Annotated in this window: 114 protein-coding genes and 1 pseudogene (3 of these 115 running past the window's edge); 68 read left to right on the top strand and 47 right to left on the bottom strand. The window is 71.3% G+C overall.

The window, feature by feature from the left end; all coding sequences use genetic code 11:
• On the top strand, positions 1–482 hold the 3' portion of the coding sequence (locus tag ACIQWX_RS41590) for a cytochrome P450 (RefSeq protein WP_400883588.1). Its footprint begins 895 nt before the window's first position; only the last 482 of its 1,377 coding nucleotides appear in the window; the start codon falls outside the window, past its left edge; the stop codon is at positions 480–482.
• 532 nt (positions 483–1,014) lie between these two features.
• Here the strand turns inward: ACIQWX_RS41590 and ACIQWX_RS41585 are convergent.
• The 8 genes from ACIQWX_RS41585 to ACIQWX_RS41550 all read right to left on the bottom strand — a co-directional run bounded on the left by ACIQWX_RS41585 (position 1,015) and on the right by ACIQWX_RS41550 (position 9,858).
• A complete protein-coding gene (locus ACIQWX_RS41585) occupies positions 1,015–2,085 on the bottom strand; it encodes an IS110 family transposase (protein ID WP_400883585.1) in 1,071 nt (356 codons plus the stop codon).
• Between the two features lie 383 nt (positions 2,086–2,468).
• The gene (iolD, locus tag ACIQWX_RS41580; protein ID WP_400883582.1) at positions 2,469–4,304 is read right to left on the bottom strand and encodes a 3D-(3,5/4)-trihydroxycyclohexane-1,2-dione acylhydrolase (decyclizing); all 1,836 of its coding nucleotides are present in this window, start codon (positions 4,302–4,304) and stop codon (positions 2,469–2,471) included.
• The gene (gene iolB, locus ACIQWX_RS41575) at positions 4,301–5,191 is read right to left on the bottom strand and encodes a 5-deoxy-glucuronate isomerase (RefSeq protein ID WP_400884329.1); all 891 of its coding nucleotides are present in this window, start codon (positions 5,189–5,191) and stop codon (positions 4,301–4,303) included. Before iolB ends, iolD begins: the two co-directional genes overlap by 4 nt.
• A 35-nt stretch (positions 5,192–5,226) precedes the next feature.
• Positions 5,227–6,156, bottom strand: a complete 930-nt coding sequence (gene iolC, locus ACIQWX_RS41570; protein WP_400883579.1) for a 5-dehydro-2-deoxygluconokinase — start codon at positions 6,154–6,156, stop codon at positions 5,227–5,229.
• Complete coding sequence (locus tag ACIQWX_RS41565; RefSeq protein WP_400883577.1) at positions 6,153–6,923, bottom strand: ATP-binding cassette domain-containing protein; 771 nt, start codon at positions 6,921–6,923, stop codon at positions 6,153–6,155. Before ACIQWX_RS41565 ends, iolC begins: the two co-directional genes overlap by 4 nt.
• The gene (locus ACIQWX_RS41560) at positions 6,920–7,963 is read right to left on the bottom strand and encodes an ABC transporter permease (protein ID WP_400883575.1); all 1,044 of its coding nucleotides are present in this window, start codon (positions 7,961–7,963) and stop codon (positions 6,920–6,922) included. The genes ACIQWX_RS41565 and ACIQWX_RS41560 overlap by 4 nt, the downstream gene beginning before the upstream one ends.
• Positions 7,960–8,955, bottom strand: coding sequence for a sugar ABC transporter substrate-binding protein (locus ACIQWX_RS41555; RefSeq protein WP_400883573.1), 996 nt, complete (start codon positions 8,953–8,955; stop codon positions 7,960–7,962). The genes ACIQWX_RS41560 and ACIQWX_RS41555 overlap by 4 nt, the downstream gene beginning before the upstream one ends.
• Positions 8,956–8,979: 24 nt before the next feature.
• Entirely contained in the window at positions 8,980–9,858 is an 879-nt protein-coding gene (locus tag ACIQWX_RS41550; protein WP_400883571.1) for a TIM barrel protein, read from the bottom strand.
• Positions 9,859–9,970: 112 nt separating this feature from the next.
• Between ACIQWX_RS41550 and ACIQWX_RS41545 the strand changes: the two genes are divergently transcribed.
• The 3 genes from ACIQWX_RS41545 to ACIQWX_RS41535 are packed head-to-tail and all read left to right on the top strand — an operon-like array spanning position 9,971 to position 12,455.
• Complete coding sequence (locus ACIQWX_RS41545) at positions 9,971–10,990, top strand: LacI family DNA-binding transcriptional regulator (RefSeq protein ID WP_400883569.1); 1,020 nt, start codon at positions 9,971–9,973, stop codon at positions 10,988–10,990.
• Positions 10,987–11,985, top strand: a complete 999-nt coding sequence (locus ACIQWX_RS41540) for a Gfo/Idh/MocA family oxidoreductase (protein WP_400883566.1) — start codon at positions 10,987–10,989, stop codon at positions 11,983–11,985. Before ACIQWX_RS41545 ends, ACIQWX_RS41540 begins: the two co-directional genes overlap by 4 nt.
• Positions 11,928–12,455: a GNAT family N-acetyltransferase gene (locus ACIQWX_RS41535; protein ID WP_400883563.1), complete on the top strand. Its 528-nt coding sequence runs from the start codon at positions 11,928–11,930 to the stop codon at positions 12,453–12,455. Before ACIQWX_RS41540 ends, ACIQWX_RS41535 begins: the two co-directional genes overlap by 58 nt.
• On the opposite strand, the gene ACIQWX_RS41530 is transcribed toward ACIQWX_RS41535, so the two are convergent.
• Positions 12,441–12,743 (bottom strand): hypothetical protein, encoded by a 303-nt coding sequence (locus tag ACIQWX_RS41530; protein WP_400883561.1) that lies wholly within the window; start codon positions 12,741–12,743, stop codon positions 12,441–12,443. The two genes, ACIQWX_RS41535 and ACIQWX_RS41530, sit on opposite strands and share 15 nt — an antisense overlap.
• A gap of 46 nt (positions 12,744–12,789) precedes the next feature.
• Positions 12,790–14,631, bottom strand: a complete 1,842-nt coding sequence (gene asnB, locus ACIQWX_RS41525) for an asparagine synthase (glutamine-hydrolyzing) (RefSeq protein WP_400883558.1) — start codon at positions 14,629–14,631, stop codon at positions 12,790–12,792.
• A gap of 403 nt (positions 14,632–15,034) precedes the next feature.
• Between asnB and kdpF the strand changes: the two genes are divergently transcribed.
• From kdpF to ACIQWX_RS41485, 8 genes are read left to right on the top strand one after another with little or no spacing between them, the layout of a single operon-like run.
• Positions 15,035–15,127, top strand: a complete 93-nt coding sequence (gene kdpF / locus ACIQWX_RS41520) for a K(+)-transporting ATPase subunit F (RefSeq protein WP_257921303.1) — start codon at positions 15,035–15,037, stop codon at positions 15,125–15,127.
• On the top strand, positions 15,127–16,788 hold the full coding sequence (gene kdpA, locus ACIQWX_RS41515) for a potassium-transporting ATPase subunit KdpA (RefSeq protein ID WP_400883553.1): 1,662 nt from the start codon (positions 15,127–15,129) through the stop codon (positions 16,786–16,788). Before kdpF ends, kdpA begins: the two co-directional genes overlap by 1 nt.
• Complete coding sequence (kdpB, locus tag ACIQWX_RS41510) at positions 16,785–18,833, top strand: potassium-transporting ATPase subunit KdpB (RefSeq protein ID WP_400883551.1); 2,049 nt, start codon at positions 16,785–16,787, stop codon at positions 18,831–18,833. The genes kdpA and kdpB overlap by 4 nt, the downstream gene beginning before the upstream one ends.
• Before the next feature lie 5 nt (positions 18,834–18,838).
• Entirely contained in the window at positions 18,839–19,450 is a 612-nt protein-coding gene (locus tag ACIQWX_RS41505; protein ID WP_400883548.1) for a potassium-transporting ATPase subunit C, read from the top strand.
• 4 nt (positions 19,451–19,454) lie between these two features.
• Positions 19,455–21,983, top strand: a complete 2,529-nt coding sequence (locus ACIQWX_RS41500) for a DUF4118 domain-containing protein (RefSeq protein WP_400883546.1) — start codon at positions 19,455–19,457, stop codon at positions 21,981–21,983.
• Positions 21,980–22,678, top strand: coding sequence for a response regulator (locus ACIQWX_RS41495; protein ID WP_400883544.1), 699 nt, complete (start codon positions 21,980–21,982; stop codon positions 22,676–22,678). The genes ACIQWX_RS41500 and ACIQWX_RS41495 overlap by 4 nt, the downstream gene beginning before the upstream one ends.
• Positions 22,679–22,699: 21 nt before the next feature.
• Positions 22,700–22,927: a hypothetical protein gene (locus tag ACIQWX_RS41490; RefSeq protein WP_400883541.1), complete on the top strand. Its 228-nt coding sequence runs from the start codon at positions 22,700–22,702 to the stop codon at positions 22,925–22,927.
• Positions 22,928–22,960: 33 nt separating this feature from the next.
• A complete protein-coding gene (locus tag ACIQWX_RS41485) occupies positions 22,961–23,149 on the top strand; it encodes a hypothetical protein (RefSeq protein WP_400883539.1) in 189 nt (62 codons plus the stop codon).
• An 87-nt stretch (positions 23,150–23,236) separates the two neighbouring features.
• On the opposite strand, the gene ACIQWX_RS41480 is transcribed toward ACIQWX_RS41485, so the two are convergent.
• Complete coding sequence (locus tag ACIQWX_RS41480; protein ID WP_400883536.1) at positions 23,237–23,845, bottom strand: hypothetical protein; 609 nt, start codon at positions 23,843–23,845, stop codon at positions 23,237–23,239.
• Positions 23,846–24,032: 187 nt separating this feature from the next.
• Between ACIQWX_RS41480 and ACIQWX_RS41475 the strand changes: the two genes are divergently transcribed.
• The gene (locus tag ACIQWX_RS41475) at positions 24,033–24,320 is read left to right on the top strand and encodes an acylphosphatase (RefSeq protein WP_400883533.1); all 288 of its coding nucleotides are present in this window, start codon (positions 24,033–24,035) and stop codon (positions 24,318–24,320) included.
• A 102-nt stretch (positions 24,321–24,422) separates the two neighbouring features.
• A complete protein-coding gene (gene smc, locus ACIQWX_RS41470) occupies positions 24,423–28,025 on the top strand; it encodes a chromosome segregation protein SMC (protein ID WP_400883531.1) in 3,603 nt (1,200 codons plus the stop codon).
• Positions 28,026–28,031: 6 nt separating this feature from the next.
• Here smc and ACIQWX_RS41465 read toward each other — a convergent pair whose 3' ends face one another.
• Entirely contained in the window at positions 28,032–28,256 is a 225-nt protein-coding gene (locus ACIQWX_RS41465; RefSeq protein ID WP_400883528.1) for a hypothetical protein, read from the bottom strand.
• Positions 28,257–28,394: 138 nt separating this feature from the next.
• Here ACIQWX_RS41465 and ACIQWX_RS41460 point away from each other — a divergent pair, with 138 nt between their 5' ends.
• On the top strand, positions 28,395–29,195 hold the full coding sequence (locus tag ACIQWX_RS41460; protein WP_400883525.1) for a TolB family protein: 801 nt from the start codon (positions 28,395–28,397) through the stop codon (positions 29,193–29,195).
• A gap of 206 nt (positions 29,196–29,401) precedes the next feature.
• Here the strand turns inward: ACIQWX_RS41460 and ACIQWX_RS41455 are convergent, their stop codons facing one another.
• The 3 genes from ACIQWX_RS41455 to ACIQWX_RS41445 form a co-directional block, all read right to left on the bottom strand.
• The gene (locus tag ACIQWX_RS41455) at positions 29,402–29,902 is read right to left on the bottom strand and encodes a DUF3455 domain-containing protein (RefSeq protein WP_400883523.1); all 501 of its coding nucleotides are present in this window, start codon (positions 29,900–29,902) and stop codon (positions 29,402–29,404) included.
• A gap of 86 nt (positions 29,903–29,988) precedes the next feature.
• Positions 29,989–31,557, bottom strand: coding sequence for a sodium:solute symporter (locus tag ACIQWX_RS41450; RefSeq protein WP_400883521.1), 1,569 nt, complete (start codon positions 31,555–31,557; stop codon positions 29,989–29,991).
• A gap of 9 nt (positions 31,558–31,566) precedes the next feature.
• Positions 31,567–32,781: an anhydro-N-acetylmuramic acid kinase gene (locus tag ACIQWX_RS41445; protein ID WP_400883519.1), complete on the bottom strand. Its 1,215-nt coding sequence runs from the start codon at positions 32,779–32,781 to the stop codon at positions 31,567–31,569.
• Positions 32,782–32,921: 140 nt separating this feature from the next.
• Between ACIQWX_RS41445 and ftsY the strand changes: the two genes are divergently transcribed.
• The gene (gene ftsY, locus ACIQWX_RS41440; protein WP_400883517.1) at positions 32,922–34,211 is read left to right on the top strand and encodes a signal recognition particle-docking protein FtsY; all 1,290 of its coding nucleotides are present in this window, start codon (positions 32,922–32,924) and stop codon (positions 34,209–34,211) included.
• 46 nt (positions 34,212–34,257) lie between these two features.
• Complete coding sequence (locus tag ACIQWX_RS41435; RefSeq protein WP_400883514.1) at positions 34,258–34,758, top strand: GNAT family N-acetyltransferase; 501 nt, start codon at positions 34,258–34,260, stop codon at positions 34,756–34,758.
• Between the two features lie 4 nt (positions 34,759–34,762).
• On the opposite strand, the gene ACIQWX_RS41430 is transcribed toward ACIQWX_RS41435, so the two are convergent.
• Positions 34,763–35,017, bottom strand: a complete 255-nt coding sequence (locus ACIQWX_RS41430) for a hypothetical protein (protein WP_400883511.1) — start codon at positions 35,015–35,017, stop codon at positions 34,763–34,765.
• A gap of 43 nt (positions 35,018–35,060) precedes the next feature.
• Positions 35,061–35,837: an IclR family transcriptional regulator gene (locus ACIQWX_RS41425; protein WP_400883508.1), complete on the bottom strand. Its 777-nt coding sequence runs from the start codon at positions 35,835–35,837 to the stop codon at positions 35,061–35,063.
• A gap of 113 nt (positions 35,838–35,950) precedes the next feature.
• On the opposite strand from ACIQWX_RS41425, the gene aceB reads away from it, so the two are divergent.
• Both aceB and ACIQWX_RS41415 read left to right on the top strand, forming a co-directional pair.
• A complete protein-coding gene (gene aceB / locus ACIQWX_RS41420) occupies positions 35,951–37,528 on the top strand; it encodes a malate synthase A (RefSeq protein ID WP_400883505.1) in 1,578 nt (525 codons plus the stop codon).
• Entirely contained in the window at positions 37,528–38,715 is a 1,188-nt protein-coding gene (locus ACIQWX_RS41415; RefSeq protein WP_400883502.1) for a DUF6986 family protein, read from the top strand. Before aceB ends, ACIQWX_RS41415 begins: the two co-directional genes overlap by 1 nt.
• A 3-nt stretch (positions 38,716–38,718) precedes the next feature.
• Here ACIQWX_RS41415 and ACIQWX_RS41410 read toward each other — a convergent pair whose 3' ends face one another.
• From ACIQWX_RS41410 to ACIQWX_RS41400, 3 genes are all read right to left on the bottom strand, one after another.
• Entirely contained in the window at positions 38,719–39,795 is a 1,077-nt protein-coding gene (locus ACIQWX_RS41410; RefSeq protein ID WP_400883499.1) for a DUF2786 domain-containing protein, read from the bottom strand.
• A 70-nt stretch (positions 39,796–39,865) separates the two neighbouring features.
• Entirely contained in the window at positions 39,866–40,354 is a 489-nt protein-coding gene (locus ACIQWX_RS41405) for a MarR family winged helix-turn-helix transcriptional regulator (RefSeq protein ID WP_400883496.1), read from the bottom strand.
• Position 40,355: 1 nt separating this feature from the next.
• Positions 40,356–41,678 (bottom strand): PucR family transcriptional regulator, encoded by a 1,323-nt coding sequence (locus ACIQWX_RS41400; protein WP_400883493.1) that lies wholly within the window; start codon positions 41,676–41,678, stop codon positions 40,356–40,358.
• 122 nt (positions 41,679–41,800) lie between these two features.
• Here ACIQWX_RS41400 and ACIQWX_RS41395 point away from each other — a divergent pair, with 122 nt between their 5' ends.
• The 4 genes from ACIQWX_RS41395 to pucD are packed head-to-tail and all read left to right on the top strand — an operon-like array spanning position 41,801 to position 46,729.
• The gene (locus ACIQWX_RS41395) at positions 41,801–42,673 is read left to right on the top strand and encodes an FAD binding domain-containing protein (RefSeq protein ID WP_400883490.1); all 873 of its coding nucleotides are present in this window, start codon (positions 41,801–41,803) and stop codon (positions 42,671–42,673) included.
• Positions 42,664–43,137, top strand: coding sequence for a (2Fe-2S)-binding protein (locus ACIQWX_RS41390; protein WP_400883487.1), 474 nt, complete (start codon positions 42,664–42,666; stop codon positions 43,135–43,137). The genes ACIQWX_RS41395 and ACIQWX_RS41390 overlap by 10 nt, the downstream gene beginning before the upstream one ends.
• Positions 43,134–44,474, top strand: a complete 1,341-nt coding sequence (locus ACIQWX_RS41385) for an 8-oxoguanine deaminase (RefSeq protein ID WP_400883484.1) — start codon at positions 43,134–43,136, stop codon at positions 44,472–44,474. Before ACIQWX_RS41390 ends, ACIQWX_RS41385 begins: the two co-directional genes overlap by 4 nt.
• Positions 44,471–46,729 carry a xanthine dehydrogenase subunit D gene (gene pucD, locus ACIQWX_RS41380; protein WP_400883481.1) on the top strand — a complete coding sequence of 753 codons (2,259 nt, stop codon included), beginning with the start codon at positions 44,471–44,473 and terminating at the stop codon, positions 46,727–46,729. Before ACIQWX_RS41385 ends, pucD begins: the two co-directional genes overlap by 4 nt.
• Here the strand turns inward: pucD and ACIQWX_RS41375 are convergent.
• The 7 genes and pseudogenes from ACIQWX_RS41375 to ACIQWX_RS41345 form a co-directional block, all read right to left on the bottom strand.
• Complete coding sequence (locus ACIQWX_RS41375; protein ID WP_400883478.1) at positions 46,722–47,777, bottom strand: ricin-type beta-trefoil lectin domain protein; 1,056 nt, start codon at positions 47,775–47,777, stop codon at positions 46,722–46,724. The two genes, pucD and ACIQWX_RS41375, sit on opposite strands and share 8 nt — an antisense overlap.
• A 1-nt stretch (position 47,778) precedes the next feature.
• Positions 47,779–48,195: pseudogene (locus tag ACIQWX_RS41370) on the bottom strand (glycoside hydrolase family 27 protein); the annotation flags it as partial.
• Positions 48,196–48,400: 205 nt separating this feature from the next.
• The gene (locus ACIQWX_RS41365) at positions 48,401–48,961 is read right to left on the bottom strand and encodes a TetR/AcrR family transcriptional regulator (protein ID WP_400884327.1); all 561 of its coding nucleotides are present in this window, start codon (positions 48,959–48,961) and stop codon (positions 48,401–48,403) included.
• Between the two features lie 191 nt (positions 48,962–49,152).
• On the bottom strand, positions 49,153–50,034 hold the full coding sequence (gene pucL / locus ACIQWX_RS41360; RefSeq protein ID WP_400883475.1) for a factor-independent urate hydroxylase: 882 nt from the start codon (positions 50,032–50,034) through the stop codon (positions 49,153–49,155).
• 3 nt (positions 50,035–50,037) lie between these two features.
• Positions 50,038–50,355: a hydroxyisourate hydrolase gene (gene uraH, locus ACIQWX_RS41355; protein WP_400883472.1), complete on the bottom strand. Its 318-nt coding sequence runs from the start codon at positions 50,353–50,355 to the stop codon at positions 50,038–50,040.
• Positions 50,352–50,816, bottom strand: coding sequence for a 2-oxo-4-hydroxy-4-carboxy-5-ureidoimidazoline decarboxylase (gene uraD, locus ACIQWX_RS41350; RefSeq protein WP_400883470.1), 465 nt, complete (start codon positions 50,814–50,816; stop codon positions 50,352–50,354). Before uraD ends, uraH begins: the two co-directional genes overlap by 4 nt.
• Before the next feature lie 79 nt (positions 50,817–50,895).
• On the bottom strand, positions 50,896–51,375 hold the full coding sequence (locus tag ACIQWX_RS41345; RefSeq protein WP_400883467.1) for a helix-turn-helix domain-containing protein: 480 nt from the start codon (positions 51,373–51,375) through the stop codon (positions 50,896–50,898).
• A gap of 130 nt (positions 51,376–51,505) precedes the next feature.
• Between ACIQWX_RS41345 and allB the strand changes: the two genes are divergently transcribed.
• Together allB and alc are read left to right on the top strand one after the other, a co-directional pair.
• Positions 51,506–52,834, top strand: coding sequence for an allantoinase AllB (gene allB / locus ACIQWX_RS41340; protein WP_400883464.1), 1,329 nt, complete (start codon positions 51,506–51,508; stop codon positions 52,832–52,834).
• Position 52,835: 1 nt separating this feature from the next.
• Entirely contained in the window at positions 52,836–53,858 is a 1,023-nt protein-coding gene (gene alc, locus ACIQWX_RS41335; protein WP_400883461.1) for an allantoicase, read from the top strand.
• On the opposite strand, the gene ACIQWX_RS41330 is transcribed toward alc, so the two are convergent.
• The 4 genes from ACIQWX_RS41330 to ACIQWX_RS41315 all read right to left on the bottom strand — a co-directional run bounded on the left by ACIQWX_RS41330 (position 53,855) and on the right by ACIQWX_RS41315 (position 56,882).
• On the bottom strand, positions 53,855–54,031 hold the full coding sequence (locus tag ACIQWX_RS41330) for a hypothetical protein (protein ID WP_400883458.1): 177 nt from the start codon (positions 54,029–54,031) through the stop codon (positions 53,855–53,857). The two genes, alc and ACIQWX_RS41330, sit on opposite strands and share 4 nt — an antisense overlap.
• 299 nt (positions 54,032–54,330) lie before the next feature.
• Positions 54,331–55,086 (bottom strand): MBL fold metallo-hydrolase, encoded by a 756-nt coding sequence (locus ACIQWX_RS41325; protein ID WP_400883456.1) that lies wholly within the window; start codon positions 55,084–55,086, stop codon positions 54,331–54,333.
• A 36-nt stretch (positions 55,087–55,122) separates the two neighbouring features.
• Complete coding sequence (locus tag ACIQWX_RS41320) at positions 55,123–55,599, bottom strand: CoA-binding protein (protein ID WP_400883453.1); 477 nt, start codon at positions 55,597–55,599, stop codon at positions 55,123–55,125.
• Positions 55,596–56,882, bottom strand: a complete 1,287-nt coding sequence (locus ACIQWX_RS41315) for an O-acetylhomoserine aminocarboxypropyltransferase/cysteine synthase family protein (RefSeq protein ID WP_400883451.1) — start codon at positions 56,880–56,882, stop codon at positions 55,596–55,598. The genes ACIQWX_RS41320 and ACIQWX_RS41315 overlap by 4 nt, the downstream gene beginning before the upstream one ends.
• Positions 56,883–57,160: 278 nt before the next feature.
• Between ACIQWX_RS41315 and ACIQWX_RS41310 the strand changes: the two genes are divergently transcribed.
• The 5 genes from ACIQWX_RS41310 (at position 57,161) to ACIQWX_RS41290 (ending at position 60,907) form a co-directional block, all read left to right on the top strand.
• A complete protein-coding gene (locus ACIQWX_RS41310; RefSeq protein WP_400883448.1) occupies positions 57,161–57,691 on the top strand; it encodes a DUF3887 domain-containing protein in 531 nt (176 codons plus the stop codon).
• A 39-nt stretch (positions 57,692–57,730) separates the two neighbouring features.
• Positions 57,731–59,029 (top strand): serine hydrolase, encoded by a 1,299-nt coding sequence (locus ACIQWX_RS41305; protein ID WP_400883445.1) that lies wholly within the window; start codon positions 57,731–57,733, stop codon positions 59,027–59,029.
• Positions 59,026–59,463, top strand: coding sequence for a VOC family protein (locus ACIQWX_RS41300; protein ID WP_400883442.1), 438 nt, complete (start codon positions 59,026–59,028; stop codon positions 59,461–59,463). The genes ACIQWX_RS41305 and ACIQWX_RS41300 overlap by 4 nt, the downstream gene beginning before the upstream one ends.
• A gap of 61 nt (positions 59,464–59,524) precedes the next feature.
• Positions 59,525–59,938 carry a PPOX class F420-dependent oxidoreductase gene (locus tag ACIQWX_RS41295; RefSeq protein WP_400883439.1) on the top strand — a complete coding sequence of 138 codons (414 nt, stop codon included), beginning with the start codon at positions 59,525–59,527 and terminating at the stop codon, positions 59,936–59,938.
• Between the two features lie 111 nt (positions 59,939–60,049).
• The gene (locus ACIQWX_RS41290; protein WP_400883436.1) at positions 60,050–60,907 is read left to right on the top strand and encodes a sigma-70 family RNA polymerase sigma factor; all 858 of its coding nucleotides are present in this window, start codon (positions 60,050–60,052) and stop codon (positions 60,905–60,907) included.
• Positions 60,908–60,913: 6 nt separating this feature from the next.
• On the opposite strand, the gene ACIQWX_RS41285 is transcribed toward ACIQWX_RS41290, so the two are convergent.
• Positions 60,914–61,657, bottom strand: coding sequence for a (2Fe-2S)-binding protein (locus tag ACIQWX_RS41285; protein ID WP_400883433.1), 744 nt, complete (start codon positions 61,655–61,657; stop codon positions 60,914–60,916).
• Between the two features lie 67 nt (positions 61,658–61,724).
• Positions 61,725–62,576, bottom strand: a complete 852-nt coding sequence (locus tag ACIQWX_RS41280) for a putative RNA methyltransferase (RefSeq protein WP_400883430.1) — start codon at positions 62,574–62,576, stop codon at positions 61,725–61,727.
• A gap of 173 nt (positions 62,577–62,749) precedes the next feature.
• On the opposite strand from ACIQWX_RS41280, the gene ACIQWX_RS41275 reads away from it, so the two are divergent.
• From ACIQWX_RS41275 to ACIQWX_RS41265, 3 genes are read left to right on the top strand one after another with little or no spacing between them, the layout of a single operon-like run.
• Positions 62,750–64,138 carry an ammonium transporter gene (locus ACIQWX_RS41275; RefSeq protein ID WP_400883427.1) on the top strand — a complete coding sequence of 463 codons (1,389 nt, stop codon included), beginning with the start codon at positions 62,750–62,752 and terminating at the stop codon, positions 64,136–64,138.
• The gene (locus ACIQWX_RS41270; RefSeq protein ID WP_086677886.1) at positions 64,135–64,473 is read left to right on the top strand and encodes a P-II family nitrogen regulator; all 339 of its coding nucleotides are present in this window, start codon (positions 64,135–64,137) and stop codon (positions 64,471–64,473) included. The genes ACIQWX_RS41275 and ACIQWX_RS41270 overlap by 4 nt, the downstream gene beginning before the upstream one ends.
• Positions 64,474–64,483: 10 nt before the next feature.
• A complete protein-coding gene (locus ACIQWX_RS41265) occupies positions 64,484–66,793 on the top strand; it encodes a [protein-PII] uridylyltransferase (RefSeq protein WP_400883424.1) in 2,310 nt (769 codons plus the stop codon).
• 212 nt (positions 66,794–67,005) lie between these two features.
• Here ACIQWX_RS41265 and ACIQWX_RS41260 read toward each other — a convergent pair whose 3' ends face one another.
• The 6 genes from ACIQWX_RS41260 to ACIQWX_RS41235 all read right to left on the bottom strand — a co-directional run bounded on the left by ACIQWX_RS41260 (position 67,006) and on the right by ACIQWX_RS41235 (position 72,849).
• Entirely contained in the window at positions 67,006–68,334 is a 1,329-nt protein-coding gene (locus ACIQWX_RS41260) for an FAD-dependent oxidoreductase (protein ID WP_400883421.1), read from the bottom strand.
• Positions 68,327–68,989 carry a VC0807 family protein gene (locus tag ACIQWX_RS41255; protein WP_400883418.1) on the bottom strand — a complete coding sequence of 221 codons (663 nt, stop codon included), beginning with the start codon at positions 68,987–68,989 and terminating at the stop codon, positions 68,327–68,329. Before ACIQWX_RS41255 ends, ACIQWX_RS41260 begins: the two co-directional genes overlap by 8 nt.
• Positions 68,986–69,588 carry a TetR/AcrR family transcriptional regulator gene (locus tag ACIQWX_RS41250; RefSeq protein WP_400883415.1) on the bottom strand — a complete coding sequence of 201 codons (603 nt, stop codon included), beginning with the start codon at positions 69,586–69,588 and terminating at the stop codon, positions 68,986–68,988. Before ACIQWX_RS41250 ends, ACIQWX_RS41255 begins: the two co-directional genes overlap by 4 nt.
• Before the next feature lie 67 nt (positions 69,589–69,655).
• Positions 69,656–70,960 carry a diguanylate cyclase gene (locus ACIQWX_RS41245; protein ID WP_400883412.1) on the bottom strand — a complete coding sequence of 435 codons (1,305 nt, stop codon included), beginning with the start codon at positions 70,958–70,960 and terminating at the stop codon, positions 69,656–69,658.
• A gap of 534 nt (positions 70,961–71,494) precedes the next feature.
• Complete coding sequence (locus tag ACIQWX_RS41240; RefSeq protein ID WP_400883410.1) at positions 71,495–72,241, bottom strand: glucose 1-dehydrogenase; 747 nt, start codon at positions 72,239–72,241, stop codon at positions 71,495–71,497.
• A gap of 23 nt (positions 72,242–72,264) precedes the next feature.
• The gene (locus ACIQWX_RS41235) at positions 72,265–72,849 is read right to left on the bottom strand and encodes a TetR/AcrR family transcriptional regulator (RefSeq protein ID WP_400883407.1); all 585 of its coding nucleotides are present in this window, start codon (positions 72,847–72,849) and stop codon (positions 72,265–72,267) included.
• A 121-nt stretch (positions 72,850–72,970) separates the two neighbouring features.
• Between ACIQWX_RS41235 and ACIQWX_RS41230 the strand changes: the two genes are divergently transcribed.
• Entirely contained in the window at positions 72,971–73,330 is a 360-nt protein-coding gene (locus ACIQWX_RS41230; protein WP_400883404.1) for a hypothetical protein, read from the top strand.
• 53 nt (positions 73,331–73,383) lie between these two features.
• A complete protein-coding gene (locus tag ACIQWX_RS41225; RefSeq protein WP_400883402.1) occupies positions 73,384–74,256 on the top strand; it encodes a Ku protein in 873 nt (290 codons plus the stop codon).
• A 264-nt stretch (positions 74,257–74,520) separates the two neighbouring features.
• Here the strand turns inward: ACIQWX_RS41225 and ACIQWX_RS41220 are convergent, their stop codons facing one another.
• Both ACIQWX_RS41220 and ACIQWX_RS41215 read right to left on the bottom strand, forming a co-directional pair.
• Positions 74,521–74,988, bottom strand: coding sequence for a MarR family winged helix-turn-helix transcriptional regulator (locus ACIQWX_RS41220; RefSeq protein ID WP_400883400.1), 468 nt, complete (start codon positions 74,986–74,988; stop codon positions 74,521–74,523).
• A 9-nt stretch (positions 74,989–74,997) separates the two neighbouring features.
• Positions 74,998–76,788 carry an ABC transporter ATP-binding protein gene (locus ACIQWX_RS41215; protein ID WP_400883398.1) on the bottom strand — a complete coding sequence of 597 codons (1,791 nt, stop codon included), beginning with the start codon at positions 76,786–76,788 and terminating at the stop codon, positions 74,998–75,000.
• A gap of 217 nt (positions 76,789–77,005) precedes the next feature.
• On the opposite strand from ACIQWX_RS41215, the gene ffh reads away from it, so the two are divergent.
• The 18 genes from ffh (at position 77,006) to ACIQWX_RS41125 (ending at position 92,391) form a co-directional block, all read left to right on the top strand.
• Positions 77,006–78,544 (top strand): signal recognition particle protein, encoded by a 1,539-nt coding sequence (gene ffh, locus ACIQWX_RS41210; RefSeq protein ID WP_400883397.1) that lies wholly within the window; start codon positions 77,006–77,008, stop codon positions 78,542–78,544.
• On the top strand, positions 78,541–79,617 hold the full coding sequence (locus tag ACIQWX_RS41205; RefSeq protein ID WP_400883395.1) for an amidohydrolase family protein: 1,077 nt from the start codon (positions 78,541–78,543) through the stop codon (positions 79,615–79,617). The genes ffh and ACIQWX_RS41205 overlap by 4 nt, the downstream gene beginning before the upstream one ends.
• A 45-nt stretch (positions 79,618–79,662) precedes the next feature.
• The gene (locus tag ACIQWX_RS41200) at positions 79,663–80,385 is read left to right on the top strand and encodes a lysostaphin resistance A-like protein (protein ID WP_400883393.1); all 723 of its coding nucleotides are present in this window, start codon (positions 79,663–79,665) and stop codon (positions 80,383–80,385) included.
• A gap of 103 nt (positions 80,386–80,488) precedes the next feature.
• On the top strand, positions 80,489–81,280 hold the full coding sequence (locus ACIQWX_RS41195; RefSeq protein ID WP_400883391.1) for a lysostaphin resistance A-like protein: 792 nt from the start codon (positions 80,489–80,491) through the stop codon (positions 81,278–81,280).
• 159 nt (positions 81,281–81,439) lie between these two features.
• On the top strand, positions 81,440–81,883 hold the full coding sequence (gene rpsP / locus ACIQWX_RS41190; protein ID WP_086680523.1) for a 30S ribosomal protein S16: 444 nt from the start codon (positions 81,440–81,442) through the stop codon (positions 81,881–81,883).
• Positions 81,880–82,119 carry an RNA-binding protein gene (locus ACIQWX_RS41185; RefSeq protein WP_003103110.1) on the top strand — a complete coding sequence of 80 codons (240 nt, stop codon included), beginning with the start codon at positions 81,880–81,882 and terminating at the stop codon, positions 82,117–82,119. The genes rpsP and ACIQWX_RS41185 overlap by 4 nt, the downstream gene beginning before the upstream one ends.
• Before the next feature lie 23 nt (positions 82,120–82,142).
• Positions 82,143–82,655, top strand: coding sequence for a ribosome maturation factor RimM (rimM, locus tag ACIQWX_RS41180; protein WP_400883388.1), 513 nt, complete (start codon positions 82,143–82,145; stop codon positions 82,653–82,655).
• Positions 82,652–83,356 (top strand): hypothetical protein, encoded by a 705-nt coding sequence (locus tag ACIQWX_RS41175; RefSeq protein ID WP_400883385.1) that lies wholly within the window; start codon positions 82,652–82,654, stop codon positions 83,354–83,356. The genes rimM and ACIQWX_RS41175 overlap by 4 nt, the downstream gene beginning before the upstream one ends.
• A 4-nt stretch (positions 83,357–83,360) precedes the next feature.
• Positions 83,361–84,107, top strand: coding sequence for a tRNA (guanosine(37)-N1)-methyltransferase TrmD (trmD, locus tag ACIQWX_RS41170; protein ID WP_400883383.1), 747 nt, complete (start codon positions 83,361–83,363; stop codon positions 84,105–84,107).
• Positions 84,108–84,282: 175 nt separating this feature from the next.
• Entirely contained in the window at positions 84,283–84,651 is a 369-nt protein-coding gene (gene rplS, locus ACIQWX_RS41165) for a 50S ribosomal protein L19 (RefSeq protein WP_086680529.1), read from the top strand.
• Between the two features lie 31 nt (positions 84,652–84,682).
• Entirely contained in the window at positions 84,683–85,609 is a 927-nt protein-coding gene (gene lepB / locus ACIQWX_RS41160; RefSeq protein ID WP_400883380.1) for a signal peptidase I, read from the top strand.
• Positions 85,610–85,700: 91 nt separating this feature from the next.
• The gene (locus ACIQWX_RS41155; RefSeq protein ID WP_400884325.1) at positions 85,701–86,534 is read left to right on the top strand and encodes a ribonuclease HII; all 834 of its coding nucleotides are present in this window, start codon (positions 85,701–85,703) and stop codon (positions 86,532–86,534) included.
• Positions 86,531–86,854, top strand: a complete 324-nt coding sequence (locus tag ACIQWX_RS41150) for a DUF2469 domain-containing protein (RefSeq protein WP_003096226.1) — start codon at positions 86,531–86,533, stop codon at positions 86,852–86,854. The genes ACIQWX_RS41155 and ACIQWX_RS41150 overlap by 4 nt, the downstream gene beginning before the upstream one ends.
• A gap of 360 nt (positions 86,855–87,214) precedes the next feature.
• Complete coding sequence (locus tag ACIQWX_RS41145; RefSeq protein WP_400883377.1) at positions 87,215–87,592, top strand: YraN family protein; 378 nt, start codon at positions 87,215–87,217, stop codon at positions 87,590–87,592.
• Positions 87,592–89,103, top strand: a complete 1,512-nt coding sequence (locus ACIQWX_RS41140) for a YifB family Mg chelatase-like AAA ATPase (protein WP_400883374.1) — start codon at positions 87,592–87,594, stop codon at positions 89,101–89,103. The genes ACIQWX_RS41145 and ACIQWX_RS41140 overlap by 1 nt, the downstream gene beginning before the upstream one ends.
• 103 nt (positions 89,104–89,206) lie before the next feature.
• Positions 89,207–90,346: a DNA-processing protein DprA gene (dprA, locus tag ACIQWX_RS41135; RefSeq protein ID WP_400883371.1), complete on the top strand. Its 1,140-nt coding sequence runs from the start codon at positions 89,207–89,209 to the stop codon at positions 90,344–90,346.
• A 103-nt stretch (positions 90,347–90,449) separates the two neighbouring features.
• Positions 90,450–91,433 (top strand): tyrosine recombinase XerC, encoded by a 984-nt coding sequence (locus ACIQWX_RS41130; protein WP_400883368.1) that lies wholly within the window; start codon positions 90,450–90,452, stop codon positions 91,431–91,433.
• Between the two features lie 109 nt (positions 91,434–91,542).
• Positions 91,543–92,391 carry a FliA/WhiG family RNA polymerase sigma factor gene (locus tag ACIQWX_RS41125; RefSeq protein WP_400883365.1) on the top strand — a complete coding sequence of 283 codons (849 nt, stop codon included), beginning with the start codon at positions 91,543–91,545 and terminating at the stop codon, positions 92,389–92,391.
• On the opposite strand, the gene ACIQWX_RS41120 is transcribed toward ACIQWX_RS41125, so the two are convergent.
• Complete coding sequence (locus ACIQWX_RS41120; RefSeq protein ID WP_400883362.1) at positions 92,392–92,997, bottom strand: M23 family metallopeptidase; 606 nt, start codon at positions 92,995–92,997, stop codon at positions 92,392–92,394. It abuts the gene before it with no gap.
• Between the two features lie 751 nt (positions 92,998–93,748).
• Between ACIQWX_RS41120 and rpsB the strand changes: the two genes are divergently transcribed.
• The 6 genes from rpsB (at position 93,749) to ACIQWX_RS41090 (ending at position 99,551) form a co-directional block, all read left to right on the top strand.
• Positions 93,749–94,609, top strand: coding sequence for a 30S ribosomal protein S2 (rpsB, locus tag ACIQWX_RS41115; protein ID WP_372670636.1), 861 nt, complete (start codon positions 93,749–93,751; stop codon positions 94,607–94,609).
• 88 nt (positions 94,610–94,697) lie between these two features.
• Positions 94,698–95,513, top strand: a complete 816-nt coding sequence (gene tsf, locus ACIQWX_RS41110; protein ID WP_400883358.1) for a translation elongation factor Ts — start codon at positions 94,698–94,700, stop codon at positions 95,511–95,513.
• Positions 95,514–95,669: 156 nt separating this feature from the next.
• A complete protein-coding gene (gene pyrH / locus ACIQWX_RS41105) occupies positions 95,670–96,413 on the top strand; it encodes a UMP kinase (RefSeq protein WP_003065595.1) in 744 nt (247 codons plus the stop codon).
• Positions 96,414–96,461: 48 nt separating this feature from the next.
• Positions 96,462–97,019: a ribosome recycling factor gene (gene frr, locus ACIQWX_RS41100; RefSeq protein WP_400883355.1), complete on the top strand. Its 558-nt coding sequence runs from the start codon at positions 96,462–96,464 to the stop codon at positions 97,017–97,019.
• On the top strand, positions 97,019–98,146 hold the full coding sequence (locus tag ACIQWX_RS41095) for a phosphatidate cytidylyltransferase (RefSeq protein ID WP_400883352.1): 1,128 nt from the start codon (positions 97,019–97,021) through the stop codon (positions 98,144–98,146). The genes frr and ACIQWX_RS41095 overlap by 1 nt, the downstream gene beginning before the upstream one ends.
• Before the next feature lie 82 nt (positions 98,147–98,228).
• Complete coding sequence (locus tag ACIQWX_RS41090; protein WP_400883349.1) at positions 98,229–99,551, top strand: MFS transporter; 1,323 nt, start codon at positions 98,229–98,231, stop codon at positions 99,549–99,551.
• Here the strand turns inward: ACIQWX_RS41090 and ACIQWX_RS41085 are convergent.
• Positions 99,539–100,384: a VOC family protein gene (locus tag ACIQWX_RS41085; RefSeq protein WP_400883346.1), complete on the bottom strand. Its 846-nt coding sequence runs from the start codon at positions 100,382–100,384 to the stop codon at positions 99,539–99,541. The two genes, ACIQWX_RS41090 and ACIQWX_RS41085, sit on opposite strands and share 13 nt — an antisense overlap.
• Positions 100,385–100,497: 113 nt before the next feature.
• Here ACIQWX_RS41085 and ACIQWX_RS41080 point away from each other — a divergent pair, with 113 nt between their 5' ends.
• Positions 100,498–101,307, top strand: coding sequence for a class I SAM-dependent methyltransferase (locus ACIQWX_RS41080; RefSeq protein WP_400883343.1), 810 nt, complete (start codon positions 100,498–100,500; stop codon positions 101,305–101,307).
• On the opposite strand, the gene ACIQWX_RS41075 is transcribed toward ACIQWX_RS41080, so the two are convergent.
• The gene (locus ACIQWX_RS41075) at positions 101,247–101,882 is read right to left on the bottom strand and encodes a PadR family transcriptional regulator (protein ID WP_400883340.1); all 636 of its coding nucleotides are present in this window, start codon (positions 101,880–101,882) and stop codon (positions 101,247–101,249) included. The two genes, ACIQWX_RS41080 and ACIQWX_RS41075, sit on opposite strands and share 61 nt — an antisense overlap.
• A gap of 162 nt (positions 101,883–102,044) precedes the next feature.
• On the opposite strand from ACIQWX_RS41075, the gene ACIQWX_RS41070 reads away from it, so the two are divergent.
• The 6 genes from ACIQWX_RS41070 (at position 102,045) to ACIQWX_RS41045 (ending at position 108,795) form a co-directional block, all read left to right on the top strand.
• Positions 102,045–103,052 (top strand): FecCD family ABC transporter permease, encoded by a 1,008-nt coding sequence (locus ACIQWX_RS41070; RefSeq protein WP_400883337.1) that lies wholly within the window; start codon positions 102,045–102,047, stop codon positions 103,050–103,052.
• A complete protein-coding gene (locus ACIQWX_RS41065; protein ID WP_400883335.1) occupies positions 103,049–104,068 on the top strand; it encodes a FecCD family ABC transporter permease in 1,020 nt (339 codons plus the stop codon). Before ACIQWX_RS41070 ends, ACIQWX_RS41065 begins: the two co-directional genes overlap by 4 nt.
• Before the next feature lie 10 nt (positions 104,069–104,078).
• Positions 104,079–104,897 (top strand): ABC transporter ATP-binding protein, encoded by an 819-nt coding sequence (locus ACIQWX_RS41060; protein ID WP_400883332.1) that lies wholly within the window; start codon positions 104,079–104,081, stop codon positions 104,895–104,897.
• Positions 104,887–105,894: an ABC transporter substrate-binding protein gene (locus ACIQWX_RS41055; protein ID WP_400883329.1), complete on the top strand. Its 1,008-nt coding sequence runs from the start codon at positions 104,887–104,889 to the stop codon at positions 105,892–105,894. The genes ACIQWX_RS41060 and ACIQWX_RS41055 overlap by 11 nt, the downstream gene beginning before the upstream one ends.
• A 13-nt stretch (positions 105,895–105,907) precedes the next feature.
• Positions 105,908–106,393 carry an Lrp/AsnC family transcriptional regulator gene (locus ACIQWX_RS41050; RefSeq protein WP_400883327.1) on the top strand — a complete coding sequence of 162 codons (486 nt, stop codon included), beginning with the start codon at positions 105,908–105,910 and terminating at the stop codon, positions 106,391–106,393.
• Positions 106,394–106,500: 107 nt separating this feature from the next.
• On the top strand, positions 106,501–108,795 hold the full coding sequence (locus ACIQWX_RS41045) for a transketolase-like TK C-terminal-containing protein (protein WP_400883324.1): 2,295 nt from the start codon (positions 106,501–106,503) through the stop codon (positions 108,793–108,795).
• Here ACIQWX_RS41045 and ACIQWX_RS41040 read toward each other — a convergent pair.
• A complete protein-coding gene (locus ACIQWX_RS41040) occupies positions 108,788–109,384 on the bottom strand; it encodes a hypothetical protein (protein ID WP_400883321.1) in 597 nt (198 codons plus the stop codon). The genes ACIQWX_RS41045 and ACIQWX_RS41040 overlap by 8 nt on opposite strands.
• A 126-nt stretch (positions 109,385–109,510) precedes the next feature.
• Between ACIQWX_RS41040 and rlmN the strand changes: the two genes are divergently transcribed.
• Together rlmN and ACIQWX_RS41030 are read left to right on the top strand one after the other, a co-directional pair.
• Positions 109,511–110,617 (top strand): 23S rRNA (adenine(2503)-C(2))-methyltransferase RlmN, encoded by a 1,107-nt coding sequence (gene rlmN / locus ACIQWX_RS41035; protein ID WP_400883318.1) that lies wholly within the window; start codon positions 109,511–109,513, stop codon positions 110,615–110,617.
• A 31-nt stretch (positions 110,618–110,648) separates the two neighbouring features.
• Positions 110,649–110,915 (top strand): hypothetical protein, encoded by a 267-nt coding sequence (locus ACIQWX_RS41030; RefSeq protein WP_400883316.1) that lies wholly within the window; start codon positions 110,649–110,651, stop codon positions 110,913–110,915.
• Between the two features lie 40 nt (positions 110,916–110,955).
• Here the strand turns inward: ACIQWX_RS41030 and ACIQWX_RS41025 are convergent, their stop codons facing one another.
• Positions 110,956–112,608, bottom strand: partial view of a glucosaminidase domain-containing protein gene (locus ACIQWX_RS41025; RefSeq protein ID WP_400883313.1) — the 3' portion only. 3 nt of this gene lie beyond the right edge of the window; 1,653 of the gene's 1,656 nt are visible here — the last part of the coding sequence; its start codon lies beyond the right edge, outside the window; its stop codon occupies positions 110,956–110,958.
• Position 112,608: a 1-nt sliver of a CHAP domain-containing protein gene (locus ACIQWX_RS41020; protein WP_400883310.1), read on the bottom strand. 1,592 nt of this gene lie beyond the right edge of the window; just 1 of its 1,593 coding nucleotides falls inside the window; its start codon lies beyond the right edge, outside the window — the gene reads right to left on this strand; the stop codon is cut by the window's right edge — 1 of its three bases falls inside, at position 112,608. The genes ACIQWX_RS41025 and ACIQWX_RS41020 overlap by 4 nt, the downstream gene beginning before the upstream one ends.

Below are 112,608 nucleotides of genomic sequence, written 5' to 3'. Positions count from 1 at the left end.
CGGCGTTCTCGGACGTCGCGAAGCTGCGTTACGTGCGCCGCTGCCTCGACGAGGCGATGCGGCTGTGGCCGACCGCGCCCGGTTACTCGCGCGAAGCACGCGAAGACGTCGTGCTCGGCGGGAAGTACCGGATGCGCAAGGGGGACTGGGTGATCGTGCCGCTGCCGCTGGTGCACCGCGATCCGTCGGTGTGGGCGGACCCGGAGCGGTTCGACCCGGACCGCTTCGAGCCCGCGGCGGTGAAGAAGCGGCCGGCGCAGGCGTACAAGCCGTTCGGGACGGGGGAGCGGGCTTGCATCGGGCGCCAGTTCGCGCTGCACGAAGCCGTGCTGGCGTTGGGGATGGTGTTGCAGCGTTACGACTTCGAGGTTGATCCGGGGTATGAGCTGAAGATCGTCGAGTCGTTGACGCTCAAGCCGAGCGGGTTCACCCTGCGGCCGCGGGTGCGCGCGACGACCGAAAATGTCGGTGCCCTCCGGTAGAGTGGAAAACGGGGGCCCGTCGTTCGTCAACTTTCTGGTCGAGTTTTCTGCTTGAACTCGGGGTTTGTGAAGCAGCACGAGCCGGAGCCTGCGCTTAGTGATGTTGTGTTTCGCCGGGGTCGCGGAGTGCGAGTGCTTCGGCGTCGCTCAGTTCGTCGCGAGCCGCGACTCGGCGGCGTGCTCGGACCTGGGCGGTGGTGTTGGGCCGGTACTGAGGGGCTCGGGAGCAGCCGCAGGTCAAAAACCCTTCGTATCGCAGTCCGGCCTGCAGGACGGCGGCGACGGCGGCCCATCGGCGATCATCGATCTTGCGTGGTGCTGCGAAGTCGTGACCGGCGTAGATCATCGGCGCTCGGCACCTGGTGCACAGATGCTCGGCCCCGTCCCAGGGGAGCTTGCTGCTCTGACGGCAAGCAAGGCACACATAGTGCACCTTGTAGGTGGTCTCGGCGTATCTGCACACAGACCACAGGCTACCTTTGGTCGTCTGCTCGTCGTGAGCTGATAACGAGCCGGGTGATGTACGTCCTGTCTACAGGTCATGCTGCCTGAGCTGCGGGTTTGCGGTCAGGTTGGTCTGGCTGCTTGTCGCGGAGCATGGCGTAGAGACGTCGCAGCGGCGACGGGCCAGGCAGATGAGGGCGGCGTTGTGGTTCTTGCCCTCGGCCCTCTTCCTGTCGTAGTAGGTCCGGCTGGTCGGGTCGGACAACGAGGCGAACGCGGCGAGGAAGAACGCGCGTTTGAGCTGCCGGTTGCCGGTCCGGGCGGGGTGCTCGCCCTTGATGCTGGTGCCGGAGCTGCGGGTCACGGGGGCGATGCCGGCGCAGGCGGCCAGATGCCCCGAGCTGGTGAAGTTGGACGCGTCGCCGACCTCGAGCAGGATGCGGACTGCGGTCCTGACGCCGATGCCGGGCATCGAGGTCAGGACCCCGGCAAGAGGGTGCGCATCAAGTGTCCCTTCAACCTGCTCGGTGACCTGCTTGTGTTGCAGCAGCACGGTTTCAGGTTGTCGGCCAGCCGCGGGAGCACGGTGTCGGCGGCTGCGGTGCCCGGGACGGTGATGGTCTGTTCGTCCAGCGCGGTCATGATCGCCTCGACCAGCCGCTCGCCCCTGCGGGGGCGCGTGGACCTTGGCGATCGCGGTCAGTTTGCGACGGCCGGCTTTGGCGATCCCGGTCGGGCCGCCGCAACGGGACAGGATCTCTAGGACGGCGGGGTGGCTGATCCGCGGGCCGATGGCGTGTTCGAGGGTGGGGTGGATGCCGGTGAGCAGGCCGCGGATGCGGTTGGCGATGCGGGTGGCTTCGCCGGCCAGGTCGTCGTCGAACCCGACCAGCGCCTCCAGCTCGGCGTCGTCACCGACGTCGACCGGTCGGAGTGTGTGGGGCAGGGAGCGGGCGGCATCGGCGATGACGAACGCGTCCCGGGCGTCGGTTTTGGCGCGGCCGGGGTAGAGGTCGGCGATACGGCGCATCGCCAGGCCGGGCAGGTAGGCGACTTGGTGTCCTGCGGCGCGGGCGACCGCGACCGGCAGCGCCCCGATGGTGGTCGGTTGGTCGACTACGACCAGCAGCGGCCCATGCTGGGCGAGTTTGTCGAACAACGCCCCGCAGCCTCGGTCCGGTGTTGAGCAGAGGCCCGTCATGCAGCCGCTTGCCGTCGGGGTCCAGTCCGACGGCGTGGTGGTTGTCTTCGCCGACGTCCAGGCCGAGGAACGCGCTCAAAAGTGCTGCTCATCCACCATGCCGTTCGTTCGCCGGGACGTCGTCACCGATCAGGCATCGAGCGCCGGCACCCACGCCTGCGACGAGACCTACCCAGTGGCTGCCGTGTCCCTATCAGCGGTCGGTCGATGCCACCAGACCCGATGACACGCCCCCGGATCATGGGTTCGACCGGGGCGCAAGTCATGCCGGGCCTGGTGACCACAGCTCCTTGAACAGGAACTACGAAAAAAGTAACGGGGGGCGCCCCCGCGGGCCGCGGTCAGGACTCCAGGTAACGCACCTGCTCGCCCTTCCCGCGCTCGTAGCCGTCCCGCCCGGCGAGGTGCTCCGGCACCCCGACCTCCCACCACGCCCCGGCCTCGGTCCACGTCGAGGGCTGTGTCTTCACCACGACCACCGCCGGCCGTTGCTCGGCCACCGCCGCCGAGCGCGCCGAAGCGTAAGCCGTGCGCAATGAGTCCACTGTGGACGCTGTGAACACCACGCAGCCCAGGGACTCCGCGTGACGGGCGAAGTCCACCCGCGGCGGCGAAGCGTGCGAAGTCGTGCAGTCGGCGTAGAAGTTGTTGAACGGCTTCCCGCCCTGGCCCTCTTGGAGCCGCGCGATCACCGCGTACCCGTCGTTGTCGCACACCACCGCCACGAACGGGTGGCCGGCGAACGCCGCCGAGAACAGCTCCGAGTTCAGCATCAAGTACGAGCCGTCGCCGAGGAGCGTCGTGACCAGGCCCGGCCATGCGATCGCCGCGCCCCACGCGCCCGACAGCTCGTAACCCATGCACGAAAACCCGTACTCGACGTCCATCGACAGCGCACCCGACCCGCGCCACCCGCCGATCAGCTCGCCCGGCAGGCCGCCCGATGCCGTCATCACGTAATCGTCCGGCGCCGACAGGTCGTTCACCGCCCCGACCACCTGGGCGTAGGAGGGAAGCGAGCCGGAAGGAGTACGCAGTGAGTCGATGTGCGCGTCCCACGCAGCACGCTCGTCCGCGGCGCGCGCGGTCCACGACGGGTCGACGCGCCAGCTCTCCAGCTGGGCGGCCAGGTCCGTCAGGCCGGCGTCCGCGTCCCCGATCACCGAAAGCGCCCCGTGCTTCACCGCGTCGAACCGGGCCGCGTTGAGCGAAACCAGGTGCACGTCCGGGGAGAACACCGTCCAGGACGCCGTCGTGAAGTCCTGCAGCCGCGTCCCGACCGCCAGCACCACGTCGGCCTCGGCCGCGACGGCGTTCGCCGACGACGAGCCTGTGATGCCCAGCGGCCCGGCGTGCAGCGGGTGGTCGTGCGGCACCAGCGTGCGGCCCGCGGTCGTCTCGACGAGGGGAATCCCGTGCCGCTCGGCGAAGTCGAGGGCCCGCCGCCCGGCGCCGGAGTAGCGGGCGCCGCCGCCGAGCACCAGCAACGGACGCCGGGACGCGCGCAGGACGCCCGCCGCCTCGGTGACCGAACGGCGGTCGGGACGCGGGCGCAGCGGGCGGTGCGTCACCGGCGCGAACAGCGCGTCCGGGAAGTCGTACGTCTCCACCTGGACGTCCTGCGGCAGCGCCAGCACCACCGGCCCGCTGTCCGCCGGGTCCGTGAGCACCCGCGCGACCTGCGGCAACGTCGAAAGCAGCTGCTCGGGCCGGGTGATCCGGTCGAAGTAGCGCGAGACCGCGCGGAAGGCGTCGTTCACCGTCGCGGTCGCGTCGCCGAACGGCTCGATCTGCTGCAGCACCGGGTCCGGCGCCCGGCCGGTGAACGTGTCGCCCGGCAGCAGGAGCACCGGCAGCCGGTTCGCGTGCGCGACGCCGGCCGCGGTGACCATGTTCAGCGCGCCCGGCCCGATCGACGACGTCACGACGCCGACCTGCCGCCGGTGCGTGGCCTTCGCGTAGCCGACCGCCGCCAGCGCCATGCCCTGCTCGGTGTGCCCGCGCCACACGGGAAGCTCGCCGCGGTGCTCCTCCAAGGCGGTCCCGAGCCCCAGGACGTTGCCGTGCCCGAAGATCGCGAAGACGCCGGGGAAGAGCGGGACCTCACGCCCGTCGAGGGTTTCGGAGCGCTGGGCGAGGAGCCAGCGGACCAGGGCTTGAGCCGTCGTCAGCTTCACTGGACACGCCCTTCGTGACTCGTGACGGGGCAGCGGGGGTCGAGGTCCTGCGACGCCCACGTGTCGCGCACCCAGCCGTGCGCGGGGTCGTCGCAGAAGGCCATGGACCGCTCCTCGGCCGGCCCGGCCAGGACGTTCAGGTAGTACATCGGGTAGCCCGGCGCGGCCACGCACGGCCCGTGGTAGCCGCGCGGGATGAGGAAGACGTCGTGGTCGCGGACGGCGACGTCTTCGTCCAGGTCGCCGTCGGTCGTGTACGTCCGGTGCAGGCCGAAGCCTTCGCGCGACGGCGTCACGCCGTCGCGGCCGGCGATGCGGAAGTAGTAGATCTCCTCGTTGACGACTTCGCATTCGGTGGCTTCATCGTGCTTGTGCGGCGGGTACGACGACCAGTTGCCGCCCGGCGTGATCAGCTCGCACGCGTTGAGCTTGTCGGCGTGGTCCCACACCCCGGGCACGCCGAAGTTGGTCACCTGCCGCGTCGCCTGCCCGGCTCCGCGCACCTCGACCGGGACGTTCTCGGCGGGGCCGTACGCCGGTGCGAGACGGCGAGTGCAGCGCGCCATCGGCAACGCGACCTCCAGACCGTCCTTTGTCGACAACTCGACTTCGGCGTCACGCGGCACGTAGGTGAAGTCCGTCACGCGCGTGAAGACCGACTCCCGGCCGCGCAGCTCGAAGACCTGGCCGTCGACCCGGACGGTCGCGGACCCGGAGAGGGGCAGCACGAACGCCTCGAACTCGCCGGTGTGCAGGACGCGGACTTGGCCGGGGGCCAGGGAAAGCACCCGCAGGCCGGTGTACGTCCAGCCCGCGCTGTCCGGGGTGAGCCGGACCGGGTCGGCGTCGTCGGACAGTGTCCCGAGTGGACGGTGCAGCTTGCTCACTTCGCGGCCTCCAGTTCCTTCGCGGCGGCGGTCGGTCACAGCAGCTCCTCGATTTCGGCCGCGGTCGGCATCGCGTCGGCGCAGGCCAGGCGGGACGCCACCAGCGCGCCCGCCGCGTTCGCGTACTCCGCGATGCGCACCGGGTCCCAGCCGGACAGCAGCCCGTGGATCAGCGCGCCGCCGAAGCCGTCGCCGGCGCCCAGGCCGCAGACGACCTCGACGCGCTGCGGAGGGACGGTCGACCGTCCCTCCGGCGTCGCGACCAGGACGCCCTCGGCGCCCTTCTTGATCACGGCCAGCCGGAGTCCGCGTTCCAGCAACCGGTCGGCGGCCGCATCGGGCTCCGCCGTGCCGACGGCGACCTCGACCTCGGTGCGGTTGCCGACCGCGACCGTCACGTGGTCGAGCATCCCGCCGATCTCGGTGCGCGCGCTTTCGACGTCAGGCCAGAACATCGGCCGGTAGTCCAGGTCCAGGACCGTGTGCTCCCGGCGTCCCCGCGCCTCGAGGATCTTCCGCTGGGTGGCCCGCGCGGGCTCGGCGGAGACGCCGGTTCCGGTGACCCACAGCAGCGGCACCGACTCGACGACGTCCCACGGCACGTCGTCGTCGGTGAGCGTGAGGTCAGGGGCGAGGGGGGAGCGGTAGAACAGCAGCGGCGGGTCCGCGGGCGGGTTCAGCTCGCAGAACACGACCGGCGTCTGGAGATCCGGCGACGTGCCCACAAAAGCCGGTGAGACGCCGAAGCCGTCGAGGGCCTGCCGGACGTAGTCGCCGAAGCCGTCCGGGCCGACCTTGGTCAGCACCGCCGTCGACTGGCCGAGCCGCGCGGCGGCGACCGCGACGTTGGTCGCGGTCCCGCCGAGCGACTTCGCGAACGTGCTGACGCCGGCCAGCGGCACGCCGCTCTGCTCGGGGTAGAGGTCGACACCGACCCGGCCGATCGTCAGCGCTTCGAGGGTCACGCCTTCTCCACCTGCCGCAGTTCGTGTTCGAGAGCTTCCAGTTCGGCACCGCCCGCCATCTGCCGGGTCAGCTCGTTGATGTCGATGTCCTTCTTCTCGTACGACCCGAGCGGCGCACCCCGCTTGAGCAGCAGGAACCGGTCGGCGACGGGGTAGGCGTGGTGCGGGTTGTGCGTGATCAGCACGACGCCGAGCCCGCGGTCCCGGGCCTGCGCGACGTACTTCAGCACCACCCCGGCCTGCTTGACGCCGAGAGCCGCCGTCGGCTCGTCCAGGATCAGCACCTTCGCCCCGAAGTACACCGCACGCGCGATCGCGACGCACTGGCGTTCACCACCCGAGAGCGTGCCGACCGGCTGCTCGACGTCCCGCAGGTCGATGCCCATGTCGGACAACGCCTTCTTGGTCGTCTCACGGCCCTTCTTCCGGTCCAGCATGCCGAACTTGGTGGTCGGCTCGGAACCGAGGAAGAAGTTGCGCCAGACGCTCATCAGCGGCACCACCGCGAGGTCCTGGTACACGGTCGCGATCCCGCGGTCGAGGGCTTCGCGCGGGGACGCGAACCGGACCGGCTCGCCCTCGACGAGGAACTCGCCGCGGTCGTGCTGGTGCACCCCGGCCAGGATCTTGATCAGCGTGGACTTCCCGGCGCCGTTGTCGCCGAGCACGCAGGTCACCTCGCCCGCGTTGACCACAGTGGACACCTCGCGCAGCGCGATGACGCTGCCGTACGTCTTCCCGATGTCACGGACTTCCAGCAGGCTCATCGGCGTACCCTCTCCGCGCGGCGTCGGAAGGCGTTGTTCACCAGGACCGCGGCCAGCAGCATGATGCCGAGGAACAACATGAACCAGTCGCTGTTCCACTGCGCGAACACGATGCCCTGGCGCGCCATGCCGAAGATCAGCGCGCCGATCGCCGCGCCCACCGCCGAGCCGAACCCGCCGGTGAGCAGGCAGCCACCGATGACCGCCGCGATGATGTACTGGAACTCCAGCCCGATGCCCTGGTTCGCCTGCACGCTCGCGAAGCGCAGGATGTTGATCGAGCCGACCAGCCACGCGCCGAGCGCGGTGCCCATGAACAGCAGGATCTTCGTGCGCACCACCGGGACGCCGACCGAGCGGGCCGACACCTGCGAGCCGCCGACCGCGAAGATCCAGTTGCCGAACCGGGTCCGCACCAGCAGCCACGCGGCGATCGCCGTGACGACGATCCACCAGACGATCGACGACTGGAACTCCGTGCCGCCGATGCTGAACGTCGACGCGAACAGCCCGCCGGCCGACTCGTAACCGCTGGTCGAGCGCATGCCCGACACCTGGACGGTGTTGGTCACCCAGCGCGTCACGCCGAGGTTGAGCCCCTGCAGGGCGAGGAACGACCCGAGCGTGACGATGAAGCTGGGCAGCCCGGTCTTCATGACCAGCCAGCCGTTGAACGCGCCGACGCCGAGCGCGAAGGCCAGGGACACGAGCAGCGCGAGCCAGACGTTCCAGCCCGCCTGCGTCGCCAGCATCGCCGTGACCAGCGACGTCGACGCCGTCATGACGCCGGCCGAGAGGTCGAACTCGCCGCCGACCATGAGCAGCGCGACCACGACGGCCATGATGCCCAGCGTCGACGAGTCGTCGAGCCAGGTCGCCACGCCCAGTGGGCTGAGGAACTGGCCGGTGACCACGGAGAAGAAGACGAACACGAGCACCGCGCCGAGGAGCGCGCCGATCTCGGGCCGGACCACCAACCGGTCGGTCAGGCTCTTCTTGGCGACGCGCTCGTCGGGCTGTGCCTGGATGGCTGCGGTCATCGCGTGCCGCGCTGCGCGTACGGGGCCACGGTGTCGATGTTGGTCTTGTCGACGAAGCCGGGGCCGGTCTGCACGGGCTTGCCGCCGCCGATGGTGTTGCCGTTCTCCTTGTACAGCTTGAGGAAGACGATCGGCAGGTAGCCCTGCTCGTACTGCTGCTGGTCGACGGCGAAGAGGATCGTGCCCGCCTTGATGGCCGCGACGACGTCGGCGTTCAGGTCGAACGTCGCCACCTGCGCCTTCGAGCTCGCCTCCTTGGCCGCGTCCACCGCGCGGGCCGCGACCTGCGAGTTCAGCGCCAGCACCGCGTCGATCGCCGGGTCGGACTGCAGCGCGCCGCGGATCCGGGCCTGCGCGTCGGTCGGGTTGGAGATGTCGACCTGCAGCGTGGTGACGTTGCCGAAGGTCTGCTTCGCGCCGTCACAGCGCTGGTTCTGGCCGATGTTGCCGGCCTCGTGGATGACGCACAGCAGCTTCGTCTTGCCCGCCGCCTTGAGCCGCTGGCCCGCGCCCTGGCCCGCCAGGCCCTCGCTCTGCCCGACGTGCGCGATCGCGCCGTACTGCGCGCTGAAGTCCTCGCCGGAGTTGATGGTGACGACCGGGATGCCGGCCTTGACCGCGTTCTGGATCGACGTCTGCAGGGCCTGCGGGTTCGCCATCGAGACGACCAGGCCGCCGACCTTCTGCGCGACCGCGTTGTCGATCAGCCGGGCCTGGTTGCCGGGGTCGCCGTCGGCGAAGTAGTCGACGCCGACGTTCAGGTCCTTGCCCGCCTGCTCGGCGCCGTTCTTCACGACGTTCCAGAAGGCGTCGCCGGCGCTGCCGTGCGTGACGACGGCGACCTTCAGCGGCCCGCCGGTGCTCGGCGCCGCGGCCGGCGAGCTCGGGCTGCCGCTCGACGAGTTGTCGGCGCTCGGGCCGCTGCAGGCGGACAAGACGAGCCCGGCGGCGGCGATCGCCGCCACCCCCGCCAGCTTCTTGATTGAGAACACAGTCACTCCTTTGGGACCAGGGAATCAGTGGGAGTCGATGATCTTCGCGAGGTGGGCCAGGCTGCGCTCGGTGTCCCGCCGGGGTAGGTCGTCGGGGCTCTCCGCGCCGAGGGCGGTGTCCTGTTCGAGGACGTACCAGCCGTCGTAACCCGCCGCTTGGACGGAGCGCACCATCGCCGCCACGTCCACGTCGCCCTCGCCGAGCGGGGTGTAGATGCCCCGCCCGACCGCGTCGGTGTAGCCGAGCCGCCCCGCGCGGACTTCGGCCGCCAGGTCTTCTCGGACGTCCTTCAGATGCACGTGCCCCACCCGTTCGGGATACCGCTGCGCCAGCTCGACCGGATCCGTCCCGCCGATCATCAGGTGCCCGGTGTCGAGGCACAAGCCGAGGTCGGAGTCGGCGAGGAACCGCTCGACCTCGGCCCGCTGCTCCACGTGCGTCCCGACGTGCGGGTGCAGCACGGTGCGCAGGCCGTGGGCGGCGGCGATGTCGCGGATCTTGCCGGCGGTCTCGACGAGCGTCGCCCATTCGGCGTCGGTCAGCTTCGGGCGGTCGTCGTAGCCCTCGAGGCCGGTCGCGGCGGCGAGCACGAGGACGTCACCACCGCACGCGGCGAACAGCGCGGCCGACTCTTCCGCTTCCTTGAGCGCGCCCTCCTGATCGGCGTGGAGGACGACGGCGAGGAAGCCGCCGACGAGCGTCAGGCCGTGGCTCCCCAGTAGCTCGCGCAGCTCGGCCGGGTCGCGCGGGAGGTACCCGGGCGGACCCAGCTCCGTCGCCTGGACGCCAAGGGCCGCCATCTCGCCGAGCACGGTCGCCGCGTCCAGCACCCGGCCCCAGCCCGGTACTTCGCAGACGCCCCAGGAGATCGGGGCGGCGGCCACGCGGATCGTCGCTGTCACAAGGGGCCTCCGTTGGTCCGTTGGAGCGCTCTATTGATTAGAGCGCTCTAATCTTGTAGCGTTCGTCACACCAAGTCAAGGCCGAGTTTCCGGTGATCAGGGGAGGTGCCGCATGCGTCCGACGATGGAGGACGTCGCCGCGCGGGCGGGAGTTTCCCGCGCGCTGGTCTCCCTGGTGATGAGGAATTCACCGAAGGTCTCCGACGCCCGGCGCGCGGCCGTCCTGCGCGCGGCCGAAGAACTGGGCTACCAGCCGCACGTGATGGCGCGGTCGCTGGCCAGCCGGACGTCCACGGTGCTCGGCGTGATGGTCAACGACCTGCGCAACGCCTTCTTCGCCGACGTCGTCGAGGGGCTGGACGCGGCCGCGCAGGCGGCGGGCTTCGACCTGATCCTCAACACCGGCGGCCGCAGTCCCACGCGCGAGTGGAACGCCCTGCACAACCTGCTTTCCTTCCGCCCGGCCGGGATCATCCTGCTCTCGCCGGTCGTCCCGGCGGCGTCGATCCAGGTCGCGGCCAAGCAGTGCCCGGTCGTGCTGGTCTCGCGGACGATCCGCGCGTCCACAGTGGACACGGTGAACGACGACGGCGAAGCGGGTTCCGCGCTGGCCGTCGATCACCTGGTCGGGCTCGGGCACCGGCGCATCGCGCACCTGGACGGCGGGGGAGCGGCGGGCGCGGCCCAGCGGCGCCGCGGGTTCGAGGCGGCGATGCGGCGGCACGGCCTCGAGCCGGTCGTCGTGCGCAGCGAGCACACCGACACGGCGGGCGAGAAGTCCGTGCGGGAGCTGCTGGCGACGTACTCGCGGGCCGAGCTGCCGACGGGGTTGGTGGCGGGCAACGACTTCAACGCCGTGGGGGCGATCTCGGCGCTCGAAGAGGCGGGCCTGCGCGTGCCCGAGGACGTCTCGGTCGTCGGCTACGACAACACGTCGCTGGCCGCGCTGCGGCACCTCTCACTGACCACAGTGGACCAGCCGCGCACCGAAATGGGCCGCCTGGCCTTCGAAGCGCTGGCCGAACGCGTCCGCGGGGAACGCACGGAGCCGGTCCGGCACCTGCTGCACCCGTCACTGGTGGTCCGGGCGACCACCGCCGAGATTTCCGAAACAGGAGGAGCTGCACGATGAGGTTGGGACTGGCGGGCACCGGCCGGATCGGCACCGCCCACGCGGAGACGCTGAAGGGCTTCGACGAGGTCGAGTCGGTCGTGGTGGCGGACGTCGACCCGGCGCGAGCCACCTCCGCCGCGGCGAAGATCGGGGTCGAATCGGCTTCCCTCGACGAGCTGTTCTCCGCCGGGCTGGACGGCCTGGTCGTCACGGCGGCCACCGACGCGCACCCCGGCCTGATCATCGCGGCGGTCGACGCGGGCATCCCGGTGTTCTGCGAAAAGCCGGTGGCCGCGGACATCCCGGGCACCCTCGCCGTCATCGACCGCATCCGCGCGTCGGATGTGCCGGTCCAGATCGGCTTCCAGCGCCGGTTCGACGCGGGGTACGCGGCGGCTCGCGCGGCCGTGGCGTCCGGTGAGCTGGGCTGGCTGCACACGCTGCGCGCGACGACGTTCGACCCGGCACCGCCGCCGGCGGAGTACGTCGCCCACTCGGGTGGGTTGTTCCGCGACTGCGGCGTCCACGACTTCGACATCATCCGCTGGGTGAGTGGCCGCAAGGTCGAGGAGGTGTACGCGATCGGCGCCAACCGCGGCGAGCGGTTCTTCGTGGACGCGGGCGACGTCGACACGGCGGCCGCGACGCTCACCCTGGACGACGGCACCCTGGCGACGGTGTCGCTGACCCGCTACAACGGCGCGGGCTACGACGTGCGGCTCGACGTGCTTGGGTCGGTCTCGGGGGTGGTCGTGGGCCTGGACGACCGGGCGCCGCTGCGCTCGGTGGAGCCGGGAGCCGCACCGCTGCCGGGCCCGGCGTACCCGGGGTTCATGGAGCGGTTCCGCCCGGCGTACACGACGGAGCTGAAGGCGTTCCTGGACGTGGTCGCCGGCCGGGCGCCGTCGCCGTGCGTCGCGGCGGACGCGTTGGAGGCGTTCTACATCGCGGAGGCGTGCGAGGTGTCGCGGCGCGAACGGCGTCCGGTGAAGCTGAGGGAGGTCCGGCGCTGATCACGCTGACCCCGCTCGACGAGCCCGCCCTCGCGCGGCTGCTCGAAGCCGCCGTCGCCGGGGCGGACCCGCTCGACGTCATGCCCCCGGTCGACGGCCCGCCCGGCTGGATCGCGGCGCGCCGGGCGGCGTTCCTGGATTTCCACCGCGGCCGCTCGCTGAACCCGGCGACCGCGGTGGAACGCACCTGGGTGGTCGACGCGGACGGCATCGCGGTCGGAGCCGCCCGGCTGGAACGCCACGGCGATGCGGTGGAGGCGGGCATCTGGCTGAGCCGCGACGCCCGCGGTCGCGGAATCGGCCGCGAGGTGACGCAACTGCTCTTGGCCGAAGCCCGCAGTTCCGGTGCGACGAGGTTCATCGCTTCGACGACCCCGGAAAACAGAGGTGCCCGGTCGCTGCTGGCCGGGCTCGGCGCAGCCCTCACCATCGACGGCGGCGAAGTCCGCGCGGAACTACCGCTGAGCTGACTTCAGCCGCGGCAGGATCTCCGTCCGGACGTACTCCAGCGCGTCCCGCGAAGGCTCGATGTGCGGCCCCTGCACCCACACGACCCCGTGGCGCACCGCCGCCGCCGTGACCCGTTCCCGCAGTGGCCCGACGACTCCCGCGCCCAGCACGAGAGCGTCCACCACACCGAGCCGGGACAGCACCGCCTCCTCCGAAGCGACGCCGTCCGCGGCGAAACCCGCCGCGGACAGCGCCGCCGTCACCCTCGAGACCGTGGCCGGGTTGCGGCCGAACAGCAGCACCTTCATGCCGCCCAGGCTCACACCTCAAGGGCACTCGAAGTCAAGCTCGACGTCAGGACAGCTCGAGCGTGGGGGAGTACATCTCGATCCAGTGGTACAGGTCGAGCACCCGGTCCAGGCCGATGCGCATGGCCGGGTCCATCGTCGCCGAGTCCACTTCGGACGCCCGGTGCGCCCACGCGCGGTCGACCAGGCCGAACACGTCGTGCTTCGGCTCGGCCAGCACCTCCTTGACCTGCTGCTGCAGCGCCGCCGCGTAACCCGGGTCCTGCGTCGACGGGTAGGGGCTCTTCACCCGCTGGGCCACCGACTCCGGCAGCACGTGCTTGGTGGCGTGCCGCAGCAGGCTCTTCTCGCGGCCGTCGAACGTCTTCAGCGACCACGGCGTGTTGTAGACGTACTCGACCAGCCGGTGGTCGCAGAACGGCACGCGGACCTCCAGGCCCACCGCCATCGACGCGCGGTCCTTGCGGTCGAGCAGCATCCGCACGAACCGGGTCAGGTGGAGGTTGCAGATCGTCCGCATCCGGGCCTCGAGAGCGGACTCGCCGTCGAGGTGCTCCACACCCGCGACCGCGGTCTTGTACTGGTCGGCGACGTACGACTCGACGTCGAGGTTCTTGACCAGCTCCGGCGTGTACAGCGACGACCGCTCGTCCATCATCGACGTGCGGAACGCCAGCCACGGGAACGTGTCCGCGTTGACGGCCTTCTCGTCGTGGAACCAGCGGTAGCCGCCGAACACCTCGTCGGCCGACTCGCCCGACAGCGCCACCGTCGACTGGCCGCGGATCGCCTTGAACAGCAGGTACAGCGACGTGTCCATGTCGCCGAGGCCGGCCGGGATGTCCCGGGCCCGCAGCACCGCGCGCCGGACCTCGGGGTCGGTCAGGTCGCCCGGGTTGAGCATGACGTCCTCGTGCGCGGAGTTCACCAGCTGGGCGACGTCCCGCACGAACGGCGAGTCCGCGGTGTCGCGCATCTCGTCCGGCTTGAAGTTCTCCTCCTGGCCGAAGAAGTCGACGGAGAACGTCCGCAGCTGCTCGCCCTGCTCGGCCAGCCGCGCGGCGGCCAGACCGGTGACGGCACTGGAGTCGAGGCCGCCCGAGAGCAGCACGCACCGCGGGACGTCCGCGACGAGCTGGCGGTTGACGATGTCGGTCATCAGCTCGCGCACGCGCGCGACCGTCGTCTCCTGGTCGTCGGTGTGCTTCTTCGCGTCCAGCTTCCAGTACGTGCGGGTCTTGATGCCCTCGCGGGACACGGTGACGATCGTGCCCGGCTGGACCTCTTCCATGTCCTTCCACAGCGACCAGCCCGGCCGCTTGGTGAAGCCGGCCAGCTCGCGGAAGCCGTCGAGGTCGACGACCTTCTTCGCGAGCGGGTTGGCCAGGATCGCCTTCGGCTCGGAGCCGAACAGGACGCCGTCGCGGGTCGGGTAGTAGTAGAACGGCTTGATGCCCATCCGGTCGCGGATCATGACGAGCCGGTCGTCGCGCTCGTCCCAGATCGCGAAGGCGTACATGCCGTTGAGGTGGTCGACGACCTCGTCGCCCCACTGCAGGTAGCCGTGCAGCACGACCTCGGTGTCGCTGTCGGTCTCCCACTTGTGGCCGAGCTTCGTCAGCTCTTCCTTCAGCTCGGTGAAGTTGTAGGCCTCACCGCTGTAGACCATCGCGACCTCGCCGTTCGGCGTGCGCACCGACATCGGCTGCCGGCCGCCGGGCAGGTCGATGATGGCCAGCCGCCGGTGGCCGAGCGCGACGTTGCGGCGCACCCAGGTGCCCTCGTCGTCCGGGCCGCGGCAGGACATGGTCGCCGTCATCGCGTCGACCACTTCCTGGCGGCGGGTGAGGTCGGCGTCGTAGGAAACCCAGCCGGCGATACCGCACATAGGTGATCCCCTCTCCCAAGATTTGCTTAGCCGATACAACTATCGGTAACACAGGTGTAACACGGGCTGTAGATCTTGTCTGCCCGAATTGCACGTTCCGCACTTGTTCCGTCACTCGTTGTGTCGCGAGTCACTAACCAACTGCATGCAGTGACAACGAGGCAAACGTTTGCGTGACGGCCGCCACCGGCCATAAAGACGGCGTAAACGGGTGTCAGGAACGCATCAAGGCGCCGTCAGCCGCGGGTCGCGACGGGGTCCCGGAGCCGCACAGTGAACGCGTCCGGTCACCGAACCCGGTGACCCGTCTTGAGAGGTGCCCTGTGGCCGACTTGCTCTACGCCGTCCTGCTGATCGGCGTGTTCGTGGTGCTCGCGCTGGCGCTGCGCGGGATGGAGAAGCTGTGAGCGCCGCGGCCAACATCGTCGGCGGCCTGCTGGCGCTGGGCCTGCTCGGTTACCTCTTCGTCGCGCTGATCAAGCCGGAGAAATTCTGATGTCCGACACGACGGCCGGGCTCATCCAGCTCGGCCTCCTCCTCGCCGCCCTCGCCGCGGTCTACAAACCGCTCGGCGACTACCTGGCGCGCGTCTTCTCCACCGAGAAGCACCTGAGGCTCGAGAAGGGTCTCTACAAGCTCTTCCGCGTCAACCCGGACTCGGAGCAGCGGTGGCCGACCTACGCCGCCGGCGTGCTCGGCTTCTCGTTCGTCTCGATCGTCCTGCTCTACCTGCTGCAACGGCTCCAGCCGCTGCTGCCGTGGAACCTGGGGCGCGGCTCGGTGAGCCCGGCCGTCGCGTTCAACACGGCGGTTTCGTTCGTCACCAACACGAACTGGCAGTCCTACGTCCCCGAGACGACGATGGGCCACTTCGTGCAGATGGCCGGGCTGACCGTGCAGAACTTCCTGTCGGCGGGCGTCGGCCTGGCCGTGGCGATCGCCGTGACGCGCGGGTTCGTCCGCGCGAAGACCGACCGGCTCGGCAACTTCTGGGTGGACCTGACGCGCGGCACGGTCCGCGTCCTGCTGCCGATGGCCTTCGTGTTCGCGCTCGTGCTCGTGGCCTTGGGTGTCGTGCAGAGCCTCAAAGCCGGCGTCGCCGTCACCAACCCGGACGGCAGCCACAGCACCATCGCGCTGGCCCCGGCCGCGAGCCAGGAGGTGATCAAGGAGCTGGGCACCAACGGCGGTGGCATCCTCAACGCCAACTCCGCGCACCCGTTCGAGAACCCGAACGCCTGGACCAACCTGATCGAGCTGTTCCTGATCCTGGTCATCCCGGTCAGCCTGACCCGCGCGTTCGGCAAGCTCGTCGGCAAGCCCAAGCAGGGGTACGTCCTGCTCGGCGTGATGGGCCTGCTCTGGGCGGCGTCGCTGGCCCTCATCTGGTTCTCCGAAGCCAACGCGAGCAACCCGGCGGCGCTGGCCGCGGGCGCGAGCATGGAGGGCAAGGAACAGCGGTTCGGCATCGGGTTGACGTCGATCTTCGCCGACACCACCACGGGCACCTCGACCGGCGCGGTCAACGGCGCCCACGACAGCCTGTCCGGCCTCGGCGGCGGGGGACCGCTGCTCAACATGCTGTACGGCGAGATCTCGCCCGGCGGCGTCGGCACCGGTCTCTACGGCATCCTCGTCATGGCGATCATCGCGATGTTCCTGGCCGGCCTGATGGTCGGGCGCACGCCGGAGTACCTGGGCAAGAAGCTCGGCAAGCGCGAGGTCACCTGCGCGGCCATCGCCATGCTCGCCATGCCGACCGTCGTGCTCCTCGGTTCCGGGATCGCGTTGCTGCTGCCGAATACAGCGGGCGCGCTCGGCAACGGCGGCGCGCACGGCCTGTCGGAAATCCTCTACGGCTACGCGTCCACCGGCAACAACAACGGCAGCGCCTTCGGCGGCCTGACCGCGACGAACGACTGGTTCCAGTCCTCGTTCGGCGTCGCCATGGCCTTCGGCCGGTTCATCCCGATCGTCGCCGTGCTCTGCCTGGCCGGTTCCCTGGCCGCGCAACGCAAGGTGCCCGAAACCGCAGGCACCCTGCCCACCACCGGGCCGCTGTTCGCCACCATGCTCACCGGCACGGTGGTGCTCGTCGCGGCCCTCACGTTCATCCCGGCGCTCGCGCTCGGGCCCATCGCGGAGGCACTCGCATGACCGTCACCGAAGAACGACCCCAGGTGACTCCCGCCGAAACCACCAGCCGGGTCGGCGCCGGGGTGTTCAGCCCCCGCCAGCTCTGGACGTCGCTGCCGGACGCCTTCCGGAAGCTCAACCCCAAGCACCAGCTCGGCAACCCGGTGATGTTCGTGGTGTGGGTGGGATCCGCGCTGACCACGGTCTTCGCGGTCACCGACCCGAGCGTGTTCACCATCCTGATCGCCGTCTGGCTGTGGTTCACGGTCCTCTTCGCGAACCTCGCCGAAGCCGTCGCCGAAGGACGCGGCAAGGCCCAAGCCGAAAGCCTGCGACGGTCGAAGAAGGAGACGGTCGCCCGCCGGCTCACCGCGACCGGCTCCGAAGAACAGGTACCCGGCGTAGAGCTGAAGGTCGGCGACCTGGTCGTCGTCGAAGCGGGCCAGGTGATCCCGGGTGACGGCGACGTCGTCGAGGGCATCGCGACCGTCGACGAGTCGGCCATCACCGGCGAGTCCGCCCCGGTCATCCGCGAGTCCGGCGGCGACCGCAGCGCCGTCACCGGCGGCACGACCGTGCTGAGCGACCGGATCGTCGTGCGCATCACCACCAAACCCGGCGAGTCCTTCGTGGACCGCATGATCGCGTTGGTGGAAGGCGCTTCGCGGCAGAAGACGCCGAACGAGATCGCGCTGACGATCCTGCTCTCGACGTTGACCATCATCTTCCTGCTCGCGGTCGTCGCACTGCAGCCGATGGCCCGGTACTCGGGGTCCGAGCAGTCGGTGATCGTCCTGACCGCGTTGCTCGTTTGCCTGATCCCGACGACGATCGGCGCGTTGCTGAGCGCCATCGGCATCGCGGGCATGGACCGCCTGGTGCAGCGCAACGTCCTCGCGACCAGCGGCCGCGCGGTCGAAGCCGCCGGCGACGTCTCGACGTTGCTGCTCGACAAGACCGGCACGATCACCTTCGGCAACCGCCGCGCGACCGAGCTGATCCCGGTCGGAACGTCCACACCGGAGGAACTGGCGCGCGCCGCCCGGCTGGCCAGCCTGGCCGACGAAACGCCCGAAGGACGCAGTGTCGTCGAGCTGACCGAGGACCACGCGGGCCAAGACGAACAAGGCGAATTCGTCCCCTTCACCGCGCAGACCCGGATGAGCGGCATCGACATCGGGGACCGGCGGATCCGCAAGGGTGCGGCTTCAGCTGTCCGCGCGTGGGTGCGCGACAACGGCGGCGGCTTCCCCGACGAGACCGAGCGCGTGGTCGACGAGATCAGCGCGCAGGGCGGCACTCCGCTCGTCGTCGCGGAGGACACCGTGGTGCGCGGCGTGATCCGGCTGTCCGACGTCGTCAAGCCGGGTATGAAGGAGCGCTTCGAAGAGCTGCGCGCGATGGGCATCAAGACGGTGATGATCACCGGCGACAACCCGCTCACCGCGAAGGCCATCGCCGCGGACGCCGGCGTCGACGACTTCCTCGCCGAGGCCAAGCCCGAAGACAAGATGGCCCTGATCAAGAAGGAGCAGGAAGGCGGCCGGCTCGTCGCGATGACCGGCGACGGCACCAACGACGCCCCCGCGCTCGCGCAGGCCGACGTCGGCGTCGCGATGAACACCGGCACCTCGGCCGCCAAGGAGGCCGGGAACATGGTCGACCTCGACAGCGACCCGACGAAGCTGATCGAGATCGTCGAGATCGGCAAGCAGTTGCTGATCACGCGCGGCGCGCTGACCACGTTCAGCGTCGCCAACGACCTGGCCAAGTACTTCGCCATCCTGCCCGCGATGTTCACCGGTATCTACGCCCAGCTGGGCGGGCTGAACATCATGCACCTGGCCACGCCGAAGTCGGCGATCCTCTCCGCGGTCATCTTCAACGCGCTGATCATCGTCGTGCTGATCCCCCTGGCCCTGCGCGGTGTGCGGTACAAGCCGTCGTCGGCCTCGGCCCTGCTGCGCCGCAACCTGCTCGTCTACGGCCTCGGCGGGATCGTCAGCCCCTTCCTCGGGATCTGGCTGATCGACCTGCTCGTGCGCCTCATCCCCGGAATTGGGTGAAGTCCGTGAACACGCTCGTCAAGCAGACCTGGGCGGGGCTGCGCGTCCTGCTCGTCATGACCGTTCTGCTCGGGATCCTCTACCCCCTCGCCGTGTGGGCGGTCGCCCGGATCCCCGGCCTCGAGTCGAACGCCGAGGGGTCGGTCGTCACGCAGAACGGCCAGGCCGTCGGGTCGTCGCTCATCGGCGTCGACCCGGTGCCCGCCGACCCGGCGCACGACCCGTGGTTCCACAACCGGCCGTCGGCGCTGTCGAAGGACGCGCTCGGCCCCGGCGACCCGTCGACCTCCGGCGCGTCCAACAAGGGCCCGTACAACGAGGACCTCGTGAAGACGATCGAAGAGCGGCGGGCGGCCATCGCCCAGCGCGAAGGCGTGACACCCGACCAGGTGCCGCCGGACGCCGTCACCGCGTCGGGCTCCGGCCTCGACCCGGCGATCAGCGTCGCCTACGCGGACCTGCAGGCCGCGCGGGTCGCGCGGAACACCGGTCTTCCGCTCGATCGGGTGAAGCAGCTGATCGAAGCAAACACTTCGGGTGCCGGGATCGGGGTGCCGGGGGTGGATGTGCTCCCGCTCAACTTGGCCGTGCGAGCCGCGGCCGGAGGGGCACACTGACAGCGTGACCACCGCGAACAAGCCGCGCCGAGGGGAGCTGAGGATCTACCTCGGCGCGGCTCCGGGCGTCGGCAAGACGTTCGCCATGCTCGGCGAAGCACGTCGGCGCTCCGACCGCGGCACCGACGTCGTCGTCGGGCTGGTCGAGACGCACGGCCGCGAGAAGACCGCGGCGCTCCTCGACGGCCTCGAGACCGTCCCGCGGCGGCACGCCGACCACCGCGGCCGCGCGTTCGACGAGATGGACGTCGACGCCGTCCTCGCCCGCGCGCCCGAGGTCGCGGTCGTCGACGAACTCGCGCACACGAACGTGCCGGGCTCACGCAACGCCAAGCGCTGGCAGGACGTCGAGGACCTCCTCGAAGCGGGTATCGACGTCCTGTCCACGGTCAACGTGCAGCACCTGCAGAGCCTCAACGACGTCGTCGAGCGGATCACCGGCGTCACCCAGCAGGAGACCGTGCCGGACGAGGTCGTCCGCCGCGCGGAACAGCTCGAGCTGGTCGACATCACGCCCGAGGCGCTGCGACGGCGGCTCGCGCACGGCAACGTCTACCCGGCCGAGCGGATCGACGCCGCCCTCGGCAACTACTTCCGCCCCGGCAACCTGACGGCGTTGCGCGAGCTGGCCCTGCTCTGGGTGGCCGACCAGGTGGACGTCGCCCTCCAGCGCTACCGGGCCGAGCAGCGGATCACCGACACGTGGGAGGCGCGCGAACGCGTCGTCGTCTCGATCACCGGCGGCCCGGAGAGCGAGACGCTGATCCGCCGCGCCAGCCGGATCGCCACCCGCGCCGGCGCCGAGCTGCAGGTCGTGCACATCCTGCGCGGCGACGGCTTGTCCGGGCTCGGGCCGGCCGCGATCGCCCGCTGCCGGACCCTGGCCGAAGAGGTCGGCGCCACCTTCCACACCGTCGTCGGCGACGACGTCCCGACCGCGCTGCTCGACTTCGCCCGCGGGGTCAACGCGACCCAGCTGGTGATCGGCACCTCGCGGCGCTCCCGTGTGGCGCGGCTGTTCGACGAGGGCATCGGCGCCGGGGTCGTGCGGCAGTCCGGGGCGATCGACGTCCACATGGTCACCCACGCCGAAGCGGGCGGGCGGCTGCGGGCCCGGCTCGGCACGAGCCCGCTGGGGTTTTCGCGGCTGGTCTCGGGCTGGGTGCTCAGCATCGTGCTGCCGGTGCTGGTGACCGTCGTCGGCTTCTTCATCCCGGCCGGCCTCGACTTCGCCACCGACGTCATCTCCTACGTGCTGGCCACGGTCGTCGTCGCGCTGGTCGGCGGGCTCGGCCCGGCGCTGCTCGCGGCCGTGCTCGGCGCCGGGCTGCTCAACTTCTTCTTCACGCCGCCGCTGTACACGCTGACCGTGCACACGCCGCAGAACCTGGTGACGCTGATCGCGATGGTCGTGGTCGCGGTGCTCGTCGCCCTGGTCGTCGACCAGGCGGCGCGCCGGGCCACGCAGGCGGCGCGGGCGCGGACCGAGGCGGCGCTGCTCGCCTCCTACGCGAAGACCGTGCTGACCCACGCGAACCCGATCGAGCGGCTGCTGGAGAAGGTGCGGGAGAACTTCGCGCTGACTTCGGTGACACTGCTGGAAAAACAGGAAGGCGAGTGGCAGGCGGTGGCGTGTGCGGGGGAGCGCCCGTGCGCCGACCCCGACGAGGCCGACGTCGACATCGCCGTCACCGCGGACGTCCACCTGACCCTGCGCGGCCGGACGCTGCCCGCGGCCGACCGGCGGGTGCTGGAAGCCGTGGCGGGACAGGCGTTGCTCGCCCTGCGCCAGCAGCGGTCGGCGGCCGCCGCGGCCCGCGCCGAGCGCAAGGCCGAGGCGACCGAGCTGCGCACGACGCTGCTTTCGGCCGTCGGCCACGACCTCCGGACGCCGCTGACGTCGATCAAGGCGTCGATCGGCAGCCTGCGCGCGCCCGACCTCGAACTGTCCGAAGAGGACACCGCGGAGCTGATGGAGGCCATCGAGCTGTCGGCCGACCGGCTCGCGGGGCTGATCGACAACCTCCTGGACTCGTCGCGGCTGGCCACCGGTGCGGTGCGGCCGCACCTGCGTCCCGTGGGCTACGACGAGGTCGTCGCGCACGCCTTGTCTAATGTGGACGCGTCGGACGACGTGCGGGTGGCCGTGGACGACCAGCTCCCGGCGGTGCTCGCCGACCCGGGGCTGCTGGAGCGGGTGGTGGCGAACGTCCTGGACAACGCCCTGCGCCACGGCGGTTCGCCGGTGTCCGCGCGGGCTTCGGCGCACTCGGGGTTCGTCGAGCTGCGGATCGTCGACCACGGCAAGGGGCTGCGCAAGGGCGCGGCGGACTCGGCGTTCGCGCCGTTCCAGCGCCTGGGCGGCGACCGCGACACGACGCCGGGCGTCGGGCTCGGGTTGTCGGTGGCGAAGGGGTTCACCGAGGCGATGGGCGGCACGATCCGCGCCGAGGACACCCCGGGCGGCGGGCTCACGATCGTGGTCTCGCTGCCCGCGTTCAGCGTCGAGTACGAGGAAGAGGGGGTGCGATGAGCGACCCGGGGGCCACCGTGCTGGTGGTGGACGACGAGCCGCAGATCGTGCGGGCACTGCGGATCAACCTCAACGCCCGCGGCTACAAGGTGATCACCGCGCACGACGGCACGGCCGCGCTGAAGGCGGTGGCCGAGACCAAGCCGGACGTGGTGGTCCTGGACCTCGGCCTGCCGGACCTGGACGGCACGGAGGTGATCGCCGGGCTGCGCGGGTGGACGACCGTCCCGATCATCGTGCTGTCGGCCCGCGGCGACTCGGCGGACAAGGTCCAGGCCCTCGACGCGGGCGCGGACGACTACGTCACGAAGCCGTTCGGCATGGACGAGCTGCTGGCCCGGCTGCGCGCGGCGGTCCGCCGCTCGGCGGTGACCGGCGCGGACGACGTCGACGCGGTGGTGGACACGTCGTCGTTCAGCGTGGACCTCGCGGCCAAGCGCGTCCGCCTCGCCGACGGTTCGGAAGTCCACCTGACGAAGACCGAGTGGGGCGTGCTGGAGCTGCTGGTCCGCAACCGCGGCCGGCTGGTGGCGCAGAAGCAGCTGCTGCACGAGGTGTGGGGACCGTCGTACGAGACGGAGTCGCACTACCTGCGGGTGTACCTGGCCCAGCTGCGGCGCAAGCTGGAGCCGGAGCCGTCGCGGCCCCGCCACCTGCTGACCGAGCCGGGGATGGGCTACCGCTTCGAGGTCTAGGCGGCTGGGTACCCCACCGGCATGGACGGGACGAAGACGTGGCTGCGCGGCGGTGAGCGCATCCCGCCGGTGGTCGTGCTGACGCTGGCGGTGGGAGCGACGTTCGGCGCCTTCGGCTGGCTGCTCACGGCGTTCGAGGGCGGCGTGAGCGGGGTGACGTGGCTGCGGGTGGCCGCGGCCGGCGCGGGTGCCCTGTTGACGGTGTACCTGTGGGCGTTGTTCGCCCACCGCCTGCGACGCCGTCGCTGATCCGGGAGTGAACTGGGAATGACGGTTACTGGGGTGAAGAAGCGCACGGTCGGCTCGACGATCGCGATCGTGCTGGCGTTGACGGCGATCGGGTACCTCGTCGGCGTGGCGGTCGCGGCCTTGATCGGCAGCGAGGAACCGTGGGCTCACGGTCTCTTCGGGATCGGCCCGGCCCTCGCGGGTTACTACGCGGACACCCTGCGACGCCGGATCCGCGGCTGACAGCCGGACGTTCGGCTCGTACCCCGCTCGAGTCTCGGCCTGGACATGCCGAAGGCCACCGCCGGAACGGTGGCCTTCGAGTCTTTCCTACTGCGCGCGGGTAGTGCTTCCGCCCGCGGTCGAGGAGTTGGTCGAGGTCGGCGACGGTGCCCCACCGGTGCTCGTGCCGCCACTCGACGGCGGCGTTGTCGTGGGGTCGGGCGATGTCGTGGGGTCCGGCGTCGTGGTCGGCGGCTTGGGCGTCGTCGTGCTGGCCGGCGGCTTTGGCGTCGTCGAAGTCACCGGGGGCGGGTTGCCGCCCGTGTCGCTGCGGGGCGGCGGGGGCGGGTCGGCGTGGGTGACCACCGTGGTCGTCGTCTTGCCGTCCGGGCTGACCGACACCACCGTCGTCGGCGCGCTCGACGACGTCGTCGCCGACTCGCTCGACGGCGCGCCCACGGTCGACGGGCCGCTGGACGACGGCGTGTTCGGGACCGTCTGGAGGCCGGCCTGCGAGGTGCCCTGGCCGCCGGTGCCGCCGGTGCCGCCCGCGGTGCTGGCGAGGTCCGGGCCGGCGAGCTCGGCGACCGCGGCGAACGCGGTCGCGACCACCAGGCCGGCCACCCCGAGCACGACGTACCCGGTGCGGTTCGGTTTGCTGCTCTTCGGCGGGGCGGTGTCGACCCTGGTCACGTGCGGCCCGTCGGGGCGGGACATTGCAGGCTCCTCGGGGGTTCGGGAGAGGCGCGGTGGGAGGCCGTGAATCGATCACTGCGTTCCCGGGCGGGGGAACCCGGGAGGACGACCTCGGCGGCGAGGCTATCACCGTCGGTGCCGCATTCGCCCAGGTAGTGGGCCTGCGCGATCACTGTGCGCAGTCGGAGTGTCCGGAAAGGATGAAAGCGTGAGTGAGGAACAAACGAACACGCGGTTGACGGCGTGGGTGCGCGGTCGCGTCCAAGGTGTCGGTTTCCGCTGGTGGACCCGGAGCCGGGCGCTCGAACTGGGGCTGGTGGGCAGTGCGCGCAACATGCCCGACGGGCGTGTCGAGGTCATAGCGGAGGGTGATCGAAACCACTGTGAGCGGTTGCTCGCCGCCCTGCGGTCCGGAGAATCACCCGGAAGTGTGGAGACCGTCGTCGAGCGCTGGTCTGACCCGAAAGGGGGACTCAGCGGCTTCTTCGAGCGGTAGCGGCCGCGCCGATGAGGGGCGCGTCCGGCGGCCCGCCGGGGCCCCCGGGTAGCCTGGGACGATTGAACCGCCCGTACCGGCAGCCAGAGGGGCCACCACCCAGTGCACCTGAAAAGCCTGACGCTCAAGGGCTTCAAGTCCTTCGCCTCGGCCACGACGCTGCGCTTCGAGCCGGGCATCACCTGCGTGGTCGGGCCGAACGGCTCCGGCAAGTCCAACGTGCTGGACGCCCTGCGCTGGGTCATGGGCACCCAGGGTGCCAAGGACCTGCGCGGCGGCAAGATGGAGGACGTCATCTTCGCCGGCACCGCGGGCCGTGCCCCGCTCGGCCGCGCCGAGGTCACCCTCACCATCGACAACGCCGACGGCGCGCTCCCCATCGAGTACGCCGAGGTGTCGATCACCCGCCGGATGTTCCGCGACGGCGCCAGCGAGTACGAGATCAACGGCGACCGCTGCCGCCTGATGGACGTCCAGGAGCTGCTCTCGGACTCCGGCATCGGCCGCGAGATGCACGTCATCGTCGGGCAGGGCCAGCTCTCGGCGATCCTCGAGTCCAAGCCCGAAGAGCGCCGCGCCTTCATCGAAGAGGCCGCCGGCGTCCTCAAGCACCGCAAGCGCAAGGAACAGACCCTGCGCAAGCTGGCCAACATGCAGGGCAACCTCGACCGCCTCGGCGACCTGACCACCGAGCTGCGCCGCCAGCTCAAGCCGCTGGGCAAGCAGGCCGAGATCGCCCGCAAGGCCCAGTCCGTCCAGTCCGAGCTGCGCGACTCCCGCCTGCGCCTGCTCGCCGACGACCTGGTCACCCAGCGGACCACCATCGAGCGCGACGAAGCCGACGAGAAGACGGCCCGCCTGCGCCGCGCCGAGGTCGAGCAGCACCTCGAGCTCGTCTCCGCCGAGGAAGCCGAGCTGGAGGCTTCGCTGGCCGAGGACGCTCCGCTCCTGCAGACCGCGCAGGAGACCTGGTACAAGCTGTCCGCGCTGGCCGAGCGCCTCCGCGGCACCGTCCGCCTCGCCATCGAGCGGCAGCGCCACCTCTCCGCCGACGTCTCGACGTCGACCGGCGGCCGCGACCCCGAAGAACTGCTCGAAGAGGCCGAGCGCGTCGCCGAGCAGGAAGAAGAGCTCAACGAGGCCGTCATGGAGGCCCGCGAGCTGCTCGCCCAGACCGTGCTGCGCCGCGAAGACCTCGAACAGCGCGTCCAGGCCGCCGAGCGCGCGCACTGGGCCGCCGTCCGCGCCATCGCCGACCGCCGCGAGGGCATGGCCAAGCTGACCGGCCAGGTCGAGGCGCTGCGCAGCAAGAACGGCGCCACCTCCGACGAGATCGACCGCCTCAGCGTCTCCCTCGAAGAGGCCGCCGAGCGCGCCGAAATCGCCGTCGAAGAGCTGGAAATGGCCAAGGCCGAGGGCGGTGTCGAGGAGTCCGACGACGCCGGCCTGATGGACCGCCACGACCGCGCGGTGGAGGCCAACAACGCGGCCAAGGCGCGCGTCGAAGAGCTGGTCAAGGCCGAACGCGCGGCCGAGCGCGAGATCGCGTCGGAGAAGGCGCGCGTCGAGGCGCTGTCGATGGGCCTGCGGCGCAAGGACGGCGCGGGCGCGCTGCTCGGCGCGTCCCACGAGCTGCCGGGCCTGCTCGGCTCGGTCGCCGCGCTGCTCACCGTCGAGCCCGGCTACGAGGTCGCGCTGGCCGCGGCGCTCGGCCCGGTGGCCGACGCGGTCGCCGTCACCGGCGGCGAAGACGCCCTGCGCGCCCTGAAGTACTTGAAGGAAACGGACTCCGGCCGCGCGGGCATCCTGCTCGGCGGTTTGGAGTCCACTGTGGACACCTACTCGTGGCCGTCGCTGCCGGAAGGCGCGCGGTGGGCGCGCGAGGTCGTCACGGCGCCCGCGCAGCTGCGGCCCGCCGTCGAGCAGGCCCTCGAGAAGCTCGCCCTGGTGCGGGACCTGGACGCCGCACGCCACCTCGTCGCGGTACACCCGGAGGTTCGGGCGGTCACCGCCGAAGGCGACGTCTTCGGCGCCCGCTGGGCGATCGGCGGCTCGGGCAAGCGCGAGAGCGTCATCGAGGTCCAGGCCGCCGTCGACGAGGCGGGGGACCGGCTCCGCACGGCCGAACGCTCGCTGGAGCGCTACGCGGCCGAGCTGGAAGGCGCCCGCGCCGAGCAGCAAGCGCGTCGCGAAGAGGTGTCACAGGCCAAGGACGCCCTCGGCGAGGCCAAAGTCCGCAAGGCGCGGTCGTCGGAGCGGCTCAACCGGCTGCAGCAGGCGGCCCGCCAGGCCCAGGCCGAGGTCGAACGCTTCGCCGGGCAGCGCGCGAAGGTCGAGCAGAGCCGCGAGCAAGCCCTCGCCCAGCTCGCCGAGCTGGAGGAACGCCTCGCCGCCGTCGCCGAGCAGCCCGTCGAGGACGACCCGGACACCGCCGAGCGCGACGCCGCCGTCGAAGAGCTGGCCGTCGTCCGGCAGGAGGAGATGGAAGCGCGGCTCGCGCAACGCACCGCCGAAGAGCGGGCGCGCAGCATCGCCGGCAAGGCCGAGGGCCTCCGCCGCGCCGCGCACGCCGAGCAGCAGGCCCGGGAACGCGCCGAGCGCGCCGCCACGGCCCGCAAACGCGGCGCCGAGATCGCCAACGCCGTCGTCAACGGCGGCGAGATCGCCCTCGACCGCATCGAGCACTCCGTCCAGCGCGCAGCCACCGAACGCGACCAGGTCCAGGCCCGCCGCCAGAGCCGCGAACAGGCACTGACCGGCGTCCGCGCCAAGGTCCGCGAGCTGACCGGCGAGCTGGAGAAGCTGACCGACGCCGTCCACCGCGACGAGGTCCTGCGCGCCGAGCAGCGCCTGCGCCTGGAGACGCTCGAAGCGAAGATCGCGGAGGACTTCGGCATCGGCCTCGCGGATCTGGTGCAGGAGTACGGCCCGGACGTGCCGGTCCCGCCGAGCGCGGGCGAGATGGCCGAGTACGAGGCGGCCAAGGAACGCGGCGAAGACGTCACCCCGCCGCCGCCCATGCCCTACGACCGCGACACGCAGGCCCGCCGCGCCAAGCGCGCCGAGAAGGACCTTTCCCTGCTGGGCAAGGTGAACCCGCTCGCGCTGGAGGAGTTCGCGGCCCTGGAGGAGCGGTACAAGTTCCTTTCGACGCAGCTGGAAGACCTCAAGGACACCCGCAAGGACCTCGAAGCCGTCATCAAGCAGGTCGACGAGAAGATCCTCGAGGTCTTCGCCGGCGCGTACGCCGACGTCGCCCGCGAATTCGAGACGGTCTTCGGCGTGCTCTTCCCCGGCGGCGAGGGCCGGATGGTCCTCACCGAGCCGGACGACCTGCTGGCCACCGGCGTCGACGTCGAAGCGCGCCCGCCGGGCAAGAAGGTCAAGCGGCTGTCGCTGCTCTCCGGTGGCGAGAAGTCGCTGGTCGCGGTGGGCATGCTCGTCGCGATCTTCCGCGCCCGTCCCTCACCCTTCTACGTGATGGACGAGGTCGAGGCCGCGTTGGACGACACCAACATGCGCCGGCTGATCGGGCTGCTGGAGCAGCTGCGCGACTCGTCGCAGCTGATCATCATCACCCACCAGAAGCCGACCATGGAGATCGCCGACGCGCTCTACGGCGTGAGCATGCAGGGCGACGGCATCACGAAGGTGATCTCGCAGCGCCTGCGCACGGCCGAGGAAGAGCCGGTCCCGGTCAGCTGACCCGGGTCACATCTCGTCCTCGCGCGGCGCGCGCCGGTCTTCACCCCGCACACGCGGCTCGTAGGTACCGAGATCGTTGCCGATGTGGGTGGCGTCGTCGATCCGCGGCCGGCGCCCGCGTGGCGTCATCATGCCCCGCTTGACGCCGCGCTTGCGGTCGCCGCGGTCCATGACCAGCGCGATGACGAGCACCACGAGCAGGACGGCGCCGATCCCGATGAAGAACCCCATGTGAGACCCCCTCTCCCGCTCCGAGGTTACGGGAGCGGGAGGGCGGGCCGCGAAACATTTGCCACGGCTCGCCCGACTCACCCGGTGGCGACCGGCCGCGTCCCGGCGGCCAGGCACGCTGCGACGCTGGAGGCTGCCATGCGGCGATGCTCGGCTGTGGTGCTCACCGCGGTGCTCGTCCTCGCCGCGTTCCCCTCCGCCGCGGCGGCTGCGGCGTGGTCACCCGACCGCGGCTTCCTGGTGTGGACGAGGCAGTCGGAGTCCTCCGCGGCGGTCGTCCGGGCCGATCGTCCCGGCGGGCAGGTGACGCGGCTGAGCCGGCCGCCCGCCGGGGCCGCGGATCTCACCCCGCAGGTTTCCCCGGATGGCTCGCAGGTCGTCTTCGAACGTGACCTGCCCGACGGGTCGACCCGGCTCGTCGTCGTCCGCGCCGACGGACGCGGAAGCGAACGCGTCGTCGACACCGGCTGCGTCGACCCCTGCGCCGTCGACGTCCTCCCGGCGTGGACGCCCGACGGCCGTCACCTCACGTTCAGCCGGGTCGTCGGCCCCTTCGTGGACGGCAACGCCGCCTCGGCGGTGCTGTACACCGCCGACCTGGACGGAAGGCACGTCCGGCGGCTGTCGCAGCCGGGCATCGACGGCGCGTTCGAGGACTGCCGCGCTCGGTACTCCCCGACGGGATCGTTCCTGGTGTTCGTCCGGGTGGACAACGCCACCGGTACCACGGCCGTGTTCAGGATGGGCGACGACGGCCGGGACGTCCGGCAGCTGACGCCGTGGGCGCTCAGCGCCGACCACCCCGAGATCTCGCCGAACCGCATGGGTGGCACCGCGGGCTTGATCGTGTTCGAAACCCACGGTGGCGCCCACACCGAGCCGATCCAGGACATCGCCACCGTGCCGGCGAGCTGCCGGCCCGGTCGTGACTGCGAGTAGCGCATCCACCTCGTCACCCGCAACGAGGTCCGAGGCGACGGGACGTCCAGCTTCACCCCGACCTGGTCACCCGGCGCCGGCGAGATCGCCTTCGCCCAGCGCAGTCCCGCCCACGGCTTGCACATCTGGACCATGACCCGGCGGGGGACCGGGATGCACCCGTTCTCCTCGGGCGAAGACGCCGATTTCTCGCCGGACTGGGCGCGTCAGCCGGCGACCCAGAAGGCGTAGTCGGCCGAGTAGCGCACCGCGGTCTGCGCACCATCCGTGCAGGTCCCGGCCGGGGCCACGCCGCCGCGGGTGTTCAGCCGCTGGATGTAGGTCACCTTGCCGAAGATCCCGGTGCCGGTGTTCAGGTTCGCCTTGAGCAGCAGCTCCGGGATCGCGCCCTCGCGCGGGGAGTTGGCGGCCGCCGCCGCGCCGACCGTGCTGCCGTCCACAACGGACGTCCACACCGGACCCTTGCTGTGCAGGGCCACCGGCTTGCCGTGTCTGGTGAGCACCGCCGCGGGCTGGATCAGCGTCCACGCGCCGGCCGTGCAGCCGTAGATCTGCACGCCTTCGGCCGGGTAGCTCGCGAGCGCCACGTTGCCGGCCGGCACCTTGATCGCGGCCGGCACCTTCGCGCCGGCCGGGGTCGCCGAAGCCGTCGCCGCGCCGCCCACGAGGAGGGCGCCGACCGCGAGCGCCACCGTCATCCGCTTCATGAAGTCCACCTTCGAAGTCCTCCCGCCGCTTCTCGGCGGGCTCCCGCACACCGACACGGGCGCCCGCCGGAAACGGTTCAGAAGGATCAGGCGGCGGGGACTTCCGCTTCCGCCTCGCCGGCGGCTTCGGCTTCGGCCGCCTTCGGGTCCGGCGTCCGGTGCCGCAGGGAGAGCAACCCGCCCACGACCAGCGTGATCACCACGCCCAGCAGCGTGTACCAGGGGTAGGCCAGCGCGACCTTGTCGCCGGCCGCCTTGCTGAAGTCGATGCCGAGCAGCCCGCCGGTCTTCGCGCTGAACTTCACCCCGAGGATGACGAACGCCATCACCACGACCGTGGCGACGAACGCGATGATCGCGTCCACCTGCCGCGCCTTCTTGATCAGCAGGCCGAGCAGGAACGACCCGAGCAGCGCGCCGTAGGTGTACCCGGTGATCGCCAGGCCCAGCTCGATGACCGAGTTCTTCGTGGTGGAGAACAGCGACGCGAACACCGCGAACACGACCGCCCAGATCAGGGTCCACATGCGACCGTGCTGCAGCAGCTTCGAATCCTCCGGCGAGCGCTTGGTGAAGCGCTGGTAGAGGTCGGCCACCGTGGACGTCGAGAGGGCGTTGAGCGCGGACGCGAGCGCACCCATGGTCGACGCGAGGACACCCGCGATGAGCAGGCCGGACACGCCGACCGGGAGGTCGTCGATGATGAACCGCGAGAACACGTCGTCCGGGCTCTGCAGGCCCAGCTGCGCGACCGACTTGCGGCCGTTGAACACCCACAGCATCGCCCCGACCAGCAGGAACAGCGCGAACTGGATGGTGACGATGATGCCACTGCCGATGAGTGCCTTCTGGCCGTCGCGCAGGCTGCGCGTGGCCATCAGCCGCTGCGCGATCAGCTGGTCGGCGCCGTGCGAAGCCATGGACAGCGCCGCGCCGCCGAGCACCGCCGTGATGAAGGCGTACGGGCTGGTCAGGAGGTTCTTCGTGAAGTCGACGAGCATGAACTTGCCGTCGTCGGACGCCTGCGTCATCCAGTCGCCCGGCAGCTTGTTCAGCAGCACGATCGCGGCCACCGCGGCGCCGCCGAGGTAGAGCGACAGCTGGATGACGTCGACCCAGACGACCGCCTTGATCCCGCCGATGTAGGCGTAGATCAGCGTCAGCGCGGTCAGGATCACCACGATGACCCAGTAGTCGAGGTGGATGTTGTAGTGCCCGAGGATCACCTTGATCGGGATCGCGCCGGCGAACAGGCGCACGCCCTCGGCCAGCAGCCGCGTGATCACGAACGTCACCGACGCCGTGCCCTGCAGGCCCGAGCCGAACCGCTTGCCCAGGAACGCGTACGCGCTCACGAGGTTGCCGCGGAAGTACCGCGGCAGCAGCACGAACGCGGCGATGACGCGGCCGATGATGTAGCCGAAGGCCAGCTGCAGGAACAGGAACGCGTTGCCGAACACGAGGCCCGGCGTGCTGATCACGGTCAGCGTCGAGGTCTCCGTGGCCACCACGGACAGCATCACCGCGCCCCACGGCAGGCTGCGCTCGCCGACGAAGTAGTCGGCCGCCGACCGTTGCTTGCGGCCGACGAGCACGCCTATCAGCGGCATCGCCGCCAGGTAGACCACGATGATCGCGAGGTCAACACCGCGCATGGACTTCTCCTACTGTCGTACCTTCTCCGCGACTCGCAACCGCGTCACGGTGCCCCCCAGCGGGGCGGGAAGGATCAGGGGCCCGGCGCCCGGGACGAGCGCGCCGAGCAGGCGCGGCCCGCGGGCACCGGTCGCCGACGGCACCGTACCCGGCGCGCCGCACCAGGTGAGCCAGCCCAGCAGCGCGGTCAGGTACGCCTCCTTGCCGGCACCGGGCAGGCCGAGGTCGTCGCTGGTCTTGAGCACCGCGGACGCCCCCAGGTTCCGCGCCAGCGCCGTCACCAGCGCCGGGTTCGCGACCCCGCCGCCGGACGCGACGACCGTCGTGACGCCGTGGCGCAGGCACTCGCCGGCGACGGTCACCGCGGTGAACTCCGTCAGCGTCGCGAGCAGGTCGCCGGGCTCCACCGGCGGCAGGCCGGCGAGAGCGGCGTCGAGGTAGGGCGCGTTGAAGTGCTCCTTGCCGGTCGACTTCGGCGGCGCGGCGGCGAAGTACGGGTCGGCGAGCAGCCGGACGAGCAGGTCCGAGCGCACCGAACCGCCGAACGCGAGCCGCCCGTCGACGTCGCTGCGCTGCCCGCTGACCCGGTACGCGGCGACGTCGAGCAGGGCGTTGGCGGGCCCGGTGTCGTAGGCGATCGCCGGCTCGTCTCGCGCGACGACCGTGATGTTCGCGATCCCGCCGAGGTTGAGCGCGGCGACCGGGTGGCCGGCGTCCTGGGCCAGGCCGCGCAGCCACAGCTGGTCGAGCGTGCTGGCCAGGGGAGCGCCGTGGCCGCCCGCGGCGACGTCGCGGGCCCGCAGGTCGGCGACCACCGGCAGCCCGGTGCGCTCGGCGATCCAGGCGGGCTGGCCCAGCTGCAGCGTGCCGCGGACGTGGCCGTCCTCGACCCAGTGGAACACCGTCTGGCCGAGGGAGGCGACGAGGTCGGCACTGCCGCCGGCCAGCTCTTCGGCACCGCGGGCGGCCGCGTCGGCGAACGCCTGCCCGACGCCGGTGTCGAGCCGCGTCAGCTCGCCGGCGGTGCAGGGGTTCGGAGGCAGCGCGGCCAGGAGCGCCTCGCGCAGCGGTTCCGGATAGGGGATCTCAAGCTCGCCCAGCGGTGTCAGGACCACCGTGTCGTCCTCGGCGTGCAGGTCGGCCGCGGCCACGTCGATGCCGTCGACCGACGTGCCCGAAAGCAGCCCGATCACCCGGAACCCGTGGCTCGCGCTTTTCCCCATCCGGAGGGGTTTAGTGCAGGTACGGCGTGTGACGCAACCCACGTGGTGAAGTCTTGGCCCAATCGGGATCAACATCGTTGCGAATTGCCTGTGCGGACGGGGTGTCCGGCACGCCGCGGTGCGGATGAAAGGATGGGCGCGTGTCGAGCACCTGGTTCCTGTTCGTAGTCGTCGCCGTCGTCGTGCTGGTCGCCATCCTGGTGACCGGTCTGCTGGTCGCGCGCAAGCGCCGGATCAGCCTGGACGCCAAGCGCGAGGTCGAGGAGAAGCCGAAGGGCGGCTCCTACGCGGCCAGCGGGGGCATCGCGCTCGCACCCGGCGGCACGGAGGTCGAGCACCCCGTCGAGGACCGGCCGGAGACCGACGGCCAGCCTGCCGTGGGCGACGACGCCGCCGTGCCGCGCGATTCGCCGCAGCGCACGGTCCGCGACGTCAAGCTGCCCGAAGCGCCTCCGGAAGCCCCGGCCGCTTCGGCCGCTCTGGTCGTCGAGGACATCGAGCCGGCGACGGGCCGCATCGAGCGGCTGCGCGGCCGGCTGTCGAAGTCGCGTTCGGTGTTCGGGACGAGCCTGCTGGGCCTGCTCGGCGCGGGTGACCTCGACGAAGACTCCTGGCAGGACGTCGAAGACACGCTGCTGATGGCCGACCTGGGCGCGGCCACCACGACCCAGATCGTCGAGCGCCTGCGCGACGAGCTGTCCCGGCGCGCGATCCGCTCGTCGGCCGAGGCACGCGAGGTGCTGCACGAGGTCCTGACGGCGCAGCTGTCGACGGACTCCGAGCGTGCGGTCCGGGCGCTGCCGCACATCGTCGACGGCAAGAAGCAGCCGGCGGTGGTCCTGGTGGCGGGCGTGAACGGCACGGGCAAGACGACGACCACGGGCAAGCTGGCCCGGGTCCTGGTGGCCCAGGAGAAGACGGTGGTGCTGGGCGCGGCGGACACGTTCCGCGCGGCCGCGGCCGACCAGCTCCAGACGTGGGCCGAGCGCGTGGGCGCCGAGGTCGTCCGCGGCAAGGAGGGCGCGGACCCGGCGGCGGTGGCGTTCGACGCGGTCAAGCGCGGCGTGGACACGGGCGTGGACGCGGTCCTGGTCGACACGGCGGGCCGCCTGCACACGAAGACGGGCCTGATGGACGAGCTGGGCAAGGTCAAGCGCGTCGTGGAGAAGCAGGCGAAGGTCGACGAGGTGCTGCTGGTCCTGGACGCGACGACGGGCCAGAACGGGTTGATGCAGGCCCGGGTGTTCGCCGAGGTGATCGACGTGACGGGCATCGTGCTGACCAAGCTGGACGGGACCGCGAAGGGCGGGATCGTGTTCCAGGTCCAGAAGGAGCTGGGCGTGCCGGTGAAGCTCGTCGGGCTGGGTGAGGGCCCGGACGACCTGGCGCCGTTCGAGCCGGGCGCGTTCGTGGACGCCCTGCTGGGCTAGAAAACCGCGTGACGGGCGGGGTGTCGCGGCGGAGAATCCCTGGTTTGTGACGACCCTCTTCGGTGACCACGTGCGGCTGCGCCCGATCGCGGCCGCCGACCGCCCGCGTGCGCGCGAAATCCTCGCCACGCCCGAAGTCGCCCGCTGGTGGGGCGACCCGGACCAGGAGACCGAAGGCCTCTACACCGTCGAGGACGGCTACTCGCCCTACGTCATCGAGCTGGACGGCGAAGTCGTCGGCCTGATCCAGAGCTGCGAGGAGCTCGACCCGCAGTACAAGCACGCGGGCATCGACATCTCGGTGCACCCGGACTTCCACGGCCGCGGCGTCGGCACGGACGCGCTGCGCACGTTGGCCCGCCACTTGCTGGACCACGGCCACCACCGGCTGACGATCGACCCGGCGGCGTCCAACGAGACGGCGATCCGGGTGTACACGAAGGTGGGATTCCGCCCGGTCGGCTTGATGCGCAACTACGAGCGAGCCCCGGACGGCACCTGGCACGACGGCCTGCTGATGGACCTGCTGGCCGGCGAACTGGAGTAAGCGGTCAGTCCTTCTCGACGAGCCGCTGAAGTAACCGAACCACGTGCTCGATTCGCTCCTCCACCTCGGCGAATCCGCGGTCCATCGTCTGTGCGAGGCCGCCCAATCGATCCGCGACGCTACCTGGGTGGTCACCGACACATCCCAGCTGTCGACCGATGTCCTGCTGAGCATCGAGCAGGTCATCGAGCAGGGTCTTCTGCTCTCCCAGGATCCGCTGGATCTCAGCTCGGCGGGCGTCTCGGAGCGGGGCCGACATGGCTCTCACGGTATCGCAAAGAGTGATCCGTGCTCACTCCTGGTTACACCGTCACCGCCGACTGGGACAGGCTCGCGCCCAGTGCGTCGGCCACCCGCTGCACCGCCGGGGCGATGTGCGCCACCGCCTCGGCGGTCAGCCGGCCCGACGGGCCCGACACCGAAACCGCCGCCGGCACCGGCGCGCCCGGCACCGCCACCGCGACGCACCGGACCCCCAGCTCCTGCTCGGCCTCGTCCAGCGCGTACCCTTGCGAAGCGATCCGCGAAAGCTCGACCGCCAGTGCGTCCGGGTCGGTGAACGTGTGCTCGGTGTACGCGGGCATGCCCGTCCGCGAAAGCAACGCCCGCACGTCCGACTCGGGCAGGTGCGCCAGCATCGCCTTGCCCACCCCGGTGCCGTGCGGCAGCAGCCGCCGGCCGACCTCGGTGAACATCCGCATCGAGTGCTTCGAAGGCACCTGGGACACGTACACGACCTCGTCGCGCTCCAGGACCGCCAGGTTCGCCGTCTCGCCGACCTCCTCGACCAGCTCCGCCAGCAGCGGCCGCGCCCACGCGCCGAACTGCATGCTCGCGTTCTCGCCCAACCTGATGAGCCGCGCGCCCAGCGCGTAGCGGCGGTTGGTGTTCTGCCGGACGTACCCGAGGTCGACCAGGGTGCGGATGAGCCGGTGGATCGTCGGCATCGGCAGCCCGGACAGGGTCGCCAGCTCGGACAGGCTGGCTTCGCCGCCGGTGTCCGCGAGGTGTTCCAGCAGCTCGAAGGCGCGCTGCAGGGACTGGACGCCGCCGTCGCGCCCGTTCTTCTCCGCTGCCACCGGTGGCCCTCCTTACGTCGGCGTTGAGGTTCCGCTATGCAGAAACTATAGTCCGGCTGGTAGAAAACCGTAGGGCCGTTATCCAAGATTCCGAACCTTCGAGGTGTTTCCCCATGTCTTCTGAAGTCCAGGTGCTGGGCGAGCCGGTCGAGCGCGGCGACGAGATCCTCACCACGGAGGCGCTCGCCTTCCTCGCCGGCCTGCACGACGCCTTCGCCGCCCGCCGCGACGAGCTGCTCCAGGCGCGCAGCAAGCGGCGCGAGGAGGCCCGGACCACCGGCAGGCTCAACTTCCTGCCGGAGACCAAGGAGATCCGCGAGGGCGACTGGCAGGTCGCCGGCGCCCCGCCGGCGCTGCGGGACCGCCGCGTCGAGATCACCGGGCCGACCAGCCGCAAGATGACCATCAACGCGCTCAACTCCGGCGCGAAGGTCTGGCTCGCCGACCTTGAGGACGCCAACACGCCGCACTGGGCGAACGTCGTCTCCGGCCAGGTCAACCTGTACGACGCCGTCCGCGAGACGATCACGCTGGAGAGCGGCGGCAAGAGCTACGCGCTCAAGGACGACGTCGAGCACGCCACGATCGTGGTCCGCCCGCGCGGCTGGCACCTGCCCGAGCGCGGCCTGTCCTTCGGCGGCCGCGAGGCCGTCGGCGCGCTCGTCGACTTCGGCCTGCACTTCTTCCACAACGCGGCCGAGCTGATCGAGCGCGGCAAGGGCCCGTACTACTACCTCCCGAAGATGGAGAGCCACCTCGAAGCGCGGCTCTGGAACGACGTCTTCACCCACGCCGAGAAGACACTCGGCATCGAGCACGGCACCATCCGCGCGACCGTGCTGATCGAGACGATCCCGGCCGCGTTCGAGATGGAGGAAATCCTCTACGAGCTGCGCGAGCACGCGTCGGGCCTCAACGCCGGCCGCTGGGACTACCTGTTCAGCGTGATCAAGTACTTCCGCGACGCGGGCGAGAAGTTCGTGCTGCCGGACCGCAACTCCGTCACCATGACCGCGCCCTTCATGCGGGCCTACACCGAGCTGCTCGTGCGCACGTGCCACAAGCGCGGCGCGTTCGCGATCGGCGGCATGGCCGCGTTCATCCCGAGCAAGGACCCCGAGGTCAACAAGGGCGCCTTCGACAAGGTGCACGCGGACAAGTCGCGCGAGGCCGGCGACGGCTTCGACGGCTCCTGGGTCGCGCACCCGGGCATGGTCGAGCTCTGCAAGGAGGAATTCGACAAGGTCCTCGGCGACGAGCCGAACCAGCTCGGCCGCACCCGCGATGAGGTGAGCGTCACCGCCGACCAGCTGCTCGACGTCGCCTCGACGCCGGGCGGCGCGACGGCGGCCGGCCTGCGCGCCGCGGTCGACGTCGGCGTCCGCTACATCGCGTCCTGGCTCGGCGGCAACGGCGCGGCGGCGATCCACAACCTGATGGAAGACGCGGCGACGGCGGAGATCTCGCGCTCGCAGATCTGGCAGTGGGTCAAGAACGGGACCACCCTGGACACCGGCGACGTCGTGACGAAGGAGCTGGTCCGCGGCGTGCTGACCGACGTGCGCGGCGAGCTGGCCCGGGAGGTCCCGGCCGACAAGCTGCTGCCGGCGATCGAGCTGTTCGAGCAGGTCGCGCTGGCCGACGAGTTCCCGGACTTCCTGACGCTGCCCGCGTACGAGCGGATCAAGTAGTGCGGCTGCCCGAGGACGTCTACGACGCCGCCGACGCGCGCTTGGCCGAGGCCGACGCGCGCGTCGCGGCGGCGTACCCGGGGGAGCGGCCGGGGCGGCAGCCGGTGCACACGGTGTACGTCCCGGCGTCGCGGTACAAGACGCGCCTGGTCGCCGACTGGGGCAAGCAGGCGATGCGCGTGTTCATCGAGCACGGCGACCTCCTCGGCGTCGACGCGGACGTGTACGAACGCGTCCGGGCGAAGCTGCTGACCGAGCCGATCGAGGACCTGCGCATCGACTTCGAGGACGGCTACGGCCGCGTCGCCGACGACGTCGAGGACGCGGCGGCGCTCGCGGCCGGCCAGACCCTGGCGACGACCGGCGGGACGCCGTTCTCGGGCATCCGCTTCAAGAGCTTCGAAGCGGCGACGCGCCGGCGGGGGATCCGCACCCTGGACCTCTTCCTCACGGGGCTCCTGGAGAACGGGCCGCTGCCGCCGGGGTTCGTCGTGACGCTCCCGAAGGTGACGGCGATCGAGCAGGTGTCGGTGGCCGCGGAAGTGTTGTCGCGGTTGGAATCCGCGTACGGGCTCGCCGACAGGACGCTGCGGTTCGAGGTCCAGATCGAGACGTCCCAGTCCATTGTGGACATCGACGGGACGCTCGCGGTGCCGCGCATCGTGCAGGCCGCCGAGGGGCGTTGTTGGGGGCTGCACTACGGGACGTACGACTACAGCGCGGGCCTGGGCATCGCGGCGGCGTACCAGAGCATGGAGCACCCGGCGGCGGACCTGGCGAAGGGCCTGATGCAGGTCGCGGCGGCGGGCACGGGCGTCCGGCTGTCGGACGGATCGACCAACAAGCTCCCGATCGGGGACGCACTCCCGGACGCGTGGTCCGAGCACCTCAGGCTGGTCCGCCGGTCCCTGGAACGCGGGTTCTACCAGGGCTGGGACCTGCACCCGCACCAGCTGCCGACGCGCTTCGCGGCGACGTACGCGTTCTACCGCTCGGGGTCCGCGGTCGCGTTGGAGCGGTTGCGGGCGTATGCGGACAAGCAGGCCGGGGGAGTCCTGGACGAACCGGCGACCGCGCAGGCGTTGGCGGTGTACCTGCTGCGCGGGCTGGACTGCGGCGCGCTGGACGAGGGCGAGCTGTCGTTCGGACGGCCGGAGCTGGAGAAGTACGCGCTGCGGCTCGCGTGAGGGTCAGTCACCGAGCCGGGCGCGGTCGGCGGCGTCGCGGCCCGCGTCCCAGCCTTCGGGGCTGCGCACGGTCACCGATTTGCTGACCACCTGGGGGAAGAGCGCGGTGAACGCCGACTCGACCGCCAGGTCGTGCGAAGCCAGTACCGGCAGCAGCCGGTCGGGGTCCGGCGACTCCGCGATCGCCGCTTCGGCGGCCTGGTCGAGCCGCTCGCCGACGCGGGTCGCGTAGGAGACCAGGAACGACTTCCGGAACGCCCGGTCCCGGCCGGCCGGGTCGGCGATCATCGCCCGCGTCGCCTGGACCAGCAGGGACGTGGTCAGCAGCGCGACGGCGGCCAGGTCGTCCTCGTCGCCGACCACGGTCACGAAGTCCCAGCGCGAGTCGAAGACGGCCCGGCAGCGGTTCGCCTTCGCGACCACGTGGACCAGCAGCGACTTCGCGTCGACGTACGGGGTGTCGAGCCAGATCCGGCGGGACCCGGGCAGCTCGGGCCCGGCTTCGACCAGCACCCGGTCGAGGGCGTGCCGCGTCATGAGCTCCTGCGCCTTCGCCGAAAGGGCCTCGGCCTCCTCCGGGAACGAGCTCGATTCGGCTTTCGCCAGCAGCGCGCGGACGCGGCTCAGCTTCTTCTCGTCCACCGTGTGGCGCTGCGGCGTCGCGGTTCCCGGTGCGGCCAGGACGGGCAGGGTCATCAGGAAGCCGAGAGCCTCGATGACGGAGGTCAGCGCCTCGGCCGGGGTCAGGATGTGCTTCGCCGCCCACTGCGTCAGGTGCGGCTCGGACTCCGTCCACCAGCGGACACCACCCTGGTCGTGCGCGGCGAGGGTGTCGAGCGCGAAGGACCGGGCGAACTCGTCGACCCGCCGCCGGGCCGCCTGGTCGACGTCCTCGGGCAGCCAGCCGCTTCGCCGGACCCGCGAGATCACCTGCTGCCCGGCCAGCCGCGCGCCTTCGGCCGCCTCGGCCGGCAGCTCGAGGCCGGGCACCAGCCGGTCCGCACGTGCCGCGCCGCGGATTCCCCGCGCGGTCGCGGAGGCGGCGGTCAGCAGAGCGTCCCGGAATTCTTCGGCGGTCACGGGCCTCGGGGTTTCGGAGGCCGGACCGCGTCGCTTCTGCTTGCCCACCGGGCGAGTGTGCCGCAGCCCCCTAACGCAGCCGCGGCAGGGCGTCGCGCGCGAAGTGGCTCAAGATCCGCAAGTCCTCCGCGAACCGCTCCCGATCCTCCGGCGGCAAGGGCTTGAAGAACAACTGCTCGATGTTCTCGACGTGCACCCGGCTGGCCCGCACCGTCGTCTCCTCGCCGAGCGCGGTCAACCGCACCAGCTGGACCCGCCCGTCGTCAGGGGAAACCGTCCGCGTCACCAAGCCCAGCGCCGACATCCGGTCCACCAGCCGGGTGGCGCCGCCGGTCGTCAGGACCTGCTCCTGGGCGATCGAGCGCATCGTCAGCCCGTCCGGACCCGTGCGGCCGACGATCAGCAGCACCTCGTACATCAGGTGCGTGATCCCGCATTCGCGCTCCAGCGCGCGCCCGAGCAGGTACTCGAGGCGGTTCGCCGCGCCCTGCAGCCGCCCGAACGCGAGCACCCGCGGGTCGTACCCGGCCTGCCGGGCCGTCGTGATCTCCGAGGACACTTCATTCCTCCATGCGCAACGCGAGGTAGACGTCGAGCTGGTCGGTGAACTCCGTCAGGTCCGCCCCGAGCAGCTCGCCCGCCCGGCCGATGCGGTACCGCAGCGTGTTGACGTGGACGTGCAGTGCCTTCGCCGCCCGCGTCGGCGAGCCCGAGCACTCCAGGAACACCCGCACCGTGCGCACCAGGTCCGTGTGCTGCTCGGCGTCGTACGCCAGCAGCGGCCCGAGCACCCGGCGCCGCAACGCCGCGCGCAGCCCGGCGGGCGTCCCGGCCAGCAGCAGCCGGTGCGCGTCGACCTCGCCGGCCTGGACGACCACGACGCTTCCCGTCCGCTCGGCTGCCACGTCCAACGCGAACCGCGCCGTCGCGAGAGCCTCGGCCCGTGGCGCGGAATCGCCCACTCCGCAAAGGATCCGGGACGCGCGCAGCAGTGACTCCACAGTGGACAGCTCCGCCGAGCCCGGCCACCGCCGGACCGCCGCGAACGAAGTGTCCCCTGTGGACTCCAGCAGCAACCCGTCCGGCAGCAGCTCGCGCAGGACGTCTCGGCTTTCGTCGCTGCCTTCGGTCCGCAACGCGACGACGTGCGCCTCGTCGGGAACGTCGGCGTCGGGCGGGACCGCCCGCGCCCGCGTGACGCCCACGAGCCCGGCCAGCTCGTCGGCCAGCTCCGCCTGCGCGGTGCTCAGCGGGCCGCCGACCGCGACCAGCCACGGCACGGCGTGCCGCCCCTCGACCGGCACCACCGTCAGCGACCCGGCTTCCTTCGCCGCGTGCCGCCGCACGACGTCGGGCGCCGGCACCGGCAGCGGGGACGTCCCCGCGACGACCCGGCCGAGCCCCGACAGCACCCAGCAGGGCAGGCCGAACTCCGCGGACGCGCGCTCCAGCAGCGTCTCGACGGGCGCGTCCGCGGCGGCCTGCAAACGTTTGCGCGCGCTCTCCGACGCGGCGGCCAGCGCCAGCACCACCTGCTCGGTGATCACCGAAAACGACAGGTCGGCGGGCACCTCCAGCAGCGGGATCCGGTGCCGCTCGCACGCCTCGACGACGTCGCCGGGGATGCCGCCGGAGTCGGCGCCGGACGCCGCCAGCGCCGCCGCCCCGGAGCGTGCCAGCGCGGCCACGAACGGCTCGGCGTCACCCGGGCGCCGCCACCACAGCAAGCCGGAAAGCACCAGCTCACCGGCCGAAAGGTACCGCCCGGGGTCGGGCAGCTCCGTGACGTAGATGCGCGTCACCGGCCGGTCGAGCAGCTCGGCCCCGGCTCGCGGGCGCAGCCGCAGGCCCGGGAGGCCCAGCAGAGTTTTCACGGTCGTCATCAGGCTTGTAGGAAAGCACAACCGCAGCGGGTTTCGCTCCTGTGCGTTTCATGCGCCGTGCCGTTGCCGCCCGGACCCCGTTCGGCGTCTACTGGTCTATCGCCCTTCACGAAGGAGATGGAGTGGAGTTCCTGCGTCCCACGACGCTCGCCGAGGCCCTGGCCTTGAAGGCCGAGCGGCCGGACGCCGTGCCGATCGCCGGCGGCACCGACGTCATGGTCGAGCTGAACTTCGACCACCGGCGCCCCGAGGCCCTGCTCGACCTGACCCGGGTCGGCGAGCTGACGGACTGGTCCACTGTGGATCACTCGGACGGCACGGTCCGGCTCGGCGCCGGCGTTCCGTACACCCGCGTCATCGCTGAACTAGGTGAATCCGTCCCGGCGCTGGCCATGGCGTCGCGCACCGTCGGCTCGCCGCAGATCCGCAACCGCGGCACGGTCGGCGGCAACCTCGGCGCCGCGTCCCCCGCCGGCGACACCCACCCGGTGCTGCTAGCCCTGGACGCGCGGATCGAGGTCGCCTCCGTCCGCGGGAGCCGGGTCCTCCGCGCGGAGGAGTTCTACGTCGGCGTGAAACGCCACGCGCTCGAGCCGGACGAGCTGATCACCGCCGTCCACCTGCCCGCGCACGCCGGGCCGCAGCAGTTCGCCAAGGTCGGGACGCGCAACGCGATGGTCATCGCGGTGTGCTCGTTCGCCCTGGCCCTGCGCGACGGGCAGGTCGGCGCGGCGATCGGGTCCGCGGCGCCGACGCCCCGCCGCGCCCGCGAAGCCGAGGAGTTCCTGGCCGCCGAGCTGCCCTGGACGTCGCCCGAACCGCTGCCGGACTCGCTGAAACGCCGCTTCGGCGACCTGGTCGGAGAAGCCGCCGCGCCGATCGACGACGTCCGGGGCAGCGCCGCGTATCGGAAGCACGCGTTGGGGGTACTAGCGCGGCGTACGTTGACTTGGGCCTGGGACGAACACCGGACGGGGGAGCGCGCATGCGCCTGAATGTCACGATCAACGGCGAGAAACGCGAGGCGGACGACGTCTGGGAGGGGGAAAGCCTGCTCTACGTCCTGCGCGAGCGGCTCGGCCTGCCGGGCTCGAAGAACGCCTGTGAGCAGGGCGAATGCGGCTCCTGCACGGTCTACCTCGACGAGGTCCCGGTCTGCGCCTGCCTGGTCGCGGCCGGGCAGGCCGAGGGCCGCGTGGTCCGCACGGTCGAGGGACTGGCCGACGGCGACACCCTCGACCCGGTCCAGCAGTCCTTTGTGGACGCCGGTGCGGTGCAGTGCGGCTTCTGCACGCCCGGCCTGGTCGTCGCCGCGCACGACCTGCTGAACCGCGTCCCCGATCCGTCCGACGAGGAGATCCGCGAGGCGCTGGCCGGCAACCTCTGCCGCTGCACCGGCTACGAGAAGATCCTCGACGCCGTGCGCGCCGTCGCCGTCGCGAAAGGAGGTGTCGCATGAGGACGCTCATCGCGAACGCGGCGATCGCCACGGTCACCGGCGAGGAGTACGCGAGCGGCCACGTCGTGGTCGAGAACGACCGGATCGCCGAAGTCGGCGAAGGCGTCTACACGGGCGAATTCGACGAGCGCGTCGACGCCGAAGGCTGCCTGGTCACGCCGGGCCTGATCAACACCCACCACCACCTCTACCAGTGGGCGACCCGCGGGCTGGCCGCCGACCACACGCTCTTCGAATGGCTCGTCGCGCTCTACCCGGTCTGGAAGCGCCTCGACGACGAGATCACGCACGCCGCGGGCACGGCCGGGATGGCGCGGCTCGCGCTGACCGGCTGCACGACCGTCGCCGACCACCACTACGTCTTCCCGCGCGACGGCGGCGACCAGGTCGCGGCGCTGGCCGCGGCCCGGCAGCGGATCGGCGTCCGGCTGCACGTCGTGCGCGGGTCGATGGACCGCGGCGAGTCCGACGGCGGCCTGCCGCCGGACAACCTCGTCGAGTCGACCGAGGACGCGCTGACCGGCACCGAAGCGGCGATCGACCGCTTCCACGACGACTCCGCCGGCGCGCACCTGCAGATCGCCGCGGGCCCGTGCTCGCCGTTCTCGGTCACCGAACGGCTGATGTCCGGCGCGGCCGAGCTGGCCCGCCGCAAGGGCGTCCGCCTGCACACGCACCTCGCCGAGACCCTCGACGAGGAGAAGCAGTGCCTCGCCGAAGTGGGCTGCACGCCCGCCGAGTACGCCGACAAGCTCGGCTGGCTCGCCGACGACGTCTGGCTCGCGCACACCATCCACCTCGCGCCCGAGGCGATCCGCCGCTTCGGCGCGACCGGCACCGGGTCGGCGCACTGCCCGACGTCCAACGGCCGGATCGGCGCCGGCATCGCCCCGGTCCGCGACCTGCTCGACGCCGGCGTCCCGGTCGGGCTCGGCGCCGACGGGGCCGCGTCCAACGAGTCCGGCGGCCTCGGCGAGGAACTGCACCAGGCGCTCCTGCAGGCCCGCCAGCGCGGCGGCCCGCGCGGCCTGACCACGCGGGAAGCGCTGTGGATGGGCACGATGGGCGGCGCCCGCTGCCTGGGCCGCGCGGACGACCTGGGCTCGATCGAACCCGGGAAGCTCGCCGACCTCGCCGTCTGGGACCTGACCGGCCTGAACTACGCCGGCATCGCCGACCCGGTCGCGGCGCTGGTGCTGGGCACGACGCCGCCGCTGCGCCGGCTGTTCGTCGGCGGCAAGGCCGTCGTCGAGGACGGCACCCTGCGCGAGGCCGACGAGTCCGAAATCGCCCGCGAGCTGGCGGCCGCGAGCGCCCGGTTGAGGGAGGGCAGATGACCACCACTTCGGTCGCCACGCAGACCGCGAACGGCGTCGGTGCGTCCCCGCGCCGACCCGACGGCACGGTGAAGGTGCGCGGCGAGTTCGCCTACTCCTCGGACCTGTGGCACGAGGACATGGTGTGGGGCGTGACGCTGCGCAGCCCGCACCCGTACGCGCGGATCACCGGCATCGACATCACCGAAGCCCTGGCCGTGCCGGGCGTGTACGCGGTGCTGACGCACGAGGACGTCCCGGGCGTGAACCGCTACGGCCTCGAGCACGCCGACCAGCCGGTGCTCGCCTCCGACGTCGTCCGCTACCAGGGCGAACCGGTCGCGCTGGTCGCCGCCGACCACCCGGAGACCGCGCGCCGGGCGATGAAGCGGATCGTCGTCTCCTACGAGGAATTGGAGCCGGTGACGGATTCCGAAGCGGCCGTCGCGGGCGAAGGGCCGTCGCTGCACGACGGCGGCAACGTCGTGCGGCACGTGAAGATCCGCCGCGGTCCGCAGGATCTCGCCGCCGACGTCGTCGTCTCGGGTGTCTACGAGGTCGGCATGCAGGACCAGGCGTTCCTCGGCCCCGAGTCCGGGCTCGCGGTGCCGGACACCGAAGGCGGCGTCGACCTGTACGTCGCGACGCAGTGGCTGCACGTCGACCAGCAGCAGATCGTCGCCGCCCTGGGCCTGCCGGTGGAGAAGGTGCGGCTGACGCTCGGTGGCGTCGGCGGCGCGTTCGGCGGGCGTGAGGACCTGTCGATGCAGGTCCACGCGTGTCTCCTCGCGTTGCACACCGGCAAGCCGGTGAAGATGGTCTACAACCGCGAAGAGTCCTTCTACGGTCACGTCCACCGCCACCCCGCGAAGATGTACTACGAGCACGGCGCCACGGCCGACGGCCGGCTCGTCTACGTGCGCACGCGGTTGTTCTTGGACGGCGGCGCGTACGCGTCCTCGACCGGCGCGGTGGTCGCGAACGCGGCGACCCTCGGCGTCGGACCGTACAAAGTGGACAGTGTGTCGGTGGACTGCTGGGGCGCGTACACGAACAACCCGCCGTGCGGCGCGATGCGCGGGTTCGGCGCGGTGCAGGCGGCGTTCGGGTACGAGTCGCAGATGGACAAGCTCGCTTCCGCGTGCGGGCTGGACCCGGTCGAGATCCGCGTCCGCAACGCCATGAGCGAAGGTGACCTGATGCCGACCGGCCAGGTCGTCGACGCGGAAGCGCCGGTCGCGGAGCTGCTGTCCCGGGTGCGGCACATGCCGATGCCGCCGGATCGGCCGTTCGACCTGCGGCACATGCCGGGCGGCGTCTCGAACACGACGCACGGCGAAGGCGTCGTCCGCGGCGTCGGGTACGCCGTCGGGATCAAGAACGTCTGCTTCTCCGAGGGCTTCGACGACTACTCGACGGCCCGGGTGCGCTTGCAGCTGGTCGGCGGTGAACCGGCCGCGACCGTGCACACCGCGGCCTGCGAAGTCGGCCAGGGCCTGGTGACGATCATGCAGCAGATCGTGCGGACCGAGCTGGGCGTCGACCAGGTGACGGTCCTGCCGATGGACACCTCGATCGGCAACGGCGGCTCGACGTCGGCGTCGCGCCAGACCTACGTCACCGGCGGCGCGGTCCAGGCCGCCTGCGCGGCGGTGCGGGCGCGGCTGCTGTCCCGGTTCGACCAGCGGGTGCGGGTGGTGGGCGGCAAGCTCGTCGCGGCCGACGGCCAGGTGGTCGCGGACCTGGTGGACGTCCTCGGCGACGACGTCTACGACGAAACGGTGGAGTGGCGGCACCGGCCGACTTCTTCGCTGGACCCGGAAACCGGGCAGGGGACCGCCCACGTGCAGTACGCGTTCGCCGCGCACCGGGCGGTCGTCGACGTCGACACCGAACTGGGCCTGGTGAAGGTCGTCGCGCTGGACTGCGCGCAGGACGTCGGCAAGGCGCTGAACCCCCAGGCCGTGCTGGGCCAGATCCAGGGTGGTTCGGCGCAGGGGCTCGGGCTCGCGGTGATGGAGGAGATCCAGACCTCCGGCGGGAAGATCCGGAACCCCTCCTTCACCGACTACCTGATCCCGACGGTCCTGGACATGCCGCCGATGAGCATCGACGTCCTGGAGCGCCCGGACCCGCACGCGCCGTACGGCCTGCGCGGGGTCGGCGAGCCGCCGACGATCTCGTCGACCCCGGCGATCGTGGCCGCGATCCGGGCCGCGACCGGGCTTGCGCTCACGCGCGTCCCGGTGCGGCCGGAGCACCTGACCGCTACTTGAGCTGCCAGTTCTGGTTGGCGTCGTCGTTGCAGCCCCAGAGCTCGAGCTGAGTGCCGTTGACGTTGCCGGCGGGCTTGTCGCCGCCGGTGACGTCGACGCACAGACCGGTCTGGGTGCCGGTGATCGAGCCGTCGGGGTTGAGCTTGAACTTCTGGTTCGCGCCGCCGTGGCAGGTCCAGACGATCAGCTTGGTCCCGGCCGTGGTGCCGCCTTCCTCGGCGTCGAGGCAGAGGCCGTTGGCCTTCAGCTCGCCGGCGCCGGTGAACGTCCAGGACTGGTTGGGGCCGCCGTCGCAGTCCCAGATGTCGACCTTGGTGCCGGGCGTGGTGACGTTGCCGTTGATGTCGATGCAGCGGGACGACGACGCGCCCTGCAGGGGTTGCGCGGTGCTGCTGCCGCTCGCGTTCGCCTTGACGCGGTAGACGACGGTGCCGTGCGACGGGACGTTCGCGCTGATCGTCCCGGTGCTGGTGGTCTGCTCCTTGGACCAGAGGTTGGTCAGCCGGTAGCTCGACGCGCTGGGCAGCCCGGCGGCGGCGGTCGTGGTCGAGACGGTCTTCGTGGTGCCGTTTTCGTTGAACAGCACGACGGCGACGTCGCCGTTCTGGAGGGGTTTCTTGAGGACGTCCAGGCCGTTCCCCGTGGCGATGCGCGTCGCCTGCTTGCCGAGCGGGTCCTGGTCGATCGCGATGACATCGGCGTTGAGGTAGGTGGAGAAGGTGGCGACGCTCGCGCTGCGCAGGTCGGCGCCGGCGATCAGCGGCGCGGCCATCGCGGCCCAGAGCGTGAAGTGGGCGCGGTCTTCCTGGAAGTCCATGCCGTCGCCGACTTCGAGCATGTCGGGGTCGTTCCAGGCGCCGGGTTTCGCGGCGGACGCGAGTCCGACGTTCTGGCGGTAGATCGAGTCGATGCTGCCCCAGTTGTTGGTGATGTCCCCGGTGGTGCGCCACAGGTTGCCGACGTCCGGCGCCCAGGTCGACGGGCTGAAGTTGCCCCCATTCGCAGATGCTGTAGGCGATCGGGCGGCCGGTGGCCTTGAGCGCGTCACGCATGGCGGAGTAGCGGCGGACGTAGTCCTGCTGGTTTTCGCCGGCGGGGCTGCCGCAGTTGTCGTACTTGAGGTAGTCGACGCCCCAGCTCGCGAAGAGGTTCGCGTCGGCCTGCTCGTGGCCGAGGCTGCCGGGGTAGTGCTGGCAGGTTTCGGTGCCGGCGCTCTCGTAGATGCCGAACTTCATGCCGCGGGCGTGGATGTAGTCGCCGAGGGCCTTGAGGCCGCTGGGGAACTTGGCGGAGTCGGCGACGAGGTTGCCGTTGCCGTCGCGCGTCTTGGTCATCCAGCAGTCGTCGAGGTTGACGTAGGTGTAGCCGCGGTCGCGCATCCCGGAGCTGACCATGAGGTCGGTGGTCTGCTTGACGAGCGTCTCGTTGATGTTGCACTCGAAGGTGTTCCAGGTGTTCCACCCCATGGGTGGAGTTCTCGCCAGCCCGTTCTCGAGGGCATCGGCGGGCGGGCTGACCAGGGCGGCGGCCGCGATGGCGGTGGTAAGGACGGCGAAGACTCGGCGCATGGCGGCTCCAACCGGACGGCATTGTCTGGACCACTGCAGGCAGCATCGGTGTCGGATCCTGCGCGGTCAAGCGCCATTTTGAGTATTCGTGTTGGATTCCCGACTAAAGTTGTGTGCTTTCTTGCTGCAGTCGCCGGGCGACATCCACGGTGGCAGCCCCGGCGACGGCCATGGCCTCGGTGTCCCGCAGAGAGCGACAGAGGACGAAGGCGCCTTCGAGGTTGTTGACGGCGGTGATGGTGAGTGTCCGTGCGTCTTCACGGCTGAGCCCGAACCTTTGGAGCTTCTCGGTCCCGGCGTCGATCCAGGCGGTGAAGACGTCGGCGGTGGCCTGCCGCAGCGGTTCGTTGGTGGAGGCGACCTCGAGGGCAACGGTCGCGATCGGGCAGCCTTCGACGTAGTCGGTGGCTTCGAGGGTGGCGATCCCGGCGGCGAAGAAGGTCTCGATCCCGCTGACCAGATCGGGCGCGGGCGCGATGAAGAGGTCGAAGAGCTGGATGTAGGCGAGTCCGGAGGTCCGGATGACTTCCGCCCCGAGCTGCTCCTTGCCGCCGGGGAAGAAGTGGTAGAGCGACCCGAAGGGAGCGTTCGCTTCGGAGACGATCTGCTTGAGCCCGGTACCGCTGTAGCCGTTGCGCCGGAAGAGTTCGGCACCGGCGGCCATGATGCGTTCTTTGGTCCCTGCCACGGGATCCAGGATACGCGGACGTTAGAGCGTTCTACCGAGTCCGGCTTGTCCACAGCCCGGCGGCAATGTGGACAAGCCGGCCCCATTGTCGGCTTTCGGCGGGTTCTGTCGGCCACCCCCGATACACTGGATGCGGGGCCGGTCCCCCGGAGAGGGCGGGGGCTGCGTTAGTGGATTTCCCAGGCCGGGCCCGGGTCCTCCGCGTCGTCGCGCAGGATCGTCCCCTCGATCAGCCCGTACGGCCGGTCCGCCGCGTAGAACACCTCGTTGTCGTTCTTCAACCCGAACGGGCTCAGGTCCACCAGGAAGTGGTGCTTGTTCGGCAGCGACAGCCGCACCTCGGCGACCTCCTCGCGCCCCTCCAGCACGGCGGCGCCCATCGCGTACAGCGTCTGCTGCAGCGAAAGGCTGTGCTTCGTCGCGAACGTCTCCAGCATCAGCCGCCGGATTTCGCGGTGGCTCTCGGCCCAGTCGACGTCCTCGCCCTGGTAACGCCACTTCGCCGTGACAGCGGTGGCCAGAATCCGGTCGTCGGTCTCGGCGAGCGTCGTGTACTGGTCGCGCGGGAAGCCGTGGAACTCCGATCCCGTGGACTTCAGCAGCGTCAAGCCGTCGATGCCGGACACGACCCATGCGCGACCGTCCCGGATCGTCACGGCCGTGGTGCGCCGTTCGTCGCCGGAGCGGCTGAACGCGTGGTCGTGCGGCTCGCCGCCGACCGCGATCCGGTCCCAGCCGTGCTCGTCGATCTTGACGCGCGCGCCGGTGATGTTCCCCTGCGTGCCGGTGAAGTGCCGCACCAGGCGCAGGCCGAAGTCCTCGATCTCGCCGACCGGTGCCTCCTTCGCGAAGGCGTACACGGTGTTCTTCTGCGTGTCGGTCGCGAGCACGCCGGCGTTGTCGCCGGTGAGGTGCGTCGCGGCGAGCTCGCCCCGCAGCGACGTCGACACGGTGAGGTCCTTCAGGTGGTGGACGGGGCCGTCGCGGCGCACCGTCACCAGGCGGACCTCCGCCTTGCCGTACTGGTTGGGGCCCAGTGTGATGGCCACGGTTCAGCTCCCTCGGTAGGTCGAATAGGCGAACGGGCTGAGCAGGAGCGGCACGTGGTGGTGCGCGGAGCCGTCGGCGATCCGGAAGGTGAGGGCCACCTCCGGGAAGAAGGCGTCCGGGCCCAGGTAGGCGCCGGTGTCGAAGACCAGGCGGTAGACGCCGGGCTCGAGCGTCTCCGGGCCGAGGTCGCGGATGCGGCCGTCGTCGTCGGTGCGCCCGTCGGCGATCGGCTTCCCTTCGGCGGTCTCGAACCGGACGGCGATCCCGCTTGCGGGGCGCCCGGTCGCCGTGTCGAGGACGTGGGTGGTCACGAGGCTCACGCGGTCACCGCTTTCGCGAGTCGGAGTTCGGCGATCTTGACCAGCTCCCGCCCGGCGACGGCCAGTTCGGTCGCGGGATCGTTGTCCAGCCTGGAGTTGAGGATCTTCAGCAGCTCTTCGCCGCTTCGGCCGCTGGCGCAGACGAGGTAGACGTGGCCGAACTTGGCTTCGTACCGGGCATTCGCGTCGGCGAACGCGTCGGCGTTGTCCACACCGGACTGTTCCGAGCGCGCCCAGCCGTCCGCCGGCTTTTCGCCGATCCGCGGGTGGGCGGCCATGGCCTGCCGGATCTCGTCGGTGGTCAACGGCAGGTCGGCGGCTTGGCGCAGCGCCTCGAAGTCCGCGTACGGGCGGTGCTCGACGATCGCGTCCACCCAGCGGGGGACGGCGAGACAAGCGGTCAGCGCCGGCCGCACGTCATCGGCGTCGGCGGTGTTGAAGTCGGTGAGGGTGAGCGGCACGGGGAACTCCTCGTGAGTGGCGTCCCGCTGACCGTACGTCGGCTCCGGAGTTCCGTCAACATTTTGTTGAATGCGCTGGTCAGTCGGCCTCTCGGTTCAGGTAGTTGTAGACGGTGAACCGCGTGACGCCCAGCGCGTCGGCCACCGAGGAGACCGATTTCCGCAGGCCGAAGGCCCCGCGTTCCCGCAGCAGCCGGACGGCGCGTTGCTTGCCGGCGCGGTCGAGTTCGCCGAGCTTGGCGCCCAGTTCGCGTTCGACGTCGGCGATCAGCCGGTCGAGGGCGTCGTTGAGCGCGACGGGTTTCGCTCCCGTCCGTCCCGGCTCGGCTTGGCGCACCTGCAGCGTCACCTGCGTAGCGCCCGCGTCGAGGGCTGCCTGCGCGATCGCCGGGAGGGCGTCGTACAGCTCCTTCGCTTCGCCTCGCGCCAGCGTCCCGAGCGGCCCGAAGTCCGTCTCCAGTCCCGCTTCCACGGCGGCGTCGCGCGCGGCGATCGCGTGCTCGGGTGGCGAACCCTCGCCACGGAACGGTTCGCTGGTGAACTCCGCTTCAAGCCGCACGAGGATGACCGTAACGCGCCGCGTCCGTCGTTGACGAGCGGCGCGCGCCGTGGTTACTGTCGTTGTGCGAAACCGCCTTTCCGTACTGTGAAATCGGCGGTGGTCAATCCTCCCGGAGAAGGGCTTTCGGATGGATCTTGTGGTGCGCGCGGCCCGAGCCGTCACGGCCGAGGGCGAGGTTCCGGCGACCTTCGGCGTCGACGGCGGCCGGATCGTCGCGGTCGAACCCGGCGGGGCTGCCCTGTCCGGCGACCGAGAGCTGAACCTCGGCGACGACGTCGTGCTGCTGCCCGGACTCGTCGACACGCACGTCCACGTCAACGATCCCGGCCGCGCGGAGTGGGAGGGCTTCGAGACGGCGACGCGCGCGGCGGCCGCGGGTGGTGTGACCACGATCGTGGACATGCCGCTCAACAGCCTGCCCCCGACCGTCGACGTCGCGGCCCTGGAGGTCAAGCGCAAGGCGGCGACCGGCCGGGTGCACGTCGACGTCGGCTTCTGGGGTGGCGCGATCCCCGGCAACGTTGGCGACCTGCGCGCCCTGCACGAAGCGGGCGTCTTCGGCTTCAAGTGCTTCCTGCTGCACTCGGGCGTCGACGAGTTCCCGCCGCTCGACCCGGCGGGGCTCGACGAAGCGTTGCGCGAGCTGAGTTCCTTCGACGCACTGATGATCGTTCACGCGGAGGACGCACACGAGATCGATTCGGCGCCGGAGCCACACGGCGGTCGCTATGTCGACTTCCTGCGCTCCCGGCCGCGTGAGGCTGAGAACCTCGCGATCACGCACGTCATCGAGGCCGCCCGCCGCCACGATGCGCGAGCGCACATCCTGCACCTCTCGTCGGCTGAGGCGCTGCCATTGGTCGCTTCGGCGCGTCGCGACGGCGTGGCGCTGACCGCCGAGACCTGCCCGCACTACCTCAGCTTCATCGCCGAGGAGATCCGCGACGGCGCGACGCAGTTCAAGTGCTGCCCGCCGATCCGGGAGGCGGCCAACCGCGAGCTGCTGTGGCAGGGGCTCGCCGACGGGGTGATCGACACCATCGTGAGTGACCATTCGCCGTGCACGCCGGAGCTGAAACGCTTCGACAGCGGCGACTTCGGGCTCGCCTGGGGCGGGATTTCGAGCCTGCAGCTGGGCTTGCCGGCGATCTGGACCCAGGCGCGGCAACGCGGGTTCGCGCTCACCGACGTCGTCCGCTGGATGGCCGAACGTCCCGCCGCGCAGGCCGGGATGCGCCGCAAGGGTCACCTGGCGACCGGGTACGACGCCGATTTCTGCGTGTTCGCGCCGGACGAAGCGTTCGTCGTCGACGTCGCGAAACTGAAGCACCGCAACCCGGTCAGCGCCTACGACCGGCGTCCGCTCGCCGGCGTCGTGCGCTCGACGTGGTTGCGGGGCACCGAAATCACCGGCGACGAGCCGCGCGGCGCGTTGCTGAACCGGGGGGATTGCTGAAATGGAGGCTGCCTTGTCCGAACGTCCTGAGCGTCCCGAGTGGACGGACCTGCCCGACCTCGCGTCGCGCCGCTTCGGCGGGACGGTGATGTGGGCGACCGACGAGCTGTTCGCCGAGAAGGAGAACCTGGTCAACCCGTGGACGCCGGCGCACCGCGCCGAGACGTTCGGCCCGAAGGGCCAGGTGTACGACGGCTGGGAGACCCGCCGCCACCGCGAACCGGGCGACGACCAGGCGATCCTGCGGCTCGGCCTGGCGGGCACGGTCACCGGCGTCGTCGTCGACACGGCGTTCTTCAAGGGCAACTACCCGCCGTTCGTCTCGGTCGAGGCGGCGTCGGTGCCGGGCTACCCGTCGGCGGCGGAGCTGCGGACGGCGGACTGGGACGTCCTGGTCGACCACGCCCCGGCGGCCGGCCACACGGAGAACTTCTACGCGGTCAACGGTTCCCGCAGGTACACGCACGTGCGGTTGACGCAGCACCCGGACGGCGGCGTGGCCCGCCTGCGCGTCCACGGCATGCCGATCCCGGACCCGGACCTGCTCGATCTGGACGCGCTCGACTTGGGGGCGTTGGAGAACGGTGCCGTGGTGACGGGGTGCAGCAACAAGTTCTACTCATCGCCGAACAACCTGCTCTCGCCCGGCTTGGCGGCGCACCAGGCCGAGGGCTGGGAGACGGCCCGCCGCCGCGACGACGGGAATGATTGGGTGACGCTCCGCCTCGCAGGCGCCGGCATCGTCCGGTTCGCCGAATTGGACACGAGCAACCTCAAGGGCAACGCCCCGGGCTGGGCATCGGTGAGCGGCCGCGACACGTACGGCGAGTGGGTCGAGCTGCTGCCGAAGACCCGCCTGCAGCCGGACACCCGCCACCGCTTCGCTTTGAAGGACGGCCCGGAGGTGACGGAGGCCCGGTTGGACATCTACCCGGACGGCGGACTGGCCAGGCTGCGCCTGTTCGGCCGGCTCACGGAGGCGGGCCGGACGAACTTGAAGGCCCGTTACGCGAAGACGCGCTAGTTGTTCGCGCCGGGACGGTTGAGGTAGGCGGAGGCCAGCGAGAGCACGCAGGCGCAGCCGATGATGGCGCTGACCCACCACTGAAGCCCGGCCACGACGCTCCAGACGAAGCCCGCCGCCGCCAGCACGGCGACGAGGATGTTCCGGAACTGCAGCGGGGTGGGTTTGGCCATGCCCCCAGCCTCTCACGGGCGCGCGCAGGGTTGCCGCGCGCCCACGCGTGTGGTTGGCCGGGCTTGCGCCGGTCTGCTGTTGGGCTGCCACCCGCGGCCGCGGTGCGTGCTTGGTCACGCGGGTGTGCGCCGGGCGCTCGCCTCAGGTGAGGCCAGACCTGCGCCGGTTCCGCGTGCTTGCGCGGGATGTCTGCCGGGCTTGCGCCTGACCGGCGCGGAGTGGCCACTCGTCCCCGCCCCGCCCCGCCCCGCCCCGCCCCGCCCCGCCCCGCCCCGCCCCGCCCCGCTCTTGCCCGTTCTCAGATCTCCGCGCGCTGGCCGGGCTCGAGGAGCACCAGCCGGTCGGTCAGGCCGGCCGTCTCGAACTCCTTGCGCAGCACGTCCGGGCCTTCGGTGAAGTGCTGCCAGCCGCGGAAGTGCAGCGGTACCACCTTTGCCGCGTCGAGCACCTTTGCCGCCTCGACCGCGTTCGCGCTGGTCAGCGTCAGGGGCGCGCCGTCGAAGAAGACCGTTCGGGCGGCGCCGGCGAACAGGACCGCGATGTCGATGCGGAACCGCGCGGCGATCTCGCGCACGAGGTCGACCGACGCGTTGTCCCCGCTCACGTACACCGTCGGCACGCCCTCGCCGGTCAGGACGAAGCCGGTGACCTCGCCGGTGAACTGCTCGGCGCCCTCCGGCCCGTGCAGTGCCGGGACGGCCGTGATCGTCAGTGGTCCGACATTCGTCTCCTCCCATGGTTTCAACCCCTGCGCGGTCCCGCCGAGCCGTTCGGCTCCGCTGGGCGTGACGAGGGTCAGCGGCACCGTCCCGAGGTACGCGCGGCCGCGGTCGTCCAGGTTGTCCGGGTGCTGGTCGTGGGACAGCAGGACGGCGTCCACCACACCGACTGCTTCTTCGGTCAGCACGGAGTCCTCGGTCTTGACCAGCACACGCTCGCCGACGGGGTGGTCGCCGGGCGCGTCGAAGGTCGGGTCGGTGAGCAGCCGCACGCCGGCCAGCTCCAGGAGCGCGGTCGGGCCGCCGGACAGGGTGATCCCCAGGTTCTCGGTCATACCCGGGGCCAACAGTGGGAACGTGCGTTCTCTTCCCTACGGTGCCGACTGCCTCCGCGAGCTGATCACGCCGGTGTTGAACCCGGCCAGGTGGAGCCCGCCCGCGAAGCGCGCATGTTCGATCTTCACGCACCGGTTCATCACGACGTCCAATCCGGCTTCCCGCGCCCGATCGGCCGCCGGTTCGTGCCACAGCCCGAGTTGCAGCCACAGCGTCCGCGCGCCGGCGTCGATCACCTCTTCGGTCACCTGGGGCAGGTCGTCGTGCCTCCGGAAGACGCTGACCAGGTCCGGTCCACCCGGTACGTCCTTGAGCGAGGCGTACACCGGTTTGCCGAACAGCGTGTCCAGCCGCGGGTTGACGAAGTTGACCTCGTAGCGCGTCGACGAGAGCAAATACGTCGCGACGAAGTAGCTCGGCCGGGCCGGATTGGCAGAAGCGCCCACCAGCGTCACCGACTTCGTCCGGTTGAGAATCGCCCGCCGTTCGACGGCGCCCACCGCGTACGTCATCCGGCCACCGCCTTGCCCAGCGCCTGGTCGATGTCCCAGAGGATGTCGTCGACGTCCTCCAACCCGATCGACAGCCGGATCAGGTCGGGGCCGACGCCCGCGGCCGCCAGCTGCTCCTCCGACAGCTGGGCGTGCGTGGTCGACGCCGGGTGGATCACCAGTGTCCGTGCGTCCCCGACGTTCGCCAGGTGCGACAGCAGCTCCACCGATTCGACGAACTTCTCGCCCGCCGCTCGGCCGCCGTCGATGCCGAACGAGAACACCGCGCCCGGCCCGGCGGGCAGGTACTTCTTCGCCAGGTCGTGGTGGGGATGGGAGGGCAGCCCGGCGTACGACACCCACGCCACCCGGGGATCCGCTTGGAGGTGCTCGGCGACCGCCCGGGCGTTGGCGACGTGCGCGTCCATCCGCTGCGGAAGCGTCTCGACCCCTTGCAGCAGCAGGAAAGCCGAGTGCGGCGACAGGACCGCGCCGATGTCCCGCAGCTGCTCGGCGCGCAGCCGGGTGCAGAACGCGTACTCGCCGAAGTTCTCCCAGTACCTGAGCCCGCCGTAGCTGTCGACGGTCTCGGTCATCCGCGGGAACTTCCCGTTGCCCCAGTCGAACTTCCCGGACTCGACGACGATCCCGCCGAGCGTCGTCCCGTGCCCGCCGAGGAACTTCGTCGCCGAGTGCAGCACGATGTCGGCGCCGTGCTCGATCGGACGGCACAGGTACGGCGTCGCCAGCGTCGCGTCCACGACGAGCGGGATGTCGTGGGAGTGCGCGAGATCCGCCAGCGCCGCGAGGTCGGCGATGCCGCCGCCGGGGTTGCCGATCACCTCGGTGTAGAGCAGCCGGGTCCGCTCGGTGATCGCGGCCGCGTAGTCGTCGATGCCGCCGCTGACGAACGTCGTTTCGACGCCGAACCGCCTCAGCGTGCCGGTGAGCTGGGTGACCGTGCCACCGTAGAGGCCGCTCGCCGACACGATGTGGTCGCCCGCTTCGGTCAGCGCGCTGAAGGTGAGGAACTCCGCGGCCTGCCCGCTCGCGGTCGCCACGCCGCCGATGGCGCCTTCGAGGCTGGCGATCCGCTCCTCGAACGCGGCCACGGTCGGATTCCCTATCCGGCTGTAGATGTTGCCGTACTTCTGCAGCGCGAAGAGGTTCGCCGCGTCGGCGGCGTCTTCGAAGACGAAGCTCGTGGTCTGGTAGATCGGCACGGCCCGCGCGCCGGTCGCCGGATCGGGGGTGCCGCCCGCGTGCAGTGCGCGGGTCCGGAAGCCCCAGGTGCGTTCACTCATCGGTTCTCACCGTATCCGTCCTCCCCGTCGGATGGCCACGCGTCCCAGGCGGTGGGCGAGGCCATTTCGTGCTGTCGACGGTAGCACGATTCGGAATTCCGTGCGCTACACTCGAAAGCATGAAATGCGCCGCCTGTGGCAAGCCGCTGCCACCTCGCGAAGGTTCTGGGCGAAAACGCCAGTACTGCGATGCTACGTGCCGGAGTGCGGCCCGTCGACAGCGAGAGCACGTAAAGACGGACTTGACACATCCCGATCGTCAATACATTCTTGACAGCGTGCCGGCGCACGGGCCGCTGGGTTCGGTTCGCGAAGCGTTGCGGAAGCTGCGTGACGCGGAGGAGACCTTGCGGGACGCGGTGGACGTGGCCAGGACGGCCGGGCACACGTGGCAGGAGATCGGCGATCTGCTCGGCACGAGCCGGCAGGCCGCTTTCCAGCGGTTCGGCCGGCCGGTCGATCCGACGACGGGAGCGTCCATGACGGACTTGAAGCCACCGGACGCGATCGATCGCGCCCGGGAGCTCGTGGCCGAGTTCGTCGGCTGCCAGTGGCAGGAAGTCCGCCGGGATTTCGACGACCGCATGCGCGACGTGGTCGGCGAGCACGAGCTGCAGCTCGCCTGGGCGCAGGTGGCCGGATCGGTCGGACGGTACGAGGGAATGGGGGAGCCGTACGCGCGGTCGACGGGTGACTACACCGTCGTCCACATGCCGCTGGCCTTCGAGGCGGGCGAGCGGACCGTGCAGGTGACCTACCGGGAAGACGGCCAAGTGGCCGGGTTGTGGATCCGGCCGCCCGAAGAGTAGCCGGAGATCAAGGGGAACCATGGAAGCGCAGGGGGAGAGATGAAGACAGCGATAGCGGGCGTGGTCGTGGTCCTGGCGGCACTGGTGGCCCCGGCCGCCCAAGCGGCCGAGGTGCCCACGGCGACGCAGCAGCTCGAGTGGGTGGTCGACGCGACCGGGCGCGTCCCGGTGTCGGACGCCGAGGTCCGCGAGCACGTCGCCCAGGTCCTGCTGGACGCGGTAGGCGGTACGCCGGGAGTCAACGGTGCGCTCGGCGGGCTGGGCCCGCTCCAGGTGAAACGGATCGTCACCGAGGCACCGGACCACCTGGAAGCGGCGGTCCACGGAACCGCCGACGACTACCTGCTCGGCCTGCACGTGGACCAGGCCGGGCTGATCGACGGGCTCACGGCGAAACCCGACGACCCGGTCCCGGCTTCGTGGCCGGAGGTCGACGCGCAGCTGGCGGCGCTCGGTGGCCGGGTGTCGTTCGGTGCGTCGGAAATCCTGCCGGACGGGCGTTGCCGGGACGTGCACGGCGTCCGCGACGACGTGCAACGGCCGTTGGGCTCGGCGTTCAAGCTCTACGTCCTGGGCGCGCTCGGCAAGGCGGTCGCCGAGCACCGAGCGTCCTGGACCGAGCAGCTCGCGATCCGGGACGACTGGAAGAGCCTGCCGTCCGGGGTGCTGCAGAACGAACCGGCGGGCACGCGGCTCCCGTTGTCCGCCTACGCCGACAAGATGATCTCGATCAGCGACAACACCGCGACCGACCACCTGATCCACCGGTTGGGGCGGGACGCCGTGCAGCGGCAGCTGACCGCGTTCGGCAACCAGCGGCCGGCAGCGAACATCCCGTTCCTGACGACGAAAGCGATGTTCGAGCTCAAGGCCGCCCAGTACCCGGCTCGCGCCGACGCCTACCTGGCGCTGCCACGCTGGGCGCGTCCCGCGGCGGTCGCCGGGCTGGAACGGCTTCCGCTCGCCGGCCTGCAGGGCTGGCAAGCACCCGAGAAGATCGACGACATCGAGTGGTTCGGTTCGCCGGACGACATCTGCCGGGCGTTCTCCGGGCTGAAGAAGGAAGACCAGCCGGAGATCGGGCACGCGTTGTCGCTGAACGACGGTGGCCTCGGGCTCGACCGGGCGAAGTTCCCCGAGGTCTGGTTCAAGGGCGGCAGCGAACCCGGCGTGCTGACCTTGAACTACCTGGCGCGCACGGCCGACGGCCGGTCACTGGTCACCAGCGTCATGGTGTCGGACCCGGTCACCGCGTTGAACGAAAACCACGTGGCGGCACGGGGAATCGCCGTCGCGAAGGGCGCCGTGGCGCTCCTCGCGGCTACGCTTCGTCCGTGACGGTGCGGTGGAGCCTGACGATCGACTGCGCGGAACCCCGCGCGCTGGCGAGGTTCTGGGCGGTGGCCCTCGGCTACATCGAGCGGCCACCACCCCCGGGCTTCGCGAGCTGGGAAGACTGGTTCTCGCACCACGGTGTGCCCGAGGCGGAATGGGACGACGGCGCCTACCTGAGCGATCCGGAAGGTGTGCTGCCGAACCTGAGCTTCCTCAAGGTGCCCGAGGGAAAGGTCGTGAAGAACCGGCTGCACCTCGACGTCCAGGCAGGTGGTGGCCGCGACGTTCCGTGGGAGACACGGTGGGAGCGGGTCGTCGAAGCAGTCGCCCGCCTCACCGCGGCGGGCGCGACCGTGCTGCGCGAAGACGTTCTGGACAGTCGCCCGGACCACGTCGTGATGGCCGATCCGGAGGGCAACGAGTTCTGCGTGCTCTGAGCTGTCGATCCGGGCGCGGTGCGTTCGTGTAAGAGGTGGATCCGGACACGAAGGAGTGCTGATGACGTTCACCGACGAAGAGATCGGCTACCTGCGTTCGCAGCCACTCGCCCGCGTGGCCACGCTCGGCGCAGGCGGGCAGCCGGACGTCGTCCCGCTCGCGTTCGAGTTCGACGGCGAGCACTTCTGGGTCGGCGGGACCGGCGCGGCGGTGGCGGCGACCCGCAAGTTCCGCAACGTCGGCGCCGGCCGGCGGAAGGTCGCGCTGGTGGTGGACGACCTCGTGTCGGTGCAACCGTTCGTCGCGCGGGCGATCCGCGTGTACGGCGAGGCGGACGATCCGCTGGAACGGACCGGGTTGGTGGGGCCCGGGCTGTACACGCGGATCACCCCGCGGATCTCGTGGAGCTGGAACATGGCGGGAGAGCCTGTTGGCGAGAGCTGGTACGAGCCGAGGAGGGTGGTTCATGGGTAGCTGACCGGGGCGGGATGACCCAGGTCACGCACGACGTCTGCACGTTCCGGTCACATCGGCCGCCGCCGCGGGGTCTACTGCTACGACTGCGGCGGAAGGAACGGGGACACGGTGGACACGCTGACCGAACGGTTCGAGCAGGAGCGCCCGCGGCTACGGGCGGTCGCCTACCGGATGCTCGGTTCGGCGAGCGAGGCCGACGACGCCGTCCAGGAGGCTTGGCTGCGGTTCGACCGCACCGACCTCGGTGAGGTCGAGAACGTCGGCGCGTGGCTGACCACCGTCGTCGCGCGGGTGTGCCTGTCGATGCTGCGGACGCGGCGCAACCACCGCGAGGAGCCCTTGGACGGCCGGCCCGAGCAGGGCGAGGATCGCCGGGACCCCGAGCAGGAGGCGGAACTGGCCGACACGGTCGGACTGGCTTTGCTGGTCGTGCTCGATGCCCTGGCGCCGGCCGAACGGGTCGCGTTCGTGCTGCACGACATGTTCGCCGTGCCGTTCGACGAGATCGCGCCGATGATCGACAAGACGCCGGCGGCGGCCCGCCAGCTGGCGAGCCGGGCCCGGAGGCGGGTCAGGGGCGGCTCCGCGGTGGACGCGGACCTGCCGCGGAGGCGGAAGGTCGTCGAGGCGTTCCTGGCGGCGTCCCGTGGCGGCGACTTCGAAGCGCTGCTCTCGCTCCTCGCCCCGGACGTGGTGCTGCACGCGGACCGGTTCGTCGGCCCGAGCCCGGCGCCGGTCGTGCTGCGCGGTGTCGAGAACGTGCGCAGGGGCGCGGTGCTGGCCTCCGAACGGGCCCGCACCAGCGAGCTGGCCCTCGTGGACGGCTCGCCGGGGCTGCTCTGGATGCCCGGAGGACGGCTGTCGGTCGTCCTGGTGTTCCGGGTCGACGGCGACCGGATCGCGGGTATCGAGGTCATCGCCGACCCGGACCGGCTGCGCGGGCTGGAGCTGGCCGTCCTCGACTGATCCGGGTCAGCCCAGGGCGGCGCGAAGGCGGGCGTCGCGCTCGGCCGGTGTTTGACGTGGGCAGCTCACGCACTTCGGGTTGCCGACCTCGTAGATCAGGCAGCAGGACGCCCGGCGCACGGCCGGTGTCCGGCCGACGCGCACGAAGCGGGGCTTCGGCAGGTCCAAGCCGATCGCGGCGACGAGCGGCTCGGCCAGGGCCATCGCGTGTTCGGGATCGGCCGTCCACAGCAGCCGGTTGCCGATCGAGTCGGTGGCGATGGCACCGAGGGCGCGCGGGCGGGCTCCGGTGACGTCGGCGATCGTCGCGATGGCGGTCCCGAGTGCCTCGCCGAATGCGGTGCCCAGCTCGGGCAGCCCGCCGGCGAGGGGACGGGTGGACCGGGCGCCGAGGAACCGGCCGTCGGCGAGGAGGTCGATCTCCATGGCGTCGAGCGACGGGTCGGCCAGCGCGGAGGGCGCCGACTCAGCGGGCGCGGCGGGCGCAGAGGACGCAGACGACACGGAGGACAGCGAGGAGGGCGTGGACGACGTGACCCGGCCCTCCGGCGCCGGCGCCGGAGGGCGGGCCGCGGCGGCCAGGCTCTCCACGGCCGGAGCCACCAGCACCGACGAGAGCGAGTACCACCAGATCGTGCCGAGCACGTCCGGCGCGGCGCAGCCGTAGAGCTTGGCCGCGCCGCCGATGCGGGCGCGGACCCACTCGGCGTCCGCGAGCAGGGTCGCGGGCGCGGTCCAGTCGGGCTTCACACCGCCCAGCCTTCCAGATCGCGGAGGCGGGGACGGCGTTGCGAAGACCGGGGCACCCTCGGGAACCTCACAGCCGGCGGTAGGTGGAGACCGTGAAGGACACCGTCACGGCCTGGGGCTCGCTCAGCGCGTCGAGGCGGGAACGGCGGTCGCCGCGATCGAGGTGGAACGCCGTCGGGCCCATCTCCACCGCCTGGCGGATCTGCTGGGGCGTCAACTGCGCCGTCCGGCGGACCTCCGTGCGTCCGGTGCGGGCGAAGTACTCGCCGAGGGTGCCGTCCAGGCGCTCCTCCTTGCGCTCGTCCACCGACAGCACCAGGTCGCCCAGCTCGCGGAGGTGGTCCGGCGCCGGGGCGGCGACCGTGAGCAGCCCGCCGGGACGCAGGACGCGGTGGAACTCGGCCCCGTTGCGGGGCGCGAAGACGTTCAGCACCGCCGACGCCACCTCGTCGCCCACCGGCCACGGTTCCCAAAGGTTCCACACCGCCGCGCCCAGCCTCGGGTGGGCGCGGGCCGCGCGGCGCAACGCCACTGCGGAAACGTCCAACGCGAGACCGAACGCGGCCGGAGCCGACTCCAGGACGTGCGCCAGGTAGTAGCCCGTTCCGGCGCCCGCGTCGATCACCAGGTCGCCGGCCTCCGCGCAGACGCGGGCCAGCTCGTCCGCGAGCGGGCGGTAGGCACCGGAAGCGAGGAAGTCCGCGCGGGCCGCGACCATCGGGGCCGTGTCCGCCGTTCCGGCCGGGATTCGCGCGTGCAACAGGTTCACGTACCCCTGCCGGGCTAGATCGAAAGAGTGCCCCTTAGCGCAACGCAGCGTGCGCTCGACACCCTTCAGCGGCGCGGCGCACACCGAACAGCGCAACGCCTCGACGACCCGGGGTGGCAGTGGGTCATTCCCGTGGTCGGCTGGGGTCATGGGGATATTCGACCACGACGTAAAGCAACCGGACACTCCAGCACACCTCCCGGGAAACCTGGCCGTAACAACCGGGCGTGGACAGTTCACGCGGGCGAAACCTCTCGCGCCGCCCCGTGAAACACCGCGCGCCAAAACTGCCATCGCACAGACCCAGGGCACGGGAGGACGATGTGCTGAACGCAGGAGACACCGCATGGGTACTGGCCAGCGCCGCGCTGGTCATGCTCATGACACCGGGATTGGCCTTCTTCTACGGCGGTATGGTCCGCGCGAAGAGCGTCTTGAACATGCTGATGATGAACTTCATCGCGCTGGCCGTGGTGGGGGTGCTGTGGGCGCTGTACGGCTTCTCGATGTCGTTCGGCGACGACGCCTTCGGTGGCCTGCTCGGTAACTTCCACTTCGCCGGCTTGGAGAACACCTTCGGGAAGCTCGCCGGCTTCGCGGTCGCCGCGACCGACTCGGCGCCCGCCGTGGCCTGGCCCGGCACCGATGCGCTGCCGGTGCTCGCGTTCGTCATGTTCCAGCTGATGTTCGCCATCATCACGCCCGCGCTGATCTCCGGCGCCATCGCCGACCGCGCGAAGTTCTGGGGCTGGACGCTGTTCGTCGTCATCTGGGTGACGGTCGTCTACTTCCCGGTCGCGCACTGGGTGTTCTCCTTCAACGGCTTCATCGGCGAAAACTCCGTCGGCGGCTGGATCGCCAACAACCTCAAGGCACTCGACTTCGCCGGTGGGACCGCGGTCCACATCAACGCCGGTGCCGCGGGTCTCGCGCTGGCGATCGTGCTCGGCAAGCGCAAGGGCTGGCCGAAGGACACCGGCCGTCCGCACAACGTCCCGTTCGTGCTGCTCGGTGCGTCCCTGCTGTGGTTCGGCTGGTACGGCTTCAACGCCGGTTCGGCGCTGGCCGCCAACGACCTCGCCGCCGTCGCGTTCACCAACACCACCGTCGCGACCGCCGCGGCCGTCCTCGGCTGGCTGCTGGTCGAGCAGCTCAAGTTCGGCAAGCCGACCACCCTCGGCGCGGCGTCCGGCGCGGTCGCCGGCCTCGTCGCCATCACCCCGGCCTGTGGTTTCGTGAGCCCGCTCGGCGCCATCGCGATCGGCCTGATCGCCGGTGTCGTCTGCGCGCTGGCCATCTCGCTCAAGTTCAAGCTCGGCCTCGACGACTCGCTCGACGTCGTCGGCGTCCACCTGGTCGGCGGCATCGTCGGCACGCTGCTCATCGGCTTCTTCGGCACCACCAGTGTCAACGCGCTCGGCGCCGACGGCCTCTTCTACGGCGGCGGGTTCACCCAGCTGGGTCGCCAGGCGCTGGCAGCCGGTGCGGTGCTCGTGTACTCCTTCGTCCTGTCCTTCATCATCGGCTTCGCGATCAAGAAGGCGGGCGGCTTCCGCGTCAGCACCGAGGACGAGGTCTCCGGCATCGACGAGGCACAGCACGCGGAGAGCGCGTACGACTTCACCGGTTCGGGCGGCGGCCTCGGCCAGCCGACGATCATCCCGGTCAAGTCCGCCACCGGCACCGCGAAACTCGAGGAGAGCAAGGCATGAAGCTCATCACGGCGATTGTCAAGCCGTTCACGCTCGACGACGTCCGCTCCGCGCTGGAGCAGCTGGGCGTGCTGGGCATGACGGTTAGCGAGGTCCAGGGCTACGGCCGGCAGAAGGGCCACACCGAGGTCTACCGCGGCGCGGAGTACTCGGTGGACTTCGTGGCCAAGCTGAAGATCGAGGTCGTCACGGACGACACCAACGTCGAGAAGGTCCTCGAAGCCATCACGACGGCCGCGCACACCGGCAAGATCGGTGACGGCAAGGTGTGGGTGACCCCGGTCGAGACGGTGATCCGCGTACGGACCGGCGAGCGCGGCACGGACGCTCTCTAGGGCGTCCGGGATGGCCGACGGGGGCGAACTGGTCAAGGCCACCGAGCGTTTGCTCGAGGGCAGGCACGGGAGGCTGGGGGCGTCCGCACTGCGGGCGGCCCTGGTCGACCTCTACGAGTTCTGGCTGGGCAGGGGAGCCTCGGCGGCCGGCGTCGACACCGCGGAACCGGGTGTCGCGCTGGTCGCCGTGGGCGGGCTCGGCCGCCGGGAGCTGGTGCCGTTCTCCGATCTCGACCTGCTGCTGGTGCACAACGGCAACAGCGGCGTCGGCGAGATCGCGGACGCGCTCTGGTATCCCTTGTGGGACGCGAAAGTCGGGCTGGACCACTCGGTCCGCACACCCGGCGAAGCACTGAAGGTCGCTTCGGAGGACCTTCGCACGGCCATGGGCCTGCTCGACGCCCGGCACCTCGCCGGGGACGCCGAGCTGTCCGGCCGCCTGGTTTCCGCGGCGCGCGACCAGTGGCGCCGCACCGCGCGCAAGCAGATCCCGGACATGACGGCGTCGGTCCGGCAGCGCTGGAGCCGCAGCGGCGAGATCGCGCAGTCCGCCGAACCCGACCTCAAGCACGGGCGGGGCGGCCTGCGGGACTTCGCCGTCCTGGAAGCACTGGCCGCGGCGCAGCTCACCGCGCGGCCCGGCGAAGAACTCCTGGAAGCCAAGGAGCTGCTGCTGGACGTCCGCACCGAGCTGCGGCGGGAGATCCGGCGCGAACGGGACGTCCTGTCCGCGCCGGAGGCCGAGTTGGTGGCCGCCGAACTCGGGTTCGGCGACCGGTTCACGTTGGCGCGCAAGCTTTCCGGTGCGGGACGCACGATCGCGTATGCGCTCGACGTCGCACTCAGGTCCACTGTGGAGCTGCCGAAGCCGCGGTTCGGGCGACGTCCGTCGCGCACCCCGCTCGCCGAAGGCGTTGTGCTGCACGGGAACGAGGTCTCGCTCGCCCGTGACGCCGTGCCAGCGAAGGATCCCGCGCTGCTGCTGCGGGTCGCCGCCGCGTCGGCGCGCACGGGCAAGCCGATCGCGCTCGGCACGCTCAAGGCGCTCGGGGAAACGGCGCCCGAGCTGCGTGCGCCGTGGCCGCCCGACGCGCTGAACGCCCTGGTCGAGCTGCTCGGCGCGGGGGAGGGCCTGGTCGACGCGGTCGAGTCGCTCGACCGGACCGGCCTGTGGGCCCGGCTGTTCCCCGAGTGGGGCGCGGTCCGCGACCTCCCGCCGCGGTCGCCGGTGCACCAGTGGACGGTCGACCGGCACCTCGTGCGCACCTGCGTCGAGGCGGCCAAGCTGACCACGACGGTGTCGCGGCCGGACCTGCTGCTGATCGGCGCGCTGCTGCACGACATCGGCAAGGGCCGCGACGCCGACCACTCGGAGCTCGGCGCCAAGATCTCCGCCCAGGTCGCGACGCGGCTCGGGCTGAGCACGGCGGACGCGGCGACGGTGTCGGCGATGGTCCGCCACCACCTCCTGCTGCCGCACACCGCGACGCGCCGCGACATCAGCGAGCCGGAGACGGTCGCGCGCGTGGTGAAGACCCTGGACAGCGACATCGTCCTGGTCGAGCTGCTGCACGCGCTCACCCAGGCCGACTCGCTGGCCACCGGCCCCGGCGTCTGGACGGACTGGAAGGCGCGGCTGCTCGCCGAGCTCGTCACGGGCTGCGAGGAAGTGTTGCGCGGCAAGGGTTTCACCGCACCCGAGCCGATGGACGACGAACAACGCGAGCTCGTCGCGCAGGCCGTCGCGTCGGGCAACGGCGAGATCCGGATCAGCGCGCACGGCAAGGTGGTCACGGTGCTGCTGGCCGTGCCGGCCCGCGCGGAGCTGCTGGCGCCGGCGGCCGGGGTGCTGGCGCTGAACTCGATGGAGGTGCATTCGGCGGTCCTGCGCGGGCACGACGGTGGCCGCGCCGGGGTGTTCACGGCGTCGCCGAAGTTCGGGTCGTTGCCGGACGCGACGCTGTTGCGCGAGCAGTTCGCCCGCGCGGTCGCCGGCACGCTCCCGCTGACCCAGCGCCTGGCGGCGAAGGAACGCGACTACGGTTCGCCGGCTCCGGTCGCGCCGAAGGTGCTGTGGTTCGACGACGAGACGAGCGGGCCCGACACGGTGGTCCTCGAGCTGCGTGCGGCCGACCGGATCGGCCTGCTGTTCCGGGTCGCGGGGGCATTGCGCCGGTGCGACGCGGAGGTGCGCTGGGCGAAGGTCTCGACGCTGGGTGGCGCGGTGGTGGACTCGTTCGCGGTGACGCCCCGGAGCGGCCGCATCGAGCCAGGGTGGCGGCGCGAGGTGGAGCAGGCGATCCAGGCCGCGGCTTCCTAGCCGGACGGCCGGGCCGCGGCCTTCGGCCCGGTGGCGCGGGCTGCGAGGTGAGTCGGCTTGCGGCGACCGGGCCGGGGCTGCGGCTTTCGGTCCAGCGGCCCAGGCGCGAGGTGAGCTGGCTCGCGGCAACCCTCGTGATCGCAGCCCGGGTCGCGGTCTTCGGCCCGGCTCGGGTGGTGCCGCAAGCAACCCGGCCTTGGCAACCCCGGCCGCTACGCCGGCGCCCCTACCCAGCGGTGCAAACTCTCCTCCAAGCCCGGCCCGCCGTTCCAAGCGATGTACCCGTCCGGCCGGACGAGCCGAGGTGCCGCCCCCTCTCGGCCCTCGACCCGTCCGGCCCAGCCCGGCGGCACCGCCGCACCCACCAGCACAGCGCGGCCGTCCGCCGAAACAGGGATGTCGGCGCGGCCCGTGATCCCCGGGTACGTCACGCCGATGCCCGACAGCTCCGCCGCGACCGCGCGCCGCGCCTCGGGGACCGCCAGCAGCTCCGTGAACACCTGCCGGACCGCCGCCGCGTCCGGGTCCGGTATGCCCAGGACCGCCTGGGCTCTCGTGCTGACCAGCACGCGCGCCGCGATCGGGTGGCGCTCGGCGTGGTAGCTGTCGAGCAACCCCTCCGGTGCCGTGCCGCGGACCGTCGCCGCCAGCTTCCAGCCCAGGTTCACCGCGTCCTGCAGGCCCAGGTTCAGACCCTGGCCGCCGACCGGGAGATGGACGTGCGCCGCGTCGCCCGCGAACAGCACGCGTCCGTGGCGGTACTGCTCCAGCTGACGGGACGCGTCGCCGAAACGCGACGCCCACAGCACCTCGCCCACCAGTACCCCCGGGCCGTGCGCCGCGGTCAAGGCGCGCTGCACCTCCTCCACCGTGACCGGGGCGTCGCGGCCGAGCCGTTGCTGTTCCTCGCCGAAGACGATCGTGCGGTAGCGGCCTCCGGACAGCGGCAGCAGGTAGCCCGATCCCGACGACGGCAACGTCCAGTCCTCGGCCAGGCCGGCCGGTTTGGCGGACAGGGTGACGTCCGCGACGACCAGCGAGATCCGCGCCGGGCTGCCGGGGAACGCTGCGCCCAGCAGCGTCCGGACCGTGCTGTGCCCGCCGTCGGCCGCGACCAGCCAGCCGGCCCGGTACTCGCGGCCGCCCGCGGTGACCGTGACGCCCTCGTCGTCCTGCGTCACGGCGGTGACGGCCGCGTCGCGCAGCACCGGTGTGCGCAGCCGCGCCTCGATCGCCGCCGTGACGTGGGCCTGCTCCACGCCGAGCTGGTACGGGAAGCACGTCGGCAGGTCGGTGTAGTCGATCGGGACGCCCGAGAAGTGCCCGGCGGGCAGCTTCGCCTGCACGTGCGGCTCGATCGCGGCGAGCAGGCCGCGGTCGGCCAGCACCTCGACCGACCGCGGCTGCAGGCCGAGGGCCTTCGACTGCGTGGTGGGCTCGGCGTCTCGCTCCACCACCAGCACGTCGACGCCGGCGCGTTCCAGCTCGAACGCGGTCAGCAGGCCGGTCGGGCCCGCGCCCGCGATGAGGACGTCAGGCATCGAGGTTCTCCTTGCGGAGGTACCAGACGTGCCACGCGATCAGCACGGCCAGCGCGCCGAACCACGTCACGTTGGTGACCAGCGAGATGAGGTCGATCGGCAGCGTGTAGACGAGCACGATGTGCACCACCGCGCTGCCCAGCAGCACCGCACCCCACGCGGCGGTGTTGATCCGCAGGCCGCGCCGGAACCGGGCGTCGGTGTCCCAGCGGCCCGCCCACGCGTCCGCCCCTTCGGCGCCGCGCTTGACCTCGGCGATCGTGCGGCCGAGCGTCAGCTGCGCCGGACGGCCGATGAAGACCGTCACCAGCATCCACGCGCCGAACAAGCCACCCAGCGCCGCGGTCCAGCCTTCGCGGATCACCAGCGTGCGCGGGTCGTCCGACAGCAGGCCGAGCACGACCGACAGCACCAGCACGCTCAGCGTGACCAGGGCGACGAGGTCGACCTTGCGGTTGCGGGCGATGGTCCACAGCACGTACGGCGCGGCGACGAGGACACCGGCCATCAGCGCCCACCACTGGCTCACGCCCGCGGCGCGCAGGCCGTAGAACAGCGCCATCGGCACGACCACTTCGAACACGACGTTCAGCACGTTGGCGCGGACGACCCGGCGCAGGCCGGCGTCGGGTTCGGTCTTCTGCTCGATCATCATTGCGATCCCCCAGCGGATTCGGGTGCGGTCGCCCGCACGTACAGGTCGGCGAGCTCGCGGCCGATGCGCTTGAGCTCGTCGGGTTCGGGCACGTTCGCCGCCGCGGTGGCGACGACGGCGTCGAGCCCGGCGGTGAACGAGAGCGCCGCGGTCCGGGCGTCGAAGGGGCCGAACGCGCCGGCCGCCTGCCCCGTGCGGAAGTGCTCTTCGAACAGCGCGAGCCGCCCGTTGACGGCCTCGCTCTGCGAGCCGGCGTTCTTGACGAGGTCGATCAGCGCCCGCAGCTCGGTGGCGTGCTCGCCGACGAGCTCGACGTTCGCCTCGACGAAGGCGCGCAGCTGGGCGACGTGCCCGACCGCGGCGTCGATCCGCGGCTGCATGAACGCCCCGGTGATCTCTTCGATCTCGGTGACGCACGCCTTGAGCAGGTCTTCCTTGCCCGCGAAGTGGTAGCTGATCATGCCGGTGCTCGACAGGCCGGCGTGCTTCGCGATCCGGCTGAACGACGCCTTGAGGTAACCGGCTTCGGCGATCACGGCGATCGCCGCCCGCACGATCTGGGCCCGCCTGCCGGACTCGGTGAACGTTCTTGCTCGCATGAGCAAAATTTAGCTCAGTCGAGCAAATCTGACAAGTCGCCTGGTCAGAGGCCGAAAATGGGGGAGATCAGGCGGGGGCGGTGCCGTCGACGACCTGGTTGCGGCCCGCGTCCTTCGCGCGGTACAGCGCCTTGTCCGCGGCCTGCAGCAACCGGTCGACGGCCGTGCCGCCGTCCGGGTAGGTCGCGACGCCGATGGACGCCGACAGGCCGCCGATCGCGCGGATGTGGCTGCCGTCCTCGTACTCGACCCGCAGGGACTCGATCGCCGAGCGGATGCGCTCCGCCACCGCCAAGACCGCCGCCGGGCCGATGTCCGGCAGCAGGACGACGAACTCCTCGCCGCCGAAGCGGCCCACCGAGTCGTAGTCGCGGACCGCGCTCTTGATCGTCGCCGCGACCGCGCGCAGCACGGTGTCGCCCGCCAGGTGCCCGTGCTCGTCGTTGATCAGCTTGAAGTAGTCCAGGTCGATCATCAGCACGCCGAACGTGCTGCGCGTGCTCCGCTGGGCGCGGGCCAGTTCGCGCGACGCGAGCAGGTGCCACCCGGTCGTGTTGAACAGGCCCGTCTTCTCGTCGGTCGTCGCGGCGATCTCCAGCTGCTTGATCAGCACCGCCCGGTGCAGCACCAGCAGCGGCGGCACGATCGCGAGGGCGAGCGCGGGCAGCGTCGCCAGCGTCAACGCCGTGAGCAGGCCCAGGCAGAGCGTCGCGATCTCGAGGAGGTTGTCGCCGAGGCCGCCGAAGAACGCCTTGACCGAGCGCTGGGTGATCGTCAGCGCCGGGAGGATCGTGATCGCCGCGACCAGGAAGTACGTCACCGCGGCCAGCGTGATGGCGGTGACGCCGCGCCAGCCCGCCGTCAGTGCCGCGTACATGTCCGGCACGCCGAGGCGGCTCAGGACGAGCTCGGCCGAGTAGCAGGTGACGACGACCAGCGTCGCGTTCAGCGTCGTCCGGAACGGCGGGACGCGCTTCATCCGCGCGAGGCTGCGCGTCGCCAGGTGCGTGTACAGGACGGCGATCAGCGCCGTGACCAGCGCGGGCGGCAGGAGCAGCACGCCGGCGAACGTCCAGACCGACGTCAGGTTGATGTGCGGGGTGTCGGACACCAGACGGCGGACGCGTTCGATCTTGCGGCCCAGCTCGGCCTGCAGCACGCCGAGGCTCGCGAGGACGGCGAAGACGATCGCGTCCCAGCCGTGCGCGGGCACGGCGACGGCGGTCCAGACGGTGGCCACGAGGGCGACGGACTCGACGAGGAAGCAGTAGAAGATCAGCGATCCGCGCTGCCGCCAGAGGGTCCAGTGAGCAGGGTTCAGCGCCCCTCGGATCCGGCCCGCTCGGGGTTCGGCCGGACGGGCGCCGTCCATACTCAAGGCGGTGCAACTCCCCTGGGTGAGCTGACGATCCGCGTCCACTTCACCACATCGGGCGACCCGGATCGACGATTGCCACACGTTCGGAGCAGCGAAGGGAGACCGCCATGCGCAACCGCGAGTCCTGACGCCCCGGCCGATGTCCGCGCGACGCCGGAAGGAGGCCGTCATGCGCAACCGCGAGTCCTGAGCCGCCGCCCCCGTCCCACCGCCCGAGAGGAGAGCTGCCGTGCGCAACCGCGAGTCCTGAACCGCCGCAGTCCAGTCCCGCCGCCCGAAAGGAGCCGTGCCGTGCGCAACCGCGAGTCCTGAAAACCGACGTCCCGCCGCTACGCGCGAGAGGAGAGCCCCGTGCGCAACCGCGAGTCCTGAACCCGCAGGTCAACCGTCCGTCCGCCCGGAAGGAGCCGCGCCGTGCGCAACCGCGAGTCCTGAACCCGCCGCCACCCAGTCCATCCCGCACGAGAGGGGATCGTCACCATGCGCAACCGTGAGTCCTGAAGGAGCCGCGGGCCCGGGTGGGGCCGCTCAGGCGGTCGCCCCGCCGTCGACCACCAGGTCGTGCCCCACGGTGAAGGCCGCTTCGTCCGAAGCCAGCCACAGCACCGCGGCGGCCACCTCGGCGGTGGCTCCCACCCGGCCCAGCGGGATCGCCCCCTTGAGCCGTTCCGCGCGATCGGCGTCCGTCTCGCCGGGGCGCCGTGACATGTCCGTGTCGGTCGCGCCCGGGCTGACCGCGTTGATGCGGACGCCTTCGGCGATGTGGTCGCGCGCCGCCGTGCGGGTCAGCGCGCTCACCGCCGCCTTCGACGCCGCGTAGGCCGCCATGTTCGGCAGCCTCCCGTGGGCGCCGATGTTCGACGCGATGTTGACGATCGCGCCGCCGCCGTGGTCCCGCATGTGCGCGACTTCGTGCTTCAAGCACAGCCACGTCCCCGTGACGTTCGTGGCCAGCACCGCGTCGAAGCCGTCCTCGTCGAGGTCCGCGGCCGGGGCCGGCGAGCCGAGGATGCCCGCGTTGTTGACCGCGACGTGCAGCCCGCCGTGCCGCGCGACGACCGTCCCGACCATCCGCGCCACGTCCGCCGGATCGGTGACGTCGACCGTCACCGAGTCCCCGCCGATCTCCTTCACCGCGGCGGCGAGCCGCTGCTCGTCGCGCCCGGCGACGACCACCGTCGCGCCCTCCGCGGCGAACGCCCGCGCGGTGTCCCGTCCGATGCCCGAGCTGCCGCCGGTCACCAGGACGACCTTGCCCGCGAACCGTGCCCCCATCGTGTACCTTCTTTCTGGTCTGATCAGTCTTGAATGAGCCGCATTGCTTGCGAGATGGCGGCGTCCAGCCGGCTCGCCGCGTCCGTGCCCTTGCCCAGGACGCGCAGGCCCTGCAGGACGGTGAGCAGGAACCGCGCCAGTGACGCCGGATCGCTGCCGGCCGGAAGTTCGCCCTGGGACCGACCGCGCTCCAGCGCCATGGTGAGCGCGACCTCGAGGGTGTCCCAGCTGCGTTCCACCAGCCGCGCGACCTCGGGGTCGTGGGGGAGCAGTTCGATCGCCGCGTTGACGACGAAGCAGCCCATCCTGGTCTCGTCGCCGAGGATTTCCGCCCGGTAGCCGTCGAAAAGCCGGCGCACCGCGGCCACGCCCGAACCCGGTCCCGACAGCTCGGCCATGACCCGGGCGTCGGTCCGCTCGGCGTACCGCTTCAGCGCCGCCACGTAGAAGTCGTGCTTCGTGCCGAAAGTGGCGTACAGGCTCGCCTTCGCGACGCCGAGGTGCGTGACGAGGTCGCTGACCGACGTCGCTTCGTAACCCTGACGCCGGAAGAGTGTGAGCGCGGCATCGCACGTCTCGTCGACGTCGAACTCCTTGACCCGGGACATGCTCGCAACCCTACGGCTTACTAGAACGGTCGGTCAAATATGCAGGCGGCGGTGTGTCGTCTCCGATGACAGCGGGTGCGGTGGCACCATGGCTGCTCTGACCGGTCCGAGGGGGTGAGTGGTGCACGACGTGACGCTGCCGCCGACGGTCGTCGCCACCCACCTGCGCTCCTGCGCCGAGGAGCTCGCCGCGAGCCTGCGCTGCGGCGGCCCGGGCGCCACGACCGCCGAGCTCACCGACGTCGTCGCCCACCTGGTCGCCGGTCAGGAAGCCATTTCCCACGCGCTCGCCGGCCTCGCCGCCCGCGTCGAAGGCGGGGCGAACGCGCTCGCCGCGGCCCCGCCGCTGGACGTCGAGGTCGTCACCGAAGTGCTCCGCGCGGCCGCCATCGCCGCCCGCTGTTCGGCGGAAGCGCTCGACGAGGTCACGCCGTCGTTCGAATGTGTGAGCGAATCCGTCGCGCCTGACACCCGTTTGTAGCTGTCGGCGCGCGCGGCTCGCTGTCTAGCCTGGGAGCTGCGGAGGTGGCTCGCATGCGCGCGATCTGGACGGGCACGATCGGGTTCGGCGGCTACGCCGTTCCGGTGAAGGCGTACAGCGCGACCGAAGACCGTGAGATCCCGCTGCACCAGGTCCACGAGGCCGACGGCGGCCGCGTCCGGGTGAAGCGCGTCTGCGAGGTCGACGGCGCCGAGGTGCCGCCCGAGCAGATGGTCCGCGGGTACGCCGTCCCGGGCGGTGACGTCGTCCTGCTGTCGGACCACGAGCTCGCGTCGCTGCCGATGCCCGGCCGCACGATCGCGATCCGCGGGTTCGCGCCGCTCGCCGACGTCGACCCGATCTGGTTCGCGAAGAGCTACTACCTGGAGCCGGAGCCGGCGGGCACGAAGCCGTACGTGCTGTTCAGCGAGGCCCTGCAGCAGTCCGGCCGGATCGCGCTGGTCACCGTCGCGCTGCGCCGCCGCGAGACCCTCGGCGCGCTGCGCGTGCGCGATCAGGTGATCGTGCTGGAGACGATGCTGTGGCCGGACGAGGTCCGCACACCCGACTTCCCGTTCCGCCACGCCGACGTCGACATCCGGCCGGGTGAACTCCGGCGCGCGGTGCACCTCGTCGAGGAGCTGACCGGCGAATTCGACCCCGGCCGCTACCCCGACCGTTACCGCGAAGCGTTCCAGGCGTTGGTCCAGGCGAAGATCGACGGCGCGGAGGTCGTCCAGCCGACGGCGGCCGAGCAGGCCGAGGGTGTCACGCGGCTGCTGGCGGCGCTGCAGGAGACGGCGTCCGAAGCCGAGGACGCGCGCAACGCGGCCGTGGCGAAGGCGAAAGCCGCCGCGTCGAGAGCGGCGAAGGCGCGTACGACGGCGAAGCGAGCGGCGACGCGAAGCCGCACGAAGACGCCTTGAGTATTACTACCCACGGGTAATTGAGGGTTCTCCCACTGCTGACCGGGTACCCGGTCGCGGCAGACTTCGTCCTGCCAGCGGGTACCGGACCGCAGGCAGGGGGGAGAACCGGACGGCCCCTGGGGAGGTGAGCCGTCCGGGGACCAGGGTTCCGGGGCGGGCCGACGGAGGAGCGGCCCGTTCCCGGAACCCGCGTCGCACCGCGGGGAGGCGGTGTGCACGCCGGATCGCCGCCGTGGAGGGATCGAGGGGTCTCCGCGGCGGCTATCCGGCGTCCGCGACCCGCAGCATCAGTTCCGAAGCCAGGCTCAGCAGCTGCCGTTCGGTCGGCGAGAGCGTCGCCTCGATCGCGCCGGCCAGCCAGCGCTCGCGGCGGATGCTGTACTCGCGCAGCACCTCGAGGCCCGCCGGCGTGATGCTCACCAGCGAACGGCGCCCGTCCTGCGGGTCCGGCGTGCGCGTCACCAGCTCCCGTTCGGTCACCCACGCGAGGATCCGCGTCAGCGACTGCGGCTGCAGCCGTTCGGCCTCGGCCAGCTCGGTCGGCGTGTGCGTGCCCGCCCGGTAGAGCCTGCTCAGCACGGCCAGCACCGCCGGCCCCGGGCCGTTCAGGTCCCGTTCCGCGCGCATCCGCCAGTTCAGCCGTCCGACGCCCTCGCGCACCCGGTGGGCCAGCTCGGCCAGCTCGGGGTCCGCGCTGACCGGTGCTGCGACGTCGGGTTCGGGCTGCATGGCCCCAGGTTAGGCGGTTCCCCGGACCAGCCGGGCATAACGCCCGTCGCGCGCCAGCAGCTCGTCGTGCGTCCCGCGTTCGACGATCCGGCCCTCGTGCAGCACCACGATCTGGTCGGCGTGCTCCACAGTGGACAGCCGGTGCGCGATCGTCAGCGTCGTGCGGCCCGCGGCGAGCCGGTCGAGCTCGGCCTGCACCGAGCGTTCCGTGCGCGTGTCGAGCGCGCTGGTCGCCTCGTCGAGGATCAGCACCGGCGGGTTGCGCAGCAGGATCCGCGCGATCGCCATCCGCTGCTTCTCGCCGCCGGAGAAGCGGTAGCCGCGCTGGCCGACGACGGTGTCGTAGCCCTCGGGCAGCCCGGCGAGCGTGTCGTGGATGTGCGCGGCCTTCGCGGCCGCCTCGATCTCCTCGTCGGTCGCGTCCGGTTTCGCGAAGCGCAGGTTCTCCCGGACGGTGTCGTGGAACAGGTACGTCTCCTGCGACACCATCCCGACGCCCGCCGCGAGCGAGGCCAGGGTGACGTCGCGGACGTCGGTGCCGTCGATCGTCACCGACCCGTCGCTCACCTCGTACAGCCGCGCGACCAGGTAGGCGAGTGTCGTCTTGCCGGAGCCGGTCGAGCCGACCAGCGCCGTGGTGGTCCCGGCCGGGACGTCGAGGTCGATGTCCTGCAGCGTCAGCGGGCCTTCGTCGTCGTAGCGGAACGAGACGCCGCGCATGGAGACGTCGCCGCGGCGCACGTCCAGCGTGCCCGCGCCCGGCTTGTCGCCGATCTCCACCGGCAGGTCGAGGACCTCGAAGATGCGCCCGAACAGCGCCTTCGACGTCGCCACGTTCTGCCCGATCGTCTGCATCGCGCTCGCCGGGGCGACCAGCCGGTTGAGCATGCTGGTGAACGCCACGACCGTGCCGAGCGAGATCGGGGACGCCCCGCCCGCCAGCGCCAGCCCGGCGATCCAGTAGACCAGCGCCGGGATGACGGTCAGGCTCATCGCCCGCGACGCGATCTGCCACCGTCCGGCCAGCGCCGCCGCTCGTTCGAGTGACGCGATCTCCCGCGACTCCTCGCCGAACCGCTCGCGCATCGCCCGTTCGTTGCCCATCGTCTTGGCGAGCAGCACGCCGGTGACCGACAGGGACTCCTCGACCATCGTCGTCAGCCGGGCCATCCGACGGGTCCGGCCGCGGGCGAGCGTCCGCCGCTTCTTGCCCAGCCGCAGCGTGAACAGCAGGAACAGCGGGACGACGATCAGCGAGAGCGCCGCGAGCTGCCAGTCGAGGAGGATCAGCGCGACGGTGATGGCGATCGTCGTGGTCGCGTTCTGCACCATCGACCCGGCGGTCGTCGTGATGACGTTGTCGACGCCGCCGATGTCGTTGAACACCCGCGAGAGCACTTCGCCGCTCTTCGTCCGGGTGAAGAAGCCGAGCGACATCCGCTGCAGGTGGCCGTAGACCGCCACGCGCAGCTCGTTCATCACGCGCTGCCCGATCGTGTTGGACAGCCCGGTGGTGGCCACGCCCAGCGACGCGCTGCCGGCCGCGCAGGCGATCATCCCGCCCGCCAGGAGGCTCAGCAGCAGCGTGTCGCGATGGGGCAGGGCGTCGTCGAGGATCTCGCGCAGCAGGAACGGGGAGGCCACCCCGAGCCCGGCCTGCACGACGATCAGCGCGAACAACGCGGCGAGGGGGCCGCGGTGCGCGCGGAACAGGCCGGCGATCCGCCGGAGGGGGACCGGATCGTCGGTGTCGGCGGCCGGTTCGGCGAGCGACGGCCGGGGTCTGGTCGCTGAAGTCATACACGCATGTTTACCGATCGCCGGAGTGGTTGCCAGCGAATTAGGGAAGTTAAAGCCACTTTTACTCGAACTCGCGCGTGATGTAGTACACCTCTGTGTACTAATCGCGTACGCGACCTTCGCGTACCCGTGAGGCGGGGGAGCCGGAGCGACTACCCTCGGGAGAGCCGGCTTCGTTCGGCGCGCCACTCTCGACCCAGCTGGAGCGTGCACACCCGTGTTCGACACCCTCTCCGATCGGCTCACCGCCGCCCTTCAGACGCTCACGCGCAAGGGCAAGCTGTCCGACGCCGACATCGACGCCACCGCGCGCGAGATCCGCATCGCGCTGCTGGAGGCCGACGTCGCCCTCGGCGTGGTCAAGACCTTCATCGCGAGGATCAAGGACCGGGCGAAGGGCGCCGAGGTCTCGCAGGCGCTCAACCCCGCGCAGCAGGTCATCAAGATCGTCAACGAGGAGCTCGTCGGGATCCTCGGCGGCGAGACGCGCCGGCTGAACCTGGCGAAGAACCCGCCGACCGTGATCATGCTCGCCGGTCTGCAAGGTGCCGGCAAGACGACGCTCGCGGGCAAGCTGGCGCTGTGGCTGAAGAAGCAGGGCCACGCGCCGATGCTGGTCGCCTGCGACCTCCAGCGCCCGAACGCCGTCACGCAGCTGCAGGTCGTCGGCGAGCGCGCCGGCGTCGTCACCTTCGCTCCCGAGCCGGGCAACGGCGTCGGCGACCCGGTCGACGTCGCCCGCCGCGCGATCGCCGAGGCCCGGCACGCGCAGCACGACGTCGTCGTGGTCGACACCGCCGGTCGCCTCGGTGTCGACGAAGAGCTGATGAAGCAGGCCGCCGACATCCGCGACGCGGTCGAGCCGGACGAGGTCCTGTTCGTCGTCGACGCGATGATCGGCCAGGACGCCGTGACCACGGCCCAGGCGTTCCAGGACGGCGTCGGCTTCAGCGGCGTCGTGCTCACCAAGCTCGACGGCGACGCCCGCGGTGGTGCCGCGCTGAGCGTCCGCGAGATCACTGGCCAGCCGATCCTCTTCGCCTCCAACGGCGAGAAGCTCGAGGACTTCGACACCTTCCACCCGGACCGGATGGCGTCGCGGATCCTCGGCATGGGTGACGTGCTCACGCTGATCGAGCAGGCCGAGCAGGCCTTCGACCAGGACCAGGCCGAGAAGGCCGCGGCGAAGCTGTCGAGCGGCCAGCTCACCCTCGAGGACTTCCTCGAGCAGATGCTCGCGGTCCGCAAGATGGGCCCGATCGGCAACCTGCTCGGCATGCTCCCGGGTGCCGGCCAGATGAAGGACCAGCTGGCCCAGGTCGACGACAAGCACCTGGACAAGCTGCAGGCCATCATCCGCGGCATGACCCCGGCCGAGCGCGACGATCCCAAGACGATCAACGGCTCCCGGCGGCTGCGCATCGCGAACGGCTCCGGCGTCACCGTCCGCGAGGTCAACGACCTGGTCAACCGGTTCTTCGAGGCCCGCAAGATGATGGCCCAGATGGCCGGCCGGTTCGGCTTCGGCGGCGGGGGCGGCGGCTCCAAGTCGCGCAAGGGCAAGAAGGGCAAGAAGGGCCGCGGCCCGACGCCCCCCAAGGTCCGCGGCGGCTTCCCCGGCGGCATGCCGATGCTGCCCCCGGGCGGGCAGATGCCGGGTGGCATGCCCGACCTCTCGCAGCTGGGCGGCATGAACGACGTCCCGGGCTTCGACCCGTCGAAGTTCAAGCTGCCGAAGAACCCCAAGGACAATTGAGCACCGCGCTGCACGCCGCCGGGGTGGTCCTGCCCGGCGGCGAGTCCCGGGACCTCTGGATCACCGGCGGCCGGATCTCGTTCGAGCCGGTGCCGGACGCCGAGACCCTCGGCCGGGACGTCTTCCTCGTGCCCGGCCTGGTCGACGCGCACTGCCACCCCGGCATCGGCGTCGGCGGGCCCGTCTCGCTCGAAGAGGCGGCGTCGCAAGCGGTCGTGGACCGGGACGCGGGCACGCTGCTGATCCGCGACTGCGGGCTGCCGATCGACGTCCGGCCGCTGCAACGGCGGGCCGACCTGCCGACGATCATCCGCGCCGGGCAGCACCTCGCGCTGGCCAAGCGGTACATCCCGGGGCTCGGCATCGAGCTGGAGGACGCCTCGCAGCTGCCGGACGCCGTCGCCGGGCAGGCGCGGGACGGCGACGGCTGGGTCAAGCTCGTCGGCGACTGGATCGACCGCGGCGCCGGCGACCTCGCGCCGCTCTGGCCGGACGACGTCCTGGCCGAGGCCGTCAAGGTCGCGCACGACCACGGCGCCCGTGTCACCGCGCACGTGTTCGGCGAAGCCGCGCTGCCCGGGCTGATCGCGTCGGGCATCGACTGCCTCGAACACGGCACCGGCCTGAGCGGCGACCAGCTGGCCGAACTGGCCCGCAACGACGTCGCGCTGGTCCCGACCCTGATCAACATCGAGAACTTCCCGGGCATCGCGGACAAGGCCGGCAAGTACCCGCGGTACGCCGACCACATGCGGGCGCTGCACGCCGGCGTCGGCGAGATGGTCGCTTCCGCCATCGAAGCCGGTGTACGCGTCTTCGCGGGCAGCGACGCGGGCGGCATGGTCGAGCACGGCAGGCTCGTCGACGAGATCGAGGCCCTGCACCGCGCGGGCATGACCCGCGAGGCGGCGCTCGCGAGCGCGTCGTGGGGTGCCCGCGACTGGCTCGGCCACCCCGGCATCGCCGACGGCGCGCCCGCCGACCTGCTCGTCTACGCGAGCGATCCGCGCGAGGACCTGGGCGTCCTGCGGCACCCTTCCCACATCGTGCTCGGCGGAGTGGTGTACGCGTAGACCCCGCCGATTTCCTTGCGGGGTCGGCACTTTAGCGTTGGACCCGTGACGGACGACGGCGCACGGCGCGTGCTGGGGGCGCACTGGTGTTTCGTGGCGTTCTTCGCGGGGATCGCCGGCTACTACCTGATCAACCTGATCATCGCCGCGGGGGTCAACCGCAACGTCGGCGAGTTCGACCCCCTCGAGCTGCACGACATCGGCCCGCTGCTGCTCCTGGCGTTCGTGCCCAACCTGCTGCTCGGCCTCGGCCCCGCGGTCGGCTCGTGGCGCTGGGGCGAGGGCCTGCGCGCCGACTTCGGGCTGAAGCCGACCTGGCGCGACGTCCGGATCGGCCTCGCCTGCGGCGCCCTCGCGCTGGTCGTCGGCTACGGGCTCAACCTCGTGCTGATCGCCGTCTACGGCGCCGACGACGTCTCCGACAGCCCGCTGACCGACCTCGCCGACACCTTCGAGGGCGACACCGTCTGGCTGGTGCTCGCCGCCGTGATCGTCATCGCCGGCGCGCCGATCACCGAAGAGCTGCTGGTGCGCGGCACGCTGTGGAAGGCGCTGGCGGTCCACCGCGTCCCGCCGTGGGCGGTGCTGTTGCTCACGTCGGTGGTGTTCGCGCAGCTGCACGGCGAGCCGACGCGCACGATCGCGCTGATCGGCCAGGGCATCGCCATCGGGCTGGCCCGGCACCTGTCCGGCCGGGTGAGCGCCGGGGTGATCGCGCACGCGGCCAACAACCTGCCGCCGGCGGTGCTGCTGTTCGTCGCGCACTGAGGGTGTTGCGAAGATCGTGGACAGTAGTCGGACGGATACTGTGCGATCACATCTCGGCCGCTAGGCTCGTCGGCAGGAGCCGAGCGACCGCGGAGGGCCAGGCGTGACCACTTCCCAGCCCCGGGACCCGGCTTCCGACGCGCTGCCGGAACCCGAGGAGCCGGCCGCGTTCCTCGAGCCCCCGCGCCGGCACCGGTGGGGCTTCGGGGCCTTCTTACTCGTCGAGGCCGTGCTGCTGGCGTCGGCGGCGTTCGTGTCGGTGCTGGTCGGCGACACCGGCCCCGGTCCGCTGCCGATCCGCGTCGTGCTCCTCGGCACCATGCTGCCGACGATGATCGCGGCCTCCGTCGCGGTGCTGATCACCTACCTGCGCGGCAACGGGCCCTTCGCCGACCTGCGGCTGGAGTGGCGCTGGGCCGACGTGAAGACCGGGTTCCGGTACGGCTGCGTCGGGCTCGTCTTCACCACCCTCGGCGCCTACCTGTGGACGCAGCTGGTCGGCAACGCGAACGCGACGTCGGCGATCAGCGCGCTGGTCGAGGACCGGAAGATGTCGATCTCCGCGGCCGTCGTGATGTTCGTCTACCTCTGGCTGCTCGGCCCGATCTGCGAGGAGATCATCTACCGCGGGCTGCTCTGGGGCGCCGCCGAACAGCTGCAGTGGCGCAGCGAGCGCTGGGGCCGCGTCGCGGCGTTCCTGCTGTCGACGGCGGTCTTCGCGGCCAGCCACCTCGAGCCGCTGCGGACGACGTTGCTGCTGGTCATCGCGGTGCCGATCGGCCTGGCCCGGCTGGTCACCGGGCGGCTGCCGGCCAGTATCGTCGCGCACCAGGTGAACAACTTCCTCCCGGCGCTGACCATCCTGCTCGGAGCGCTCGGGGTGGCCTCTTTCTAGGGGCGCGGGCGCCGTCTGGCAGAATGGGTCACTGCCTGCTTCCGCCGGACCCTCTCACCGCGCGAAAGCTCCTGACCTTCGGGTGCCCGCGTCCGTGTCCCCACTCGGCCCGCGTGCGCCCACCCCAGCACCAGAGAGACTCGAGGAGAACCCACACCCGTGGCCGTCAAGATCAAGCTGCAGCGCCTCGGCAAGATCCGTGCGCCGTACTACCGCATCATCGTCGCCGACGCGCGCACCCGCCGGGACGGCAAGGCCATCGAGACGATCGGCAAGTACCACCCGAAGGAAGAGCCGAGCCTGATCGAGGTCGTCTCCGAGCGCGCCCAGTACTGGCTGGGTGTCGGCGCGCAGCCGACCGAGCCGGTCCAGCGCCTGCTGGAGATCACCGGTGACTGGCAGAAGTTCAAGGGCCTGCCGGGCGCCGAGGGCACCCTGAAGGTGGCCGAGCCGAAGCCGTCCAAGCAGGACCTGTTCAACGCGGCGCTCGCCGCGGCCGGCGAGGAGCCCTCCACCGAGGCCACCACGCCGAAGAAGAAGTCCGCCCCCAAGAAGGCCGAGGCCGAGAAGGCCGAAGCCGCCGAGGGTGAGAAGGCCGAGTGAGCTTTCTGGCTGACTCCCTCGAGCACCTGGTGCGCGGGATCGTCGACAACCCGGACGAGGTCCGGGTCGAGCTGCTGACCACGCGCCGTGGCCGCACGCTCGAGGTGCACGTGCACCCCGACGACCTCGGCAAGGTGATCGGCCGGGGTGGTCGCACGGCGACCGCCCTGCGCACCGTCATGGGCGGCATCGGTGGCCGCGGCGTCCGCGTGGACGTCGTCGACACCGATCGCTGAGCCCCTTTCGGAAAACGGTCAGGATGGACGTCGTAGTCGGCCGCATCGCCAAGGCGCACGGCATCCGCGGGGAACTCGCGGTGGACGTGCGCACGGACTCGCCGGACGAGCGGTTCAGGGTCGGCGCGGCCGTGACGACGAAGCTGCGTGACGGCAGCAAGAGGGAACTCACCATCGCAGCCGCCCGCGAACACAGCGGGCGGCTGCTGGTGCGTTTCGAGGAGGTGCTGACCCGCGACGTCGCCGAGACGCTGCGGGGGGCGCTTCTGCTCGCCGACACCGACACGCTGCCACCGACGTCGGACCCCGACGAGTTCTACGACCACGAGCTGGCCGGCTTGCGGGCCGAGCTTGCCGACGGCACGGTCGTCGGCAAGGTCGTCGAGATCGTCCACTCGCCCGCGGGCGAGCTGCTGGAGCTGGACGTCGACGGGCGTGACGTGCTGGTGCCGTTCGTCCGCGCGATCGTCCCCACGGTGGACGTCGCGGGCGGCCGGGTCGTGCTCGACCCGCCGGAAGGCCTCCTCGACGCATGAGGCGCTGGACGGCCCTCTTCGCGGCCTTGCTGATCGCCGTGGTCCTCTCGCCCCCGGCGCGGGCGGCGGGCCCGACCTACGGCGACTTCTCGATGATGTTCCACCGCAGCGCGGGCCAGTACGCGCCACCGGGGGAGAAGGCGTACCAGTGGGCGTGGTCGCCGCAGTCGGCCACCGAGTCGCAGATCTCCTGGGGCGACCCGCTCGCCTGGCCGCCGTCCTACGCGGAGCACTTCGTCCGCGACGGCGACTGGGTCCTGCTCGACGGCTGGGGCGGCAACGGCACCTACTACACCGAACGCGTCACCGGCGAATCCCTCTGCCGGGGCGGCGCCTGTACGCCGATCCCGTCGCACGGGGGGCAGCAGCACTACGTCCGCTGGAGCGTTCCGGCGTCCGACTACCAGCTGCTCGCCCAGGGGACCGTCACGGAGCAGAGCAGCGGCAAGCACTTCCGCTTCAGGCACGTGCAGACCTGGCACGCGCCCGCGCCGTGCGGCTCGGCCCGCTTCGGCGCCCGGACGTGCGTCACGCAGAGCGAGTCGTGGTCGTCCGACCAGGACCTGCCCGCCGGCTCGCCGCTGCGCGAGACGGAACGCCGGGACATCCGCATCGCGCAGGGGCTCGGCATGGCCTTCACGATCGACCAGCAGGTCGAGTCCCCGTGGCACGCCGAGGCCACCGAGTACTGGAACTGGTGACCGGGTGCGCATCGACGTCGTCACGATCTTCCCCGAGTACCTCGACCCGCTGCGCGCGGCGCTGCTGGGCCGGGCCATCGACCGCGGCCTGATCGAGGTCGGCGTGCACGACCTGCGCGACTGGACCCACGACGTCCACCGCGCGGTCGACGACGCGCCGTACGGCGGCGGCCCCGGCATGGTGATGAAACCGCAGATCTGGGGCCCCGCCCTGGACGACGTCTGCACGTCCGGGACGCGGCTCGTCGTGCCGACGCCTGCCGGGCGGCCGTTCACCCAGGAGCTGGCGCACGAATACGCGTCGGAGAAGCACCTGGTCTTCGCGTGCGGCCGGTACGAGGGCATCGACCAGCGGGTCGTCGACGACGCCGCGCGCCGGATGCCGGTCGACGAGGTGTCGATCGGCGACTACGTGCTGGTCGGCGGCGAGGCGGCGGTGCTGGTCATCGTCGAAGCCGTCGTCCGGCTGCTGCCCGGGGTGCTCGGCAACGCGCGCTCGGCCGCCGAAGACTCGTTCTCCGACGGCCTGCTCGAAGGCCCCAGCTACACGCGCCCGGAGGTGTGGCGGGAGCTGGCCGTGCCGGACGTCCTGCGGTCCGGCAACCACGCGCTGATCGACCGCTGGCGGCGTGACCAGGCCCTGGAGCGCACGGCCCGCCGCCGCCCCGATCTCCTGGCGGCGTTGCCGGAAGGTAGTCTCGACAAGCACGATCGCGGGGTCCTGGAGGGCTTGGACCCCGAGCAGGCTTAGGGCCGGTTACTTGACACCCGGCAGGGTCTGCAATACTTGACAGGTTGGCGTGATGGACCTCGTCGTCCATGAGCCCGCCATCAGCCCCCTTGGGTCGCCCGCAGCTTCACCGTTGCGCGCTGTGCGGCCTTCGGGACGTGTACGCAAGCCATACGAAGACGAGGACGGACCACCGATGAACACCCTGGACGCGCTGGACAAGCAGTCACTGCGTTCCGACATCCCGGACTTCCGCCCGGGCGACACCCTCAAGGTGCACGTCCGCGTCATCGAGGGCAACCGCGAGCGCAACCAGGTCTTCCAGGGCGTCGTGATCCGCCGTCAGGGCGGCGGCATCCGGGAGACCTTCACCGTCCGCAAGATCTCCTTCGGCGTCGGCGTCGAGCGCACCTTCCCGGTGCACTCGCCGAACATCGCCGAGGTCGAGGTCCACAAGCGCGGTGACGTGCGGCGCGCGAAGCTGTACTACCTGCGCGACCTGCGCGGCAAGAAGGCCAAGATCAAGGAGCGCCGCGAGAACCGCGAGACGGCCTCGGCTAACTGAGTCACCACCCGGTTACCGGTAGCCTGACGACGTGGCCGAACCCGTGTCCCAGAACGCTCCTGAGGATGACCCCGATCGCTCCGAAGAGGACAAGCCCAGGCTGTCCCGCTCCGAGGAGCGCGGGGGGTCCCGCCGGCGGCGAGCCAAGCCCGCCAAGAAACGGTCGTTCTGGAAGGAACTGCCGATCCTGCTCGTGATCGCCCTGGTGCTCACGATCCTGATCCAGACATTCCTCGCGAAGGTCTTCATGATCCCTTCGGGGTCGATGGAGGCCACGCTGCACGGGTGCCCCGGCTGCACCGGTGACCGGATCCTCGTCGACCGGGTCACCTACGACTTCACCGAGCCGTCCCCCGGCGACGTGATCGTGTTCAAGGGCCCGCCGGCGTGGGTCAACAACGAGATCGCGCCGCAGGAGTCGAGCAACATCGTCGTCCAGGGCCTGCGCAGTCTCGGCTCGCTGGTCGGGTTCGCCCCGCCGGACGAGCGCGACTTCGTCAAGCGCGTGATCGCGGTCGGCGGCCAGACCGTCCAGTGCTGCGACACGCAGGGCCGGGTCGTCGTGGACGGCAAGGGGCTCGACGAGCCGTACGTCCACTGGGAGGACCCGTCCAACCAGGCGGAGCGGCCCTTCGACCCGGTCAAGGTCCCGGCCGGGACGGTGTGGGTCATGGGTGACAACCGGAACAACTCCGACGACTCCCGGTTCCAGGGCGGCGGCGGCGTGAACGGCGCGGTCCCCGTGGACAACATCATCGGCAAGGCGCGGATCATCGTCCTGCCGCCGAGCCGGTGGGGCGGGATCACCGACCACAACCCGCAGGAAGCGGCCCAGCCGGTCGCGCTCGGCGCGCCGGCCTGGCAGAGCGGCATCCCGCTCGGCGCCGGGATCGCGGCGGCGTGGCCCGCGCTCTTCCTGGGGCGCAAGCTCAAGTCCGGACTGCGCCGGAAACGCTAGCCACCCCGATCCGTGTCGGCAGACGGGTGATCCAGCCTTGACTCTTCCCGTTCCCCTCACCGCGGCCGAGCCGATCCGGCCGCCGCGGGCCGTGGTGCGCGGCGACCTCTTCTGGGGTCTGCAGGGCGCGCTCGACCGCCGTGGCCTCGGCCCGGTCGCCGGTGTGGACGAAGCCGGCGCCGGGGCGTGCGCGGGGCCGCTGGTGGTCGCGGCCTGCGTGCTCAAGCAGGGCGACGCGAAGCTCACCGAGCTGACGGACTCGAAGCTGATGACGGCGAAGGCGCGCGACCGCGTCTACGACCTGATCCTCAAACGCGCCGTCGACTACTCGGTGATCGTCATTCCCACGGCCGAGGTCGACCTCTACGGCATCCGGGTGATGAACCTGGAGGGCATGCGACGCGCCGCGGCGGCTCTGCGCGTGTCGCCGGGCTACATCCTGACCGACGGGTTCCGGGTCCCGGGCCTGACGGCGCCGAACGCGGCGGTGATCAAGGGCGACCGTTCGGTGGCGTGCATCGCTGCCGCGTCGGTGCTGGCGAAGGTGACGCGGGACCGCATCATGGCGGGCTACCACGACGACCTCCCGCACTACGGTTTCGACGTGCACAAGGGTTACAGCACGTCCGACCACCTGGCGGCGCTGCGCGAGCACGGCCCCAGCGACGTCCACCGGTGGTCGTACACGAACGTCGCGACGGTGGCCGTCAAGCACGGCCTGCGGCCGACGCGGCCGGTCGTGCTGACGTACGCGGCGCTGGAGAAGGCCATGGAGTCCGGGACCGCGGCGAGCCTGACCGCGGTCCTCGACGAGGCACTCGAGCCACAACTCAGCCTGCCGCTGCATGCCCCGGGCGCGGGTGTGGGTCACAATGAACGCTCCGCCGGAGCAGCACGAGCCCGAGGAGGGGCGCGGATTTCATGAGCGCAGAGGATCTCGAGAAGTACGAGACCGAGATGGAGCTCTCGCTGTACCGCGAGTACCGCGACATCGTCGGCCAGTTCTCGTACGTGGTGGAGACCGAGCGGCGGTTCTACCTGGCGAACGCGGTCGACGTCCAGGTCCGCGACGGCGGCGGCGAGGTGTACTTCGAGGTCCGCATGTCCGACGCGTGGGTCTGGGACATGTACCGCCCGGCCCGGTTCGTCAAGCACGTCCGGGTCATCACGTTCAAGGACGTCAACGTCGAAGAGCTCGACAAGCCGGACCTGAGGTTGCCCGAGGACGGCCCGTTCTCGGGCTGAGCTCCCGTTTCGTCACCCGCGCCGGTTCGTCCTTTCGGACGGGCCGGCGCGGTGCTTTCTACGTCGCTCCTCCTCACGCACGTGTGAGCTCTCCGGCCATGCGGTCATTCGCGCGCACACCGGCGACAAGCTGCTGCCGCTCGCGGGGCGGAATGCCTTCCGTCGCCGTAGCACAGCAGCCCGACATTCCGTGTGCCTCCGCCGCAGCCGGTGGACTGGTTGTCCACATGTCCCTGGTTGTCCACAGGCCGGCGTTTTCGGTCTGTTTCGCCGCCGCGTGCGCTGGCATCGTCGAACGCACACGCACTGTGATCACCGGGACCGCCCCGGTGACCGGCGCATCGACGAGGGGCGAACACGATGACGGGCACCGACCAGCTCGCAAGACACCGCCGCGACCTGGGCGCGTGGGGCGAAGACCTCGCCGCCCGGCACCTGCAGGATCGCGGGCTGGTCCTGCTGGGCCGCAACTGGCGCTGCCGCGAAGGTGAGATCGACCTGATCCTGACCGACCGCACGCGAGTGGTCTTCTGCGAGGTCAAGACCCGCACGAGCACCGAGTACGGCCTTCCGTCGGAGACGGTCACCGAGGAAAAGGCCGGCCGCGTACGTCAAGCGGCCCAGCGCTGGTTACGAGAGTTCCGCATCGGCTGGTGCCCAGTCCGCTACGACGTCGTGACGATCCTCGCCGAGCCCGGGACGAGGCTTCGCGTCCAGCACATCGAGGCGGCGTTCTGATGCCCATCGCGAGGGCTTGGAGTGTCGCGTTGCTCGGCATCGACGGCCGGGTCATCGAGATCGAAGCCGACCTCGGCGGCGGCCTGAGCCGCGTCACGCTCGTCGGCCTCCCCGACGCCGGGCTGCGCGAGGCCAAAGACCGTGTCCGATCGGCCGTCCGCAACTCCGGCCAGTCCTGGCCGGACGGAAAGGTGACGCTCGGCTTGTCGCCGGCGAACCTCCCGAAGGTCGGGTCGGCGTACGACCTCGGCATCGCGGCGGCTGTCCTCGCGGCGACCGGCACGGTCCCGGCGACGCGGCTGCTCGGCACGGTCCTGCTGGGCGAGCTCGCCTTGGACGGACGCATCCGCCCGGTGCGCGGCGTTCTCCCGGGTCTCCTGGCGGCACGGGCGGCCGGTTACGAGCGAGCCGTGGTCCCCGCGGACTCGCTGGTCGAGGCGGCGCTGGTGGACGGCATCGACGTCGCCGGCGCGGCCCACTTGCGCGATCTGGTGGGGTGGTTGAAGAACGAGGCCGACCTCGTGCCCCCGGATCCGCCGAGCCCGCCGGCAACCCCGTCGGTACCGGACCTCGCGGACGTCATCGGACAACCGGAGGCGCGCTGGGGTCTGGAGGTCGCGGCGGCGGGCGGCCACCACCTCTTGCTCACCGGTCCACCGGGCGTCGGGAAGACGATGCTCGCTCGTCGCCTGCCCGGCCTCTTGCCGCCCCTGTCCCAAGAAGAGTCCTTGGAGGTGACGGCGGTGCACTCAGTCGACGGCTCGTTGTCGAAGTCGTCGCCGCTGGTGACGGTACCGCCGTTCGTGGCGCCTCACCATTCGATCACGGTGGCGGCTCTGATCGGCGGTGGCAGTGGCTTGCCCGTGCCGGGTGCGATCAGCCGGGCCCACCGCGGAGTGCTGTTCCTGGATGAGGTCTGCGAGTTCGGCAGCGATCGTTTGGAGTCGTTGCGCACGGTGCTGGAGGAGGGCGAGGTCCGCATCGCGCGCGTCAAGGGCTCGATCACCTACCCCGCGCGGTTCCAGCTGATCCTGGCGACGAACCCGTGTGCCTGCGCACCACCGAAGGAGGTGGATTGCGTGTGCTCCCCGACAGCCCGTCGTCGCTATCTCGGCCGGTTGTCTGGTCCGCTGCTCGACCGAGTTGACCTCCGCGTGAACCTGCGACCGTTGAGCGCGATCAGCGCGCACGACACCGGAGCGACGGAGTCTTCCGAGGCGGTTCGCGCCCGGGTCTTGCAGGCTCGTGAACGAGCGGCGCACCGCTGGCAAGCCCACGGCTGGCGCTCGAATTCGGAGATCCCGGGGCCGGCCCTACGCCGTGCGTTCACCCTCGCCCCGAACGCAACGCTGCTGCTGGACCGGGCAATGGACCGTGGGGCGCTGAGCGGCCGAGGAGCCGATCGTTGCCTTCGAATCGCATGGACCCTCGCCGACCTGGATGGCGAACCCCGTCCCGGCGCGGACCAGGTCAGCTCGGCCCTTGCCTTCCGTGAGCGGGTGGCGGCGTGACTCTCGATCGATTGCGCACTGCACACGCGCGGCCAGGGGCGGCGCGGCTCCGAGCCGATCGATTCGGACGGCTCGTCCTGGTTTTCCGTGAGCGGGTGGCGGCATGAGCGCCGACGAGTTGCGGCAAGCCCGCGCCTACCTCCTGCGGGTCGCCGAACCGCCGGCCGCCGCGCTGGCTGCCTTCGTGGCCGCGCGGGGCCCAGTCGAGGCTGCCGCCCGGGTTCGCCGGGGTGACTGTCCGCCCGAAGTCCTCAAAGCGACCGAGGCGCGTCGCGAATACGACCTCGTCGGCCAGGACTTCGCGCGGGCCGCCGCGGCCGGGGCTCGTCTCGTCGTCCCCGAAGACGACGAGTGGCCCGCCTGGCCGCTGCTCGCCCTCGACCAAGCCGCCCGGCGTGGCGTGTCCGAAGCCGTGGCTCCGCTCGCCTTGTGGGTCACCGGCGATGTCGCCCTCGGCACCGCCGCGGACCGGGCCGTCGCCGTCGTCGGTGCTCGGGCGGCGACCGAGTACGGCGAGCACCACGCCGCCGAGCTGTCCTATGGCCTGGCCACCCGGGGCGTTCCGGTCTTCTCGGGCGCGGCCTACGGCATCGACGGCGCCGCCCATCGCGGTGCTCTCGCTGCCTCGGGGGTCACCGTCGCCGTGCTCGGCTGTGCCGTCGATGCGGGCTATCCGGCCGGCCACGTCGGGCTGCTCAACCGGATCGTCCGCAACGGTGGCGCGGTCGTCAGCGAGTACCCGCCCGGCACGCCGCCCGCCAGGCACCGGTTCCTCGTCCGCAACCGGCTGATCGCGGCCCTCACCGAAGGCACCTTGGTCGTCGAAGCCGGGAAACGCAGCGGCGCGCGCAACACCGCGAGCACCGCCGGGGCGCTCGGCAAGGTGGTCATGGCCGTGCCGGGACCCGTCTCGTCGGGGATGTCCGTCGGCTGCCACGAGCTGATCCGCGACTCCCGCGCGACGCTCGTCTCGACCGTCGACGAGATCCTCGAGACCGTCGGCCGCTTCGGTATTGCCGAGGACCCGGCCGCCCGGCCGAGGCGCCCGACCGACCGGCTCGGTCCCGAGGCGTTGCGCGCCTACGAGGCGCTTGCCGCACGCGCCGACCGGTCGGACTCCGAAATCGCGGCCGAATCCGGGCTGCCGCTGCGGAAAGTGCGGGCCTTGCTGCCGGCGTTGGAGGTCGACGGATTCGCCGTCCGCGGGGACGCGGGCTGGCGACGACGGAGGGAAAGCGCGTGAACGCCACGAAATCCGGGCGAAATCGTCGAAGTCGTTCGGCCGGTCCGGTGTGCCCGCGTGGCGATCCTTGACCGGAGGCGGTTGTTCGCGCAGCGTGACATCCATGCCGCCGCCATCACACTCCGGCCGGGGCCGCCGTCCGGACCTGCGTGCGCTCCGGGCCGCGCTGCCCGAGCCGATCCGGGCCGTCGTCACCGGGTACGAACGGCACCTCGGGCTCGAACGCGGCCTGTCCGCGCACACCGTCCGGGCGTACGTGGGCGATGCGGTGTCGCTGCTCGGGTTCGTCGTGGACGGCGGTGGCGCGCTCGCCGACCTGGACCTGGCGCGGTTGCGGGCGTGGCTCGCCGCCCAGCAGACCGGCGGGGCGAGCCGGACGACGCTCGCGCGGCGGGCCGCCTCGGCGCGGACGTTCACCGCCTGGGCGCACCGGACCGGCGTCCTCGCGACCGATCCCGGCGGCCGGCTCGCCGCGCCGCGGGCGCACCGCACCCTGCCGGGGGTGCTGCGCGCCGGCCAGGCGGGGGAGGTCATGCAGGCGTCGGCGGCCGGCGCGGCCGAACGCGATCCCGTCGCACTGCGTGATCGCGCGATCGTCGAGCTGCTCTACGCCACGGGCATCCGCGTGTCCGAGTTGTGCGGGTTGGACCTCGGTGGAGCCGACTTCTCCCGTCGTGTCGTGACGGTGCTCGGCAAGGGCGGCAAGGAACGCGTGGTGCCGTTCGGCGTGCCGGCGGCGCGAGCGCTCGACGACTGGATCACCGAGGGGCGGCCGAAGATCGTCGCGGAAACCGCCGGTGACGGCGTCGAGCCCGCGCTTTTCCTCGGTGTGCGGGGGAAACGCGTCGACCCGCGTGCGGTGCGGCGGGTGGTGCACGACGCCGTCTCGGCGGTGCCCGGAGCGCTCGACATGGGCCCTCACGGCCTGCGGCATTCGGCGGCGACGCATCTGCTCGAGGGGGGTGCGGATCTCAGGAGCGTTCAGGAACTGCTCGGTCACGCTACGCTTGCCACGACGCAGCTCTACACTCATGTGACCGTCGACCGGTTGAAAGCGATCCATGACCGAGCGCACCCCAGGGCCTGAGGCGGCCCGGGGAGTCTCGCCGGGGTCGTCACCAGCGGGCCCGGCGGCGCACGCGCATCCGCACGAGCACGGAGACGACACTGAGCCGCATGCCGAGAACGACTGTGCAATGACCGCAGGACCGCACGTGACCGAAGCCGCCGGAGTGACCACTCACGGTGAGGCCGTCGTGCCCGCGGAATCGCGCGCCGGCTACGACGTCGACGCCGGGATCGCGGCGCTGTGGCGGCAGTTCGCCGACAGTCCCGACCAGACGTCGCGCGATCGGCTCGTGCTGCACTACGCCCCGCTGGTCAAGTACGTCGCGGGCCGGGTCGGCACCGGCCTGCCGACCCACGTCGACGTCGGCGACCTCGTGCAGTCCGGCATCTTCGGCCTCGTCGACGCGATCGAGAAGTTCGACCCCGAGCGCGGCCTGCGCTTCGAGACGTACGCGATGCAGCGCATCCGCGGCGCGATCCTCGACGACCTCCGTTCGCAGGACTGGGTGCCGCGCGCGGTCCGCAGCAAGGCCAAGGAGGCCGAGCGCGCGATGGAGCGGCTCGGCGCCCGCCTGAACCGCACCCCGACCGACGCCGAGCTCGCGGCCGAGCTGGGCATCGGCCTCGACGACCTGCGCGACTTCTACGGCCAGCTGCAGCTCACCAGCGTCGTCGCGCTGGAGGACCTGGTGGCCGCGGGCAAGGACAGCGGCTCGCTGGTCGACACGCTGCCCGACGACGACGCCGTCGACCCGGTCGCGGTGCTCGTCGACCAGGACAACCGGCGCCAGCTCGCGCAGGCCATCGCGCAGCTGACCGAGCGCGACAAGATCGTGGTCAGCCTCTACTACTTCGAGAGCCTGACCCTCGCCGAGATCGGCAAGGTCCTCGGCGTGACGGAGTCGCGGGTCAGCCAGCTGCACACGCGGGCGGTCATGCGGCTGCGGGCCAAGCTGGTCGAGCAGACCGGCGCCTGATCAGGGACCACCTCCCCACGGCTTGAGGCGGAATTCGCCGAGCTCGCCGGTGAGGGCGAGGGGATCGACGTACTCGTCGCCCCGCCGCACGCCCCAGTGCAGGCAGGCGGCGATCGCGCAGCCGGGGTGCCCGGCGAGGACGGTTCCGAGCACCTGCCCCCGGTAGACCTGGTCCCCGACGGCGACTTCCGGTTCGACGGGCTCGTAGGTGGTGCGCAGGCCACCGTCGTGGTCGACGGACATGACGGGCCGCCCGCCGACGAGCCCGGCGAAGACGACGACCCCGGCATCGGCGGAAAGGACCTCCTGCCCGGGGACGGCGGCCAGGTCGACGCCCCGGTGCCCGGCGCCGTAGGGGGTTTCGGGGGCGTCGAAGTACTTCACGACCACTGGAACGGGTGACAGTGGCCAGGAGAGCCGCCCTTGGGGCGCGGCTCGCGGGGAATCCGGCCAGGCCCAGGAAGCCGGCGAGGTCCAGGAATTCGGCGAGGTCCAGGTGACCGACGCCGGCTGGGACGGTGCCGCCATGAGTGCGGTGGCCCAGGATCCGGCCGGGGCTCGGGACACCCGCAGGAGGGCCACCGGGGGTTCCGCCGCTGGACGCACGGCGGCCTCGGGCTCGGCCGTCCACGGGACGGCCGTTCGGGGAGCAACTGCTTCCGGATCGAACGAGGACCGGTCGGCGGATGCCGTCGGGGTTGATCCGAGCGCTGTCGCCGGTTCGCGCGCCGCCGTCAGCTCGCGTTCCGCCCTCCACCGGCCGGGCGTCCGCGGAGGGTCACCCGGCCGTGGCGGTGGTGCCTGTGGGGGTCTGTACTCGCCGGGCATCCCCAACCCGGCCGGCCCCGCCACCAGGACCGGGCCGGCCGCCCACCCGGGCGCCACCGGCGCCAGGGCGACCAGCCCGCCGGCCATCACGAAAACCGCCGTGACCAGGGCGACAACGCCCCCGGCACGACCCGTCAACCACTGCGAAACTCCGCTGATCAACTCCATGACTCCAGCCTGCGGCACCGGACAGCCGCGTGGGATCGCGTCGACGAATCTGTGGACAACTCGGCCCGTTCCGGCGCCGGTGTGGACAACTCGGCCGCCGGTGGGGGAGGGGCTGGTGGCAGGGGGTAGAATCTTTTGCGCGGTCCGCGTGAGCGGGCTGACTTCGCGTGCACGTGCGCGTTCCCTCGATTTTTTCCTACCGCGGGAGACGCACGGGGTCCGGCGGTCCCTGGGGTTCCTCACCCCTCAGGGTCCGGGCTCCGGCACGGGCACCAGGGCGAACGGCCACCCGGCCGCGAGCGACAAAACCGAGCAGCGCGTCCAGCGGGCGCGCGCGACACAGAAGAGGTTGATTCCGGCAATGGCCGTCGTCACCATGAAGCAGCTGCTCGACAGCGGCGTGCACTTCGGGCACCAGACCCGTCGGTGGAACCCGAAGATGAAGCGCTACATCTTCACCGAGCGCAACGGCATCTACATCATCGACCTGCAGCAGACGCTGACCTACATCGACCGTGCGTACGAGTTCATCAAGGAAACCGTCGCGCACGGCGGCACCATCATGTTCGTCGGCACCAAGAAGCAGGCTCAGGAAGCCATCGCGGCCGAAGCCTCGCGCGTGGGCATGCCCTACGTCAACCAGCGCTGGCTCGGCGGCATGCTGACCAACTTCCAGACCGTGCACAAGCGCCTCCTCCGCCTTAAGGAGCTCGAGTCGCGGGAGCAGACCGGCGGCTTCGAAGGTCTCACCAAGCGCGAGATCCTCACGCTCACCCGTGAGAAGGACAAGCTCGAGAAGACCCTCGGCGGTATCCGCGACATGGCCAAGGTGCCGAGCATCGTGTGGATCGTCGACACGAAGAAGGAGCACATCGCCGTCGGCGAGGCTCGGAAGCTGAACATCCCGGTCGTCGCGATCCTGGACACCAACTGCGACCCGGACGAGGTCGACTACCCGATCCCGGGCAACGACGACGCCATCCGGTCGGCCGCCCTGCTGACCAAGGTCGTCGCCGAGGCCGCGGCCGCCGGTCTGATGCAGCGCTCCAGCCGCAACGGTGCTTCCGCGGACACGAAGCCGGAGCCGGGCGTCGCCGCCGACGAGCCGCTGGCCGAGTGGGAGAAGGAGCTGCTCGCCGGCTCCGAGACCGCCGCCGCCGACGCGACCGAGGCCGCTGCCGCGACCGAGGCCGCCACCGAGCAGGCGACCGCCTCCTCCTGATGTCCCACCGCCCGTGCGGCCGGCCCGATGGGCCGGCCGCACCGGCGTAGCAACCCACAGACTTCCTGCAAAGGACGGATTTACCAGAATGGCGAACTACACCGCCGCTGACGTGAAGCGCCTGCGCGAGATGACCGGCGCCGGCATGATGGACTGCAAGAAGGCGCTGGAGGAGAACGACGGCGACTTCGAGAAGGCCGTCGAGTTCCTCCGCATCAAGGGCGCCAAGGACGTCGGCAAGCGCGCCGAGCGCGCCACTGCCGAGGGCCTGGTCACCGGCGACGGTGGCGTCCTCATCGAGCTCGACTCCGAGACCGACTTCGTCGCGAAGAACGCCGACTTCCAGGCGCTCGCCGCGAAGATCGTCGAGGTCGCGAAGACCCTTAAGACCAGCGACGTCGAGGCGCTCAAGGGTGCCGAGCTCGACGGCAAGACCGTCAACGAGGTCGTCCAGGAGCTGTCGGCCCGCATCGGCGAGAAGCTGGAACTGCGTCGCGTCGTGGCCTTCGAGGGCCAGACCGCGACCTACCTGCACCGCCGCGGCTCCGACCTGCCGCCGGCCGTCGGCGTGCTCGTCGAGTTCACCGGTGACGACGCCGAGGCCGCCCGCGGTGCCGCCATGCAGGTCGCCGCGCTGCGCGCCAAGTACCTCACCCGCGACGAGGTGCCCGCCGAGATCGTCGAGAACGAGCGCTCCATCGCGGAGAAGACCGCTCGTGAAGAGGGCAAGCCGGAGCAGGCCCTCACGAAGATCATCGAGGGCAAGGTCAACGCGTACTACAAGGACAACGTCCTGCTCGAGCAGCCGTCGGTCAAGGACAACAAGAAGACCGTCAAGGCACTGCTCGACGAGGCCGGCGTGACCGTGACCAAGTTCGCGCGGTTCGAGGTCGGCCAGGCCTGACCTCAGGCCAGGGCGTAGGTTTCACACCCACAGTGCCCCGTCTCCGTCCATCGGGGACGGGGCACTGTCGGGTCCAGAGGGAATGTGAAGGTCGAGGGGCACCCGCCGACGTACTCCCTCCCGCGGAGGCGGCCAACAACACAGGAGGCGACATAGATGGGTGACCGGGTCGAAGGTGGCTACCGGCGGGTGCTGCTGAAACTGGGCGGCGAAATGTTCGGCGGTGGTTCGATCGGCGTCGATCCGGATGTCGTCCACTCGGTCGCGCAGCAGATCGCCGACGTCGCCCGCACCGGCGTCCAGGTCGCGGTCGTGATCGGCGGCGGCAACTACTTCCGCGGCGCCGAGCTCTCGCAGCGCGGCATGGACCGCGACCGCGCCGACTACATGGCGATGCTGGGCACCGTGATGAACTGCCTGGCGCTGCAGGACTTCCTGGAGAAGGAAGGCCTGCCCACCCGCGTGCAGACCGCCATCACGATGGGCCAGGTCGCCGAGCCCTACATCCCGCGCCGCGCCGAGCGGCACCTGGAGAAGGGGCGCGTCGTGATCTTCGGCGCCGGGGTCGGCATGCCGTACTTCTCCACCGACACCGCGGCGGCGCAGCGGGCGCTCGAGCTGGGCTGCGAGGCCGTGCTGATGGCCAAGGCCGTCGACGGCGTCTACACCGCGGACCCCAAGGCCGACCCGACCGCCGAGATGTTCCGCGAGATCACCCACCGCGAGGTGCTGGAGCGGGACCTCAAGGTCGCCGACGCGACGGCGTTCAGCCTCTGCATGGACAACAACATGCCGATCATCGTGTTCAACCTGCTCACCGAGGGGAACATCGCCCGCGCGGTGAGTGGTGAAAGAATCGGCACGTTGGTCAGCACCCCCGCCGACGGGGTGCCGGCCTAGACCTGCTGGGATCAGCAAGCGCCACCCATCACAACTACGGGAGTGACCGTGATCGACGAGACCCTCCTCGATGCCGAGGAGAAGATGGAAAAAGCGGTGTCCGTCGCCAAGGACGAGCTGCAGTCGGTACGCACCGGCCGGGCTTCGTCGGCGATGTTCTCGCGGATCGTCGTCGAGTACTACGGCTCGCCGACCCCGCTGAACCAGCTCGCCAGCGTGAACGTGCCGGAAGCCCGGATGGCGCTCATCAAGCCCTACGACCAGTCGCAGCTCGGCGCGATCGAGAAGGCGATCCGGGAGTCGGACCTCGGCGTCAACCCGAGCAACGACGGCCAGGTCATCCGCATCGTCATCCCGCAGCTCACCGAGGAGCGGCGCAAGGAGATGGTGAAGGTCGCCAAGGGCAAGGGCGAGGACGCCCGCGTCTCGATCCGCAGCATCCGCCGCAAGTCCAAGGACGAGCTCGACCGCATCGCCAAGGACGGCGAGGCGGGCGAGGACGACGTCGCGCGCGCGGAGAAGGAACTGCAGAACCTGACCGACACCTACGTGCACAAGGTCGACGAGCTGGTCAAGCACAAGGAAGCCGAGCTGCTCGAGGTCTGATGGCACAGGTGAGCGAGGAACGCGAGGACCGGGTGGACGCGACCGGAGACGAACCGGCCGGCGCACCCGGGACGCCGGGAGCGGCGGACGCCGGCACGCCGGCCACGCCGGAGTTCCCGGGAACCGCCGGGGCGGCTCCGGCCGGCGAGGCGGCCGGTCCGGCGACCTCGCGGACCGGCGAGACGGGCCCGGTGGCGGCTTCGCCCGCCGCTGGTGCCGCCTCGGCGACCGGCGAAGCGGACCGGTTGTCGGCCGCCGGCACCCCGGCGGTGGAGATCCCGGCCGCCGGGACCGCGCCGGAGGTCAAGAAGGCCTCCAAGGCCGGCCGCAACCTGCCCGCGGCCATCGGGGTCGGGCTGCTGCTCGGTGCCGCGATCATCGTTTCCCTGCTCACCGTGCGCTTCCTGTTCATCGGGATCATCGCGATCGCGATCGCGGTCGGCACCTTCGAGTTCGCCGGGGTGCTGCGCCGGGTCGCCGACACCAAGGTCGCGATGATCCCGGTGCTCGTCGGCGGGCAGGCGATGATCTGGCTCGCCTGGCCGTTCGGCCGCGAAGGTGCGCTCACCGCCTTCGTCCTCACCGTGCTCGCTTGCCTGCTGTGGCGCCTGCCCGGCGGCGCGAAGGGCTACCTGCGCGACATCAGCGCGTCGACGTTCGCCGCTGCCTACCTGCCGCTCTTCGGCGCCTTCGCGGCCATGCTCGTGCCCCCGTCGGACGGCGTCGGGCGCGTTCTCACCTTCCTGATCGGCGTCGTCGCGTCGGACACCGGCGGATACATCGCCGGCGTGCTCGGCGGGAAGCACCCGATGGCCCCCACCATCAGCCCGAAGAAGACCTGGGAAGGCTTCGGCGGTTCGCTGGTCGGCGGGGTCGTGGCCGGCGCGCTCACCCTGAGCCTGCTGCTGGACGGCCACGTCTGGCAGGGCGTCATCTTCGGCGTCGCGATCGTGCTCACCGCGACCCTCGGCGACCTCGTCGAGTCGCTGATCAAGCGCGACCTCGGCGTCAAGGACATGGGGACACTGCTGCCCGGGCACGGCGGGATCATGGACCGCCTCGACTCGCTGCTGCCCTCGGCGGTCGTGTCCTGGCTGCTGCTCTCGGCGTTCGTCCCGCTCGGCTGACCTGCGGTGGGAGCCGGAGGCTCCCACGCGGGAGGCAACGGTTCGTGGACGGCCGAAGCTTCGGCGGGTTTGACTCGGGGGCATGACCACCGAAACCCGTGCTCCGGCGAAACTGGCCCTGTCCGCCGTCTGCCTGGGCTTCCTGATGATCACGCTCGACGCGACCATCGTGAACCTGGCCTTACCCGCGATCGGTGCGGAGTTCGGCGAGCCGGCGACCGCCGCGCTGCAGTGGGTCGTCGACGCCTACACCGTCACGCTCGCCGCGTTCCTGCTCACCTGGGGTGCGGCCGGTGACCGGTGGGGTTCGCGACGCGTGTTCGAAGCGGGCGTCGCCGTCTTCGTCGTCGCGAGCATCGGCTGTGCCCTCGCGCAGGACGCGACCTGGCTGATCGCCGCCCGCGCGGTCCAGGGTGCCGGGGCCGGCGCGCTGCTGCCGTCGTCGCTCGCGCTGATCGCCCACCAGTTCCCGGACGCGCGGGAGCGGGCCCGCGCCTTGGGCGTGTGGGGCGGCATGAGCGGTGTCGGGCTGGCCGCCGGGCCGGTGCTCGGCGGGCTCGCCGTCGGACTCGCCGACTGGCGGCTCGTCTTCGCGGTCAACGTCCCGGTCGGGATCGTCGCCATCGTCCTGACGCGCCGCGCGGTCACCGAACCACCGCGTCGGGAGACCCGCCTCGACTTCGCCGGGCAGCTCTTCGGCACGGCGTCGCTGGCCGCTTTCGTCGCCGGGTTCATCGAGGCCGGGCACGCGGGCTGGCTCGCGCCGGCGACCCTCGCGCTGCTCGCCGGGGGAGTGGTGGCCGGCGCGGTGTTCGTGGCGGCCGAGAAGCGCGTTCCCGAACCCGTGCTGCCGCTCGGAATGCTCAAGATCCGGAACTTCGCGGTGGCGACCGGGATCGGCGGCCTGTTCAACTTCTGCCTCTACGGCACGCTCTTCTGCCTCGCGTTGTTCCTGCAACGCGCCTGGTCGCTGGGCGCGCTCGCGGCCGGGCTCGCCCTGGTGCCGCTGACGATGGCGGTCGGGCTCAACGCGTTCTTCAGCGGACGGCTGACCGGGCGGTTCGGCCCGCGCGTCCCGATGGTCGCGGGCGCGCTGGCCGGGCTCGCCGGCGCGATCGGCTTCGCCCTGCTGCCCGCGGAACGCGCGCTCGTGCCGTTCGTCGTCGTCTCGGTCGTCTTCGGTTGCTGCTCGCTGGCCATGCCCGCGATGACGTCGCTGGCGATGAACTCGTTGCCGGGCAAGGCCGGGCTCGCCGCCGGGGTGCTCAACGCGTCCCGCCAGACCGGCGGCGCGATCGGGGTCGCGCTCGTCGGCGCACTGCACCCCGCCGCCGGGATGTGGCTGGTGGCGGGCGGGTACGCGCTGGTGGCGGGCTTGGCGTTCGCCGAGCGTCAGTCGTCGTAGGGGTCGTCGACCTCGGCGCGGCCCCACTCCTCGGAGACGCGCGAGTGGTCGATCACCGCGAAGACGGCGCCTTCCGGGTCGGCGAGGATCGACATCCGGCCGAACGGCGTGTCGTAGGGCTGGATCACGACGGTGCCGCCGTGCATCAGCGACTCGCCCGCGACCGCGTCGACCCCGCGCGCCGGGTCGATGTCGAAGTAGACGAGCCAGTGCGGCGGGGTGTCGAGGCTGTACTCCGAACCCATGACGTACCGGTACAGCACGGGTTCGTGTTCGATGAGCCATTCGACGTAGTCCAGGGACTCGCCGTCGCCGATCTGGTGGCTGCCGTAGGTGAAGAGCTTGGTGTAGAAGTGATCCGCCGCGACGCCGTCGTGCGTGTTGAGGTCCGCGCCGCTGAACGTGTTGGGGATCCCGGTGACGAACTCCCAGTCCGGCGGCACCTCCCAGAACACCACCGGCGCGCCGCACGCGTCGAAGGCGTGCAGGATCGTGCCGCGCTCCGGGATCGGCGCCGGGCCGAGCGTGATCCGCCCGCCGAGGTGCTCCACCCACTCGGCCGCGCTCGCGGTGTGCGGCACGGACAGGTGCGGCATCCAGCCCAGCGGCGCGCCCGGCGCGGCGCGGTAGAGCCCGCCCACCGGGACGGTGTTGAGCGTGGCGAGGCCGTACCGGCCGTCGGACGTCGCGGGATCCCGTTGAGTGGTGTACTCCCAGCCGAAGAGGGCACCGTAGAATCTTTCCGCCACGGCCGGCTCGCGGCAGGCCAGCTCGATCCAGCACGGGATCCCGGCCGGAACCGGGGACGGGGGACTGGACGGGCCGATCGTCATGTGGTGCTCCTCCCGAGACCCACCGAATTCTAGGCGTGAACCGTGTGGTTTCCGCCAAGATTCGGCCGCCGGTAAATCACTTGCCGGCGCAGGAGGGCCCGAAAGGAGCAGCGGTGCGGTGGTCGTCCCGGCGCGCGGAGGTCGTGCCGAGCCCGAACATCTGGTACTACCCGGCCGACTACGAGCTGGAGAACCGCGCGCAGGACAGCGCCGGCGAGATCTGGCGCGTGCTGGTGGAAGAAGCCCCCTGGGCCGGCCGGGACGTGCTGGACGTCGGGTGCGGCGACGGCTTCCACCTGCCGCGTTTCGCCCGCGAAGCCCGCTCGGTGCTCGGGATCGAGCCGCACGAGCCGTTGGTGCGAAGCGCGCTCAAGCGCGTCGAAGGACTGTCGAACGTGGACGTCCGGATGGGCCGGGCCCAGCGGCTGCCGGTCCGCAGCGCGAGCGTCGACGTCGTCCACGCGCGCACGGCGTACTTCTTCGGCCCCGGCTGCGAGCCCGGACTGGCGGAGGCCGAGCGGGTGCTGCGGCCGGGCGGGTCGATCGTGATCGTCGACCTCGACGCGACCGGCGAGCCCTACGGCGGCTGGATGCGCGCCGACCTGCCGCACTACGACCCGGTGGCGGTGGAGCGGTTCTTCGCCCGCGCCGGGTTCGGCCTACGCCGGGTCGCCACGGAGTGGCGTTTCACGACCGCCGCCGACCTCGAAGCGGTGCTGAAGATCGAGTTCAGCAAGCGGGTCGCCGAACAGGCGATCGCGGAGTCCTTGCAGCGTAACGGGAATCGCGCGCAGGACCTGACGCTGCCGGTGGGCTACCGCGTGCACACGCGGGTGAAGCCCACCGGCCTCGTCCTGCCAGGTCACTCGGCTGCCGTCTCGCCCGAAGCGGATTCCTCGTCGTCTTCGCCGAGGATGCCGTAGAGCGAGCGCCGGGCGTCGTTGAGCACCTCGGCCGCGCGGGCCTGCTGGCTCTCGGTGCCCGCCCGCATGATCTGCACGACCGCCGCGGCCAGGTTCTTGCCCGCCTTCGCGAGCCCGACCTCGACCGGGTCGACGTCCTGGGCGATCTGCTCCCACGGCGGGGTGCTGTCCTGCTCTTCGGCGGCGGTGCGGCCGGCGTCGGTCAGCTCGAACAGCTTCTTGCCGTTCTCGTCCTTGCTGACGACGAGGCCTTCGTCGGCCAGCAGCTGCAGCGTCGGGTAGACCGAGCCGGGGCTCGGCCGCCAGAAGCCGCCGGAGCGTTCGCCGATTTCGCGGATGATCTCGTAGCCGTGCCGGGGCTGCTCGGCGAGCAGCGCCAGGATCGCGGCGCGGACGTCACCGCGGCGGCTGCGCCGTCCGCCGTGACCCCGCCGGCCCGGTCCGTGTCCCCGGCCGCGGCCCCGTCCACCGGGACCGAAGCCCGGGCCGAAGTCGCCGAAGCCACCGAAGGGTGCACGCCCACGTTCCTGGGCGAAGGGGTGATCTTGAGTGAAGGGGTGTCGTGGCCTACGCATGTCGGTTGTTCCTTTCTCGAACGGTTGCGACACGTTCACGATATATCGGAAACAGTCGGATGGCAACCTCGTCCCGGTGATGCCGCTCACGGAACTTGAGCCCTCAAGTTTCGCGCCATAGGGTAGGCAAGCCTAAAGACCTGTTAGCAGAGGTAACGACCAGTGCGGACCCGCTCGCTCCCGCTCACGGCCGGGCTGGTGGTCCTCACCGCGGCCGTGGCCGCCGCCGTGCTGCTCAGCATCGCCGTCGGCACCCGCGGCCTGAGCCCGGCCACCGTGCTGGACGCGCTCCTCCACTTCGATGCGGCCAACCCCGACCACCTCGTCGTCCGCGAACTCCGGCTCCCGCGCACGCTCGCCGGGGCGCTCGCCGGCGTCGCGCTGGGCCTGTCCGGCGCCGTCATCCAAGGCGCGACGCGCAACCCGCTGGCCGATCCTGGCCTGCTCGGCGTCAACGCGGGTGCCGCCCTCTTCGTCGTCCTGGGCATCGGCACGTTCGGCATCACCAGCGTCGGCGGGTACGTCTGGTTCGGCTTCGCGGGCGCCGCGGCGGCCGGCGCGGTCGTCTACGGCGTCAGCTCGCTCGGCCGGGCCGGGGCGACGCCGGTGAAGCTCGCCCTCGCCGGCGCCGCGGTGACCGCGGCCCTGGCCTCGGTGACCAGCGCGCTCCTGCTGACCGATCAGACGACGTTCGACCAGTACCGCTTCTGGCAGGTCGGCTCGCTGACCGGCCGGGACGCGGCGACGATCACCCAGGCCGTGCCGTTCGTGGTCGCCGGCGTGGTCCTCGCGCTGGTCTCCGCCCGGCTCCTCAACGCGCTAGCACTGGGCGAGGACGTCGCCCGCTCGCTCGGCCAGAACGTCCCGGTCGCCCGGCTCGTGTGCGCGCTGGCCGTCGTCGTCCTGTGCGGGTCGGCGACGGCGATCGCCGGGCCGATCGCGTTCGTCGGGCTGACCGTGCCCCACGCCGCGCGGCTGATCACCGGTCCCGACCACCGCTGGCTGCTGCCGTACTCGGCGCTCTTGGCACCGCTGCTCCTGCTCGTCTCCGACGTCGTCGGCCGCGTGGTCGCGCGCCCGGCCGAGGTCCAGGTCGGGATCGTCACGGCGCTCGTCGGCGCGCCCGTGTTCGTCTTCCTGGTGCGCCGCCGGAAGGTCGTGGCGGTGTGACCGCCGTCGAGGTGGTGGCCGCCGCCCGGCGCCGGGGCGCGGTCCGGGCTCGCGCGGTGACGCTGGCGCTGCTGGTGGCGATCGTCGCCGTCTTCGCGGTTTCCCTGGCGGTGGGCGACTTCCCGGTGCCGCTCGGCGACCTGCCCGGCGCGCTCTTGGGAACGGGCCGCGCCGCCTACGTCGTGACGGAACTCCGGCTGCCCAGAGCGATCACGGGCCTCCTCGTCGGTCTCGCCTTCGGGACGTCCGGCGCGCTGTTCCAGCGCCTGCTGCGCAATCCGCTGGCCAGCCCGGACGTCATCGGCGTGACGCAGGGCGCGAGCGCGGCGGCGGTCGTCGCGATCGTGCTGTTCGGCGCCGGTGGCGCGGTCGTCTCGGCCTGGGCACTGGCCGGCGCGCTGCTGACCGGCGCCGCGATCTACCTCCTCGCCCGCCGCGGCGGCGTGCACGGCTACCGGCTGGTGCTCGTCGGCGTCGGCGTAGGGGCGGTGCTGACCAGCGTCGTCTCGTATCTGATGACCTGGGCCGACGTCACGCTCGCCCAGCAGGCCCTGGTCTGGCTGACGGGCAACCTCAACGGCCGGAGCTGGGACCACGCCGGGCCGCTGGCCGCCGCGCTCGTCGTCCTGCTGCCCGCCGCGCTGCTGCTGGGCCGCGCGCTCACCGGGCTGCAGCTCGGCGACGACACCGCCGCCGGGCTCGGGCTGAACGTCGAACGCACCCGCGTGGCGCTGCTCCTGGTCGCCGTCGCGCTCGCCGCGTTCGCGACGGCGGCCGCCGGACCGGTCGCGTTCGTCGCGTTCGTGGCCAACCCGATCGCCACCCGGCTCGTCGGCGGCGCCCGCGCGGGACTCGGACCCGCCGCGCTCACCGGCGCGCTCGTGGTCCTGCTGGGCGACTTCGCGGCCCAGCACCTGCTCGGCGCCCAGCTGCCCGTCGGCGTCGTGACCGGCGCGGTGGGCGCGCCCTACCTGCTGTGGCTGCTCGCGAGCGCCAACCGCGCCGGGCGGATGTGAGGGGAACGCCGTGACACTGCACACCGAGCACCTCGACCTCGGCTACGGGCCGCTGCGCGTGGTCAAGGACCTGTCCGTGCGGATCCCGCCCGGCCGGGTCACCATGATCGTCGGGACCAACGCCTGCGGGAAGTCGACGCTGCTGCGCGGCCTCGCGCGGCTGCTCGCCCCGACCGCCGGCGCGGTCTACCTCGACGGCACGGGCATCACGACGTTGCGCAGCAAGGACGTCGCCACCCGGCTGGGCCTGCTGCCGCAGTCGCCGACCGCGCCCGAGGGCATCACCGTCGCCGACCTCGTCGGCCGCGGCCGCTACCCGCACCAGGGGATGTTCCGCCGCTGGAGCGCCGAAGACGACGACGCCGTCGCGAAGGCGATGGTCGCGACCGACACCGTCGAGCTGGCCGAGCGGCCGGTCGACGAGCTGTCCGGCGGGCAGCGCCAGCGCGTCTGGATCGCGATGGCCCTGGCGCAGCGGACGCCGTTGCTGCTGCTCGACGAGCCCACGACGTTCCTCGACATCGCCCACCAGGTCGAGGTCCTCGACCTGCTCGCCGAGCTGAACGCCGAGGACGGCCGGACGATCGTCATCGTCCTGCACGACCTCAACCTGGCCGCCCGCTACGGCGACCACCTGATCGCGATGAAGGACGGCCGGATCGCCGCCGAAGGCGCCCCCGCCGACATCCTCACCGCCGAGCTCGTCGCCGACGTCTTCGGCATGCCCTGCCGGGTCATCGAAGACCCCGTGTCCGCCACGCCCCTGATCGTCCCGATCGGCAGGCGGCGGGCCACTCCCCGAGAAGAAGGAACTTCTGATGCGTCCTAAGTGGACATCCGTGGTCGCCGTCCTGGCGTCGGTCACGCTCCTCGCCGCCTGCGGCCAGCCTGCGAAGCCAAGCAGCTCGGGCGTCGGCGACCAGGACGTCGCCACCGGTGGCCGGCTGTTCTCGACCGCGGACAGCGAGACGGCCAAGCTCGGCGCGGACGTCGGCCCCGGCGTGTTCCCGCGCACCGTCACGCACGCGCTCGGCAAGACGAAGCTGGAAAAGAAGCCCACGCGGGTCGTGGTCCTGGACAGCGGCGAGCTCGACGACGTCCTCGCGCTCGGCGTCACGCCCGTCGGCATGGCGACGACGGCCGGGCAGAGCGGCGTGCCGTCCTACCTCGCCGACCGCGTCCAGGGCATCACGACGGTCGGGGACATCAACAACCTGAACCTCGAGCAGATCGCGGCGCTGACGCCGGACCTGATCGTCGGCAGCAAGCTGCGCGCCAACGACCTCTACCCGCAGCTGTCGAAGATCGCGCCGACGGTGTTCAGCATCCGGCCCGGGTTCCCGTGGAAGGAGAACCTGCTGCTGATCGGGGCTTCGCTCGGCGACGAGACGAAGGCCGTCGGGCTGCTGAACGACTACCAGAAGCGCGCGAACGAGGTGAAGGCGTCGGTCAAGGGCACGCCGAAGATCTCCTTGCTGCGGTTCCTCTCCGGCAACATCCGGCTCTACGGCAACCTGTCCTTCATCGGCGTGATCCTGAAGGACGTCGGTCTGGAACGGCCCGCGAACCAGAACATCGACGAGCTGGCCGCGCAGATCTCGAAGGAGCGCATCGACGAGGCCGACGCCGACTGGATCTTCTACTCCAGCTACGGCGCCGGCCCGAGCGCGGACGAGAAGGCCGTCACGGGCAGCGGGCTGTGGGCCGGGCTCGGCGCGGTCAAGGCGCGGCACGCGATCCCGGTCGACGACTCGGTGTGGTTCCTCGGTCTGGGCCCGATCGGGGCGATGAAGGTCCTCGACGACCTGAAGAAGTACTTGGGCTGAGAAGATCGGCCGCGTGCCGGAAACCATCGACGAGATCGACGCGCGCCTGCTCGAAGCGCTGGGGGAGGACCCCCGGGCCACGGCGGTCGCGCTGGCCGAGCGGCTGGGCCTGTCCCGCAACACGGTGCAGGCCCGGCTCGCGCGGCTCGAGCAGCGCGGCGTCCTCCGGTCGTTCGAACGCCGCATCGACCCCGCGCGGCTGGGCTACCCGCTGCGGGCCTTCGTCAACGCGATGGTCGACCAGCGGCGCCTCGCCGAGATTGCCGACGCCCTGTCGACGATCCCCGAGGTCACCGAGGTGTGCGGGCTGACCGGGGCGAGCGACCTGATGGTGCAGGTGGTGGCCGTCGACGCCGACGACCTCTACCGCATCGCCGGGCGCATCCTCGCCTCGCCGGGCGTCGAGCGGACGAACATCTCGCTCGTCATGCGCGAGCTCGTCCCGTACCGCCTGGCGCCCCTGCTGGAGCGCGTGCATTCTGCCCACCCGGAGACCTGAGCCGTCGCCTCGATGTGGGCATTCTGCGCACTTGCGGCGGCATCGGTTGTGCGATGCGTCCACCAGTGCTGTCCTGGTGTGCGCTTCCTGCACGAAAGGTGTCGATGATGACCCACGCCCCCGCGACCGCCCCGGCGCTCACCGCGATCGAGCAGCGGGTCCTGTGGCTCGCCACCGCGATCGTGCACCAGGCCAACCGGGTGCGGCCCAACCCGTCGGGGCTGAAGGTCGGCGGGCACCAGGCGTCGTGCGCGTCGCTGGTGTCGATCATGACGTCGCTGTGGTTCCGGCACCTGCGGCCCGAGGACCGCGTCTCGGTGAAGCCGCACGCGTCGCCGGTGCTCCACGCGATCAACTACCTGCTCGGCGAGCTCGACGAGGCCCACCTGCCGACGCTGCGCGAGTTCGGCGGCCTGCAGAGCTACCCGAGCCGCGCGAAGGACCCCGACCCGGTCGACTACTCGACCGGCTCGGTCGGCATCGGCGCGACCGCCCCGATCTGGGGCGCGCTGGCCCGCCGCTACCTGACGACCCGGGGGTCCGACGCGGGCACCGGCCGCCAGTACTCGCTGGTCGGCGACGCCGAGCTGGACGAGGGCGCCATCTGGGAGGCCATCCTCGACCCGGCCGTCGCGGAACTCGGCGAGATCGTCTGGATCGTCGACCTCAACCGCCAGTCGCTCGACCGCGTCGTCCCGAACATCGCGGCGGGGCGGCTGCAGGGCATGTTCGACGCGGCCGGCTGGCAGGTGCTGACGCTGAAGTACGGACGGCTGCTGGAGGAGCTGTTCACCCGGCCCGGCGGCGCCGAGCTGCGTGCCCGCATCGACGGGATGCCGAACCCCGAGTACCAGCGGCTGCTGCGCTGCGACGCCGCCCAGGTGCGCGACCGGCTGCCCGCGGGGAACGCCGCTTTGGCCTCGCTCGTGGCGTCGCTGGACGACGAGACGCTGCTGGCCGCCGTCCGCAACCTGGGCGGTCACGACCTCGGCTCGCTCGACGAGGCCTTCGCGTCCATTTCGGACGACCGGCCGACGGTGATCTTCTGCTACACCGTCAAGGGCCGCGGGCTGCCCACGCAGGGACACCCGCAGAACCACTCTTCGCTGCTGACCGTCGCGCAGATGGAAGAGCTGGCCGCTTCGCTGGGTACGGACCTCGCTTCGCCGTGGGAGGGCTTCGCCTCGGAGTCGCCTGAAGCCGCGTTGTGCGCTGAAGTCGCTTCGCGCCTTCGCCGTCCGGACGTTCCTTCGGCGCCTTCGCTGGAACTGCCCGTCGACATCGGGCGGACGCCGTCCGGGACCGCGACGACGCAGGCGGCGCTGGGCCGCGTCCTGCTCGACCTGACGCGCGAAGCGCCCGAAGCGGCGAAGCGCGTCGTGACGGTCAGCCCCGACGTCAGTTCGACGACCAACCTCGGCGGCTGGGTCAACAAGGTCGGCGTCTGGTCGGCCACCGAGCGCCGCGACTGGTTCGAGGACGACCCCGAGACGATCATGCACTGGCGGGAGAAGCCGACCGGCCAGCACGTCGAGCTGGGCATCGCCGAGACGAACCTGGTCGGCCTGCTGGGCGAGCTGGGCGCGACCTGGAGCCGCTGGGGCGAGCCGCTGCTGCCCATCGGCGTCATGTACGACCCGTTCGTCGAGCGCGCGCTCGAGCCGTGGTCGTTCGGCATCTACGCGGGCGGGCAGTCGATCCTGATCGGCACGCCGTCCGGCGTCACGCTCGCCCCGGAAGGCGGCGCGCACCAGTCGATCACCACGCCGTCGATCGGCATCGAGCAGCCCGGCTGCGTCAGCTACGAACCGGCGTTCGCGATCGACACCGAGTGGACGCTGCTGGCGGCGCTCGGCCGGCTCGGCAGGCCGGGCGGCACGTCGTCTTACTTCCGGCTCTCGACGCGTCCGGTCGACCAGACGCTCGCCGCGGTGCCCACCGACCCGGCCGCGCGCGAACGCCGTCGCCGTCAGGTGGTGGCGGGCGCGTACCTGCTGCGGCGTGCTTCCTCTCCGTCGGTGACCTTGGCGGCGATGGGCGCGCTGGTGCCGGACACCCTGGCGGCGGCCGAGCGGCTGGCCCAGGTGGGCGTCGAGGCGGACGTCGTGTGCGTGACGAGCCCGGGCCTGCTGTTCGAGGCCGTCCAGGCGCGGTCGGGGCGCGGCGACGGCTCGTCGTGGATCCTGGACCAGGTGTTCCCCGCCTCGCGGGCCAAGCCGCTGGTCACGGTGCTCGACGGGCACCCGCACACGCTGGCGTTCCTGGCGGGGATCAACCGGGTGCCGTCGGTCGCGCTGGGCGTCACGCAGTTCGGGCAGTCCGGGTCGCTGGAGGACGTCTACCGCTACCACGGCATCGACGCGGACGCGATCATCCGGGCCGCGCTCGACGCCGTCAGCTGAAGGTCGCGCCGGCGAGCAGGGCGTCCATCTTCTCGTTCCAGCCTTCGAAGGCGCCGTACTGGACGACGAGGATCTTGCTCGTCGGCAGCCACCACATCCGGACCTGGTTGTTCTGCGTCTCGTCCTTGCAGGTGACCTCCCAGCGGCCGTACTCGGCCGTCTTCGGGCCGATCGGCTTGAAGCCGGACTCGACGAGGTTGCTGCCGGTCGCCTCCGCGGCCTGCCCGGGCGGCGACGCGGCCGTGATGCACGTCGGCACGTCGGTGCCGGTGTACCAGCCGAAGGGCCGCTTCGCGCTCGGGAGGTTGATGGGCGCGTCGGGGTCCGCGGTCGCTTCGTGCAGGTCGAGCAGCCGGGCTTCGCAGACGACGGTGCCTTCGGCGACGCAGCCGTCGAGCAGGCCGTCTTCGCTCGCCTGGGTGTACTTCGCGCCCGGCGGCAGCGTGACGTGCATGGTCCCGACGACGACCTGCGGCCCGGCGGCCTTCGTCACGGTCGGCACGGGCTGCGCCTGCCCGCCGGTCGAGGTGCTGCAGGCGGCGGCGCTCAGGACCACCGCGAGGACCAGGACGTTGTGCCGGAAGGACACGGGCTCACCTCTTTCGTCCGCTGTTGGACTCCCGGACGGCCTTCCCGGTTTCGCCGGTGACCTGGCGTACATCCGGCCAGGGCGGTTCGGGCGGTGCTGGTGGGCGCGTGGGACACTGGTCAGGTTATGACTGCCCTCCCGCTCGTCTTCGACGCCCCCAAGCGCGGCCTGCCGCCGCGCCACCTCGCCGACCTTTCCGTGGCCGAGCGCGCTTCCGCCGTGGCGGAGCTGGGCGAGAAGCCGTTCCGGGCGAAGCAGCTGTCGAACCACTACTTCTCGCGCCTGACGGTCGACCCGGCGGAGATGACGGACATCCCGGCGGCGTCCCGTTCCAAGTTGGTCGAGTCGCTGATGCCGACGTTGCTGACCGAGGTCCGCGCGCTGGAGGCCGACAGGGGCGCGACGCGCAAGACGCTGTGGCGGGCCCACGACGGCACGCTCCTGGAGAGCGTCCTGATGCGCTACCCGGACCGCGCGACGCTGTGCATCTCGAGCCAAGCGGGCTGCGGCATGGCGTGCCCGTTCTGCGCGACCGGCCAGGGCGGCCTCGACCGCAACCTGTCGACGGCGGAGATCGTCGACCAGGTCCGCTCGGCGGCGGCGGTCATGCGCGACGGCACGATGCCGGGTGGCCCCGGCCGGCTGTCGAACATCGTCTTCATGGGGATGGGCGAGCCCCTCGCGAACTACAAGCGCGTGGTGGCCGCGGTCCGGCGGATCACCGATCCCGCTCCCGGTGGGCTGGGGATCGGCCAGCGGTCGGTCACGGTGTCCACTGTGGGTCTCGCGCCGGCGATCCGGAAGCTCGCCGACGAGAAGATGCAGGTGCGGCTGGCCGTTTCGCTGCACACGCCGGACGACGAGCTGCGGGACACGCTGGTGCCGGTGAACAACCGGTGGTCGGTGGACGAAGTTCTTTCCGCGGCGCGGTACTACGCGGACACGTCCGGTCGGCGGGTGTCCATCGAGTACGCGCTGATCCGGGACATCAACGACCAGCCGTGGCGGGCGGAGCTGCTGGCCAAGCGGCTGCGGCAGCACCTGGGCCAGCTGGTGCACGTGAACGTGATCCCGCTGAACCCGACGCCGGGGTCCAAGTGGGACGCCTCGCCGAAGCCGGTGGAGCGGGAGTTCGTGCGGCTGGTCAACGCGGGCGGAGTAGCGTGCACCGTGCGGGACACCCGCGGCCAGGAGATCGCCGCGGCGTGTGGCCAGCTGGCCGCCGAAGGCTGATTTCTGTTTCAGTGATGGAGAAATTGTCGTGATGTATGCCCCCAGCCTGCTCGACCCGGCTGCGGAATCGTTGAAGCTCGCGGACTTCACCGGCGCGACGGACGTCGCCCGCGAGGCGCGCACGTTGCTGGGCGAGCGCTTCAGCTCGGTGACGTTCATGTACGTGCTGATGCGTGCGTACGAGGTGGAGTACTCGGCAGCGTGCGATGCGGCCCGCTGGCACGAATTCCACGGCGGACCCCGGGCGCTGTCGGACGCCGACCTGGAGAAGCTGCTCGCTCCCTGGCTCGTCCGCTGACAAGGCCCCCGGGGAATCCCCGGGGGCCTCGAAGCGAGCGTCAGTTCGCGATCGTCCAGTCGCCGATGGCGGACCACGTCGTCCAGCCGGCCGCGCTGTAGTTGTGGATCAGCTTGCCGTCCGTGCCCCGGGCGAACGCTTCGACGTTGCCGTCGTGGTCCTGGTACACCGCGCTGGGTGAGCCGCCGAGCTGCCACCCGCCCGCCGCGGACCAGTCGTGCCAGGCGCCGTCCGTGTTGTACGTGTGGATCAGCCGGTTGTCGGCCGCGCCGCGGGCGAACACCTCCGTCGTCCTCGTGCCCGGCTCGTAGATCGCGCTCGGGGTGCCCGTGAACGTCCAGTCGCCGATCGCCGACCAGGAGTTCCACCCCGAGGCGCTGTAGTTGTGGACGAGCTTGCCGTCCGTGCCCCGGGCGAACACCTCGGTGTTGCCGTCGTGGTCCTGGTACACCGCGACGGGGTCGCCGCTGATCTGCCAGCCGCCGGCCGCCGACCAGTCGTGCCAGGTGCCGTCGGACGTCTTGTAGATGTGCACGAGCTTGCCGTCGGTGCCGCGGGCGAACACGTCCACGGACCGGGTGCCGGCCTGGTAGACCACCGAGGGCGTGCCGGTGATCTGCCAGCCGCCGAGCGTGGTCCACGAATGCCAGACGCCGTCCGCGGTCTTGTAGATGTGCACGAGTTTCCCGTCGGTGCCGCGGGCGAAGACGGCGGTGGCGCCGGTGTCGGGCTCGTAGACGGCCGCCGGGTCACCGGCGAGCTGCCAGTCCGCCAGGGCCGACCAGTTGCCCCACGCGGAGCTGTCGGTGTGGATGAGCTTGCCGTCGGTGCCGCGGGCGAAGACCTCGGTCGTCCCGGTGTTCGCCTGGTACACCGCGGCGGGCCGGCCGGTGAACTGCCAGCCGCCGATGGCCGACCAGTCGTGCCAGGTGCCGCCGGTGTTGTAGGTGTGGACGAGCCGGTTGTCCGAGGCGCCGCGCGCGAAGACTTCGGTCGTTCCCGTGTTCGGCTCGTACACCGCGGCCACCGAGCCCGCGCCGCCGCTGCCGGCGGTGTCGAACCGGTACAGGTCGTAGGTCTGCATCAGCCCGATGACCTTGCCCGAGTAGTCCGGGTCGGTCGCGTAGTGCACGGCGACGTGCTGGATGAACGCGTTCGCGTCGTGCCGGTAGGGCAACGCGTCCGCGTAGACGGAGAACGTCGTCAGCAGCCGGCCGTAGTCGCGGAACGAGTCCGTCATCGACGCGTACACCCGGAAGTACGCGGTGGCCGGGTGGCACCCCGGATCGCACTCGGTGGTCGAGTACTGGTGGCAGCCGATCGCGATCCCGCCCGGCGAGTCCGGTGAGACGCACTTGAAGCCGAAGTAGTTCTTGTCGTTGGCCGACAGGTCGCTGCCGCCCCAGCTGGATTCGAGGATCGCCTGGCCGACCGTCACCGACGCCGGGATGTCGAATTCGGCGTGCACCTGCTGGGCGGCCGGGCCGGCGACCGCGATGAAGTCGTCCGCGGTGCTCTGCGCCCGGAAGTCGTTCAGCGCGGCCTGCTCGCTGGCGCGCTGCCGGGCGGGGTCCACCAGCCGTGCGTCGTCGGTGGTGGTCGTCGGCGGTGCGGCGATGGCGGGTGCCGTGGAGATCGAGGTGATCAGCGCCAGTGCGCTGAAGGCGGTAGCGGTCCGCAGTGTCCAGCGCTT

The sequence above is a fragment of the Amycolatopsis sp. NPDC098790 genome (assembly GCF_044759945.1).
GTDB lineage: Bacteria > Actinomycetota > Actinomycetes > Mycobacteriales > Pseudonocardiaceae > Amycolatopsis.
The sequence above is the reverse complement of the archived record's forward strand: the minus strand, read 5'-3'. Positions and strand labels throughout refer to the sequence as shown.

Coding starts and splice junctions, on each gene's coding strand:
- ACIQWX_RS41495 (WP_400883544.1), top strand. CDS start 21,980: ATGAGCGACCCGGGGGCCACCGTGCTGGTGGTGGACGACGAGCCGCAG.
- ACIQWX_RS41250 (WP_400883415.1), bottom strand. CDS start 69,588: ATGCGAGCAAGAACGTTCACCGAGTCCGGCAGGCGGGCCCAGATCGTG.
- alc (WP_400883461.1), top strand. CDS start 52,836: ATGGAGGCTGCCTTGTCCGAACGTCCTGAGCGTCCCGAGTGGACGGAC.
- ACIQWX_RS41400 (WP_400883493.1), bottom strand. CDS start 41,678: ATGACGACCGTGAAAACTCTGCTGGGCCTCCCGGGCCTGCGGCTGCGC.
- ACIQWX_RS41145 (WP_400883377.1), top strand. CDS start 87,215: ATGACGGGCACCGACCAGCTCGCAAGACACCGCCGCGACCTGGGCGCG.
- ACIQWX_RS41315 (WP_400883451.1), bottom strand. CDS start 56,882: ATGAGTGAACGCACCTGGGGCTTCCGGACCCGCGCACTGCACGCGGGC.
- ACIQWX_RS41220 (WP_400883400.1), bottom strand. CDS start 74,988: ATGCAGCCCGAACCCGACGTCGCAGCACCGGTCAGCGCGGACCCCGAG.
- ACIQWX_RS41245 (WP_400883412.1), bottom strand. CDS start 70,960: ATGGACGGCGCCCGTCCGGCCGAACCCCGAGCGGGCCGGATCCGAGGG.
- ACIQWX_RS41445 (WP_400883519.1), bottom strand. CDS start 32,781: ATGGGGAAAAGCGCGAGCCACGGGTTCCGGGTGATCGGGCTGCTTTCG.
- ACIQWX_RS41450 (WP_400883521.1), bottom strand. CDS start 31,557: ATGCGCGGTGTTGACCTCGCGATCATCGTGGTCTACCTGGCGGCGATG.
- ACIQWX_RS41240 (WP_400883410.1), bottom strand. CDS start 72,241: ATGGGGGCACGGTTCGCGGGCAAGGTCGTCCTGGTGACCGGCGGCAGC.
- ACIQWX_RS41565 (WP_400883577.1), bottom strand. CDS start 6,923: ATGAGCCTGCTGGAAGTCCGTGACATCGGGAAGACGTACGGCAGCGTC.
- ACIQWX_RS41540 (WP_400883566.1), top strand. CDS start 10,987: ATGAGGTTGGGACTGGCGGGCACCGGCCGGATCGGCACCGCCCACGCG.
- ACIQWX_RS41365 (WP_400884327.1), bottom strand. CDS start 48,961: ATGGCCGCCGGTGCCGAACTCTTCCGGCGCAACGGCTACAGCGGTACC.
- ACIQWX_RS41075 (WP_400883340.1), bottom strand. CDS start 101,882: ATGCGTAGGCCACGACACCCCTTCACTCAAGATCACCCCTTCGCCCAG.
- ACIQWX_RS41455 (WP_400883523.1), bottom strand. CDS start 29,902: ATGAAGCGGATGACGGTGGCGCTCGCGGTCGGCGCCCTCCTCGTGGGC.
- ACIQWX_RS41235 (WP_400883407.1), bottom strand. CDS start 72,849: ATGTCCCGGGTCAAGGAGTTCGACGTCGACGAGACGTGCGATGCCGCG.
- allB (WP_400883464.1), top strand. CDS start 51,506: ATGGATCTTGTGGTGCGCGCGGCCCGAGCCGTCACGGCCGAGGGCGAG.
- ACIQWX_RS41055 (WP_400883329.1), top strand. CDS start 104,887: ATGCGTCCTAAGTGGACATCCGTGGTCGCCGTCCTGGCGTCGGTCACG.
- kdpB (WP_400883551.1), top strand. CDS start 16,785: ATGACCGTCACCGAAGAACGACCCCAGGTGACTCCCGCCGAAACCACC.
- ACIQWX_RS41385 (WP_400883484.1), top strand. CDS start 43,134: ATGAGGACGCTCATCGCGAACGCGGCGATCGCCACGGTCACCGGCGAG.
- ACIQWX_RS41150 (WP_003096226.1), top strand. CDS start 86,531: ATGAGCGCAGAGGATCTCGAGAAGTACGAGACCGAGATGGAGCTCTCG.
- ACIQWX_RS41090 (WP_400883349.1), top strand. CDS start 98,229: ATGACCACCGAAACCCGTGCTCCGGCGAAACTGGCCCTGTCCGCCGTC.
- ACIQWX_RS41560 (WP_400883575.1), bottom strand. CDS start 7,963: ATGACCGCAGCCATCCAGGCACAGCCCGACGAGCGCGTCGCCAAGAAG.
- ACIQWX_RS41215 (WP_400883398.1), bottom strand. CDS start 76,788: ATGACTTCAGCGACCAGACCCCGGCCGTCGCTCGCCGAACCGGCCGCC.
- ACIQWX_RS41260 (WP_400883421.1), bottom strand. CDS start 68,334: ATGCCTGACGTCCTCATCGCGGGCGCGGGCCCGACCGGCCTGCTGACC.
- tsf (WP_400883358.1), top strand. CDS start 94,698: ATGGCGAACTACACCGCCGCTGACGTGAAGCGCCTGCGCGAGATGACC.
- ACIQWX_RS41140 (WP_400883374.1), top strand. CDS start 87,592: ATGCCCATCGCGAGGGCTTGGAGTGTCGCGTTGCTCGGCATCGACGGC.
- ACIQWX_RS41030 (WP_400883316.1), top strand. CDS start 110,649: ATGTATGCCCCCAGCCTGCTCGACCCGGCTGCGGAATCGTTGAAGCTC.
- rpsB (WP_372670636.1), top strand. CDS start 93,749: ATGGCCGTCGTCACCATGAAGCAGCTGCTCGACAGCGGCGTGCACTTC.
- ACIQWX_RS41490 (WP_400883541.1), top strand. CDS start 22,700: ATGGACGGGACGAAGACGTGGCTGCGCGGCGGTGAGCGCATCCCGCCG.
- dprA (WP_400883371.1), top strand. CDS start 89,207: ATGAGCGCCGACGAGTTGCGGCAAGCCCGCGCCTACCTCCTGCGGGTC.
- asnB (WP_400883558.1), bottom strand. CDS start 14,631: ATGTGCGGTATCGCCGGCTGGGTTTCCTACGACGCCGACCTCACCCGC.
- ACIQWX_RS41545 (WP_400883569.1), top strand. CDS start 9,971: ATGCGTCCGACGATGGAGGACGTCGCCGCGCGGGCGGGAGTTTCCCGC.
- ACIQWX_RS41295 (WP_400883439.1), top strand. CDS start 59,525: ATGACGTTCACCGACGAAGAGATCGGCTACCTGCGTTCGCAGCCACTC.
- rlmN (WP_400883318.1), top strand. CDS start 109,511: ATGACTGCCCTCCCGCTCGTCTTCGACGCCCCCAAGCGCGGCCTGCCG.
- pucD (WP_400883481.1), top strand. CDS start 44,471: ATGACCACCACTTCGGTCGCCACGCAGACCGCGAACGGCGTCGGTGCG.
- ACIQWX_RS41305 (WP_400883445.1), top strand. CDS start 57,731: ATGAAGACAGCGATAGCGGGCGTGGTCGTGGTCCTGGCGGCACTGGTG.
- ACIQWX_RS41175 (WP_400883385.1), top strand. CDS start 82,652: ATGAGGCGCTGGACGGCCCTCTTCGCGGCCTTGCTGATCGCCGTGGTC.
- ACIQWX_RS41390 (WP_400883487.1), top strand. CDS start 42,664: ATGCGCCTGAATGTCACGATCAACGGCGAGAAACGCGAGGCGGACGAC.
- ACIQWX_RS41530 (WP_400883561.1), bottom strand. CDS start 12,743: ATGAAGGTGCTGCTGTTCGGCCGCAACCCGGCCACGGTCTCGAGGGTG.
- ACIQWX_RS41320 (WP_400883453.1), bottom strand. CDS start 55,599: ATGACGTACGCGGTGGGCGCCGTCGAACGGCGGGCGATTCTCAACCGG.
- rimM (WP_400883388.1), top strand. CDS start 82,143: ATGGACGTCGTAGTCGGCCGCATCGCCAAGGCGCACGGCATCCGCGGG.
- ACIQWX_RS41265 (WP_400883424.1), top strand. CDS start 64,484: ATGGCCGACGGGGGCGAACTGGTCAAGGCCACCGAGCGTTTGCTCGAG.
- ACIQWX_RS41480 (WP_400883536.1), bottom strand. CDS start 23,845: ATGTCCCGCCCCGACGGGCCGCACGTGACCAGGGTCGACACCGCCCCG.
- ACIQWX_RS41325 (WP_400883456.1), bottom strand. CDS start 55,086: ATGACCGAGAACCTGGGGATCACCCTGTCCGGCGGCCCGACCGCGCTC.
- ACIQWX_RS41045 (WP_400883324.1), top strand. CDS start 106,501: ATGACCCACGCCCCCGCGACCGCCCCGGCGCTCACCGCGATCGAGCAG.
- ACIQWX_RS41095 (WP_400883352.1), top strand. CDS start 97,019: ATGGCACAGGTGAGCGAGGAACGCGAGGACCGGGTGGACGCGACCGGA.
- ACIQWX_RS41270 (WP_086677886.1), top strand. CDS start 64,135: ATGAAGCTCATCACGGCGATTGTCAAGCCGTTCACGCTCGACGACGTC.
- ACIQWX_RS41465 (WP_400883528.1), bottom strand. CDS start 28,256: ATGGGGTTCTTCATCGGGATCGGCGCCGTCCTGCTCGTGGTGCTCGTC.
- kdpA (WP_400883553.1), top strand. CDS start 15,127: ATGTCCGACACGACGGCCGGGCTCATCCAGCTCGGCCTCCTCCTCGCC.
- ACIQWX_RS41225 (WP_400883402.1), top strand. CDS start 73,384: ATGCGCGCGATCTGGACGGGCACGATCGGGTTCGGCGGCTACGCCGTT.
- ACIQWX_RS41125 (WP_400883365.1), top strand. CDS start 91,543: ATGACCGCAGGACCGCACGTGACCGAAGCCGCCGGAGTGACCACTCAC.
- ACIQWX_RS41130 (WP_400883368.1), top strand. CDS start 90,450: ATGCCGCCGCCATCACACTCCGGCCGGGGCCGCCGTCCGGACCTGCGT.
- ACIQWX_RS41430 (WP_400883511.1), bottom strand. CDS start 35,017: ATGTCGGCCCCGCTCCGAGACGCCCGCCGAGCTGAGATCCAGCGGATC.
- aceB (WP_400883505.1), top strand. CDS start 35,951: ATGTCTTCTGAAGTCCAGGTGCTGGGCGAGCCGGTCGAGCGCGGCGAC.
- ACIQWX_RS41280 (WP_400883430.1), bottom strand. CDS start 62,576: ATGACCCCAGCCGACCACGGGAATGACCCACTGCCACCCCGGGTCGTC.
- pyrH (WP_003065595.1), top strand. CDS start 95,670: ATGGGTGACCGGGTCGAAGGTGGCTACCGGCGGGTGCTGCTGAAACTG.
- ACIQWX_RS41255 (WP_400883418.1), bottom strand. CDS start 68,989: ATGATGATCGAGCAGAAGACCGAACCCGACGCCGGCCTGCGCCGGGTC.
- rplS (WP_086680529.1), top strand. CDS start 84,283: ATGAACACCCTGGACGCGCTGGACAAGCAGTCACTGCGTTCCGACATC.
- ACIQWX_RS41330 (WP_400883458.1), bottom strand. CDS start 54,031: ATGGCCAAACCCACCCCGCTGCAGTTCCGGAACATCCTCGTCGCCGTG.
- ACIQWX_RS41460 (WP_400883525.1), top strand. CDS start 28,395: ATGCGGCGATGCTCGGCTGTGGTGCTCACCGCGGTGCTCGTCCTCGCC.
- ACIQWX_RS41085 (WP_400883346.1), bottom strand. CDS start 100,384: ATGACGATCGGCCCGTCCAGTCCCCCGTCCCCGGTTCCGGCCGGGATC.